Genomic DNA, 109,432 nt, shown 5'->3' with positions numbered 1-109,432 from the left:
CCACGGGGACGCCGACCCCGGCGCGCGAGATCGCGAGCTCCGTCACCGTCATCACTGCGAAGGAGATCGAGCAGCAGCAGCGCCGCACCCTGCCGCAGGCGCTCGCGACGGTGCCCGGCATGAACATCGTGCAGACCGGCGGGCCGGGCGGGCAGACCTCGGTCTTCATGCGCGGCACCAACTCGAACCACGTCAAGGTGCTCATCGACGGAATCGAGGCCAACGACCCCGCGACTCCCAATCGCTCCTTCGATTTCGGCTCGATGCTGACGGACGATATCGAGCGCATCGAGGTGCTGCGCGGCCCGCAGAGCGGCCTCTATGGGGCCAACGCGCTCGGCGGCGTGATCTCGATCACGACGAAGCGCGGCGAGGGTCCACCAAAGGCAACGGCACGCGTCGAGGCCGGCTCTCACGGCACATTCAACCAGTCTGCGGGCTTCAGCGGCGGCGACGACCGCTTCAACTACGCCTTCAACGCCGCCCACTTCCGCTCGGACGCGACCGATGTGACGCCACCGAACCTTGTCCCGCCGGGCCGGCGCATCAACCCCAATGCCTTCGACAATTACAACTATTCAGGCCGCGTCGGCGTTGCGCTCAGCGACACGCTGACACTCAACTGGATCGGCCGCTATCAAGACGGGCAGCTGCGTTTCACCAGCGACACCGGCTTCCCGAGCCGGCCTGCGCCCTATCGCTCGCTGCAGAACTACGCCCAGGCCTTCACCCGCGGCGAGGTCGTCTGGGACCCGTTCGGCGGGCGCTTCGTCAACACCTTCGGCGTCTCCTACACCAACCAGGACCGGGCAACGCGGACGGCGAACGGAACGACCGGCATCCTCGGCCTGCCCAACGAGAATCTGGGCGAGCGCACCAAGCTCGACTGGCGCGGCAATTTCGAGATCGCCAAGGGCCACAACCTGCTCATGGGCCTGCAATACGAGCGCGAGCGCCTGGATACGGGCCTCGTCGCCTCCAACGGCAACAAGGCTGGCTTCCTCGAATATCAGGGCAATATCCAGGACCGCTTCTTTCTGGTGGCCAATATCCGACGCGACGACGACGACAGCTATGGCGGCCACACCACCTACCGCATCGCCCCGGCGCTGATCATCCCCGGCACCGAGACCAAGCTGAAGGCGAGCTACGGCACCGGTTTCAAGGCGCCGACGCTCAACGAGCTCTTCGTCGACTATCGCCCCGGGTTCAATTTCCATGGCAATCCGAACCTGAATCCGGAAGAAAGCCGCGGCTGGGATGCCGGCTTCGAGCAGCCGCTTTTCGACCGGAAGCTGCAGTTCGGTGCGACGTGGTTCCAGAACGACATCGACAACCTGATCGTCACCAACGCCACCTTCGATTCCTATGCGAATGTCGGAAAGGCCAGAACCAAGGGCGTCGAGGCCTTCGCCGCGCTGGAGATTTCGCCGCAATTCCGCATCCGCGCCGACTACACCTTCACCCTCGCCAAGGACGAGATCGCGCGACAGGAGCTGCTGCGCCGGCCGCGACACAAGGCGAGCGCAACCGCGACATGGACGCCGACCGACAAGCTCACGCTCTCGGCGACGCTGCTCTACGTCGGCTCCTGGGTGGACGGCAATCGCGACTTCTCGGTCGCCCGAATGAACGCGAAGGGCGCGACGCTGGTCAATCTCGCGGCCGAATACAAGGCGACCGACAAGGTCACCGTGTTCGGCCGCATCGACAATCTCTTCGATAAGCGCTGGGAGAACCCCGTCGGCTTCCTGGTTCCGGGCCTCGGTGCCTTCGGCGGCATCAAGGTGGCCATCGGCGGCTGAGCGCGCCCCGCGCCCCGCGCGATTTTCGTGGCGTTGCCATGACGGCCTCCGCCGCCATGGCAATCGGCGTTGCGCCGGACGATGACACGCGCGACCGCCACGCCCGGCGCGGGCTGCCGCGAATGCGCCGGTCGATTCAGCGCTTCTCCATCTCCGCCAGATAGGTCCGCACGGCCCATTCAGGCCCGTGCCAGGAGGCGCTGCCCTTGCCCTGCAGCTCGGGCGCGTCCTTCCAGCCCGGCTCGATGCCGGTCATGTCCGGCAGCAGATGGGCGATGCCCTTGTGGCAGTCGATGCAGGTCTTCTCGCCGGTCACCAGGAAGCGGCTGTGGATCTCGGCCGCACGGCGCGTCTGTTTGGTGAAGTCCATCGCGACCGAGGAATGGCAGTTGCGGCATTCGAGCGAGTCGTTCGCCTTGAGCCGCGCCCATTCGTGCTTGGCGAGCTCGAGCCGGTGATTGAGGAACTTCTCGCGCGTCGAGATCGTGCCGAAGATCTTGCCCCAGACCTCCTTGGAGGCCTGCATCTTGCGGGCGATCTTGTCCGTCCAGTTATGCGGCACATGGCAGTCCGGGCAGGTCGCGCGCACGCCCGAGCGGTTCGAGAAATGCACCGTCGATTGCAGCTCCTGATAGACGTTGTCGCGCATCTCGTGGCAGGAGGTGCAGAACTTCTCGGTGTTGGTGATCTCCAGCGCGGTGTTGAAGCCACCCCAGAAGAGCACGCCCCCGACAAAGCCGCCGAGGGTCAGGAAGCCGAGCGGCAGATAGGCGCTCGGCCGGCTGATGATGCGCCAGAAGCGCACGACGACGCTCCAGCACCAGAGACAGAAGGATTTGAGTCTGGCCATGATCCGTCCCGCCTAAGGCTTCCGGCCGACGTCTTTGGCGTCCTGGAACCGGTTCTGGACGAGCGGCGCGACATCGGTCTGCTGGACATGGCAAGCGGTGCAGAAATAGCGCCGCGGCGTCACGTCGGAGAGCACCTGCCCGTCGCGATCCTGGAAATGGGTGATGCTGATCATCGGCGCGCCCGAGCCCTCGGTGAACTCACGCTTGTGGCAGTCCATGCAGCGGTTGGTGTTGAGAGTAAGCTGGTAGCCGTCGATCGAATGCGGGATCACCGGCGGCTGCTCCGGATAGTTCCGCATGCGCCTGACGTCGTCGACGATCGGCCGGCCCAGCGCCGGCACCCGTTCGAGCGCCATCGGGTCGGCCGTTCCAGTCAGCCGCGGCACGATCTTCACCGGCGCCCCCTCCTGCGAGAAGGCGGCGCCGAAGGCGAGGACGAGGCCCGCCGCCATGGCGGCCCCGAGGAAGGTCCGCGAGCGCATCAGCCCGAGACCGGTACGATCTTGACCGCGCATTTCTTGAAATCCGTCTGCTTGGAGATGGGATCGGTGGCGTCGAGCGTCGTCTTGTTGATGAGCTGGCTGGCGTCGAACCAGGGCACGAAGACCACGCCGGGCGGCATACGGTTACGCCCGCGCGTCTCGACACGGGTGCGCATCTCGCCGCGGCGCGAGATCACCGTGATCTCGGCGCCCTGGTTGAGTCCGCGCTTGCGGGCATCCTCCGGGTGCATGAAGCAGCGCGCGCCGGGGAAGGCCTTGTAGAGCTCCGGCACGCGCATGGTCATCGAGCCGGAATGCCAGTGCTCCAGCACGCGGCCGGTGACCAGCCAGAGATCGTACTCGGCATCGGGCGACTCGGCCGGCGGCTCGTAGGGCACCGCGATGATGCGGGCCTTGCCGTCCTTGTTGCCGTAGAAGTCGATGCCCTTGCCGGGCTTCACATAGGGGTCGAGGCCCTCGCGGTAGCGCCAGAGCGTCTCCTTGCCGTCGACCACCGGCCAGCGCAGGCCGCGGACCTCGTGATAGAGCTCATAGGGGCCGAGATCATGGCCGTGGCCCCGGCCGAAGGTAGCGTATTCCTCGAACAGACCCTTGTGGACGTAGAAGCCGAAATCCTTCGACTCCTGATTGTCGTAATCCGGGCTGATCTCGGAGAGCGCGAACTTGTCGACATTGCCGTTGCGATAGAGCACGTCGAACAGCGTCTTGCCGCGATAGTTCGGGTTGGCGTCGAGGATCTCCGCCGGCCAGACCTCCTCGGTGGTGAAGCGCTTGGAGAACTCCATGAGCTGCCAGAGGTCCGAACGCGCCTCGCCCGGCGCCTGCACGAGCTGGTGCCAGACATGGGTGCGCCGCTCGGCATTGCCGTAGGCGCCCTCCTTCTCGACCCACATCGCCGCCGGCAGGATCAGGTCGGCGGCCAGCGCCGTCACCGTCGGATAGGCGTCGGAGACGACGATGAAGTTCTCGGGGTTGCGGTAGCCCGGATAGGTTTCGTTGCTGCTGTTCGGCGCGGCCTGCAGGTTGTTGTTGACCTGGATCCAGTAGAAATTCAGCTTGCCGTCCTTGAGCATCCGGTCCTGCTCGACGGCGTGATAGCCGGGCTTCTCGGGGATGATCCCGTTCGGGACGCGCCAGATTTCCTCGGCATGTTTGCGATGCTCGGGATTGACCACGGTCATGTCGGCCGGCAGGCGATGGGCGAAGGTGCCGACCTCGCGCGCCGTGCCGCAGGCCGAGGGCTGGCCGGTGAGCGAGAACGGGCTGTTGCCGGGCTCGGAGATCTTCCCCGTCAGCAGATGCAGGTTGTAGACGAGCTGGTTGGCCCAGACGCCGCGCACATGCTGGTTGAAGCCCATGGTCCAGAGCGAGACGACCTTGCGCTTGGGATCGGCGTAGAGCTCGGCGAGCTGCTCCAGGAAGCCGGGCTCGACCCCGGTGAGGGCTGAGACCTTCTCCAGCGTGTAGTCCTTGACGAAGGCGGCATAGGCCTCGAAATCGATCGGCGTCGTCGCGGTGGGATCCGCAGCCTTCTTCGCCTTGACCTCGCGCGGGTCGTCGGGCCGCAGGCCATAGCCGATGTCGGTCGCACCCTTCACGAAGGTGGTGTGCTTGCCGACGAAGTCCTTGTTCACCCGGCCCGTCGAGATGATGTGGTTGGCGATGTAGTTCAGGATCGCCAGATCGGTGCCCGGCTTGAACACGATCGGAATGTCGGCGAGGTCCGAGCTGCGGTGGGTGTAGGTCGAGAGCACCGCGACTTTCACATGCGGCTGGCCGAGCCGGCGGTCCGTCACCCGCGTCCACAGGATCGGGTGCATCTCCGCCATGTTCGAGCCCCAGAGCACGAAGGCGTCGGCATGCTCGAAATCGTCGTAGCAGCCCATCGGCTCGTCCATGCCGAAGGTGCGCATGAAGGCGTAGGCGGCCGAGGCCATGCAGTGGCGGGCGTTCGGGTCGAGATTGTTGGAGCGGAAGCCGGCCCGCATCAGCTTGGTCGCGGCATAGCCCTCGAAGATCGTCCACTGCCCGGAGCCGAACATGCCGAGCGCGGTCGGCCCCTTGGCCTTAAGCGTCGCCTTGGCCTTGGCGGCCATGGTGTCGAAGGCCTCCTCCCAGGAGACCGGCGTGAACTCGCCGTCCTTGGCGTAGGCGCCGTTCCTCTTGCGCAGCAGCGGCTGGGTCAGCCGGTCGCTGCCGTACATGATCTTGGAAAGGAAATAGCCCTTGATGCAGTTGAGGCCACGATTGACGTCGGCCTTCATGTCGCCGTGCGTGGCGATGACGCGGCCTTCCTTGACGCCGACCATCACACCGCAGCCGGTGCCACAGAAGCGGCACGGCGCCTTCGACCATTTGATCTGCAAGGTGTCGACGCCGCCGCTGACCGGCTGGGCATCAGCCGGAACGCTCATATTGGCGGCAAGCGCGGCGACGCCAGCCGCCTGCGCCTTCAGCATCTCGCGACGGGACAGGGTCATGGGGTTACTCCGGGGTCGTCGAGGGTTTCGAGGTCTTCGATCTGTTCGAACACCATGTTGGCCGAGAGCACGCCGTCGATCAGGCTGATCGCGGCCAGCCGGTCGCCGATCACGCCGGTGCTCGATCCCTCCAGCACGATCACGATCTTGCCGTTCTCGACGCGATGGACCTCGGTCTCCGGCAACTCGCGGATGCGGGCGAGCACCGCATCGACACGCGCCGGCAGGGCCGAGACGACGGCGCTCGAAATGTGATGGAAGCGCGGGCGCGATGGCTCAGCCATGGGGTGTCTCCGACGGGCGCGCTCCGGCGCTGATGGCCCCGGCCGGGCAGCCCGCGATGCAGGCGCCACAGCCGCTGCAGAGATCGGCAGCCAGCTCCGGCACGGCCGGCCCGCCGAGCCGCGGACGAAAGCGGATCGCGCTCTCCGGACAGGCATCGCCGCAGCTCTGGCAGACGATGCCGCGGCTGGCGAAGCATTCCGCCCCGATCACGGCGACATGCTCAAAGGCGGACATGGCGCGATCGAAGACCGGCTCGGGGCAGGCATCGGAGCAGGCGCCGCAGAAGCTGCATTCGCCTCCCGTGAAATCGAGGGCGGCCCGGCCGGACTCGTCGAGCGCGATGATGTGCTGCGGGCAGGCGGGCAGGCAGGCGCCGCAACCGGTACAGGCCGCAGCGATCGACGCGGCGCGGGACCAGGGTGGGCGAACCCTGTCGGGCAATGAGAGGCGCCGGCCGGTCAGGAAGTTGCGGCGCCCGCGATCAATGGCGGTGCGTTCCATGGCCCGGCCTCAATGCGGAGGTCCGGGCGGACCGACAATCAGCTGGAACATCCAGACCAGGAAGCCGTAACCGCCGACGACACCGATCGCCACAATCGGCCAAATGAGCACCGCCAGCGTGAGGAAAGCCAGAAGTTCGGCTCGCCTTGTCGGCCTTTCCGAAGCGGTTTCCGGGCCACTCGCCCCCGCGGTCTCCATCGTCATCTCTCGTCCTTTCGCGTGCGGGGCGTTCACAAACCGCGCCGTCACCAGATTTGAGATCGAAGAAATAGAAACTGAAATACTGTTCCTTGTCTACTGTCGTCGTCGCCCGAAAACGCGCCCGCCTCAGGACCTTGATCTAGCGCAACACGTCTTCGCAACGGTCGCGGCCGCAATTGCTTGGCGCTGTTCTTGCTAAGCGGGCAACATATATCCCTCCGCCGACAAGACATTTCGTCTTTTCGGCGGCGGGACTGCGCTCAAACGGCACCTCCAGGATCGCGCTGCGCCGTTCGATCGATAACGTCAGGCCGGGCGTTCACCCCTGGCCTGAGATTGGGCCGCCCGGTGATCAGTTCGTCATGTCGAGCACGATGCGCCCTTCGATCTGGCCCTTGTGCATCCGATCGAAGATGTCGTTGATTTCCTCGAGCCTTGCCGTGGTGATCGTGGCCTTCACCTTGCCCTCGGCGGCGAAGTCGAGCGATTCCTGCAGATCGAGCCGCGTGCCGACGATCGAGCCGCGCACGGTGATGCCGTTCAGCACCATTCCGAAAATGTCGAGCGGGAAGCCGCCGGGCGGCAAGCCGTTGAGCGAGACAGTGCCGCCACGCGCCACCGCTCCGATCGCCTGCTCGAAGGCCTTGGGGCTGACGGCCGTCACCAGCACCCCTTGGGCGCCGCCGCCGGTCTCGCGGCGGATTACGGTGCCGGGATCCTCATTGCGCGCATTGACGGTGACGGTAGCGCCGAGGCGCCGCGCGAGATCGAGCTTGGCATCGTCGACGTCGATCGCGGCGACGTTGAGCCCCATCGCCTTAGCGTATTGGACCGCCATATGGCCGAGCCCTCCGATGCCGGAAATCGCGACCCAGTCACCGGGCTTGGTGTCGGTGACCTTGAGCCCCTTATAGACCGTGACGCCCGCGCAGAGCACCGGCGCGATCTCGTTGAAGGAGATGTTGTCCGGCAGATGGCCGACATAGTTGGGATCGGCGATGACATAGTCCGCGAAGCCGCCATTGACCGAGTAGCCGGTGTTCTGCTGGCTTTCGCAGAGCGTCTCCCAGCCGCCCAGGCAGTGCCGGCAATGGCCGCAGGCGGTGTAGAGCCAGGGCACGCCGACGCGATCGCCCTCCTTCACATGCTTCACGCCTGCACCGACGGCCGAGACATAGCCGACGCCTTCATGGCCGGGAATGAATGGCGGGTTCGGCTTGACCGGCCAGTCGCCTTCGGCGGCATGGAGATCGGTGTGGCAGACGCCCGATGCCTGGATCGCAACCTGGATGGCGCCGGGGCCGGGCTCAGGAACGGGCACCTCCTCGATCGTCAGCGGCTTGCCGAACATCCGCACCACGGCGGCCTTCATCGTCTTTGCCATGACCAGTCGTCTCCTTCGATGCAACACCCCTGAAGCAGGAACGGCCTGCTTGCGAGCGAATGGCTTGTTCGGTGCCGGCACAGTGCGGATGCGGTGTCTTCAGCGCGGCTTCGGCCCAATCGATCGAGAAATCATCAAATACTTGTCAGAAATAAGCGCCGACAATCGCGTTGTCCGCATGGATATCAGCAAGTATCAGCGCCGCCATTGACCGATATCAAACGAGATTTATCTCAGCCTCGTGACATCGTTTTCCGGCGTGCGCTTGCGGCGTGACGCAGGCAAGCTCTCTCGACGGGCAGGCTAGCTGAAACCGACGAGGCGTCAAACTCTGTCGTCCCGCCCGATTTTGCGGGCGGGTCAGAAAAAGAGAGCCCTCCAACCCGACATGAATCGGGCTGGAAGGCTCGGCATTTCCGCGGCGTCAGGCGCCTTAAACGGCGCCGTTCGCGCCGATGTGCCGGATCGCGATCCGATCGAACCGGGGCTCGGTCTCGCCCTCCTGATGGATTTCGATCTCGCCCCCCCGGACGCAGAAGCGGATGATTGTCCCGCCGGCGCCGCGCCAGTCGCTGGTCTCGCCATCGTCCTCGTAGAGTTCGCCGGAAGCGCCCTCGACGACCCCGCAGACGAGGAGCTCGCGCTGGTCGTCGATGCCTTCGGCGTTGCCGAGCGGGATCAGCGCGCCGGCGCGGACGAAGACCGGGAGGCGCCCGAGCGGCGCGGCGACCGTTGCAATCGCGCCACCGGCGAAATGCTTGCCTTCGTGCCAGTCATACCAGCCACCCTCGTGCTCCGGCAGGTAGACGCTGCGCTCACGGGCACCCTCCTCCAGCACGGGCGCGACCAGCACATCCGGCCCGAGCATGAACGCGTCGTCGGTCTTCACCGCTTGCTGGTCTTTCGGGAAATCCCAGAGCAGCGGGCGGATCGCCGGGGTGCCGTCGCGGCTGGCGCGCCACATCAGCGTGTAGAGATAGGGCATCAGCCGGTAGCGCAGCGAGATCGCCTCGCGCACCTGCGGCACCATCTCCGGGTACATCCAGGGCAGGTTGACGACGCCGTCGTCGTTCCAAGAGTTCATCACCATGCGCGGCCACAGGGCGCAGAATTCGTTGAAGCGTACGAAAAGCTCGGGGCCAGGCGTCGGGCCATGGAAGCCGCCGACATCGTGGCCGATGCTGAACATGCCCGACAGGCTCATATTGAGGCCTTGCGTCAGGTTGTAGCGCAGCGTCTTCCAGGCGGTCTCGTTGTCGCCCGACCAGGTCTGCGCATAGCGCGAGATGCCGGCGCAGCCGCCGCGGGTGATCGCATATTGCCGCTTGCCGGGCTGGCGATCGGCCTGCGCCTCATAAGAGAGCTTGGTCATCAGCAAAGGCTGGGCGGGCCGCGCCAGCGCCTGCCGGAAGGGGCGGCCGTCGCCATCGCAGACGGCATCCTCGTCCCAGATCTCGTATTCGTTGTTGTCGTTCCAGACCGTGGTGAAACCGTAATCGAGCAGCGCTGTCTCGATGCCGCCCCGCCACCAGGCACGGCCCTTCGGGTTGGTGTAGTCGAGATGGAAGCCGAGCCCATCCCAGAATTGGGCAACGGCCGGCGCGCCGGTCTTGCCGTCCTTGACCAGGAAGCCGTCGTCGAGCGCTTCCTGCAGGCGCGGATGGTCGTCCAGCAGGCAGGGCTTGAGATTGGCGACCGTGAAGATGCCGGCATCGTTCAGCCGCTGCATCGTCGCCTTCGGGTCGGGGAACTTGTCGCGGTTCCAGTTGAAGGCGTAGCGGCGATGGCCGATCTGGGTGTAGCCCGAGCCGAAATGGAAGCTGTCGCAAGGGATGCGATGCGTCTCGAGCTTGCCGATGAAATCGCTGATGCGGGCATCGGCATCCGGCGCATCCGCGATCGCCATCGAGGTGACGCCGAAGCCGAAGGACCAGAGCGGTGCAAAAGCCTGTCCGCCGGTGAGCCAGGAGAAGCGCCTGACGACATCCGGCACGGCCGGGCCGGCGATGACGTAGTAGTCGAGATCACCGTCGTCGCCTTTCCAGGAGCGGAACAGGCCGTGGTAATTGTCGAGCGTGCAGCCGAAATCGACGCTGCCGGTCGAGAGGTTGTCGTAGTAGAGACCATGCGCGCCCGTCGGCCCATCGACGATGAAGAACGGCAGCATCTTGTAAAGCGGGTCGGAGAGTTCGGCGTCGAAGCCGCAGGGGTCGACAGCGTCGATGGCGAAGCGGCGGCCGGTTCGGTCGAGCGGGCCGGCCTTGTCGCCGAGGCCGTAATGCCGCTCAGTGTAGTCGCGCGCCATGAAATGCGCGAGCGCGCCGGTGCGCGGCGAAACCAGATAGGCCTGGGTCGTGCGGTCCTGGAGGAAGGGCTTGTCCTCGCCGTCGCGGCGCCAGGCGATGCTGAACGGCTCAAGTGCGATCTCGGCCGTGAGGCCGCCGGCGGACAATGTGACCTTGCCGCTCCCCTCGCTGACGCTCGCCTTCGGGCAGGCGAAGCCGGCGAGGCTGTCGCGCGGACGGCCCTCATAGGGCGGCTCCAGCCCACCGGGCGCGATCGACCAGCCGCGATCGAGCCGGTAGCCGTCCTGCGGCTTCAGCGTCACCCGGCCGATATCTCCTTCGAGGATACGCACGGCGAGCGTATGGCCGAGCCCGACATCGAACAGGGCGGCTTCGCCATCGCGGCCGAGATAGCGGCCTTGCGTGAGGGCTTTCATAGGGATCTCTCTCGGAGTCTCAGGGTCGGACCGCGTGGCCGGCTTCGTCGAACAAGTGCAGGCTCTGTTGCGGGAAGGCGAGTGGAACCACGTGGCCGCGCTCATGCTCGCTCTGGCCGTCGAGCCGGAGTGTGATCTGCGGCAGGCCGGCGCTAGCCCCGTAGAGGTAGCTCTCGCCGCCAAGGCGCTCGACCAGATCGACGGCAAGCGGCAGCCCCTGCCCTTCCGGCGCCAGCGCCAGATGCTCCGGCCGGATGCCGAGCGTGATCTTGGCTCCAGCGGCAAGGCTGCCGGTGGCGCAGGCGACCTCATGGCCTCCCTCGCCCAGCGCGACCTTACCCGCTGCGGTCACGCGGCCGGGCAGGAGGTTCATGCGCGGCGAACCGATGAAGCCGGCGACGAAGAGGTTGTCGGGGCGGTTGTAGAGTTCGAGTGGCGTGCCGATTTGCTCGATCCGCCCGCCCTGCAGCACGACGATACGGTCGGCCAGCGTCATCGCCTCGACCTGATCGTGGGTGACGTAGATCATCGTGCCGCCGAGTTCGGCATGGAGCGCGGCGAGCTCCTTGCGGGTGGCGACGCGCAGCTCCGCGTCGAGGTTGGAGAGGGGCTCGTCGAAGAGGAAGATCTTGGGGTCGCGCACGATGGCGCGGCCGATGGCGACGCGCTGGCGCTGGCCGCCGGAGAGCGCCTTGGGCTTGCGCTCGAGATAATCGGTCAGCCGCAGCATCTCAGCCGCGCGCTTCACGCGCTTGTCGATCTCGTCGCGCTTGAAGCCCATGTTCTCCAGCGCGAAGGCCATGTTCGCGTAGACGCTCATATGCGGATAGAGCGCATAGGACTGGAACACCATGGCGAGTCCGCGCTCGGAGGCGGGCAGACCGGTGACATCAGCGCCATCGATCGCGATCGTGCCGCCGGTGATCTCCTCCAGCCCCGCAATCGAGCGCAGCAGGGTCGACTTGCCGCAACCGGAGGGGCCGACGAACACGACGAACTCGCCGTCGGCGACAGCGAGGTCGATGCCGTGGAGCACCGTCGTCGCGCCATAGGCCTTGCGGACGGCGGAGAGCTTCAGTTCGGCCATGCGGAACTCACTTCCCTCATTTCATGCCGGTGTTGGCAATGCCGGTGGTGATGAAGCGCTGCAGGAAGACGAAGACGAGCGCGACCGGCAGCAGCGTCACCACGGTCATCGCGAGCAGGTAGTGCCACTGCGTCTGCAACTCGCCCTGGAAGGCGTTGAGGCCGATCTGCAGCGTGTAGGCCTCGGTCTTGGTCAGCACGGCGAGCGGCCAGAGGAACTCGTTCCAGCGCCACATGATCGAGAAGATCGCGAGCACGGCCAGCGCCGGCATGGCGAGCGGCATGACGATGCGCCAGTAGATCTGCCACTCCGAGGCCTTGTCCATGCGCGCTGCCTCGATCAGATCGCGCGGCAGAGTCAGCATGTACTGGCGCAGCAGGAAGACGCCGGTCGGTGTCGCGGCTCCCGGCAGGATCACCGCCCAGAGCGAATTGACGAGACCAAGCTTGGTGATGACCAGATAGACCGGCACGAGGATGATGGTGATCGGAATCATCAGCGTGCCGACAACCATCAGCATTACCGCCGTCTTGCCTTTGAATTCGTAGATCGACAGGGCATAGGCGGCCATCGAGTTGATGATCAGCGTGATGATCGTCGCGACCAACGTGACGAAGACCGAGTTCCAGAGGAAGCGGGTGAAGGCGAAGCGCTCCAGCGGCTCGGTGTAATTCTCCGTGGCGAGCTTGAACTCGCGCACGGGCGTGCGCTTGTCGATGGGGACGCGGATCGTCTCGCCCGGATTGGCCGGATCGACCATCTGTGCCTGGATGCCGATGCGGCGCACCTGTGCGAGCACGCGCTTGCTGCCATCGGGCATCTCGACCTCGAAGAGCGGCAGCTTCTGGGACTGGCCGGGAACGACCACTTCCTTCTGCGACATCGGCAGCAGCGAAGGCGGGAATTCGAGCAGGCCGGCCTGGGTCTTGAACGAGGACATTCCGAGCCAGAGCACCGGCCCGAACATCAGCACGACGCCGACGAGGAGATAGGCGTAAGCCGCGATGTCGGTCCAATGCCAGCGGCCGGGTTTGCGGCGCGCGGTCATCATGGCGACGGCCTTGTTGGCGTGAACAGCCTGGCTCATGCGGCCCCCTTGCGGCGACTCGCCGCGAGCTGGGCCAGCGTCAGCGCGAAGAGCACGACGCCGAGCACCACGGAGGCCGCCGCCGCCAGACCGAAATTCTGGACCTGATTGGCGAAGGCGGTCTCGTAGATGTAATGCACCACCAGCAGCGTCGCGGTGCCCGGCCCGCCGCCGGTGAGCACGAAGACCTCGTCGAAGGTCTGCACGCCCTTGATCAGCGCCAGCACGATCACGACGATCATGTTCGGCCAGAGCAGCGGCAGAGTGATGCGCCAGAACATGCGCCAGCGCGGCGTCGCGTCCATCTCGGCGGCTTCATAGAGATCGGCCGGGATCGCCTGCAAGCCGGCGAGCAGGATCAGCGTGTAGAAGCCCATATGGGCCCAGACCGAGACGAAGACGATCCAGAACATCGCCCAGCTCGGATCGACCAGGAAGAGGATGCGCTCGCCGCCGAGCGAGGTGATGGCGGCGTTGAGCAGGCCGTCGCGCTGGAGAATCCATTTCCAGGTCAGCGCCACCACCACCGGCGAGAGCAGCACCGGGAAGAAGTAGACGGCGCGGAAGAAGCCGCGCGCCCGGATCTTCATGTTCAGAACGACGGCGGTCAGGAGCGAGAACAGCACCATCGCCGTGACCTGAAAGGCGGTGAAGCGGGCGGTGTTGTAGACGCCGCGCCAGAAATGATCCTCGCGGCAGGACGATGGGTCGAGGAAGGAGCCGCAGTCGAAAAGATAGGCGTATTGCTGCGCCCCGACATAGGGCCGCTCGGTCGGGAAGAGCCCTGCCCCGCCCGTCACCGAGAAGATGAAATTGATGACGAGCGGCAGGAAGACGAAGAGCGAGAAGAAGGCGAGGTTGGGCAGAATGAAGACATAGGCCATCCGCCGCTCGCCGATCAGGCGCTGGAGCGCCCGCATCGGCCAGTCGACGAGACGCATGAGCAGCGCGAGCGGCGCGGCGAGAGTGCCAGCGGCGCCCGCCCCCTCGCGGCGCGGGTTCATGTCGGCGGAGGCCATCCGTCTTACTTCTTACGCTCGGCGATCTGCTGGGCGATGTCGGATTCGATCCGCTTGAAGGCCTCGTCGAGCGTGCCTTCACCCGAGATCGCCTGGCCGAGACGGCTGATCGTCGCGTTGAAGATGACGCGGTTGTTGACGTAGCCCTGCAGCTTGTAGGCGACCGGCGAGAGCTGCGCGACCTGATCCGAGAAGACCTTGAGCGCGGCCTTGGCCTGCGGCTTGGCATCCTTGTAATCGAGGCCCTTGGCGGCGATGCCGAGATGGCCGGGAACGAAGAGCGAGCGGGCATAGAACTCGCTCAGCACCGACTCGCTCGCCAGATAATCCATCACCTTGGCGACGGCTTCCGGGCTCTTGGTCGTCTTGATCGCGACGAGGCCGGCGCCACCCGGCATGCCCGAGCAATTGCCCGCGCCGCAAGGCGAGGGAACCGCGACCCAGTCGAAGGCATCGCCGACCGTCTTGTCGAACTGGGCGATCTGCCAGGAGCCGGAGTGGTACATCACCACCTGGGCGTTCTTGAACTCGTCATTGGCGCCGCGATAGGCGGTGCCGGAGACCGAGCCCCAGAGCTCCTTCTTCATCACGCCGTCATTGTGCCAGTCATAGACCCGCTTGGCGGCGCGCTTGAAACCCTCGTCGACCACCGCGGGCTCGCCCTTGTCGTCGAAGACCTTGGCGCCCTCGGAGACAGCGACCGAGAAGAAGCGGTGGCCGGAACGGTCCATCGCCAGCGGGAACGGCGCCTGGACCTTGTCGGCCACGGCCTTGGCCGCCTTACCCCAATCCTCCCAGGTCGCCTTCGCACCGGGCATGGCGATACCGGCCTGCTCGAACAGCGTCTTGTTGACGAAGGGGCCGGTGACGGTGAGCTGCGTCATGAAGCCGGTGATCGCGCTGGAATCACCCTCAGGGCGCATCCAGGGCAGGAACGGGCCGAAATTCTTCTCCCAGTAGGAGGCGTCCTTCAGATAGGGGCGCATGTCGAGCGCATAGCGGGCGATGCCCCCGAGATCGACGACGCGGGCGATGTCCGGGCCCTGCCCCGAGGCGAGCTGGACCGGCAGATTTTCGGTGATCGCCTTATAAGGCACCTGATCGAGGACGACCTTGATGTCCTTGTTCTGAGCCTCGAAGCGCTTCAGCAGATCGGAAACGACCTCGCCCTCATTGCCGTCGGAGTACCAGGCGATACGCACCGTGGTCTGGGCGAAGGCCCCGCTACCGGCGACGAGGCCAACCGTCAGCGCGAGCGCGGAAATCCACTGCTTCCTCTGCATCTGCGTTCCATCCCTGAATGACGACGCCTCAACGAGCGTCTTGACAACTACTAAGGCAAACGTTTGCCTTGCTTGTCAACGGGCGACGCGCACGCCATTGCTGCGTGCGGCCGGCTTATGCCCACCCACCGGCGTCAATGCCGTGCGAAGGGATCGGGGAGGATCATGACGGCGAAGGCCGCAAGACCGCAGCAGAGCCTGGCGTCGCTGGCGACCGTCGCGCACGACACCGGCGTTTCGGTCGCGACCGTTTCCCGGATCGTCAACGGCAAGGCCGGCCGGGCTTCCGCCGATACGATCGCCCGGGTCGAGGAAGCCATCCTCCGGCTGGGCTACCGTCCGAACCCGGTCGGGCGGGCACTCAAGCGCCGGGCCAGCCGCGTCGTGGCGATGCTGGCGCCCAATCTCGACAATCCCGCCATGGCCGCGATCGCAGTCTCGACCGAAGCCGCGCTGCGCGGCGCCGGCTTCGTGATGATCCTCTGCGACACGCATGACCGGGCCGATCTGCAGGACGACTATCTGCGCGCGATGCGTGATCAGTTCGTCGCCGGCTATGTCATGGTTAGCGCAGTAAGCAGCCCCGGCCTTGCCGACGCATCGAAGCGCGGCGATCCGATGGTCTTCGTGGCGCGGCGCAACCCGCTGGGCGGTGGGGCGTATGTCGGCATCGACAACCGCGCCGCCGGAGCGGACGCAGCCGATTACCTGCTCGCGCGGGGCATCGACAGCACGGCCGTGCTGATGGCGGCCGAGAACGCCTCCAGCACAGCCGAGCGTGCCGACGGCTTCGTCGACAGACTGATCGCGCGCGGGTTTGGGGTCGATCGTATCCGCCGTGCGAGCGCGCCCGGCCTGTCGCATATCGAGATCGGCTATGCCGCCGCGCGGAATATGGTCGCGGCCGGCGGCTGGCCGGACAGCGCCCTCTGCGTCAGCGACATGATCGCCTACGGCGCCTATCGCCTGGCGGCCGAAAGCGCCGTCGCCATTCCCGAGCGCTGCGCGCTGATCGGCATCGACGGCAATGCGATCAATCGCTGGATCGCGCCCTGGCTGACCTCGATCCGCATCCCCTACGAGCATTTCGGCCAGTACGTCGTCGCGCAGCTCAGATCATTGTGGAGCGGCGCAGCGACGCAGGAAGTCAATGTGCCTCATGACCCGCCACCGATGATCGAACGGCTCAGCGCCTGATTCCGTCCACGGAACAGCCTCGCATGGTGCGGGGCCGCAACGGCCCGCCGCCCCGCAAGTCACGATCGCGTCATGTGGCGTACCGCGCGCGCTCCGGCCGGCGCGCCCTATCGATCTCTTCAGCCTCGGATCATCACGCAACGCTCGCCGCTTCGGAGCCGCAGGGGCGCTCACAAGAGCTGCTAAACACCTGTATAACTTCGATATAGCGGATCACGCTCCAATCTTGCGAAGCGACACCCGCGAGCCCCTGGAGCCACGACGGCGCGCAGCGTTCCACCTCGCGCTCTCCCGCAACCGAGGCGTACGCCTAAAGTCTAGCATCGCGTGCCATTGCCCAGCGGATGGGCAGCTTGACGCCCTCAGGGCAGAGTTTCACTATTCCAAAGAGGAACAAGACGCTCTTGTTCGCCTGGGAGGTTGAGATGCTGCATGAGCTCTCGCGTCGCCAGTTCCTGAAAGCCGCAGGCGCGGGTCTGGGCGGTTCTGCCGTCGCCGCGCTGGGGTTCGGGGGTGCCGAAGAGGCGCTTGCCCAGGCCGTGCGGCCCTTCAAGCTGGCGCGCACCACGGAAACGCGAAATACCTGTCCGTACTGTTCCGTCGCCTGCGGCGTGATCATGTACAGCCTGGGTGACAACTCCAAGAACGCTCACCCGGCCATCATCCATATCGAGGGCGACCCGGACCACCCGACCAATCGCGGCACGCTATGCCCGAAGGGGTCCGCCCTCCTCGACTTCGTCCATTCCGAGACGCGCACCAAATTCCCGCAATATCGCGGGCCCGGCCAGCGCGAGTTCAAGCAGATCAGCTGGGGCGAGGCGCTCGACCGCATCGCGCGGCTGATGAAGGATGACCGCGACAAGAACTTCGTCGCCACCAACCAGGACGGCGCGACGGTCAACCGCTGGCTGACCACCGGTTTCCTGGCCGCTTCGGCGACCACCAACGAAACGGCCTTCCTGACCTACAAGGTCGTGCGAAGCCTCGGAGTCTTGGCGTTCGACAACCAGGCGCGTGTTTGACACGGACCGACGGTGGCCAGTCTGGCCCCAACATTCGGTCGCGGTGCGATGACCAACTCCTGGACGGACATCAAGAACACCGACCTCATCATCGTCATGGGCGGCAACGCCGCCGAGGCGCACCCTTGCGGCTTCAAATGGGTCACTGAGGCCAAGGCTCAGCGTGGCGCCAAGCTGATCGTCGTCGATCCGCGCTTCACGCGCACGGCCTCGGTCGCCGATTTCTATGCGCCGATCCGGCAAGGCACTGACATCGCCTTCCTGCTCGGGGTGATGAAGTACCTGATCGACAACGACAAGATCCAGCACGACTACGTGCGCATGTTCACCAATGCGCCCTATATCGTGAAGGAGGGCTTCAGCTATCAGGACGGCCTCTTCACCGGCTATGACGAGGCCAAGCGCGACTATGACCGCTCGACCTGGGAGTATGAGCTCGGTGCGGACGGCTATGTGCAGGTCGATGAGACGCTGCAACATCCGCGCTGCGTTTACCAGCTCCTGAAGAAGCATACCGCCGTCTATACGCCGGAGATGGTCGAGCGCATTTGCGGCACGCCTAGGGACAAATACCTGGCAATCTGCAAGATGATCTCGGAGTGCTCGGCGCGCGACAAGACGATGACGTCGATGTATGCGCTCGGCTGGACGCAACACTCGAAGGGCTCGCAGAACATCCGCTCGATGGCGATGGTGCAGCTGCTGCTCGGCAATATCGGCGTGCGCGGCGGCGGCATGAATGCGCTGCGCGGCCACTCCAACATCCAGGGTCTGACCGATATCGGCCTGATGTCGGACCTGATCCCGGGTTATCTGGCGATACCGAAGGACAGGGAGGTCGATTTCGCGACCTATATGTCGACGCGCGGCTTCAAGCCGTTGCGCCCCAACCAGATGAGCTACTGGCAGAACTACAGGAAGTTCATGGTGAGCTTCCTGAAGTCGATGTGGGGCCCGGCCGCGACGGCGGAGAACGATTTCTCCTATCAGTGGCTGCCTAAGCTCGACGTGCCCGGCTACGACATGCTGCGCACCTTCGACCTGATGTATCAGGGCAAGGTCAACGGCTATTTCTGCCAGGGCTTCAATCCGCTCTTGTCCGCGCCCAACCGGGGCAAGATCACGGCGTCGCTGTCGAAGCTGAAATTCCTCGTGGTGATGGATCCGCTGCAGACGGAGACAGCGCGCTTCTGGAAAGACGAAGGCGTCCATAACGACGTCAAGCCGGAGTCGATCCAGACCGAGGTCTTCGAACTGCCGACGAGCTGCTTCGCCGAGGACGAGGGCTCGCTGGTCAATTCCGGCCGCTGGCTGCAATGGCACTGGCCGGGTCAGGAACCTCCGGGCGAGGCCAAGGCCGACACCTGGATCATGGCGCAGCTCCACATGCGCCTGCGGGCGCTCTACCAGAAGGAGGGCGGGGCCTTCCCCGACCCGATCGTCAATCTGCACTGGCCCTATCGCGATCCGCAGGACCCGCAGCCCGACGAAATGGCCAAGGAGCTGAACGGCTACGTCGTCTCCACCGTCGCGGACCCGGCCGATCCGAACAAGGTGCTGCTGGAGAAGGGCAAGCAGGTCGATACCTTCGGCCAGTTGCGCGATGACGGCTCGACCGCCTGCGGCTGCTGGATCTATTCGGGCAGTTGGACCGAGCGGGGCAATATGATGGCCCGGCGCGACACCAACGATCCCGGCAATACCGGCGCCTATTCGAACTGGGCCTTCTCCTGGCCGGCCAACCGGCGCATCCTTTACAATCGCGCCTCGGCCGATATCGACGGCAAGCCCTGGGATCCCAAGCGCAAGCTGATCGAATGGAACGGCACGGCCTGGACCGGCTACGACGTGCCGGACATCGCGCCGACGGCCAAGCCGCAGGATGTGGGCCCGTTCATCATGAACCCCGAGGGATCGGCCCGCCTCTTCGTTCGCGGCATGATGCGGGACGGCCCCTTCCCGGCGCATTACGAGCCCTTCGAAAGCCCCGTCGTCAACGTGACGGCGCCGAAGATCCGCGGCAACCCGGTCGCCCGCATCTTCAAGGAAGACCTCGCCGCGCTCGGAACCTCGGACAAGTTCCCGTATGCGGCGACGTCCTACCGCCTGACCGAGCACTTCCACTTCTGGACCAAGCATGTCTGGGTCAATGCGGTGCTGCAGCCGGAGTTCTTCGTCGAAATCAGCGAACAGCTGGCGGCGGAAAAGAACATCCAGAAGGGCGGGTGGGTGAAGGTTTCCTCCAACCGCGGCTCGGTCTATGCCAAAGCCGTGGTGACCAAGCGCATCAAACCGCTGATCTGCGATGGCAAGACCATCCATGTGGTCGGCATCCCGCTCCACTGGGGCTTTACCGGTGCGGCCAGGAAGGGCTTCGGCCCTAACAGCCTCACCCCGTTCGTCGGCGACGCCAACACCGATACGCCCGAGTTCAAGGCGTTCCTGGTGAATGTCGAGCCGTCCAACGGGCCAGCGGTCAGCTAGGGAGGGTCCGATGGCAGGATTGCAGAGTCAGGACTTCGCCCGCATCTCGGCGACCACTTTCAGGCCGCCGGACGTCCGCCATGATTTCGAGGTGGCGAAGCTCATCGACGTCTCCAAATGCATCGGCTGCAAGGCGTGCCAGGCGGCCTGCCTCGAGTGGAACAATCTGCGCGAGGAGATCGGCATCAACCGGGGCGTCTACGACAACCCGCATGATCTGACGCCGAACACCTGGACGCTGATGCGGTTCACCGAGTGGGAGAACCCCGAGAGCGGCAATCTCGAATGGCTGATCCGCAAGGATGGCTGCATGCATTGCGCCGATCCGGGCTGCCTCAAGGCCTGCCCGGCCCCTGGCGCGATCGTGCAGTACAACAACGGCATCGTCGACTTCGTCTCGGAGAACTGCATCGGCTGCGGCTATTGCGTGAAGGGCTGCCCCTTCAACATCCCGCGCATCAGCCAGTCCGACCACAAGGCCTATAAATGCACGCTCTGCTCAGACCGGGTCTCGGTCGGCCAGGCCCCGGCCTGCGCCAAGGCCTGCCCCACCGGCGCGATCGTGTTCGGCACCAAGCAGGCGATGCTCGACCATGCGCAGACGCGGCTGACGGATCTCAAGTCCCGCGGCTTCAGGAACGCCGGCATCTACGATCCGCCGGGCGTCGGCGGCACCCATGTGATGTATGTGCTGCATCATGCCGACCAGCCGCAGCTCTACGCCAACCTGCCGGCGAACCCGCGGATCAGCCAGGTGGTCGAGCTCTGGAAGGGGCTGACCAAATATGCCGGCATGGCAGCGGTGGGCTTCGCCGCCGCCTTCGCCTTCGTCCATGCGACGGTGGCGCGACGCAACGATGTCAGCCGCGCTGAGGATCGCGAGGCCGAGCATCTGATCGACGAGGAGGCTGCCCGTGGCCGTGAGGCGTGAAGAGGAGCGCACGACCGTCGACCGCTATCCCGGCCGCGTGCGCGTCAATCACTGGATCACCGCGATCTCGCTCATCCTGCTCGCGTTCAGCGGTGCCGCGCTGTTCCACCCCACGCTGTTCTTCCTGTCGAGCCTGTTCGGCGGTGGTTCCAACACGCGGGCCCTGCATCCCTGGATCGGCGTCGTGCTGCTGGCGAGCTTCGCCATCCTGTTCATCCAGATGGTCCGCTACAATTTCTGGACGAAGGCCGATACCCGATGGATGGGCCATATCGGCGAGGTGATGTCGGGCCGGGAGGAAAGCGCCCCGGAAGTCGGCAGGTACAATGGCGCCCAGAAGATCGTCTTCTGGCTGATGACGCTCCTGATCCTCGTTCTGTTCGGGACGGGCCTGATGATCTGGTACGAGTATTTCGGAGCCAGCTTCACCATCGAGCAGCAGCGCTTCGGCCATATCATCCATGCGCTCGCAGCCATCGCGATGCTGCTCGTCGTCATCGTCCATATCTATGCCGGCTTCTATGTGCGCGGTACGATCAACGCGATGACCGAGGGCAAGGTGACGGGCGGCTGGGCCTTCCGGCACCATCGACTCTGGCTGCGGCACGAGGCGCGGGAGGGCGTGATCGACGAACGTCAACTACCGCCGCGCGGCCACAGCGCCGGCCCGGCCGAATAGATCCGATTGCGGGACGGCTCCGGCCGCTCCGCCTCCCGTGACCGGTGCGGTTCGAGAGGACAGTGAATGAGTGACGATCCGGGCTTCGCCGCCTTCGAAGATGTCGGTATCGCCGAACGCGACAAGCCGCCTTTCGTCAGATTGCCGAAGCCGGAAAGCCTGTTCGGCCTGCGCGCGATGCGCTTCGCGGCGCTCGCTCCGGGCCATCAGCTCGAAGCCTATCTCCTCTTCCTCTCCGAGCTTTCGAAGGTGCAGGACAAGCTGGCGCGCGAGCTGCCGCCCCCTGCCCTGCCATCACTGGCGCAGATGCGCCAACGCGCCGGCCACGCGATGCCGATCCTGCCGCGTGAGGAGTTGGCCGACGATCCCACCACTTCGGAAGCCTTTGCGCGGCTCGTGACGCTGCTCGCCGATGTCGCGATGCCCGATCTCGCCCGCGCCGCGCTCGATCGTGCCGGCAAAGCCGACGACGAAGGTCGGCGGGCGATGTTCGCTGCGGTTCTGGCGGATGCCGTCCCGGTCGAGGCCTTCGCCGAGCACATCTTCGCCGCGGCGGCCGTGCAGATCGTCGCGGCGCAACGCGCGGCGCAGCTCGACCCTGTCCTGCCGCAACCTGTCGCCGACGGCGTCTGCCCCTGCTGCGGTGGACCGCCCGTCAGCAGCACGGTGGTCGGCGACGCCAATATCGAGGGCGTGCGCTATGTCCAGTGCTCGCTCTGCGCGACGCAATGGAACCATGTCCGGGTCAAGTGCGTCTCGTGTGGGTCGACCAAAGGCATCGCCTATCAGGCGATCGAAGGCATCGCCGATACGATCAAGGCCGAGATCTGCGACGAGTGCCGGACCTATGTGAAGATCCTGAACCAGCGCAAGGACATGGAGTTGGAACCCGTAGCGGACGATGTCGCAAGCCTCGGCCTCGACCTGCTGGTGAAAGAGGCCGGCTGGCGGCGCGCGGGAGTGAACCCATTCCTGCTCGGCTACTGATCAAGCGTCTCCCGGAGGGAGCCTGATGAACAAGCCCGAACGCTTCCGCCCGCCATCGGTTGACACCGTGCTGCACAGTGCCGGCGGCGAACTCGCCATCGCTCGCCATGGACGGGCAGCGGCCACCGATGCGATCCGGCAGGTTCTGGAGCAGTTGCGTGCCGGCGGCCAGCCGCCCGCCGCCTCCCTCGAACAGGTCAGCCGCATGGCGCTGGATTGGCTGGAAGAGCGCGGGCGGCCCTCGCAGCGCCCGGTCATCAACCTGACCGGCACGGTGCTGCACACCAATCTAGGCCGCGCCCTCCTCGCCGAGGAGGCGATCGAGGCCGTGGTCACCGCCATGCGCGCGCCAACCAATCTCGAATACGAGATCGAAGCCGGTCAGCGCGGCGAGCGCGACGCCCATGTGCGCGATCTGATCCGCGAACTGACAGGCGCCGAGGATGCGATCCTCGTCAACAACAACGCCTCGGCCGTACTGCTGGTGCTCAACACCCTCTCAAGGAACCGCGAGGCCATCGTCTCGCGCGGCGAGCTGATCGAGATCGGCGGCGCCTTCCGCATGCCGGACATCATGGCGCGTGCCGGCGCCGTGCTGCGCGAGGTCGGCACGACGAACCGCACGCATCTCAGGGACTATGCCGAAGCCATCGGCCCTGAGACGGGGCTGCTGATGAAGGTTCACACCTCGAACTATGTGGTGCAAGGCTTCACCGCCGAGGTGGAGCCGGCGGCGCTGGCCAAGCTCGCAGACCAGCACGGCCTGCCCTTCGTCGACGATCTCGGCTCGGGCACGCTGATCGATCTGTCGCGCTGGGGTTTGCGCAAGGAGAAGACGGTCCAGGACGCGCTGAAGGGCGGCGCCGATCTCGTCACCTTCTCCGGCGACAAGCTGCTGGGTGGGCCGCAGGCCGGCATCGTCGCCGGGCGCAGGGATCTGATCGCCAAGCTGGCGAAAAACCCGCTGAAGCGGGCGCTGCGCCTCGACAAGCTCAGGCTGGCGGCGCTCGAAGCCACGCTACGGCTCTACCGCGATCCCGACCGCCTGTCGCAGCGCCTGCCGACGCTCAGGCTGTTCACGCGGACGGCGGCGGAACTGCGAACCGCAGCGGAGCGTCTCCTGCCCGGCCTCATCGGCTCGCTCGGCCCAAGCTGGCAGGTCGAGGTCATCGACTGCGCCAGCCAGATCGGCTCCGGCGCGCTGCCCCTGGAGACGCTGCCGAGCGCTGGTCTTGCGCTGCGCCCGGCCGGCAAGACGACCGGTTCGGCCATCGAGAAGCTGGCTGCGGCCTTTCGGGCCGTCCCGGTGCCGATCATTGGAAGGATCGCGCAGGGAGCGCTGATCTTCGACCTGCGCTGTCTCGAGGACGAGGCGCTTTTCGCCGCGCAGCTCGCTGCGCTAAACGCGGAGCCGAGCAATGGGCTGGCTTGAGCGCTTCTTCCGCAAGGATTCCATGGGCGTGCCCGAGAGCGGCCATGATGCGGCGGCGGCCATGGCCGAGGCGGCCGCCGCTGTCGAGCGCTGCGATCATGCGGCCGCGCTCGCGATCTGGGGTCCGCTCGCCCATGCCGGCTTCAGTCGTGCCCAGAACAATATCGGCGCCTGCTTCGCCGAAGGCTACGGCGTCGACCGCGACCCGGCGCTGGCCCTGCGCTGGCTGACGCTTTCAGCCGAGGGCAGCGATCCGGTCGGGCAGCGCAATCTTGCGGCCCTTCATTTCAAGGGCGATGGCGTTGAGCAGAACGACGACGAGGCGCTGCGCCTCTACCGCCTCGCAGCCGAACAGGGCGACGCCCCCGCCCAGGACATGCTGTCGTGGATGTTGCTGGAAGGCGGGCGCGTCACCGATCGCGCCGAGGCTCTGCGCTGGGCGCAGGCCGCGGCCAAGAGCGGGATAGCCACCAGCATGACCAGGCTCGGCATGATGCATCACGATGCGCTCGGCGTTGAGCGCGACGCGACGCTGGCCTCGCAATGGTGGCAGCGCGGGATGGCGGCAGGGGACCCGGACTCCGAAGCGATGCTCGGCGCCGCGACCCTGCTCGGCCAGGGCGTGCCGCAGGATGCCGGCCGCGCGCTCGCCCTCCTGCTCGCCGCCGAGGCGAAGGGCAGCCTGCTCGCGGCTCCCTTCATCAAAGCCGCACGGGTTGCCGCTGCCCCGGCGGAGGCCGGGTCATGATCATCGGCACGGCCGGTCATATCGACCACGGCAAGACTTCGCTGGTCAGGCGACTGACCGGCGTGGATACCGACCGGCTGAAGGAGGAGAAGGCGCGCGGCATCAGCATCGCGCTCGGCTTCGCCTATTGGCCGCAGGCGGACGGCAGCATCATCGGCTTCATCGACGTGCCCGGCCACGAGAAGTTCGTCCATACGATGCTGGCCGGCGCCTCCGGCATCGACCTGCTTCTGCTCGTCGTGGCGGCGGATGACGGGGTGATGCCGCAGACGCGCGAGCATGTCGCCATCGCCCGGCTGCTCGGCATCGGACAGGCTGTCGTGGCGCTCACCAAGGCGGATCTGGCCGATCCGGATCGGTTGGCCGCTGCCACAAACGAGATCGCAAACCTGCTCGCCAAGACGCCCTTCGCGGAGGCGCCGATCCTGCCCGTCTCGACCGTGACCGGTGACGGCATCGCCGCGCTATCTACATTGCTTGCCGAGAAAGCGCATGCGAGCCGGCCGCAGCATAGCGATGGCGCCTTCCGCCTCGCCGTCGATCGCTGCTTCACCCTCCAGGGCACGGGCACGGTGGTGACCGGCACCGTGCTGTCCGGCAATGTCGCCGTGGGCGACAGCGTCATCGTTTCGCCGGCCGGGACAGTGGCACGTGTGCGCTCGGTCCACGCCCAGAACCGCCCGGCCGAGCGCGGCGCAGCGGGAGATCGCTGTGCGCTCAACCTCGCCGGGCCGGGCATTTCCAAGGACGCCATCCGGCATGGCGACATCGTGCTGGTACCCTCCCTTCATGCACCGACACTGCGGCTCGATGCAGAGGTTACGGTGCTGCCCACAGAGGCGAAGCCGCTGACGATGTGGCAGCCGGTGCGGCTGCACCATGCGGCGGCGGAGGTCGGAGCGCGCATCGTGCTGCTCGGGGAGGAGATCGTCCCCGGCGCCACGGCTCCCGTTCAGCTCGTCCTCGACACCCCTCTGGCCGCCTCGGCGCTCGACCGCTTTGTGCTGCGCGACGCCAGCGCCTCGCGCACCATCGGCGGCGGACGCATTCTCGACCTCCGCGCGCCGGAGCGCCGGCGCCGCAGCCCGGAGCGGCTGGCACAGCTCGCGGCGCTCGGGCTGTCCGACCCGGCCGAGGCGCTGCGCGCGCTCCTGTCCCTGCCGCCGCATCACATCGACCTCGACGGTTTCGTCCGAGATCGCGCGCTCGGAGCCGCGGCGAACGGCGAACTGGCTGCCGGGCTTGGTCTTGTCCGGATCGGCTCGCTCGCGATGCTGCCCGAAAACTGGCGGGACCTCTCGCAGGCGACGGTCGAGCGGCTCGACGTCTGGCATGCCGAGCATCCCGATTTGCCCGGCATGGGCCTGGAGCGCTTGCGCCTTGCCGTCGCGCCACGCCTGCCTGCGCCGCTCTTCCGGATGGTGCTGGGGCGATTTGCCGATAGCGGCTTGCTCGTCATGGCCGGTTCATGGGTCCGGCGCCCTGAGCACGAGGTCAGGCTCTCGCCCGAGGACGAGGCGCTCTGGTCGCGGATCGCGCCGCTGATCGATGCGCAGGAGCGGTTCCGGCCTCCGCGCGTGCGCGATATCGGCCAGATGCTTGGCCACCGCGAAGAGGACATCCGCCGCTTGTTCCGGCTAGCTGGCCGGCGCGGCGATGTTCACGAGGTTGCGCTCGACCACTTCTTCCTGCGGGCGACCTTGACCGAGATGGTCGGCATCGCCGTGGAGCTTGCAGGCACCGATCCGGCCGGCTTTAACGCCGCGCAGTTTCGCGACAGGCTCGACAACGGCCGAAAGGTGGCTATCCAGATACTCGAATTCTTCGATCGTCATGGCCTCACCATCCGCCGCGGCGATCTCAGGCGCATCAACCGGCAAAGGCTCGATCTGTTCGGCCCGCAGCCGGGGATGCCCGATGGAGGAGAAGCGTCCCCGGTGGGGCGTCCGGACTTCAAATCCGGGAGGGGCCGTCAGACGGTCTCTGGTGGGTTCGACTCCCATTCTCTTCCGCCAATTCACTGAGGCGGCATGATCGATAGCGCGGCCCCTGCCCTCGACCCGATCTTGCATTTCGAGTGCGCCGCCGATGCGGCCTGCCCGACCGAGGGTTCGCCGCGTGTCGACATCTAAAGGTCTTGGAACCGATTTCGACCGCTGGCTCGGAAAACTCTTCCGCAAGGGCCCGTTCACCGCGCTGATCGTGCTCGTGAAGATCACCGAGCCGAAGGTGGAGCCGCTGCGCTCGACCTTCGTCCATGTCGTCGGCGACGAGATCGACTGGGGCGATATCGTCCTGATGCTGCGCGGTGCCGGCGTGAGCTGGGACGGAGCGGCCTTCTTTCCGACGCGCGACGAGGGCGGCGGCCTCGTGCCCGATGACCTGGCCCGCAAGCGGCTGCGCGAGCTGGAAGACACCCTGCGCGAAGACCGGTTGGTTCTCAACAAGGGCGCCTTCTTCGACGTCTGGGGGCGGAATCTGGAAATCAGGGAGGCCTGAGCAGCCTCCATCGCCATGCTCGGGCTTGATCCGAGCATCTCAGGCAGGAGAAGGCGCCCTCTTCGGGAAGAGATTCTCGGGTCTTCGCTATCCTCGGCCCGAGAATGACGGAGTCTCTCTTGTCAGGCCGCCACGACCCGCCCCGGTCCCGCCTCGACCGCGCCGATGATCCGCGCGGCCGGATAGCCCGCCGCCTTGATCCGCGTGAGGATGTCCTGCGCCCGCTCCGCCTTGCAGGAGACCAGAAGCCCGCCGGAGGTCTGCGGATCGGTCAGCAAATGGCGCCGCCAGTCCGGCAACCCGGCCGGCAACTCGGCGCCTTCGCCATAGCTTGCCCAGTTGCGGTGCGAGGCGCCGGTCACCCTGCCCTCCTGCGACAGCCGTTCTGCCTGCGAAAGGAACGGCAGATCGGCCAGTTTCAACCGCAGCGTGGCTCCGGAACCGCGCGCCATTTCCAGCCCGTGGCCGAGGATGCCGAAGCCGGTGACATCCGTGATGGCGTGGACATCGTCATCCTCCGCCAATTCGGCGCCGATGCGGTTGAGCAAGGTCACAGATGCGATCATCTCGTCATAGGCCGCCGGCGAGAGCTGTTCCTTCTTGAAGGCGGCCGAATAGATGCCGACGCCCAGCGCCTTGGTCAGGATCAGCGCATCGCCGGGCCTTGCCCCGCTGTTGCGGCGCAGATTCCGTGGATTCAGAAGCCCGATCACCGCCAGGCCGTAGATCGGCTCGGGCGCATCGATCGAGTGGCCGCCCGCGACGGGGATGCCGGCCTCGGCGCAGATCGAGGCGCCGCCCATCAAAATCTCGCGTGTCGTCTCGATCGGCAACTTGTCGAGCGGCATGCCGAGGATCGCCAGCGCCATGATCGGCTTGCCACCCATGGCGTAGACATCCGAGATCGCATTGGCCGCGGCGATGCGGCCGAAATCACGGGGGTCGTCGACCATCGGCATGAAGAAATCCGTGGTGGCGACCACACATGTATTCTCATCGACCTGCCACACGGCCGCATCGTCACCTGTCTCGGTGCCGACGAGAAGCTGCTTGTAAGGCCCCGCGGCCGGATGCTCGGCCAGGAGCCGCTGGAGCACCGAGGGCGCCAGCTTGCAGCCGCAGCCGCCGCCATGCGCCAGGCTGGTCAGCCGGGGGGCGGCAGGCTTCGCCGGCGTTTCAAGCTCGATCGTGTCATTCATCATCGGTCTCCGGGCGGCATGGCCGGGCGCCGACGCGGCCCCGGCCGGGGACGACGTCGTCAGGCGGTGATCTCGGCCGCCCTGATCGTGTATTTGAAGGTGTCGGGATCGAGGCAATCGAGCAGCGCCCCGGCCACCTCCGCCTGTGGATACATCAGGAAGCCGACCTTGTGCTTCGAACCCGGCAATTCGAGGTCATGCGCCATGTTGTAGCCGAGCCAGTTGCCCTCCCAGGCGCCGAACAGGGCCTCGCGCGCGGCGACGACCTTCGGATTATCGACGGCATTGTTGCCGGGCGGCTCCTCGAGCACGACCTTGCGGACGTCGGCGGGATCGGTCGCGACCCAACCATGGCCTTCGAGCCAGATTTCGGCGCGGCAGTGCTGGGCCTTGGTGATGACTTCCGAACCGGCGCCCAGGCTCTTGTAGCCGAATTGAGAAGGCGCGACGCGAATGCCGTAGATATCGCGCGCGGGGATGCCGACCGAGCGCACGAGCGCGACATAGAGCGCATTGAGATCGGCGCATTTGCCGCCGAGGTTGCCGCTGCGCAGCATCGAGGCGACGTCGCCGGTGCCGCAACCGCGGGTTTTCGCATCGCGGAAGGTATTCGCGACGACCCATTGGTAGATCGCGCGCGCCTTGTCGATATCGCTGGCGTTGCCGGCAGCGGCCTTCTCGGCGGTTTCCTTGACGATGCCGTCCGTCGGCATGAGCTCGGTCGCCTCCAGATAGAGCCTGCGCTCGGCCGCGCCCAGCGCCGGCGCCGTGCCCGCAGCGAAATCCTCGGCGCGGTCGCGCAAGGCGAAACGGCTGCGGACCTCGACGGCCGGGGCCGCCGCCCCCTCCTTGAAGACGACATGCAGCATCCGTGCGCCGTATTTCGGATCGCTGACGACCTCGGCGGAGGCCGCATTGGTCTGCCAGTCGTTGCGAGCCGGCTTGATCCAGTCGACCTCGGTGACGGAGGGCAGCGGAACCCAGGCCTGCGCCTTCCCCCGCCCAGCCAGATCGAGCCGCGTCACCACCTCGAAATCGCGCCATTTGCCGGGCTTGGGAGCGAAGGCGGGTGCCTGCGCGATGCCCGCGCGCGGCAGCACAAGTGCCGCCCCCGCGGCGGCACCGGTCCTGAGCATATCGCGACGGCTGATCATGGTGTGCTCCTTCCCTTGTCGTCGTTGGCGTCGGATGGGCTTGATTTGGCTCCGACCATGGCTTCGAGCGCGGCCAGCACCGGCGGGCTGATCCAGTCGAGCGGCTCGGCGGCGAGCGCGACGGGGCGCAGATCGCGATCGAGCACGAAACTCGTCGGCAGCCCCTCCACCCGCCAGCGTTTCATGGCCGCACGGTCGCGGTCGAGCAGGATCGGGAAACGCACCGGGCGCTGCCGAAAGAAATTGCGGACCCGCGCATCGACCTCGCCGACATCGACGGCAAGGATGCTCGCACCCGCGCCGAGCCGCGCCGCCAGCGCATCGAGCGAGGCCAACTCCTCGACGCAGGGCGCGCACCATGTCGCGAAGAAATGAACGATGACGGGGCGGCCGCGCAGATCGGCGAGATCGATCGCCGGGCCATCAAGACGGTCGAGTGCAAGCGCCGGCGACGCTTCGTCGGGCCATGGCAGCAAATCTCCCGCAAATGCCCGCGCCGCTGCGAGGCACAAGGGGAGACCGGCCAGCGCCAGGAGAAAGCGCCTCCGCGGTCGATCCGATCGATGAGCGCCCCGGCACGCGGGAGCTGCGACGGCAAGCACGCGCCATCCTTTCCCGCGCGGTTGCCAGCGTCAATAGCGCCTTTTGGTGGGTGGTGGGCCTCAGCCGCCGCGATTCATGCGGACACGCGCTGCGGCGCCGAAACCAAAAGTCAGCTGCATTGCACCATCCCCTTTCCCCTACCCCGAAGCAGGATCATCCGGCACGATGATGAAGCTCGAAGCTCCTGCTTGTCATCGGAAACGCCGCGAGCTGTGGCCTGGCGCTGTAGCTGGCGCTGGAGGGAAACGCCGTGATGGCGCTCCGCTGGTCATCGTGGTGGCCGCTCTGGTCCGGACGCTCGTGCGCATCGTCAATGGCAAGTATTTTCGCCCTGCGGAAACGCCGATCGCCCAGGATTCCGAGGATTGAGCCGGCTGGGACCCGAGCACATCTCCTCTCCGATCAAATTTGCCGCAAGCTGAAATGGCCGCCGTACAGAAGCAGGTAACCAAACGTCATGCTTGGCGCTGATCGGCGCTGCCTTCGGTGCTATTTTCGATCTGGCCGACAGAACAATCTCCTTCTGAGGGGGAACCATGGCTGAGAGGGTGAAGGAGCTGCTGGCGCGCGACATAGAGACCCTGCGCGCCGATGTGCTCAAGGCTGGCGTCCTCAATGCGAAGGCGTTGCAGGAGAGTGCCGAAAACCATGTGGCGCACCTCTATGAGGTTCTCCGCGAATCCCAGGCTCTGCAGGATGCGTCGTTCCTCGTGGTGAACCGTGTCATTGCCTTCGCCCGGCTCCTCTACGGCCAGGCGGCGATCCTCGAATCGGAGCAGGCGCGACGCGAAGCACTGATGGCGGTGGATCGCCTGGCGACGGTGATCGACCGCGCCGCGTGGCGGGAAGAAGCCCAGATGCCGGCCTGAGGCCGGCACCATTCCCGCCATTTCCCAGCTCGCGGGGCCAGATTTCTCCACACTTGCACAGGGACTGTAGAAAGCCGGCTGAAGTGACTGGACAGGCCTGACGACAGCCTCTATATCGCCCCCACCAACACGGACGGCGCGTCGCGCCCCGGGGCGCCCAGGTAGCTCAGTTGGTAGAGCATGCGACTGAAAATCGCAGTGTCGGTGGTTCGATTCCGCCCCTGGGCACCATTCACGCTTCCAAGCGCTTCCACAGACCTCCAAAAAGCCCGCATTTCCGGCGGTTTTGGCCTAGCTTGAGCCTTCAGACTTCAACTGCCGTCCATTGACATCCAATCAGGGTGTTGGCCACGTTGCTCCCTATCGGCCAACAGGCGATTTGGAGCGGCCAACAATGGCGGGTTTGACGGACGTAAAAGTTCGCTCGGCGAAGTCTCCCGATCGTATCTCGAAGCTCTCCGACGGCGGCGGTTTGCAGCTCTGGGTGACCCCCGCTGGCGGCAAACACTGGAAGCTGGCCTATCGATTCGACGGGAAGCAGAAAAAACTTCCGATCGGTCCATACCCCCAGATCGGGTTGGCCGATGCCCGTGATCGCCGAGAGGTTGCGAAGCGGCTGCTGGCCCGCGGGATTGACCCACTCGTCCACGAGAAGACGGAGAAGGCCGCAGAGGAGAAGGCCGCCGCCGTCACCTTCCGGCTGGTCGCCGGCGAGCTCGTCGAGCGGAAGGAGCGCGAAGAGCGAGCTGCATCCACTATCGTGAAAACGCGCTGGCTTCTCGATTTCGCCTATCCCGATATCGGTGACCGCCCGATCACGGAGATCAAACCCGCCGATGTCCTGGCCGTGCTCCGCAAGGTCGAGGCGCGCGGCCGGTTGGAATCCGCTCGCCGCCTCCGTTCGGTCATCGGCGAGGTGTTCCGGTACGCCATCGCGACCGCGCGCGCAGAGCATGACCCGACGGGACCGCTGAAAGGCGCTCTCCTCACCCCCAAAACCAAACATCGCGCCGCGCTGGTCGACAGGAAGGCTCTGGGCGCGCTGCTAGGCGCGATCGATGGGTACGACGGCCAGCCCGTGACGCGGCATGCTCTGAAGCTCCTCGCCATGCTCTTCCCCCGGCCCGGTGAGCTTCGACTTGCGCACTGGAGCGAGTTCGATTGGGAAAAGGCGATCTGGACCATCCCCGCCGCCCGCACGAAGATGCGCCGGCCGCACAAGGTTCCGCTCCCCCGGCAAGCACTCGACGTGCTCACCGATCTCCACCGGCTCACCGGCTATGGCAAGCTCTGCTTCCCTGGTGTCGGGAGAGGCAGCCGTGCCGGCCTTCCTGTCGAGCCTCGCCCGATCTCAGAGAACACGCTGAACGGCGCGCTGCGGCGCCTGGGCTATGGTTCGGATGAAGCGACAGCCCACGGCTTTCGCGCCAGCGCTTCAACCCTCCTCAACGAGTCGGGGCTCTGGAACCCCGACGCGATCGAGCGCGCCCTTGCGCATGTGGAAGACGACGATGTCAGGCGCGCCTACGCCCGAGGCGAGCATTGGAACGAGCGGGTCCGGATGGCTCAGTGGTGGGCCGATGAGCTTAATGCGATGCGTGCTGATCGGAGGAAAGACTGATGTTGGTCGATCCCCCGCTCCAATATCATCTGCCGCAGCACGGGTGGATTAGGCTCAATAGAGCGATCGATGGGATTCCTGAGATCCGAGAAGAATTCGTCGACTGGCTTGAGTACGGGCTCGCGGATGCCCTGCCGAATGCCACGGTGTTGGATATAGATTTCATCGAAGTCACTCATAACGAACTCTGTGTGATCTTTGATGGCTCTGGGCTGCATTCCCCCCCTCCACCGCCCGGGAGCGCTTCAGAGGATGCATACCGAGCCATCGAGCGATGTGCTTGGCGCGCTGAGAGGGTGGCGGCAGAAGCATTGAACTCGCTGGTCAGTGACGGTCGAACCGTCGTCTTCGCGAGGAAGCACGAGCACGATGCCGACCTTCAGCAGGTGCCGGCGTTCGTATGGTCAGCAATGCAGCACACCAGTATGCGCGAGGCCAGCGCAACGTTGCCTTCGGGTAAGACATACTACGACGTCCATCTGCAGCTTCAGCCCGAGTTGCGATCGGAGGCAGAGGCGCAGGACCTTACGGTACTGGACGAAGATTTCAGCCGCGCTGCAGCGACGCTGCTGGTGACGCGGCTCGAGGATGCGATGCGCGCAAAGGCGCCGAGCCGGTTGAAGAAGGAAGAAGCGAAATCGCTGCTCGGATTCGTCAAAGATCGCCGGGCGAAGCTCTTCATGGAAGTGTGGCGGACAGCATGTGGGCGCCTGAACGCCCTCCAAGAAGCCGGCGCGATCAGTTTCGTCGGACGGTACGGTGAACCGAGCGGCAATCCTGCCCACATCAAGGATAATGGGTAACAGCAAATCTTTTAGGGGTTAAATTTCCGGAGTTTATCGCCGACGATCATCTGAGCATCTTCCATGCGTCAACACCGATGCATGGAGACGGCCGGTGACTACCAAAGCAATCAAGTATCATACCCTGAAAGCTGCCGCTGACCTTCTGAGCTGCAGTGTCTCGCAGATCTACAACTATGTAGCCGCCGATCGCATCGTCGCTGTGAAGATGGACGGGAAGACGCTGATCTCCGATGAGGAGATTGCGCGCTTCCAGTCTTCTCTGCCTCGTATGGTCAGCCAGATGCGAGCGCCTGGCGGCAAGCCTGGCAAGGCAGCTTGAGGCTCGGCAATGTCCAGCTTCTCCGCTGCCGAGCTCGATGAGCTACTCGCCGATCACGACACGCTCGCGAACGTCGACGAGACGGTCGGAATCCTTCGCACCCTCGGCCTCGAGCCGCGGCCGGCGATCATCCGCGGTCAGGCCGCGCTGTACGAGGTCGAGCCGGAGCGCACCGAGCTTCTGGTCGCGCTGATCGGCCGGCGACTGCAGGCGGTTGGCTGATATGGCGATCGCGCCCATCGCTGAGCTTCGGACGGTCGACTGGACCGTTCAGGAGTTCTACCCCGCCCGCGCCGCGTGGCAGTCATGGGTCCGGTCTGACGCCAAACTCTCGATGACCGCCCGCTGCGTAGCCTTCGAAATTTCCGATCGCATGGGCCCAGACAACAATGGCTCATGGCCGAGCCAGAAGTTCATCGGTGCCCGGCTCGGCTGCAAAGAGCGGACGGTGCGCGAGGCTATATCCGAGCTCTTCGACAGAGGATGGCTGCTTGCCCGCCGCGGCGGGTTTGAAGGCAAGAACGGCGAGCTCAGGAAGTCAGGCTTCAGAGCGAGCTACACCTACATCATGACGGTTCATCCGCAGGTGCTCGCCGAAGTCCTGGCATCGGAGCAGGACCGTATGGCAGCGTACCATGAGGAGGTCCAATCGGCCCCATACCGGCAGAAAATTGCCGCTTTGCTGTTGAGCGCTAAACCGGCGGAAAGTTGCCGGGTAGACCGGCAGAAAGTTGCCGCTCATACCGGCGAGAATCTGCCGCTCATACCGGCGGAAAGTTGCCGGATAACCTATCCAGATAATCTATCCAGTGAACCTATCCACGGAAACTCTGAAGAAAGAGGGCTATCCGATGAGACGGTTCAGGAAGAGGCTCCAGGGGTATTCGCTGCTCTAGACCCTGTCGTCGACGATGCTCGCCTGCATCGTGATGTGCGTCTCGCGCTTGGCCGGGGCGATATCGAACTCGGTCGAATGCTGGCCGATGCGATCGGTCGTCAGCAGGTCGACCGGCTGAAAGAGCGTGTCCGTGTCGACGGCGTCATTGGCGCAGCGGACGAACTGAGCGCGGCGGCAGCGCGAGCGGGCCGTCTTTTGCAATCCAAAGCCGATGGGGCGAGCCATGTCGTCGCCTGACCTTTTCGCGTGGGCCGATGCGCAGGCCATCCCTGCATCGTCGGTCGTCGACTTCCGCGCCCGCCGGGAGCGGCTGCCCCGCTGGCGCCGGCTCGAGGAGCGCAAGCCCTATCGCAATCTTGACCTCATCATCGATCGTGAGGACGGCCGCGCCGCTCCCGTCCAGATCCTAAGGTTTCCGCTGATCCATCCGGCCGCCCATCTCGCCTACGTCTCCGAGCCTACGAGGGCGCTGCGATGAGCATGACCGTCACCACCGGATGGCTCCGCACCATCGACGACCACGGCTGCCGCGTAGTCTTCGTCGAGCCTGATCGGCCACGCGCCGGATGGATGTGCTGCTGGCGGTCGCGCGCCGATGCCGAAACCGGTGAGATCGTCCGGGCGGTGCTGTTGCGCGAGGACGAGTTCGCGCGTCGCGTCGTCGATCGGATCGAGCCCGGAGGCGGCGATGGGCGATGACGTCCTGCCCCTCTTATCGCTCGCTGATCGGGTCGCAGCGACGGAGGAGACGCTAGCTGATCATTGTCGGCTTACCGGGATTCCGGTGACTGGGGATCGACGCGTCACCGAACAGCACGCGGCGCAGCTTCTGGGCTTGGCGCCAGGCTCGCTGGCGAAGATGCGCGGCGAAGGGCGAGCGCCTGCCAGCTACCGGCTGGGATTTGCCGGTGCCCGCCTCTCATATCGGCTCCGGGACATCGCCGCATGGATCGAAGACAGCCGCGAAGATTTCTAGACCAAGCCCTACCGAACCCATCTCAACCCAATCCAAGCCCATCGATCTAAACGGGGCACATCGGCGATTCTCTGCTCAGAAACCGGGAACCGCCGATGACGCTTCACGCCCCATCCGACCTCGCGCTCGTCGCCAAGCTGATGGCGGCCGGTCGCGGCTCAGCCCTCCAGGCGGCAACGCTTGCCGAGGCCATGCGTGCCCCGCCGCGCGTCGCGCAGTTGCTCAAAGCCGCTGTGCCGGCCGGCAACACAACCGATCCGGCCTACGCCGGGCTGCTGTCGAGCTATCAGGCTATGACAGCGACGTTCGTCGAGAGCTTGCGACCTCAGAGCGTGTTTGCCCGGCTCCTCGCAGATGGGCTGGTGCCCGCACCGCTCCGGACGTCAGTGAATTCCGTGTCGGTCGCTTTGACGGGCGCGATCGTCGCGGACGGTGCTCCGGCCCCTGTCGGTCGGATGACCCTTGCCGTGGGCCAGCTCACGCCGCGCCAGGCCATCGCGCTCATCGCACTGACCCGAGAGGCTGCCGCCAGTCCTGCCGCGGCTGCACTCGCCTTCGTCGATCGCGAGTTGCGACGGGCCGTCGCCGCGACAATCGATGCCGCGTTTCTCAGCGTGGTCGCCGCCGGCATCACTGCGATACCCTCCAGCGGGACTGATGCGGAGGCGGCCATAGCGGACATCGCCGCCCTGGCTGCGGCCGTCAACGTCGCAGGCGCTGGGCCCCTGTTCTTCGCGATGCGCAGTGAGACCGCCAATGCCGCTTCGCTGCTCCGCGACACTCTCGGCGGATATGCATTTCCGGCCCTCGGTCTCACGGGCGGGGAAATCGCGGGCGTTCCCGTCCTGATCACGGACGCCCTGCCGGCGGGCCATGTCATGCTGATCGATGCGGGCGGGATCGCTGCCGACATCGACCAGATCCAGATCGAGTTCTCGCAGAACGCCAGCATCCAGCTCAAGAACGATCCCGAGAACGCGGCAGCCGCGTTGACCTCGATGTTTCAGACAAACGCAGTCGCAGTCCGCGCGGTCGCGTATTTCGGCGCCGAGCGGTTCCGAGGCAGTGCCGTTGCCGTTCTGCATGGCGTTGCGTGGGGCGGAGCTGCATCGTGACGGCCGCGCGTATTGTCGAGATCCGCGACCAGGTCACCGACCTGCGGGCCCGCGCTCAGAAGAGCGAGGCCGCGGCGTATGACGCCGGCCTCAACCTGACGCTTGCCAACGCTCATCAGCGCGCTGCGAATGAGCTTTGGCGCCAGGTGCACGACCTCGAGGCCCGAAAGGCCAATCTGACCGCCGGCCTCGCGGAGGACTTTGGCAAGCCGGAACCGGTGCAGCCGGCGCCCGTGCCAGCGGCGGCCGTCGTCAAACGCGCGCCGTTGCCCGAGGACGATTTCCCGATCCCTGGCGATTATCCGTCTGCCCTGCCGAAGGAGGAGCGCAGCAAGCTGTACGGCGCCACCGTAGAGAAGATCAGTCGATGGCTCGAGAAGATGCACGCCGCCGGCGCCGCCACCGAGATGTTGGTCGAGCTCGCGGCGGCTGACCATGTCCACACCTCTTGGTCGGTCGACCGCATCAACGCCTTGGAGCAGCGCTGTGCGGAACTCGAAATGGCGCTGGCCAAGCGAGAGACTAGCCCGAGCGGCAAGAAGCTCGACGGCCTGGCCGCCCGCGTCGCCGAGCTCGAGGCCGGAGGCGTGATCTACGCCGGCGTCTACCAGCGATCCGGTGTCACCTACCGCAAAGGCTCGCTCGTCACCGCTGACGGCTCCGGCTGGATAGCCCTGCGCGAGGCCAAGGAGGGCGAGGCACCCGGCGCCAGCAATGCGTGGCAGCTCGCAATCAAACGCGGGAAAGACGGGAGAGATGCCCGATGAGCGTCGAAGCCACCATCCGCGAGAAGCTGTCCGAGGCCATGTCGCAGGCCAGGCAGCGCGAGCGCGCCACGCTCATCGAGCAGGGCGCCACGGACGAAGAGCTCGCAGCCTTCGAGGCCGCGCGCGATCCTGTCTGGACAGCATGGGCAGAAGAGGCGGTCGCGCTTGTCCTTCGGCAGGATAGCGACGCCGCGGCGCTGACCGGGCAGCTCCAATGAAGGGGGGGTACTTTCAGATCGAAGCCGATCAAGGGGCCGCCACCGCTTGGGGTCAACTTCGCAGAAAAAATTTGTCGTCCGGGAATTTTGGCCCCGCCTCGGAAACTGTGCACAGAAACGGAAACCCGGCGTCGCACGGATGACCGAATGCCAGGAGACCAACGCATGATCACCGTCGAAGCGTGTAGCGACCTCGGCACGATCGAAGGCACCGAGTTCGCTGGCCGCCAGATCCGCGCGGTTGGCGCCGCGGTGCTGGACGCGGAGTCATCGGCGCGAGACGCCGTGATCATGCTCTCTATGGCAGAGTGGCAGCAGCGCAACCTCGACGAACGGTCGCGGCGTCGCCTTGAGCTTGCTGCGCTCGGCGCGGGCATTGCCGGAATTGCTTCATATGAGGCCGCCCGCGAGGTCGCTTTCGGCGTGGCCATGGGCGCGGCGGCGGCAGAGCTCGACCTGGCTGTTTTCACGAAGCCGAACCGCCGGGAACGACGCCGAGCTGCCAAGACCGGAGAGCTGCTGCAATGACCGTCAAGCTTTCCTCGTTGCGCGTTGCCAGCGAGTTCGACGCCAGCGGCTATCAGCGCGGCATGGCAGCGAAGGTCGCCGCAGACCAGCAGGGCATCGCGTCGAGCGAACGTCTGGGCGCCGCACTCGCTGCGGAGGACGCGGCCACGGGCAAAATCTCGCGTTCTGTCGAAGCCATGAGCCGTCGATGGATCACCGGTTACGGCCATCAGGCGAAATTTGAATCCGGCCTTCGGCAGATCAACCGGGCGCTCGAAACTGGTGCCGTGAACACGACACGCGCCGCCGCGCTGGTCGAAGGGCTGCAGCGAAAGTTCGGTCAGACCGCGGATGCCGTGCAGGTTGGGCAACGCGGCTTCACGATGCTCGCGCCGGTCGTCCACGAGGTGAACGAACGCCTGGCGGCGCAGTCGGTCAACCTGACGAGGCTGACGGCGGCCAACTCGAACGCCGTTGCCGGCACTGCCCAGTTCACGCGCGGGGCCGGCCTGGCCCGGTACGAGCTTGTCAATCTCGGCCGGCAAGTCGGCGACATCGGAACGATGCTGGCGATGGGGTCGAGCCCGTTTCAGATCCTGGCGAGCCAGGGCGCGCAGGTGGCGGACGTATTCACGACGACCAGTGCCAGCATCGGCAGCGTCATTCGCCAGATCGGCGGCGGTGCACTGCGGTTCGCCACATCTGGCGCCGGCCTCGCCACCGGAGCAGGTGCCATCCTCGCGGCAGGAACTTACTCGGCGATCAGCTATGCCGATGCGCAGAGGCAGGTGGAGAATGCCCTGCGCGGTGTTGGTGCAGCTTCCGGTGTCTCGCTCGCCGGCATCAACCGCTTCGCGGCAGCAGAGGCCGCGGCCGGCAAGGTCTCCACCGCGAGCGCGCGGGAGATCGGCGCCGCCTTCGCATCCACAGGGCGCGTCGACCCGACCAAGCTCCCCGGCATAGGCTCTTTCACGAAAGACTTCGCCGCCTTCACCGGCTTGGGCATGGACGATTCCATGAAGGAGCTCGCCAGCGCCTTCGCGGATCCATCGAAGGGAGCGGCGATGCTTGCCGGGAAAATCGGCGGGCTGAACTCGGCAGCGCTCCGGTGGGTACAAGCCCAGCAGGCGGCTGGCGACATGCTCGGCGCGCAGCGAACGCTGATGCAGACGTTTGCGCAGCAGGTCGAAGGGGCGACGGGCCGAACCGGCCTGTTCGCTCGCGCGTGGGATAGCGTGAAGCGGTCCGTGTCGGACGCAGACAACGCGCTTGGCCGGGCTCTCAATGGCTCGACCGATGCGGAGCGGTTGGCCTCGCTGCAGCAACAGCGCGACCGGCTCCAGCAGACCCCAGGCCTCGGCGTTGCAAACCAGTTTCGGATGCTCGAGGCGCAGATCCGCCCGCTTGAGGCCATCGTCGAGTTGGAGCGTCAGAGAGAAGCGATTGACGCCCGTGTTGCAAAAGCGGGCAACGCCAGCCTCGCCGCGTCAGCCATCGCCGATCAGCTCGACCCCTATCGCAAGCAGATGGAGGAGCTCGTTGCCCTTCAGACGAAGCTGGATGAGGCCCGCAAGCTCAATAAGGGCGCGCCAGAATATGAGGAGTGGGGCCGGGCATTGGATCGCGTCAAAGGCGCGATCGGAACCCTGCTTCCGAACGTGGAGCGCGAGCGCCTGGCACATGACCTGGCGATGCGCGCGATCAGTGCTCGGACGCTGGAAGAGCGTGTCGCCATCGAGGTCGCGCGCGAAGGTCTCCGGCTTTCGGGTGAGAAAATCTCCGCGGCCGAGCGCGAGATCGCAATGAACCGGAAGGCGGCCGAAGTTCAGGCGCAGGCCAACCGCGAGGCCCGCGATGCTCTGCGCGAAGCCAGGGACCAGCAAAGCTTGGCGGGCTTGCGCCCCCATGAGCGTCGGATGGCAGAGATCGCCATCGAAGAGCGCAACAACCGTGAGCGCTTCGGCGTCCCGACCAGCACGAACGGAGCCTTCGGCGCCGGCGGTTACGTCGGTGAGGGGCCGTTCCTGCCTGGTTCTGCCTCCCTGCCAGCCACCACCGGCGCGCTGCGTGGGCTGGACGCTGCTTTCGCGGAATCGCTGCGGCGGGCTATGGCGGATATCCCCGGACTGACGATCACCGGCGGCATGCGGACCTATGAGCAGCAGGCTGCGCTTTACGAAAAATATGGGCCCAGTCGCGCGGCTCGCCCCGGAAACTCCAACCATGAGATGAAAGGCGGCCTCCCGGCGACGGCCGCGGACCTCGCCTACAACGGTTCCGGCCAGATCCCGCAGGAGATCAGGGACCGCCTGACGCGCGAGTATGGCATCGGGTTCCCCCTCGCAAACCCTACTCGCGGAACCCCAGAGCCCTGGCACGCCGAGCCGGTTGGAGCGCGCGGCGGCGGCGATATGGCCCGAGCCATCGCGCAGAGCAAAGAGGCAGCGGCAGCCACCGAGAATTACAACTCCGTCATCCGCTCGGCGAACGATAACATTGGCGAGCAGGAGCGCGCGCTTCAGATCCAGGCGAAGGCCCTGACCGCCACGGCCTATGAAACCGGTCGCGCTGAGAAAGCCCAGGAGCTCTACAACCAGTTGGCCGCGAACGGCGTTCCGGTCACGCGAGAACTGGCCGCTGCAATCGAACAGACCGCAGACCGTTATGGCCGGCTGCGCGAGGCCGCCGCGTCGGTGAAGCTGACGCAGGACGTGCAGTTCGAGCGCGATCAGCTCGGCCGGACCTCGGGCGAGCAGCAGATCGCGTCGCGCCTCCGCGGAACCGGCGTCGGGATGGATTCCGCAATCGCCGACCAGATGCGGTTCAACCAGCTGCTGGGCGAGACAAAGTCTGTCGCGGGTGACGCCATGAAGGGTTTCATCAGCGATCTTCGGTCCGGGAAGAGCGGAATGGAGGCTCTGCGTGGCGTCCTCGATAAGTTCGCGACCAAGCTCTTTGACCTCGCGACTGACCAGCTGATCTCCGGCCTGTTCAAGGGGATGATGGGCGGTTCCAGCGGCGGTGGGCTGTTCGGGTCACTATTCTCCGGCGGTGGCGGGCTCTTCGGCTCGATGTTCGGCGGTGGTGGGCTTGGCCTTACGCCTGGTGCCGGGGGGCTCTACGCAAACGGCGGCGTCTTCGCCGGTGGCATGGCTGTGCCCTTCGCCAATGGCGGGGCGTTCTCGAACTCGATTCTGACGAGCCCCACCCTCTTCCGTTTCGCGGATGGCGGCACAGTTCGCCGGGGGCTCGCTGGCGAGGCCGGCCCGGAGGCAGTGATGCCGCTCCGCCGCAATAGCTCGGGACAGCTCGGCGTGATGGCCGCGGTGCAATCGCCGGCGAATTCCAACTCGGCGAGCCGCAGCGACGCCCCTGTGATCTTCCAGGTCAACGCGCAAGGCGCGGGGCCGCGCGAGATCGACGAGCTCAAGCGTGTGATCCCCGGCCTCGCAGTCCGGGCGATTCAGGAAGCGCGTCGCAACCGTGTAGCGGGGCTCTGATGTCGACATTCGATTTCGCGGCCGAGGGCCGCGCCTACGGCTAGGACGAGCAACGCGCCTTCCTCCTCGCCGCGACGGAAACCTTGCAGGCCAAGATTGACGGGCTGCAGCCAATGACGAGCGAGGTGCAGTGATGGCGTCGGGTCAGCCCATAGACATCGTCCCCGAGGGCGAAAATGCTCTCCTCGGCAGCTTCACGGAAGGGCCGACCATCACCGCCTTTCGCATGGACGCAATGTCGGATGGCACGTCGCGCGTCGTGTTCAGCGCTAGCGAGTTCACGTTACAGCATCCCACGATAGCCGGCGGCCAGCCGCAAACGATGTTTCAGGCGACTGGGACGGGCCAATTGCTGCTCAATGGAAACACCCGGATCAGCGGCGACTTAATCGTCGACGGAGAAATAACTGCTGCCAATATGAAAACCGGGCTCTCGGCCCTTGGCTCGACTGGCGGCACAGCAGCGTTGCCACCCGGCAGTACAGAATGGAGCAACCTCGGCGCGCCTTTGACGCTGACCGTTGACAACGGTGGCGGTCAAGCATTCCCGCTGATCTTTCTGCGCGATCACGCGACCGTCCAGAATCTGTCCGGGTTTAACCAAATAGGGGCGGTCATCATCCGCCTATTGGTGAATGGGGTTCCCGTCTACATCCACGAAATCTTCAACTCGGTGATCCCGCCGGCTCTTGGCGCTAATCAGGGCATGACCGACTGTTTTGACGTGGGAGTTGTCGGATCGACGCACATCTTCCAGCTCCAGTATCAGCACAACTTCAACCCAGGCCTGACCGGAACTGTTTTTGCCAAGGTCCTGGCGCTGATGATCGCGCGGTAGCTAGCCAGGGTCGGCAGCGCTTCCCGCATCGACGGGTGGTCGATTGGAGAGGGAAGGCGTCTGAGCAGCCGAGCATGCATTCTGTGCGCAGAGCCTTCGTTGGTCGCGCTGTTAGAAGCACAGCGGTTCTATGATCGTGGAGCGCCTGCGCAAACTTGAGGCTGAACGCGGTAGCCCTGACCAGCTCCTGGCCTATGGCGAGCACGTCAACAGGCGCTTTGCCGAGGCCGTCGCAGAGATGAAGCTGGATGCCGTGCTAACTGGCGCCGGGGCCGTAGGATCGCCGCAGCCCAGAAATCGGAAAGCACGCTGGTCGGCAAAGACGAGGCGTCAAAAGGTGCACTAGCGCGATCGTTAGTCAACTCGGCGACTAGGATGCCGCCTTTCGGACAGCAGTGAAAAAGCGCTCGAGGGTCGCCTCATCGATCTCCAAGGTATTCTCGCTAGGCTTGATCGCTGGCGTAACCCGCGGGAATAGGTGGGGTGACGTCTTAAAAAGATCGCTACACGAATGCCCTGGGCCGTGTTTCGCGCAGTTAGCTGCCCGCGACAATTCCAGGATTTCTTTGGCGAGTTCACTTCTGCCACGCTGATTCAGCCATTGCCGGGGATGAGCGTACGAGTCTCGTTTCAGCTCTCGATTACAATGCCGTTCCCAGTGATGAAATAGAGCTATGAGAAAAGCCTTTCGAACAAGGTGCGCTCCGTTGCGAGCCTCGTATTCTAGGTCGCTGGCTTCATCATAGAGCCTGCCGATATAGTCGAGCTCATCGTCATCATCATCGCGATCTGGAAAAGGGTCGCCAGGCTCGAGCCCGAGCTCCCGGCGCACGTAAACTTCGATCTCCTGCGAGCGGTGGGCCAGTGCTTTTGCTGCAGCTCTATAAGCAGCATGCATGTGACGAAGCGTTTGATTAAAAACATAAGCTCTGAAAGAATAAGGTATAGGAGCCAACTAAATTCCTCACGCCGGTATCAAGTTAATCGTCTTCTAGATCTATCACGTCATAAACGTCTGTGATCCGATAAAGTCGCGGCCTACCGCCTACTGTCTCAACCGCAGCATCCACGATAAACCCTTTTTTGTACGCATTAGCGTCTGAATTTAAGATCTCATCCTTGATACGGGCCCCTGCCTGATCGGACACGTAAACCAACGGGCGAGGCGTCATGTCGACTTGTTCGATGATGCCTTTTTCGGGATTGCGTTTGCCAATTTTCGGGCTGTCTGCGCTGGTCTGATACAGCTGCATCAGCACTTTCTGCAGCGGGGCAGTGCTGATGCTCTCTAGCTGCCGTCTTTGCTCCATCGTGTTCTCGATAACACGCTGGGCTTCCTCTTTTTCGATGACGAACTCTTGGAGGATGCCCTTCTCTCTATGTCTAGCGAATACGCGGAGCCTGCCATCGGTGTCCGAAGCCACGGTTTGGACAGCGTCGCCGAAATTTTTGAGGCGCTGAACCGAAGGATCGGTGAGACGCCCTCCGACCTTTTTCAGTGCGTCATAGCCTTTCTTTTTAGCTTTTCGACGAAGTCGACAGATGTGTTGATGAACTCCGCAGTCGACACAAATGGAGCTAACGCGGGCGCAAGCTCCAAGATGATGGAGCCCTTGCGAACATCGACCACAAGGAGACGGGTCTCCTCGGCCGGCACCGATGGAGCGCGCTCCTTCATGGTTGCTTCGTGCTCACGGGCTAGCGCCGTGAGAGACGTCGTGAATTCCAGCAAATCCAGCGGCTGCGTGTTGTGGATCTCAACGACGATCGTTGCTGCGCCGTCGAGCATCGGCGACGCGAACCCCACAGAGTTGACCATCATCCCCCCACGGCGTCGTCAGCGCCGTTACAGCCATATCCCACGGTCAACAGAGCACACGCATTACGCGTCCGTCGAGTCGACTTTGCGCTATGGTTCAACGAACTATCCGCGGATAGAAACCGCGCGCTCGATCGCTTCCATTACGGGCGTCAGGGATCTCTTTCTCATTGCAGTGAGTGCGGTTTGATCACCGCTTGCCGTGCGAAGGATCAGCTTTGCCCTGGCTGTAAGAGCGAAGAGGGCTAGCACGCACGCGATACCGACTCCGACGCCTCGTGCATCAGGTGATGACATGGCGAAAACGAAAGCCAGGAGCGCCAAGACGATGAATATCATCGCCTTGCTTGGCTCAATCCGCACGCTACCGATCCCGTTGACGGGATAACTCACTCCCCCGATCCGAACGAGCGTCCGCGTGACTGTGGCCGGGCCTGCCTTGTAGATAATCTCTTCCGTCACATCTCGTCCCCCAAACGCCACCAGGCTAGATTGCAGAGGCAGCTTCGTACAAGTGTGAGGCTCTTCAACAGCCTCGTCGACCACTTCAAGGCGACCAGGGGTCTCTAATCTCTGGGGCCTTTGCGGGCCGCCACCGCTCGGGTCGCACGCGCAGAATTTTTTGGGCTTTGAATTCGGAAACGCGTGGGACATTGAATTCCCGATTATTCAAAGCGTCCGAAAATGCTGCTATCCAAAAACGGCGCGCCACAGCCTGCGCCCGGTGTCGAGCCCTACGACCCACCAAAGCGCCGCACATGCCGCCATGGGGATCTGCAGCCACCATCGGGCGATTAAGCTGGGCTCTTTCAAGTCACACTGCCCGTCGGCGCTTGCCTTTGGGGCGATCGCGTTCCAAGCGCTCCTTGAGCCTTTCAAGGCTCCGAAGGGCCGAATCCGGTCCCGGTCGGGTCTTCGTGATGTCGAACGACGTAGACGGGCTGGCGGCCTTTTCTCGGCTAGCGGACGCGGCGCGCGGCGCAGTGCGGCACAGCTCGATCATCTTCGCGATGGCAGCGAGCGACGTGTATTCACGCTTCCCGATGATCCAAGTCTCGAGGCGACCTCTGTCGCGCTCAGCTCGCAGCGTGCGGACCGTCATAGTGCCATCAGGGAAGGCGCGCCCCGCAGCCGCCTTGAGCGTCAGCGGGGCTTCCCGGTCGACCTGATCGACAGCGGTCACGCCTGCTGGCGCCGCCTGGCTCGCATCTTGATTGTTCATCGCTTCCGGCGCTCCCCTCGCTTCGGCAGCGATTTCAATCTCGCCTCCAAAATTGCTTGTCGAATGGATGGATCCACGGACGCATCGATAGCCATGGCATCCGCTCGCCCTACGGTGACATCTCCGCTCGCCAAGCGCTGCGCCCAATACTCGTTCGCATTGCGAGCACCCCCGCCGGGCTGCATCGCCATCTGGCTATCTAGCCAGGCGTCGATCGCCTTCAAGTCGAAATTGCCGATGTCCGGGTCCCGTCGCGGAAATCCACGCGCCAGGAGCTTGGGCAGAACGCGCTCGAACTCTCCCTCTGTGAGGTGCAGGCGGCGCACGGCCTTCGTGGCCGGCACCATGCGCGGATCAACCGGAAAGCGGACCTGATGCTGTCGCGGGGGTGTAGACATTGTAGCGATTTTCGCGACGACTCTTGTTGCCATCCCTGGCAGCGGTGGTCATGATGGGGAGGAGTTGAGGGGCGCGACGGCCGCCCCTCAACTCCTAGCCCCTGCCAGTCAGGGTTCCCCGCTGGGAAAAGCGCCGGGCATGTCTTTCTCAGGGGCCATGCCCGGCCGCTCCGTCGTCCTGACTCGCGCAGAATGCCTGTGGCACTCAGGCCCCCGCAAGGAAGCTGCTTAGGAAATTCGGCTTTTCGTTTAGAAAAAGCACGCGCGCGGTTTTCCGAATGGCTGGGATGTGCCTTGCAACCCGCTGGGAACAAAAGGGGTTTGTTCATGCTCGCGCTGTTGATCTGCCCCGAATCTTTTTTTTAGGCGCTGTGGACACAACCCGTTGTTTTCGTTGCGAAAATCGCAACGATTCCCGGCTCGTAAATCCTTTATCCATCAAGTATTTGATTTGTAACGGCTTTTCATGAGCGGCAATGAGTCGTCGTTGACCGGTGTTCCGCTTTGTTTCTCCCGGCCAAGTCAAGAGATGCGGCGATCGACGATCCAGCTCTCCACGAGCTGGCGCGGACCCGACATATAAAGCGGCACGCATAGCCCTGGCGCTTCGTCGACTGAGACGAAAAGCTCTTGATGCGGTTTCGACAAAACGTGTGCTGGCACCAGCGTGATATGCGCCAGGTGGGCGCCGGCGGGGAGCCCGTTCACTGAATTCCCTGCGATCTGATAATCGCCGTCTATGAAGGGCTGGTCAGGCAAGCCGATAGCGGCCGCCGAGTCGGTGCTCGTCGTCATGGTTGACCTCTAATGGTGATAAACGCACCATTAGTGATATTTCTATGTTCGGTTTGATGTCAACCGCATTCGGTGATAATTTCACCATATGAAGCCAGTTCAATGTCGTATGGCGCGAGCCGCCCTATCTTGGAGCACCACCGATTTGGCCAAAATGGCCGATGTCGGCTCCAACACGGTCAACCGTTTTGAGGCCGGGCAAGACGCTCGGCTTAGCAGCATCGATAAAATGCGGATCGCCTTGGAAAATGCGGGCGTCATTTTCGTCGCTGAGAATGGCGAGGGCCCGGGCGTGCGTCTACGCAAGGCGCGGCCGGTATCATCTGAGGCCGAGCAGGTCGCTAGTGCCGATGACGCGCGTTCTCAAGCCGCTGACGCCGCCGATGCGATGATGAGCGATATGGGTGGCAGCGCCGGCGAGAAAGCCGATCGTCGAGGCACGCTGACCGATGAACCCGCAATGGTGGCAAAGGCCAAGGGCCGCAAGAAGAGCTGACCGATCATCCAGTGCGACAATCTGTCCAGGAATTGGGAACCGAACCACGTGCGTAGCGGGGCGTGTTGGCCGATGCGTTGGCCGATTTGTTGCTAAACGGGAATCAAACTCCCTAATGCGTCAACAACTTAGCTCGAAAACGCATCTCCGCCCCTGGCACCATTCGTTTTTCCAAAAGGTTTGAAAGACTGTTTTTGGGCGGCGCCAGCTTGCGGCAAGCAGTCGCTGCCCGGCCACGCGCGAGAGCCTTGGGATTCTCAGAACAGGAAGTGCCAGGCGCCGTAGCCGATCAGTCCGATCCAGGTGGTCATCGTCAGCGCGATGGCAGCCAGATAGAGCGAACCAATCAGACGATCCATGTCGACCTCGCCAGCTTGAGAACGACCGACCGCCACGCCGAACAATCAAACCAAAGATCTGGCGCGGCATCAGACTGGTCGGGCTTTGACGCTACCTAGCGTGCGAGAACGACATCTTCCTCCTTCAATCGGATGATTGCGTCAGAACGCCGCGCCCCGGCCGGCCGGCGCTGCAAGACTTCGATGTGTTGGAGAGGGAGCGATGCCGCCTCCCAACGGCGCGCTCCCTCTCCGCAGGCGCCGGCGCCGGACTCGCCTGCGAGGGCCATGTCTGGCTGGCCCATTCCGAAGACGAGTGGCTATGCTCTTAAATGGGAGGAACCCGCCCGGCGGTTACGGCCGGATTAAATCGGCGTCAGGCGCCAAAGCTAATGCGCTACCACCATCGGCACGACGACGGCAGCAAAGATGACGGCGACAATGGCCGTTCTCATCCAAACAGCGAGGAAACGACTGTTGAACAGCACCTGGGCCTCCCTGCATTTCTCGTTCGTCGACCGAAGACGAACACAGGCGGGACGCCGCGGCAATCGACCATTCGATGTCGAATCGCGACCCCGATCGCGTTGGGAAGGCCCGCCCCGAAACGCTGCGGGCATCGCCAGCGGACGGGGCCGCGAGGCGTCGCAGGCAGCCTCAGCCCAGGCGCCGGTCGCGCATATCCTCGATGCGCTCGACGATGCCGCGATGCTCCGCTAGCAGTTCCTGGAGCGGACCGATGGGCCTGAAGGCCGCCAGATCCTGCTGCTCCTCGCCTTGCGCACACCATGCCGCGATGGCGGCATCGGCAGCGGCCAAGGCCTCTTCCGTGAGGTTGAGGTCAGACGCTATCCCGGTCTCTTCCCCCAGGCGAATGGCGATCTGCCGGCGAAGCCGCTGCTCGCAGGCGATGACCGCGTCGAGCTCGTCGGTATAGGCCATGATATCGCCGTTCAGTGCACAGTCGCGAGATCGTCCTCGTCGGGGTCGATCAGCTTCGCCAGGCCGAGTTGCTCGACGCCGTCGGTGAATTCCGCGAAGGCCTCGGCGTCCGTCGCGAAGCTGTCCTGCCAGACCGTCGAGCCGCCCTCCTCGTCGATGAGCTCGAGCGTCCAGCCCTCTGTCCCGTCGACCCGGTAGATCTCGACCTGGACGGTGACGCCGTCTTCGGTGAAGCGCTGTGACAATGGCGAGCGGATGATGTCGGGAAAATCGGTCATTCCACAGCCTAGCAGGTCCCAGTCCGGCTTGCAGCATGCGATCAGGCAGCGGTCGCAACCCGCCTATTCCCGCCGCGCCGAGTTCTGGTCGCAAAAAGGCCGACCGGATCTCGTGCCGGTGGCCGCGAGAAACATCGCCGCATCATCCGCCGCCGCGGTTCTCACGCCCGGAGCGAGGCCGTCCGGACGGGCCAGCGCCTCAATTCTCGCGATCAGGCTGGGGCGGAGCCTCTTCAGCCTCCTCGATCGGTTCGCCGGGAATCACATAGCTTCCCTTCAGCCAGCGGCCGAGGTCGATATCGGCGCAGCGCGCCGAGCAAAACGGTTTGAAGCGCGCCACCGCGGGCTTGCCGCAGATCGAGCAGGGCTTCGCAGCCGGCGCCGGCTTGTCGGTTTCAGTCATATTTGAGCGTGATGCCTCCATCCACGGCCAGTTCGACCCCGGTGCCATAGATCGCCATGCGTCCTATCGGATGCAACGGCGGCGATCCACCCGTCTGTGATGGCACCGGCCGGCCCCACTTTTCAGTCGAAAGCAGCGCACTCATCGTGCCGGGACCCGACGTCGTGTGCGGGCAACCCCCTCAGGCGGCGTTCATCCAGCCGAAGCGGATCGGGAAGCCTTCTCCGCCCAGCAGATTGACTGTCTCATAGAGCGGAAGGCCGACGACGCCGGTATAGGAGCCCACCAGCTTGATGACGAAGGAGCCGGCTATGCCCTGAACGGCATAGCCGCCCGCCTTGCCGCGCCATTCTCCGGAGGCGAGGTAGTGCTCGATGTCCTCAGTCGAGAGCCGCTTGAAGCGCAGCCGGGTCTCGACGATGCGGTCCCGAATCGTTCCCGAGGGTGTTACGAGTGCAACGCCCGTATAGACACGATGCGCGCGCCCGGAGAGCAGGCGCAGGCAGGCCGCCGCCTCGTCCACGATCTCGGCCTTGGGCAGGATGCGCCGGCCGACAGCGACCACCGTATCGGCCGCGACGATGTAGCAGCCCTCCAGATCCGCGCGCGCCTTCGCCCCTTCTCGCGCAGCCTCCGCCTTTTCGCGCGCCAGCCGCCGGGCGAGATCGCGCGGGCGCTCACCCTTGTGCGGCGTTTCGTCGAGATCGGCCGGCAACAGCGCATCGGGCTTCAGCCCGGCCTGCTCGAGCAATGCGAGGCGGCGCGGGGAAGCCGAGGCGAGCACCAGCATCGGGCGCCAGCCGGGATGTTTGGGGGAGGAGAAAAAACTCAAAAGACAGCCCGACACTTTTCCGTCACCGGAGACGCCCGGCGCGTGACCAGCCTTAATGTATTTCGGCGCAGCGATAAATCCGCAACCGCGGCGCGAACCGTCTGTGTCAACGGTCGTTGGAGCCCGCTGCCCCGCGCTTCCTGCATAAAGCAGGGCGGGAGAACTGGTATACTACTGGTTGCCAAGTCGAGCCAGCAACGGCAGGATCGATTCCCCTCGGCATGACGCCGCATCGTTTTGGGAGTTTGTCCATGCCGAGCACGCGCAAGTCATCGCGCTCCGCCATCGCGACGGGAGCAGATGCACAAGTGCTTGCCGCGCGCGTGCTGACCATGCAGGCCGAAGCCGGCCTCACCATCGCGATGCGGATGCCGATCCTGATGAAGGGCGCCTTCGGCGACAGCCACGGCCAGCGCGAAGCGACCAAGGCCGTGATGGAGAAGGTTTCCGCGGTGGTTGAGAGCAGCGTGGCCGCGACGCAGGCAGCCACGGCGTTCTGGTGGGGACTGGCGCTGCATCTGCCAGGCCAATTCGACTTCGCGGCAGCGGCGGTCCGCGTCGCCGACAGCACGCTGGAGCCCTTTGCGCGGCGCACCCGGGCCAACGCCGCCCGGCTCAGTGGCGGCCGGCGCTAAAAGCGCGCGCCTGGAGACCGTTTTACCGATCGGCTTGCACCGCGAACCGATCGGCGAATCCGTCTCTGGCTTACATCTCAGACTGGTTCTTGCGGAGCGTCACTGCCCACGGCGGCAGCGGGTGACGACAAGCCATGCTCGCGCTCGAGCTTGCGGTAGCGCGCCACGCTCACCGGGATGAGCGCGAGATAGGCCAGAACCACGACGGTCAGCACCTCGAAAGTGTAGGCGAAGAGCAGCCCTGCCACGATCACGACAGCGACAAAGATCGGCAGCACCTGGGTTCGCGGGATGCGCGTTCCCAGCGTCTTGCCGGCATAGCAGGGGATGCGCGAGATCGTCAGGAAGGCGATGAACAGGATGTAGATGCCGACGAAGATCGCGCCATATTCCTGCACGGGAACGCCGATGATGTGCAGATAGACCGGCAGCATGGCCGTGATCGCCCCAGCCGGCGCCGGCATGCCGACGAAGAACTCCTTCTGCCAGTCCGGCCGGTCCGGATCGTCGATCATGACGTTGAAGCGCGCGAGGCGCAGCGCCATGGCGCAGGCCAGCGTCAGCACGATGATCCAGCCGAAGGACTTGAGGTCGTGCAGGACGAAGATCCACAGCACATAGCCCGTGGCGACGCCGAAATTGACGAAATCCGAAAGCGAATCGAGCTCGGCTCCGAAGCGGGACGTGCCCTTGAGCAGGCGCGCCAGACGGCCATCAACGCCATCCAGCCCCGCAGCGATCAGAATGCAGATCGTCGCCGTTTCAAGCTTGCCCTCGACGACGAGGCGCATCGCCGTCAGGCCGAGGCAAAGAGCCAGCAGCGTAATGACATTGGGCGCCAGCAGCCGGAAGGGGATCGGCTTGAAGCGAGCGCGCTTTGATTCGGCGCGCTCGGGCTCGAAAGGAGGAAACAGGTCGCTCATGCCTGCCGAAATACGCGGTTTCTCAAATCCGCGCTAGCAGCGGAGGACGTGGCGAGGCACGTCGTCCCCACCCTACCCTCTCAGAGGTCGCGGAAGCTACGCGCGACCGGCTCGTTACCGCTCATATCGGCCAGCACGGTCTCGCCGGCGATCGCGGTCTGCCCGACGCCGACCAGCGGCACGACATGCGTCGGCAGATAGACGTCGACGCGCGAGCCGAAGCGGATGAGGCCGAAACGCTCGCCCGTCGCGAGCGTATCGCCCTGCTTGACGAAGGGAACGATGCGGCGCGCCACCAGGCCCGCGATCTGGACGACGCCGACGATGCCGGAGGCGGTCTCGATCGCCAGCGCGTTGCGCTCGTTGTCGTCGCTGGCCTTGTCGAGTTCGGCATTGAGGAAGAGGCCCGGCGTATAGGCGATCTTGGCGATGCGGCCCGGCACCGGCGTGCGGTTCACGTGGCAATCGAAGACGTTCATGAAGATCGAGATGCGCGTCATCGGCTCGGCCGGCAGCTCGAGCTCCGGCGGCGGCAGGGACTGGGCGATTTGGCTGATGCGGCCGTCGGCGGGCGAGATCACCAGCCCTTCTCGCTGCGGCGTGACGCGGACGGGATCGCGGAAGAAGTAGCAGATCCAGACCGTGATGATCGCGCCGACCCAGCCAAAGGGCGACCAGAGATTGGCGAGGATGATCGTGGCCACCAGCCCGATGGCGATGAAGACATAGCCCTCCTTGTGGATGGGCACGATCACCTTGCGGACGGAATCGACGAGAGACATGAGGCGGTATCCGTTGAACCTGTCGGCGCATCGAGCGCGCGTGAACGACGATGCCCTGGCATGCACGGCCACGGGCGTTGCGCTGATTTAGGGCCTTCTGCCCGCCAGGGAAAGCCCGGAAGCTGCGACATTGCGGCGGATTCACCGCTCAAACGTGCTGCAGGCCGGAATCCACGTCGTCCCCCCGTGCACCGGAGTGGAAACCGATGGAGAGGTATGGCGCCAGCCGCGCGACCGGAAGCAGGCCGCGCCGCGGACACCGGACCTCAGAAGCCGCAACCCCTCCCCTAGACGATCCGTGGCATCTGGACGAAGCGAACCGCCGCTCTCCAGGTCAGGAAGCCGAAGGCGAACAGCACTATTGTTTCGGCGATGGCGAAGGGAGGTTCCGACTGGGTCGGGGCCAACGCCCGCAGGGCCGGGATCTTGCCGAACATTTGCGCCACCAGCACGAAGACCAGCAAGTAGAACGACAGCATCGCTGTGATCGCATAGGTACGGCGCCAGCCTCCTTCCAGCCTCCGTCCATACAACGCGAAGGCCGCAATTGCGACCAGAGCGATATGGATCGCGCCGATGATGTGGGATGGCAGGATGCCGCTGAAGGGAAAGCCGAAGCCGGTCGCGCTGGTGGCGAAGGCGGTCGACAGGAAAACGCCTGTCCAGCCCGGCCGTGTATGTCCGTGGAGCAATCCGGCCGCGACCGGAATCCCGGCCACGATCGCGATCAGGCTGAGCCAGGTGTGAAAGCCTACGAATGTCGTCGGATCAAACATGGCAGCCGCTCCCCCAATGCCTTTGCCCTGCGGCCGGAGCATGCAGGAAACACGCCGAAGTTGCGAGCGGTTTTAAACTGGCGAGAGGCGCATGGCTGACGGCATATCCGTCATGGTCGGGCTTGTCCCCGACCATCCAGGTCCTCCTCTGGCGAGGCCAGTGTTCAAGACGTGGATGCTCGCCACAAGAGCGGGCATGACGGGGCGCCGACCGCGCCGCTATGTGGCCAGGCTCACCCTGACGCTCTCGCCTTCCGCCTCGGTGGCGCGCTGGAGCGTGGCCTTGGCCTCGTCGACCTCGCGCTGGCGGTTCCACATCGCGGCATAGACGCCGTCCGCGGCGAGCAGGTCGCGATGATGGCCGCGTTCGACGATGACGCCCTTGTCGAGCACGATGATCTCGTCGGCATTCACCACGGTCGAGAGCCGATGCGCGATGACGAGGGTCGTGCGGCCCTCGCTGACCCGGTCGAGCGCGTCCTGGATTTCCTTTTCCGTGAAGGAATCGAGCGCCGAAGTCGCCTCGTCAAGGACGAGCACCGGCGGCCCCTTCAGGATCGTCCTGGCGATGGCGACGCGCTGCTTCTCGCCGCCCGAGAGCTTGAGGCCGCGCTCGCCGACCGATGTCGCATAGCCCTCCGGCAAGAGGCGGATGAAGCGGTCGATCTGGGCGAGGCGAGCGGCCTCCTCGACCTCCTCCGCCGTCGCATCGGGGCGGCCATAGCGGATGTTGTATTCGATGGTGTCGTTGAACAGCACCGTGTCCTGCGGGACCATGCCGATGGCGGCGCGCAGGGAGACCTGCTGGATATCGGCGATAGGCTGGCCGTCGATCAGGATGCGGCCCTTCTGCGGCTCGTAGAAGCGGAAGAGCAGGCGCGAGATCGTCGACTTGCCGGCGCCCGACGGGCCAACGATCGCAACCGTTTGCCCCGGCAGGACCTTGAACGAGACGCCGCGCAGGATCGGCCGCTCCGGCACATAGGCGAAATGCACGTCCTCGAAGGCGACCTCGCCGGCAGGGACCTGCAGCGGCTTCGCGCCGGGCTTGTCCTGGATCTCGGGGTCGCGGCCGATCAGCGAGAACATCTGGGCGATGTCGAGCGTCGCCTGCTTGATCTCGCGATAGACGGTGCCCATGAAATTCAGCGGCAAATAGAGTTGGATCAGCATCGCGTTGATCAGGATGAGATCGCCGACCGTGTTGGTGCCGGCCTGAAAACCGCGCACCGCCATCACCATCGACAGCGTCAGCCCCACCGCGAAGATCGCGGCCTGGCCGAAATTGAGCCAGGCAAGCGAGGTGTAGGACTTGATCGAATTACGCTCGTAGCGCGCCATCGACTGGTCGTAGCGCGCGGTCTCGCGCGCCTCGGCGCCGAAATACTTCACCGTCTCGTAGTTGAGCAGCGAGTCGATTGCCTTGGCATTGGCGTCGGTATCCGACTCGTTCATCGCCGAGCGGATGGCGATGCGCCACTCCGTCGCCTTGATGGTGTAGGTCATGTAGGCCGTGACCATCGTCACCAGCACCACGACATAGCGCCAGTCGAACAGGTACAGCAGCACGGCGATGATCAGCACGACCTCGATGATCACCGGCACGAGTTGGTTGAGGCCGAGGCGCACCATCTCCTCGATGCCGTTGCGGCCGCGCTCCAGCACGCGGGTGAGCCCGCCCGTCTTGCGCTCCAGATGGAAGCGCAGCGAGAGATGGTGGAGATGGCCGAAGGTTTGCAATGCAAGCGTCCGCACCGCATGCATGAAGACCGGCGCGAAAATGGCGTCGCGCATCTGGACGAAGGCGGCTGCGCCGACGCGGGCCAGACCATAGAGGACCGTCAAGGCCAGCGGTGCGCCGACCAGCCAGGGAAGCCATTTCTCAAGATTGGAATAGGTGCCGGCGAGCGCGTCCGTTATCCATTTGAAGGTGAAGGGCACGCCCATCAGCACCAGCCGCCCGCACAACATCAGGGCGAAGGCCGCGACGACGCGGCTGCGCAGGTCGGCACGTTCCGCCGGCCAGAGATAGGGCCAGAGCGCGCGGAAGGTCGCGAAGAAGCCGGAGCCCGGCTGGATGGCGGCAGAACGGTGGAAGCTCGACGCCGGAGGGGGCGCTGACGGCGCGGACATTTTCAAACGATTCCAGTTGGCGCGCCCGTATAGACCCAATTGCGCGCCGATGCATGCGGGATCGCATCGCCATCCGTTGCGGTCTCGCCTGAAAGCCGCCTTGCTCTCGTCGAAAGCCCGGTGTCTGATCCTGCCAGAGCGTTCGACGCTCGGGATCGGGGACAGAAACAACCATGAGAGATCAACATCTTGTCGCCAAGGGGCTAGGCGCCGCCGCCGCGCTCATGCTCGCCATCCTGCCCGCCACCGCGCAGTCCGGCAAACCGCATGCGCAGATCACCATCAGCAACCAGCGCAGCGTTCCGCTCAACAGTTTCGAGATCGCGACGCCCGGAGACCAGCAACGCCTCGTCGCCAAGCTCGCCAAGCCGCTGGCGCCCGGCAAGAGCGTCGCACTCAAGCTCAACAAGCCGCAGGGCTGTTCCTATACGGTTCAGGCGCGGTTCGAAGACGAAGCCTCGAGCGACGCCGACATGGACCTGTGCAAGGATCGCGTCATCCGCCTGACGGAGTGAGGCTGAACCCCGTCATTCTCGGGCGGAGCGAAGCGCAGACCCGAGAAGCTCGGGACAATGGAGGTTCCAGCGCCTTCATCGGTAAGAGATGCTCGGGTCAAGCCCGAGCATGACGGCGCGAGGTTTCAAGCCGTCGCGCCGGCCTTCACCAGCTTGTAGGTGATCGAGTCGACCAGCGCCTGGAACGAGGCGTCGATGATGTTGGCGCTGACGCCGACCGTCGTCCAGCGCTCGCCGGTCTCGTCGCCCGACTCTATCAGCACGCGGGTCACAGCGTCGGTGCCGCCCTGGAAGACACGCACCTTGTAGTCGACCAGGCGCAACCCCTCGATCAGCGACTGGTAACGGCCGAGATCCTTGCGCAAGGCGATATCGAGCGCGTTGACCGGGCCGGCATCGCCCTCCGCCGCCGAGATCAGCAGGTCGTCACCGACCTTCACCTTGACGATCGCCTCGGAGAAGGTGACGAGCTCGCCCAGCGCGTTGTAGCGGCGTTCCACATTCACGGCGAAGCGCTCGACCGCGAAGTAGTCCGGCACCTCGCCGAGAATGCGCTTCACCAGCAGGAAGAAGGAGGCATCGGCGCCCTCGAAGGCGTAGCCCTGCGCTTCCTTGTCCTTGACCTCCTGCAGCACGCGGTTGAGCCGCGGATCGTCGCGGCCGAGCGTGACGCCGATGCGTTCCAGCTCAGCGACGAGGTTCGACTTGCCGCCCTGATCGGAGATCAGGACCTTGCGCATGTTGCCGGTCGCCTCCGGCGCGACATGCTCATAGGTGCGCGGATCCTTGAGCACGGCAGAAGCGTGGATGCCGGCCTTGGTCGCGAAGGCCGAGGCGCCGACGAAGGGCGCGTGGCGGTTCGGCGCGCGGTTCAGCATCTCGTCGAGCGCGCGCGAGACATGGGTGAGCTCCCCGAGCTGGTCTTCGCTGACGCCGAGTTCGAAACGGTCGCGATAGCGCTCCTTGAGCTTCAGCGCGCCGATCAGCGTGACGAGATTGGCATTGCCGCAGCGCTCGCCCAGCCCGTTCAGCGTGCCCTGGATCTGCCGGGCGCCGGCCTCGACCGCCGCGAGCGAATTGGCGACGGCGCAGCCGCAATCGTCATGGGCGTGGATGCCGAGATTGTCACCCGGGACGACCTTGGCGACCTCGCGGACGATGGCGCCGACCTCGTCGGGCAGCGTGCCGCCATTGGTGTCGCACAGCACGACCCAGCGGGCGCCGGCCTCATAGGCCGTGCGGGCACAGGCGAGCGCGTAGTCGGGATTGGCCTTGTAGCCGTCGAAGAAGTGCTCGCAATCGAGCATCACCTCGCGACCCGCGGCCTTCGCGGCCTCGACGCTCTCGCGGATGCCGGCAAGGTTTTCTTCCAGTGAAATCTCGAGCGCGACATGGACATGGTAGTCCCAGCTCTTCGCAACGAAGACGATCGCATCGGCTTTCGCCGCCAGCAGCGCGGCGATGCCGGGGTCGTTGGCAGCGGAGCGCCCTGCCCGCTTGGTCATGCCGAAGGCGGCGAACTTCGCCTGCGTGGTCGCCTTCTCCTCGAAGAAGGCGGTGTCGAGCGGATTGGCGCCAGGATAGCCGCCCTCGACATAATCGACGCCGAGCCGGTCGAGCAGCGCGGCGACGGCGCGCTTGTCGTCGAGCGAGAAATCGACTCCGGTGGTCTGCGCCCCGTCGCGCAACGTCGTGTCGAAGAGATGAACGCGGGGCGCGCTCATCGCTCCCGCCTCAGTTTGAAGCGGACAACGCGCGGCACGACCATCGCCAGCATGACCATCTTGATGGCGAAGGAGAGCGAGCCGGCGGGGCGGATTTTCGGGCTCATCGCTTCACCTCCCAGCTGGTCGTCGGCTCGCCGGTGGCGGGGTCCTTGCCGTCCTTGAGCGCGATGCCCATGGCGGTCAGCTCATCGCGGATGCGATCGGACTCGGCGAAGTTCTTCGCGCGGCGGGCGGCGAGGCGGGCGGCGATCAGCACCTCGACGTCCACTCCCGCAGCTTCTTCCTCTGCGCGCAGGGCTGCGCTGTTTCGCTCTGCCTCTTCGCGAGCGAATTTCCAGATATCGATCCCGACCAGTTCCAGCATCGCGACAAGAGTGCGCTGGCCAGTTCCATCCTTGAGCGCCCCCTCGATTGCTTTCATTGCCTCGGCAAAATTCAGATCATCCGCAAGCGCTTCGACGAATTCCGGCGGCAGAGCGACCTGATCCTCCGAAATTTCGTTGAACTCGATCTGCGCTACCCATTGGCGCAACTTACGCTCCGCCTCCTCCAGCGCCTTCACCGTCCAGTCGATCGGCTGGCGGTAATGCGTCTTCAGCATCGCGAGACGCAGCACTTCGCCCGGCCATTTGCGGCCGCCGAACGCGTCAGTCTCCAGCAGCTCATGGATCGTGACGAAGTTGCCGAGGGACTTCGACATCTTCTCGCCCTCGACCTGCAGGAAGCCGTTATGCATCCAGATATTGGCCATGAGCGGCTGCCCTTCCCCGCCGCCGAAGGCGCAGCAGGATTGGGCGATCTCGTTCTCATGGTGCGGGAAGACGAGGTCGATGCCGCCGCCATGGATGTCGAAGACGTTCTTCGCCGGATCGTCGCATGCAAGGCCGCCGCCGAAGGGCGAGAGCAGCTTCGCCATCGACATGGCCGAGCATTCGATATGCCAGCCGGGCCGGCCGGGCGTGGCGATGCCGGCCGGCGACGGCCAGCCGGGATCGATGCCGTCACGGCTCGGCTTCCACAGCACGAAATCCATGGAGTCGCGCTTGTACGGTGCGACGTCGACGCGGGCACCGGCCAGCATCTCGTCAAGCGATCGGCGGGCGAGCGTGCCGTATTTCGGCGCCTTGGCGAGATGCGACGCTGCCGGAACATGGAAAAGCACATGCTCCTCGGCGACATAGGCGACGCCACGCGCGATCAGGCGCTCGATGATCGCCTTCATCTCCTCGATATGGTCGGTGGCGCGGGGCTCCGCCGTCGGGCGCAAATTGCCGAGCGCATCCACGTCATGATGGAACTGCGCCGTCGTCGCCCGTGTGACCTGCGCGATCGCCTCGTTCAGCGGCAGGCCGGGAAAGTCGCGGGCAGCGCGGGCGTTGATCTTGTCGTCGACGTCCGTGAGGTTGCGAGCATAGGTGACACGCTCCGCCCCATAGATGTGGCGCAGCAGCCGGTAGAGCACGTCGAAGACGATGACCGGGCGGGCATTGCCGATATGGGCGTAGTCGTAGACCGTCGGGCCGCAAACATACATGCGGACATTCGACGGATCGATCGGCGCGAAGTCCTGCTTCGTCCGCGTCAGCGTGTTGTGGAGCCTCAGGGTCGGCGACATCGGGGGCAAATCCTGGAACGAACGAAACGGCGAAATACGAGAAAAGACCTGGCCGCTGGCCGGGGCGCTTTTGTCGGTTCGTTTTCAGGACGAGGACGTGAGCAGCCGGCCAGCGAAAGCTAGCGGCAAATAATGCAAGGGCTGTTGATGGCGGCTCGCGTCATGATGGAAAGTGATTGCCTGTCCACAGGCCTTGCGTCAAGAGGGCGCCCTATTTGTTGCGGCGCAACATTTCGGCCGCAATTCACGCAAATTTAACCGCCCGGAACCATCCTCCCGATTCACGGGTTCTCCGCCCGTCTTCATCAGGAACCAGATTTCATGCGCCGCGCCGTGGCTTTCGTCGGACTGCTCGGGATCGTCGCCGCCGGCATCTCGCTCTCGATCATGCCGTCCAGCCGTTCGGTCGCCGCCGCAAACGAGCCGCGAACCTTCCTGATCCCCGCCAGCGACGGCTATGGCGTCGCCGACTGCATCTCGACGAAGGCCGAATGCGGCAAGATCGTCGCCAATGCGTGGTGCGAGTCTCAGGGCTTCGGCAAGGCGGTCGCCTTCGGCGTGGCCGATCGCGAGGATTTCACCGGCACGGTCGCCCGCCCAAGCCCGGCCCAGGTGGCAGAGCAGCCGCTCAGCATCACCTGCAGCAACTGACCCGCAGGCCGATCAGCGAATCCACTCCGAGCATTTCGGCGGCTCGCCGGACGTCCCCCAGGGCATGATCGGCACGGTCGAGGTCGAGTTCTGCGGCGAGCCGTCGATCAGCTTGTCGGTGTAGACCAGATAGACCAGCACGTTGCGCTTGGTGTCGCAGCCGCGCACGATCTGCATCTTCTTCCAGACCAGCGAGCGGCGCTCACGGAAGACGACATCGCCCTGCTCCGCCTTTTCCTTGAACTTGATCGGCCCGATCTGGCGGCAGGCCAGCGAGACCTCCGAGACCTCCTCGGCCACGCCGAACATGCCGGAAACGCCACCCTTCTCGGGCACCGTATAGTGGCAGGCCACACCCTCGACGATGGGATCGTCGACGCCGTAGACGGCGAGCTTGTCGTTCGGGGTCAGCATCTTCCAGACGGTCGACTTGCGGAAGATCAGGTCCTCCTGAGCCGTCGCGGGCGACAACAAACCTCCTGACAGGGTGACGGCCAGCGCGGCCAAGACCCAACGGCGAAGCAGCATTCTCATTCTCCCGGCGCGTTCCAGATCGGCGCCCGGCACGATATGGGAAGCCCTGCACCGCTGCACCAGAGTATTGCGCTGCAACCGCCGGGAAGAGGATCGCCGCGTGCTGCCGGAACTGGAAAGCGAAAGGCTGCTGCTGCGCCCGCGCCGGCTTGCGGATATCGAGGCCGTCATGCGCATGAACGCCGACCCGCAGGTGATGCGCCATATCGCGGCGGTCGGAGACCCAGCCATGGGGCGGGAGGCCGTCGCCGCGCGCAGCTTCAACCATGTCGAGCGCGGGCTGGGCTACTGGTCGGTCTTCGCCAAGGCGAACCCTCGAGAATTCACCGGCTATGTCGGGCTCATTCCCGACGGCGACGCGGCGGAGGATGTGCAGATCAGCTACCGTTTCGCGGTGCGGCATTGGGGGCGGGGCTATGCCGGCGAAGCCGCGGCCTGCCTCCTCGACTACGGCTTCGGCACGCTCGGCTTCCCCATGATCGGGATCACGACCCATCCGCTCAACGCCGCCTCGCTGCGTCTGGCCGGGCGGCTGGGCTTCGCGGCGGCGCCGACGGACCCCCGCATCCTCATCGGCGATCCGCCGGTTCCGGCGGCGCGGCTGTGGCTCAAGCGCGGCGCGTGGCCGAAGCTCAGGCCGCCAGAGGCTTGAAGACGAGATAGGCCGCCACGAGCGCGCCGACCACGCCGAGCGCGAACAGGACGAGCTTCATCCGCGTCATCGTGCTGGCGAAGGCGACATTGCCGCTATCGACCTGCGGATAACGGTCGAGCAGGCGCGCCACGGCGAAATTCTCGGCAACGTCGCAGAGGCCGCCCAGGAACCAGCCGCCGCCGCAGAGCGCCGCCACCCACCAGGGCTGGCCGCGCGTGGCGAGGCCGGCGATCAGCAGCGCGCCAACGATCGCATAGGTGAAGGCGCAAGCAACATCTGCGGGCAGCACGCGATTGCGATAGCGCGCCCGCCTCGTCTCGCCATAGAGCGAGAACAGCTTCTCGACATCGGCGACGTTGTAGCCGTCCCAGTCGCTCTCCAGCATGCGCGGCACGCCCTGCCGGCTCGACCAGAAGCCGACCGCCCAGAACAGCACCACCACCAGCACTGGCCCCCAGATGAAGAAGGCGAGCGGGACGATGGTCGAATAGAACGGCACGGTCTCGATCATGGCGGCTCGTTTCTCGCGGCAGGCATCGGCGCTTCGTGGGTCAGGTTATCCGGCGTGCGGGCCGCCGCCAAGCACGGCAAACCCCTTCCCTGCTCAAAGCAGCACTTCCGGCGGCAGCAGGTCGAGGCGGCGCAGCTCGACGCGCGTCTGCTGCGAATCGTAGAGCAGGAAATATTCGTCGAGCTGGGGTGGCGCGATGTCGGTCCCGGACAGCATCGCATGGGCCTGGCCGCGATGGTGGATCTGGTGCTGGAAGAGATGCGCCAGCAGATCGTCGATCCGCTCCTCGACCGCGCCATGCTCGCCGCGGTCCGTAGCGACGGTCGCATCGAGCGCAGCGTCCGAAAGCCCATCGCAGACGGCGATGAGGCGGCGATCGGCTGCGCTCTGCGCCTGGAACAGCGCCGGCGCCTCGAAGGGCCGGAAGCGTTCGAAGACCTGCCGGCCGAGCCCGCCACGCTCGAGCGCATCGATATAGTAGAGATCGACCATCAGATTGTGATTCAACGTCTCGCGCAGCGAGGGAAAGAAGCTCGTGCGCGTTGCCTTGAAGGCGTCGTCGTCCAGCCGCATGCAAGCCGAGAGCAGCCGCCAGTTCGCCCAGGCGTTGTTATGCGCCATCTTGCGGAAATGGGCGCTCAGCGGCCCGCGCCGGCTCGCGTTTTCAGACATCGCGCGGCTCAGACATGTGGCAGGATCTCCTGTTCGATCGCGCCGAAGATGGAGTACCCGGCGGCATCCTTCATCTCGATGCGAACCGTGTCGCCGAAACGCAGGAAGGGCGTCTTCGGTTCGCCCTGAAGGATCGTCTCGACCATGCGCTGCTCGGCGATGCAGGCATAGCCGAGGCCGCCCGCCGCCACCGGCCGGCCCGGCCCGCCATCGGCATCGCGGTTCGAGACCGTGCCGGAGCCGATGATCGTGCCGGCCGAAAGCCGGCGCGTAGCGGCGGCATGCGCCACCAGCGTGCCGAAGTCGAAGGTCATGTCGGCGCCGGCATCGGGCTTGCCGAAGGGGGTGCCGTTGACCTGCGTCAGCAGCGGCAGATGGAGCTTTCCATCCCGCCAGGCCGCGCCGAGTTCTTCAGGCGTGACGGCGACCGGCGAGAAGGCCGAAGACGGCTTTGACTGAACGAATCCAAAGCCTTTCGCCAGTTCGCTCGGAATCCGATTCCGCAAGCTCACGTCGTTTGCGAGCATGACGAGGCGGATGCGGGCGAGCGCATCCTCCCGGCTCGCGCCCATCGGCACGTCGTCGGTGACGACCGCGATCTCCGCCTCGAAATCGATGCCGTCCTCCTCGCTGCGGGCCTGGATCGCCTGGCGCGGACCGAGCGGCGCGTCGCTGCCGCCCTGATACATCAGCGGATCGGTCCAGAAGCTCTCGGGCATGGTCGCCCCCCTCGCCTTCCGGACGAGATCGACATGGTTCACATAGGCGGAGCCGTCGAGCCATTGATAGGCGCGCGGCAACGGCGCAGCGCAGTCATGTTCATGGAAGCGGAAGGACGGCACCGAGCCGTGCTCCAAACCCTCGGCCAGGTCGGCGAGGCGCGGGGCGAGGCGCTTCCAGTCGTCCAGCGCGGCCTGCAGGGTCGCGACGACCGGGAAGGCGTCGGTCGCACGGGTCAGATCCCGCGAGACGATGACGAGGCGGCCATCTCGGCCATGCGTAAGCGAAGCGAGCTTCATCTCTTTCCATTCCTTCCCGGACGCGCCAATAAGGACGCAACGAGCCTTCGGGAGGAGACCATATGGAACGTCGCAGCTTTTTGAAAACGGGGGCACTCGCCGCCGCCGCGACGACCGTCGCGATGCCGGCGATCGCCCAGTCGCAGCCCGAGGTGAAATGGCGGTTGACGTCGAGCTTCCCGAAGTCGCTCGACACCATCTTCGGCACCGCGCAGCAGTTCTCGAAATACGTATCCGAGGCGACGGACGGCAAGTTCGACATCCAGGTCTTCGCTCCCGGCGAGATCGTCCCCGGCCTGCAGGCGCTCGATGCGGTGTCTTCGGGAACTGTCGAATGCGCGCATTCGCCGACCTATTTCTATATCGGCAAGGATCCGACGCTCGGCTTGGGCACCGGCATCCCCTTCGGCCTCAATGCCCGCCAGCAGCATAGCTGGTGGTATTTCGGCGGCGGCGAGCAGATCGTGAACGGCGTGCTCGACCGCTTCAACGCCTATTCCATCCCCTGCGGCAATTCGGGCTGCCAGATGGGCGGCTTCTTCCGCAAGGAACTCGCCGGCCTCGACGACCTCAAGGGCCTGAAGTTCCGCATCGGCGGCATGGGCGGGGCGGTGCTCGCCAAGCTCGGCGTGGTGCCGACGCAGATTGCGCCCGGCGACGTGTATCCGGCGCTGGAGCGCGGCACGATCGACGCTGCCGAGTTCGTCGGCCCCTATGACGACGAGAAGCTCGGCTTCATCCGCGTCGCGAAATACTACTACTACCCCGGCTGGTGGGAGGGCGGCGCGATGCTGCATCTCATCATCGGCAAGGACGCCTGGAGCAAGCTGCCGAAGCATTACCAGGCCATCGTCCAGAACGCCTGCGAAGCCGCCAACAACTGGATGCTGGCGAAGTACGACTTCGTGAATCCCGGCGGCCTGCGCCGGCTGGTGGCGCAGGGCGCGCAGCTGCGCGGCTTCCCGCTGCCAGTCATGGAGGCCGCGCTCAAGGCGGCCGAGGAATATTACGCCGAGACCAGCGCCAAGAGCCCGGACTTCAAGAAGGGATACGACTCCATGGTCGCCTTCCGCGGCGAGAACCTGCTCTGGTGGCAGGTGGCAGAGCTTTCGTACGACAGCTTCATGAACCGGCTGAAGGCGCGCTGAGGCGCGCCTTTTCATCGCTAGATCGCATCGCCATGACGACGAAACCACCCACTGATCCCGAGACCAAGGCGCTCCATCTGGAGCGCTTCCTGCCTTATCGCCTCAACGTGGTCGGCACGCTGGGCGGCCGCGCGCTCGGCCGCATCTATGGCGAGCATTTCGGCATCGGCATCCCGGAATGGCGGGTGGTGGCGCAGCTCGGCGAATTCGGCAAGCTGACCTCACGCGACATCGGCGAGCTCGCCCAGATGCACAAGACCAAGGTCTCGCGCGCCGTCAGCGAGCTGGAGAAGCGGGGCCTCGTCTCGCGCGCCGAGAACCGGCAGGACCGGCGTGAATCCTTCGTGACGCTGACTGCGGCGGGCAAGCGCATCTACGACCAGATCGTGCCGCTCGCGCTCGGCTTCGAGGCGCGCTGGGTCGAGGATATCTCCCCCGACGAGCTCAAGGTGTTCGAGCGCGTGCTGTCGATCCTGACCGAGCGCGGCCGGCATCTCGCCGGCGGCTATCGCGACGAGGACGGGGCCTGAAGGTAACGGCCGTCATGCTCGGGCTTGACCCGAGCATCTCGTGACGCGGAGGCTCCGAGCTTCGTCCGGCCTGAGATTCTCGGGTCAAGCCCGAGAATGACGTGCATTCCCGCAGCGCCCCTAGAAATACTGCGCCAGATTGCGCCTGATCCGCGGCAGCGGATCCTCCCCCTCTGGCGGATAGGCGAAGGGCTGTCCGGTGATCGTCTCGAAGGCGCGGACATAGACCGCCGAGGTCTGGTCGATCAGCTCCTGCGGGATCGGTGGCAGCGCTTCCTTGTAGGGGTCGCAGCGGGCGACCACCCAGTTGCGCACGAAATCCTTGTCGAAGGATTCGGGCTTCTCGCCGGCGGCGAAGCGGGCCGGATAGCTTTCCGCGAACCAGTAGCGGCTCGAATCCGGCGTGTGGATCTCGTCGGCGAGGAGGATGCGCCCCTCGGCGTCGGTGCCGAACTCGTATTTGGTGTCGGCGAGGATGAGGCCGCGCTCGCGGGCGAGCTTCCGGCCACGCGCGAAGAGTGCGAGCGCGTAAGCCGAGACGGTGTCCCATTGCTCCTGCGTCAGCAGTCCGCCCTCGACGATCTGGTGCTCGGAGAGCGGCTCGTCATGGCCGCCGTCGAAGGCCTTGCTCGTCGGCGTGATGATCGCCTCCGGAAGCTCCTGATTGTCGCGCAGGCCGTCCGGCAGGGTGATGCCGTACATATCGCGCTGACCCTGCTTGTAGAGCGTCAGGATCGAGGTGCCGGTCGTCCCGGCCAGATAGCCGCGCACGACGATCTCGACCGGCAGGATCTCGAGGCGCGTGCCGACGACGACGTTGGGATCGGGATATTCGAGCACGTGATTGGGACAGATATCGGCGGTCTGCTCGAACCAGTAGCGCGCCGTCTGGGTCAGCACCTGGCCCTTGAGTGGAATCGACGCGATCGCGCGGTCGAAGGCCGAGAGCCGGTCGGTCGAGATCAGGATGCGGCGGCCATCCGGCAAATCGTAATTCTCGCGGACCTTGCCGCGATAGTAGTTCGGCAGTTCCGGAATGACGGCTTCGTGAAGAGGCAGATAATCGGACATGGCGGAGCTTGCCTCTTTGACGGAGCGCGCGGACAGGCGCCGGAGCGCCGTTCAGGCAGTCCTTCTAGCGAAAGCGCGCGTTTTCCACCACCGCGGCGGCATGTGCTTCCCCCGATTGCTGCAACGGCCCGAATATGGCATGCGAAGCCTCGAGCGGGAGCCAGGTCCGCGGCGCACCGACGCAGGCCGCTCCATAGTTCCGTCGTGTTTGGCGGGTGTTGTTGGGCGGAGCCGGCAAACCGGCTTTCGACCATGGATGGCGTGACCCGACCTGCGATGATCCTGCGACTTTCCAGACGTTTCAGCATGGCGCTGCTGGCGCTCGCAGCCCTCAGCGGGCCTGCCGCAGCGCAATCGCCTTCCTGCGACGCCTGGCGGTCGGAACTCGAAAGCCTGCAAGGCCGCAGCGGCGGCGACCCGCGCGCTGCCCAGGCCGCCGAACGTGTCGGCGCCCAGCTTTCGCAGCTCAACGGGCAATATCGCGCGATGGGCTGCGAGCGTTCTTTCGGCATTTTCGATTCGGGCCCGCCGCAATGCGGTGCGATCCGCGCCCAGCTCGGCCAGCTGCAGTCGCAATATGCGGCGCTGCAGCGGCAGGCGCAGAGCGGCGGGGTCGAGCAGCGGCGCGCCCAGCTCGCCGCTGCGATCAACAACAATTGCCGGGCGCAGCCGCGCGGCTTCTTCGAGACGATCTTCGGGATCGAGCCCCGCCGCGGCGGCGAGATCGATTCGACCATGCCGGAACTCGACCCGGAGCAGCCGATGGAACCGGCGAAGCCGCGCCTCGGCGGCCCGCAGACCGTCTGCGTGCGAACCTGCGACGGCTTCTTCTTTCCGCTGAGCAACAACACCGGCAATCCCGACGAAATGTGCCAGGCGCTCTGCCCCGGCGTCGAAACGCTCGCCTACGGCATGAGTGCCGGCGGCGACGTCCAGAACGCCGCCTCGCGCTCGACCGGGCAGCCTTACTCTTCGCTGCCGAACGCGCTGAAGTACACGCGCAGTTTCGACGCGGCCTGCACCTGCCGCGGCCAGGGCGAGAGCTGGTCGGCGGCACTAAAGAATGCCGAGTATCTGCTCGACAAGCGCAAGGGTGACGTCATCCTGACGGAGCAGCGCGCGGCCGAGCTCTCGCGCCCGAAGATCGACCCGAAGGCGGAGGCCAAGCGGCGGGGCGCGGCACAGCAGCCGGCTCCCACCTCCACCGGGACCGTGCCCGAGGTCGCCGACGACAAGCCGATGCCATCCGAGAACTCGCCGACCTCGGGCACGGAATCAGCCGGTGTCGGCCCCGACATCGTCGGCGAGAAGGTGCTCGACAAGAAGGACGGGCTGAAGAGCGAGTCGCGCAGCGTCACCGGAGAACGCCGCAGCGTCCGGATCGTCGCGCCCAATCTCGCGCCCAATCTGAGTCCGCAACTCGTCCGGCCCTGATCCGGCAAAGTTCCATGCGCCTTGCGCAGGAACGCGGGCAAGACGACAGCGCGCCGGCCGCTGGACGCATGGCTAAAACCGGCGCATAAGGAGCCATCAAGCCGCCCTCGGGAGGCCGCCAGACTGCCTTCCACGGCCCTTCGGGCCGCGCGCTCGCCTCTGACGCTCCCCAGCTCCAGAAGGCCGCCATGTCCGATACGACCACCACGCAGCATCCCCATCCGATCGAGCTCGACGACGCCAAACGACGCCTCAAGGCGATCTTCATCGGCTCCGTCGGCAATCTCGTCGAATGGTACGATTTCTACGCCTACACCGCCTTTGCGCTCTATTTCGCGCCGCATTTCTTTCCTTCGCATGATCCGGTCGTGCAGCAGCTCAATGCCGCGACGCTTTTCGCCGCCGGCTTCATCGTGCGGCCGGTCGGCGGCTGGCTCTTCGGGCATCTCGCGGACCGCTATGGGCGGCGGCTATCGCTGATGGTGTCGGTCCTGATGATGTGCTTCGGCTCGCTCCTCATCGCCTTCACGCCGACCTATGCGACGATCGGCTTCGCTGCCCCGGCCCTGCTGGCGCTGGCGCGTATCATCGAGGGGCTGAGCCTCGGCGGCGAATACGGGGCGAGCGCGACCTATCTCTCCGAGATCGCCGACCCCGAGCATCGCGGTTTCTATTCGAGCTTCCAGTATGTGACGCTGATCGGCGGCCAGCTCACCGCGATCCTGGTGCTGCTGCTGCTCCAGAACGTCTTCCTGACGCATGAGCAGCTTGTCGCCTGGGGCTGGCGCATCCCCTTCGTGATCGGCGCGCTGCTCGCCGTCACCGCGATGTTCATGCGGCGGCATATGCAGGAGACCGAAGCCTTCGAGGCGGCCAAGAGCACGATGAAGCGCGAAAGCTCGCTCAAGGGCCTGCTGCGCTATCCGCGCGAGGTTGCCATCGTGGTCGGCCTCACCGCCGGCGGCACGGCCGCCTTCTACACCTTCACCACCTATATGCAGACCTTCGTCAGGCAGACGGTCGGCCTCTCCGACATCGTGACGACCTATGTCATCGCAGGATCACTGATCTTCGCGGCAGCGCTGCAGCCGATCTACGGGCTGATCTCCGACAAGATCGGCCGCAAGCCGATGCTGATGTTCTTCGGCCTCGCCGGCACGCTCCTGACCGTGCCGATCCTGATGACGCTCGCCGGCACGAAATCGGCGTGGATGGCTTTCCTGCTGATCTGCGGCGCCTGGATCTTCACCGCCGGCTATACCTCGATCAATGCCGTCGTGAAGGCGGAACTCTTCCCGACGGCGATCCGCGCCACGGGGGTCGCCGTGCCCTATGCGGTCACGGTTTCGATCTTCGGCGGCACGGCGCCCGCCATCGCCCTGTTCTTCAAGCAGCAGGGCCACGAAGAGTGGTTCTATTACTACCTCGCCGGGATCATCTTCCTGTCGTTCCTGGTCTATTCGACCATGCGCGACACCAAGCGCGCCTCGGCGATGGAGCGGCACGAGTGAAGCCCTGTCATTCCAGGGCAGGCTGGCTGGCCTGAACCCGGAACCCACGACTGGGCAAATCGCTGCAAGGCGCCGTCATCAAGAGCTCGCCCAGTCGTGGATTCCGGGTTCAAGCGCTACGCGCTCGCCCCGGAATGACAACCTTCAGGTGCTCTCGCCGGCCAGTCGCTTCAGCGCCTTCTCGCGCCCGATCAGCGGCAGCAGCGCCGCCAGTTCCGGGCCGTGATCAAGACCCGTCAGCGCCTGCCGCAGCGGCATGAACAGCGCCTTGCCCTTGGCGCCGGTCGCGGCCGAAACGGCCTGCGTCCAGCTCTTCCAGGTCGTGGCGTCGAAGGGCTCCTGCGGCAGCAGGCCGGCAGCCGTAGCCGCGAAGGACTGATCCGCGATCACGGGCGTGACCGCGCCCTGAACGACCTGCCACCACAAGGTCGCCTCATCCAGCTTCGCGAGGTTGCCGCGCACCGCCAGCCAGAAAGGCTCACCGCCGCCGACGCCGAGCGCCGCGAGCCGCTCCGCAACGGCCTCGAATGAGAAATGATGGAGCGTGCGTGCGCTCAGCGCCGCCAGCTCGTACTCGTCGAACTTGGCCGGTGCCCGCGAGACATGGGCGAGCTCGACGAGACCGGCCAATTCATCGAGGCTCGACACCGGGCGCACCGCATCGGAGGTGCCGACCATTGTCGCCAGTGCCGCGACCGCGAGCGCCTCGACGCCGCTGTCCCGTAGGCCGCGCAGCGAGAGATGGCCGAGGCGCTTGGAAAGCCCCTCGCCGCTCGCGGTGGTCAGCAGGTTGTGATGGCCAAAGGCCGGCAGGCTCGCGCCCAGCGCTTCGAAGATCTGCGCCTGCACCGCGGTGTTGGTAACATGGTCCTCGCCGCGGATGACATGCGTCACGCCGGTCTCGATATCGTCGACCACCGACGGCAGGGTGTAGAGATAGCTGCTGTCCTCGCGCACCAGAACCGGGTCGGAGAGCGAGGCGCAGTCGACGTGGGAGGCGCCGCGCACGAGATCGTCCCAGGTGACCTCGCGCGGCTCCAGCAGGAAGCGCCAGTGCGGCTTGCGCCCCTCCGCCTCGAAGGCCGCCTTCTGCTCGGTGGTGAGCTTCAGCGCGGCCCGGTCGTAAATCGGCGGCAGGCCGCGTGCGAGCTGGCGCTTGCGGCGCCTGTCGAGCTCGTCGGCGGTCTCGTAGCAGGCGTAGAGCCGCCCCGCCTGGCGCAGGCGCTCAGCCGCGGCGTCATAGACCGCAAGCCTCTCCGACTGCTTGATCACGAGATCGGGCACGATGCCGAGCCAGCCGAGATCCTCGGCAATGGCCTGCGCATATTCCGGCTTCGACCGGACGAGATCGGTATCGTCGTAGCGCAGCAGGAAGCGGCCGCCGTGCCGGCGGGCGAAAAGCCAGTTGAACAGCGCCGGCCGGGCGTTGCCGATGTGGAGATAGCCGGTGGGCGACGGCGCGAAGCGAACCAGGGGCGAGGTCATGATGCGGCTTATGGCGCGTTTGCAGGCAGGCGACAATCGCGTCTTTCCGGGCCATGCCGCACCGTTAACCGCGTATTAGGGTTACCAAGGCATGAATTGTCTCCGAGCAGGGCGAAACGGGTGGAGCCGGACAGCTGCTCTGGGAGATCAGGATGCGTATCCGTTCCATCGGGCCCGCGCTCGCGGCCACTGCCCTCGCGGCAGTTCTACTCGCCGCCCCTGCCTACGCGGCGGATTACCTGCGCGGCTCGCAGGTCATCGAGGCTCAGGAACAGCCGACGATCGACCGTGGCATCAACTGGTCCGGCTTCTACTTCGGCGGCGGCGCCGGCGTCTCCGACACCAAGTTCAAGCCCGGGACGGGGCTGCAGGACCTTGCCAACTTCGCATTCCGCAACACGCTGCTTGGCCAACAGGTCAACATGGGCTCGCTGGTCAACAACCTGCCCGAGAAGAGCGATAGCGGCGCGACCTATTTCGGCTTCCTGGGCTACAACTGGGCGTTCGGCGATGTGGTACTGGGCCTGGAGGCCGACTACACCCGCTCCGGACAAAGCTATCAAATCAACGACTCCATTGCCCGCCGCTTCATTACCTCGGACGGCACCATCAACGATTTCTCGTTGAATACGAACCAAAGTGCCAAGCTCGACGACTACGTCACGGCCCGCCTGCGCATGGGCTGGAGCTACGGCAGCATCATGCCGTTCGCCACGATCGGCGGAGCGGTGGGACGCTTCAACACGAGCTCGACGATCGCCACGACCAACTATCTGACCAGAACGAATCCTGTAACCGGGCTGCCGGAGTCCGGTTACTCGGTCGGGCGTTCGCCCGGCGATCCGCCCGTCGGCGCCACCAAAAAGAACGTCTACGGCTTCGGCCTCGCCATAGGCGGCGGCGTGGAATGGGCCCTGTCCGACAATCTCATCCTGCGCGGCGAATATCAGCTCATTCGCTTCGCCGATGTCGAGGGCACAACGACGACGGTCAACACCGCGCGGGCGGCAGCAGCCGTCAAGTTCTGAATTCAAACGATGCCAGAAACAGAAAGGCCGGGACGAAACGTCCCGGCCTTTCTGCATTCTCTCTGCCGCGCAGCCTTATTCGGCCGCCTCGACCTCCGGCCGGGTCCGCCCTGCCCGCTCGCGCTTGACGAGTTCGGCGACGAGGAAGGCCAGCTCCAGCGCCTGCTCAGCATTGAGGCGGGGATCGCAGACCGTGTGATAGCGATCGTTGAGATCGGCGTCGGTCATGCCGCGCGCGCCGCCGGTGCACTCGGTGACGTTCTTGCCGGTCATCTCCAGATGCAGGCCGCCGGCATGGGTGCCTTCAGCCTGGTGGACGGCGAAGAAGTTCTTCACCTCGGTCATGATCAGGTCGAAAGGCCGGGTCTTGTAGCCGCTCGCCGCCTTGACCGTGTTGCCGTGCATCGGGTCGCAGGACCAGACGACGTTGCGCCCTTCGCGCTTGGTCGCGCGCACCAGAGCCGGCAGGTTGTCGAAGACCTTGTCGGCACCGAAGCGGGCGATCAGCGTCAGGCGGCCCGGCTGGTTCTGCGGGTCGAGCACCTCGATCAGCTTGAGCAGGCCGTCGACCGTGGTCGAGGGACCGCATTTCAGGCCGATCGGGTTCTTGATACCGCGGAAGAACTCGACATGGGCATGGTCGAGCTGGCGCGTGCGATCGCCGATCCAGACCATGTGGCCGGAGGTGTCGTACCACTCGCCGGTCGTCGAGTCGGTGCGGGTCATCGCCTGCTCGTAGCCGAGCAGCAGCGCCTCGTGGCTGGTGTAGAAATCGGTCGTACGCATCTCCGGATGGGTCTCCGGATCGATGCCGATCGCGCGCATGAAGTCGAGCGCCTCGGTGATGCGCTCAGCGACTTCCTGATAGCGATGCGACTGCGGGCTATCCTTGACGAAGCCGAGCATCCAGCGATGTGCGTTGTCGAGATTAGCGTAGCCGCCGGTCGCGAAGGCGCGGATCAGGTTCAGCGTCGCGGCCGACTGCCGGTAGGCCTCGAGCTGGCGCCGCGGATCGGGAATGCGCGCCTCTTCCGTGAAGGCGATGTCGTTGACGATGTCGCCCTTGTAGCTGGGAAGCTCGACGCCGCCTTCCTTCTCCGTCGGCGCCGAACGCGGCTTGGCGAACTGGCCGGCGATGCGCCCGACCTTCACCACCGGCGAGCCGCCGGCGAAAGTCAGCACCACCGCCATCTGCAGGAACAGGCGGAAGAAATCGCGGATGTTGTCGGCCGAATGCTCGGCGAAGCTCTCCGCGCAATCGCCTCCCTGAAGGAGGAAGGCCTCGCCGGCCGCAACTTTGCCCAACGCCCGTTTGAGCTTGCGCGCCTCGCCTGCAAAAACGAGCGGCGGAAAGCCGGCGAGCTGCTGCTCGACCGCCTTCAAGGCTGCCTGGTCCGGATAATCCGGAATCTGCTGGGCGGGCTTGGCCCTCCAGCTCTCTGGCGTCCACCGCTCGGACATGGGACTACGTGCTCCTGATCTTTGAGATCGCGCGTGGTTAACCTCTTGGTAGCGCGAAGGCGCGGCTATACACCCAAGGCACGAGAATAGCCACCGCTCGCCGACCGCGCGCCAGCCGCAGGTTTCGGCATCCCAAAACGAGAGCCGAAACGCGGCTTCAGCGCAGCGGCACGCCGCTTCCGCCCTCCGCGCGGGCGATTGCACCGCGCTTCGCCGGGCGGTTCCGCTCCGACGGAATCGACGCTGCGCTGACGCTAGCCCACCCGCGGCGAGCGCATCGTCACGAGTTCCTCGGCTGCGCTCGGGTGCAAGGCGACGGTGCGGTCGAAATCCGCCTTGGTCGCCCCCATCGTCACGGCGATGGCAACGGCCTGGATGATCTCGCCGGCGTCATGGCCGAGGATATGGACGCCGAGTACCTTGTCGGTGGCCGCATCGACGACGAGCTTCATATAGGTGCGCTCGTGCCGCCCGGAGATGGTCGCCTTCATCGGGCGGAAGCCAGATTCGAAGATCCTGACATCATGCCCGGCGGCAATCGCCTGGTTCTCCGACAGGCCGACCGTACCGATCTCCGGCGTGGTGAAGACCGCCGAGGCGACCGTGGCGTGATCGACCGTCCAGGAGCGATTGCCGAAGGTGCTGTCGGCGAAGGCATGTCCCTCCCGGATCGCGACGGGGGTCAGGTTGACGCGGTTGGTGACATCGCCGACCGCGTGGATCGACGGCACGCTGCTGGCCGAGGCTGCGTCGACTGCGATCTCGCAGAGCGGACCGAGTTTCACCCCCGCCCGCTCGAGCCCCAGACCTTTCGTGTTGGGCCGCCGGCCGGTCGCGACGAGAACGACATCGGCATCGATCGGCGCGCCATGGGCACAATGGGCGCGGCGGCTGCCGTCGGCGAGTTCCTCGATACGCTCGATGGTGCAGCCGAGACGCATGGTAATGCCGGCATGGGCCAGCGCATCGCGCAGGCGGTTGCGGACGTCTTCGTCGAAGCCGCGCAGGATGTTATCGCCGCGATGGAGCAGCGTCACGGCAACGCCGAGCCGAGCAAAGAGGCTGGCGAATTCGAGCGCGATGTAGCCGCCGCCAACGACCAGAAGCCGCTTCGGCAAGGCCGGAAGATGGAAGACCTCGTTGGAGGAGATGCCGAGCTCGCCGCCGGGGATCGGCGGGTCGAAGGCGGGCCAGCCACCGGTCGCGACGAGGATGTGCCGGGCGGTGACGGTCTGGCTGCTTTTGACCAACCGAACGCTATGCGGCCCCTCGACGACGGCGCGCTCCTCCCGAATCTCGACCTTGGCGCCTTCAAGACCCTTGCGATAAAGGCCGGACAGGCGCGTGACCTCGTTCGCCACGGCATCGCGCAGTGTCGGCCAGTCGAAGGCGGGTTTGGCACCCAGCGTCCAGCCAAAGCCGGCCGCGTCCTCGAAATCCTCGGCGAAGCGGCTGGCATAGACGAAGAGCTTCTTCGGCACGCAGCCGCGGATGACGCAGGTGCCGCCGATGCGATCCTCCTCCGCGATCATCGCACGGGCGCCATGCCCCGCCGCGATGCGCGCCGCACGCGTGCCGCCGGAGCCCGCCCCGATGACGAAGAGATCGACGTCGAATTCAGCCATGATCTTCTCCTTGGCGCCCCGGTCCGAACCAGAGGATTCCGGCTCCCAGCAGTGCGATCCACCAGCCCTGCCAGGCTCCGTGCCCGACGACGGAAATTGCAAAAGCGCCAGCGAACATGGCCAGGCGCGGCGCCATCTCCCGCGCGCTCATCCGGCGCAGCCGCGCGAGCAGGAGAAGGCCCGCCAGGAGCAGGATGCCTGCTCCGATCACCCCGGTCTCCGCCCATGCCTGCAGCGGCATGTCATGCGGATGCCCGACGCCGAGGAGCGTCCTGTGCTCCGGCGCCACCTCGGTTGCCACGGGGTGGTGGTCCATGCTGGCCGAGGTCCCGAAGCCGGCGCCTGCGATCGGCCGCACCCGCACGACCTCGCCGAAGCTCTGCCAGATATCGATGCGGGCCTGCCCGGTCATCACGGCGAAGCGGTTCAGGATCATCGAGGGCAGCCAATTGTGAGCGGCAATGCCGAGCACCGGCGCCATCACCATGGCGAGGACGAAGCCCAGGCCCGCCGCCGTCAGCGTCAGGCGCGGCCAACAGGCCGACAACGCCCAGCAGACGACACAGACCGCGACGCCAAGCCGCGCGGACGCACTCTCCGAGCGCAGTGCCAATGCGGCAACAGTCAAACCGAGGATGACCGCCAATATCCGGTCGGACCGGCGTGCGGCCGGCGCATTCCAGAGACCGTGAATCGTCGGAACGGCCAGCATCAGCGCTGTGATTGCGGGCCGGTTGAAGACGAAGCTCATCAGCTTGCCGACGCCGAGCGCCGCCCGCTGCGAGAGGCCAGAGGCAAGTTCGACGATTGATAGCAGGCACGCCAGGATCAGCGCGAATGCGAGCGCACGCAGCCACGCCGGCCTTGGCCTGAACCGGCCCGAGGCGGCAATCGCAAACGCGAAGGCGATCGGCAGAACAAGCTCTGCCCAGGCGCGCAGGGAGGCGCCCGGCTTGTGACTCCATGCAATCGAGATCAGCGCCCAGGCAAGGAAGGCAGCCAGGGTCAGTCCCAGCGGTGTCGCAAGCAGGCTCCGCAAGCGCGCGGCGACGTCTCCCGCCTGGCCCGCGGCGACGGCCGCGGCGATGAAGGGAATGACGGCCAAGCCGAGCATGAGCGGGGCGGAGCGGTTGGCCAGCCACATCGCCAGCGGCATCAGCACCATGAGCGCCACGCCGATCGCTGTCAGGCGCGACGGCAATTTCCCCGTGTCGGGCGCGGATTCGTGGCGGTCGGCGAAACGCATCTGACTCATGGGTTGCGATTACGCGATCGCGAGAAGCGCCGCCAGAGGCTTATCCGGAAGCCGGCCGGAGTCGTAGAACGAAAGGAGCAGAAGCCAAGGCGAACGCGGCGGAACCGGAGCATTATTGTCAAGTCATTATTCAATCAGGCGCAATTGACGCCCTGCGTGGCAAGGTGTCACAGCCGAAGCTGCCCAAAAAAACCACGGCAGGGGCCGTAATCGGAGGAAATCCATGCTGACATCTGTTCTGAAGCGCACAGCCCTGACTGCGGTGGCTCTCGCCGCTCTCTCGACGGCCGCCTTCGCCCAGCTCACTGAACTGAAGATCATGGCCCCCGCAGCGCCGGGCGGCGGCTGGGATGGCACCGCGCGCTCGATGCAGCAGGCTCTGACCTCGGCTGGCATCGTCAAGAGCGTGCAGGTCAACAACGTCACCGGCGCCGGCGGCACGATCGGCCTTGCCCAGCTCATCGGCGCGAAAGGCGACGGCCATCAGCTGATGGTCAACGGCTTCGTGATGGTCGGCGCGATCCTCCTCAACAAGTCGCCGGTCAACCTGACGCAGGTGACGCCGATCGCGCGCCTCACCGCCGAGGCCGAGGTCATCGTCGTCCCGACGGAATCCCCGCTCAAGACCGCCAAGGACCTGGCCGAGCGCCTGAAGGCCGATCCGGCCAAGGTGACCTGGGCGGGCGGCTCGGCCGGCGGCACTGACCACATCCTCGCCGCGCTGTTCGCGCAGGCCGTCGGCGCCGACGCCAAGAAGATCAACTACATCCCGTTCTCGGGCGGCGGCGAGGCACTGGCTGCTATGCTCGGCGGGCGCGTGACCGCCGGCGTCTCCGGCTATGGCGAGTTCGAAGGCCAGATCAAGGCCGGGAAGTTGCGCGTGCTCGCCGTCTCCTCGCCCAAGCGCCTCGAGAATGCGCCGGACGCCCCGACGCTGAAGGAGCAGGGCATCAACCTCGAACTGCTGAACTGGCGTTCGGTCGTCGCCCCTCCCGGCCTCTCGGCCGACCAGACCAAGGCCCTGACCGAAACCGTCGAGAAGATGGTCAAGTCTAAGGAGTGGCAGGAAATCCTCAAGGCCCGCGGCTGGGACGACGCCTTCCTTGCCGGCGCCGCCTTCGACACCTTCCTGAAGGCCGAGATCGAACGCGTCTCGAAGGTGATGACCGAAGTCGGCCTGGTGAAGTAAGTTCTTCCGACGTCTAAGATCGGAGGGGCCGGGAAACCGGCCCCTTTTCTCACCGCCAGAAGCGCCCGAAAGCGCCGGCCTTACCCTGCGGGAACGCCATGACGAACGAGACTCGCACGCAAGGTGCCAACAAGCCGGCACTGGTCGTCGGTGTGCTGCTGCTGATCGTCGCCGCCCTCGTGGGCTACGATGCCTCCACGCAGACCATCACCTCCACCTATGGCATCGGGCCGACGGCCATGCCCTATGTCGTGACGGTCGGCCTCGTCATCCTCGGCCTGGCGCATTTCGTCGTCGCCTTCCGCGAAGGCCTGCCCGAGCCGGAGGCGGCCGACAACAAGGCCCTCCTGTGGATCGCAGGCGGCCTCGTCTTTCTGATTGCCTGCATCGGGCTTGGCGGCGGCTTCATCATCGCCATCTCCGTGGTCTTCGCCTGCACCGCGCGCGGCATGGGCCGGCAGGCCCTGCTGGTCGATGCGGCGATCGGCTTCGTCCTCGGCCTGATCATCTTCCTCGTTTTCGCGAAGCTCCTGACGCTGATCCTGCCGTCGGGACCGCTCGAGCAACTCTTCCTCTGAGCCGGGGCTGAACGATGGATACCTTGTTTTCGCTGCTCAATGGCTTTGGCGTCGCCTTCGAGCCCTCCAAGCTGCTGTTCTGCCTCATCGGCGTCTTTCTCGGCACCGCAGTCGGCGTGCTGCCCGGCATCGGCCCGGCGCTGACCGTCGCGCTGCTGCTGCCGGTCACCTTCAAGCTCGACCCTGCCGGGTCGCTGATCATGTTCGCGGGCATCTACTATGGCGGCATGTATGGCGGATCGACCACCGCGATCCTGCTCAATGCGCCGGGCGAAAGCGCCTCTCTCGCCACGGCCCTCGAAGGCTCGAAGATGGCCAAGGCCGGCCGCGGCGGCCCCGCGCTTGCGACATCGGCGATCGGCTCCTTCGTCGCCGGCCTGATCGCGACGATCGGGCTTGCCTTCCTCGCGCCCTGGCTCGTCGAGGTCGCAGTCAAGTTCGGTCCCTGGGACTATTTCGCCCTGATGATCGTGGCCTTCGTCACGGTATCGGCGACCTTCGGCGACTCGCCGCTGCGCGGCCTCACCAGCCTGTTTCTCGGCATCACGCTGGGTCTGGTCGGCATCGACAAGCTGACCGGCCAGGCGCGTCTGACCTTCGGCGTGCCGGAGCTGCTCAACGGCGTCGAGGTCACGACGCTGGCCGTTGGTCTCTTCGCCGTGGGCGAGGCCTTCTACGTCGCCTCCAAGCGCTTCCGCGAGCCGGAAGAGATCATCCCGATCAAGGGCTCGCTCTGGATGACGAAGGAGGACTGGAAGCGCTCCTGGGCGCCGTGGCTGCGCGGCACCGCCTTCGGCTTCCCGATCGGCGCCTTGCCGGCCGGCGGCGCCGAAGTCCCGACCTTCCTGAGCTACTCGACCGAGAAGAAGCTCTGCAAATACCCGGACGAGTTCGGCAAGGGCGCGATCGAGGGCGTCGCCGGGCCGGAGGCAGCCAACAATGCCTCCGCCGCGGGCACGCTGGTGCCGCTGCTCACGCTCGGCCTGCCGACCTCGGCGACGGCAGCGATCATGCTCGCCGGCTTTCAGCAATATGGCCTCAACCCCGGCCCTCTGCTCTTCGCCGAGAGGCCGGATCTCGTTTGGGGCCTGATCGCCTCGCTCTTCATCGCCAACGTCATGCTGGTGATCCTGAACCTGCCGCTGATCGGGCTCTGGGTCCGGCTGCTCGCGATCCCGCAGCCCTGGCTCTATGCCGGCATCCTCGTCTTCGCGACGATGGGCACGCTCGCGGTCAACGGCTCGGCGGTCGAACTGACCATGCTCTTCGTCTTTGGCTTCATCGGCTACCTGATGCGCCGCTACGACTACCCGGTAGCGCCGATGGTGGTCGGTCTTATCCTCGGGCCGATGGCGGAGCAGCAATTGCGCCGCGCCTTGCAGATCAGCCTCGGCGACCCGATGATCCTGCTGGAGAATCCGATCTCGGCGACACTGCTCGGCATTGCCGCGCTCGCCTTGGTCGCGCCCTTCGCGATGAAGGGGCTGAACCGCTTCAAGGCCTCCGAGGACTGACGAGGCCGAGCCGCAGCAGGCTCTCGCCGGTCGCGACGAGCGCCTCTGCAGGCGGCCTGGGCTGCCAGCCCAGCATGGCCCGCGCCTTGGCGCTGGTCGCGTTCTTGACGCGGCCGAGCTCCGGCGTCGCTGCCTGACGCGCGGTGGCGCTGAAGCGCGCGGCAAAGCGCACCAGCCAGTCCGGCAATGTGCGGGTCGAGACGCCGGCGGCGCGCTCGCCGAGCCCATCCTTCAACGCCTGGGCGATGGCGTGCATCGTCATGAAATCCCCGGCGGTCGCGAGAAAGCGCTCGCCCGCCGCGGCAGGGTCGGTCATGGCGCGCAAATGCAGGTCAGCGACGTCGCGCACATCGACCACGCCGAACATCAGCCGCGGAACCGCCCAGAGCCTCCCCTCCAGCATGGTCTTCACTAGCAGGATCGAGGCGGAAAGGTCCGGCCCCAGCAGCGGACCGAAGACGCCGACCGGATTGACAACGGCGAGTTCGAGCCCCTGCCCTTCCCCGTCGACGAAATCCCAGGCGGCAAGCTCGGCCAGCGTTTTCGACTTCGGATAGGCGGCGAGGCCGGGCGCGGACGGATTGGTCCAGTCGCGCTCGTCATAGGGGCGCCTCAGCGCGCGGCCATAGCCGATGGCCGCGAAGGAAGAGGTCAGCACGGCGCGCTTCACCCCGGCGCGACGAGCGGCGCGGAGAACGCGGAGCGTGCCGTCGCGCGCCGGACGGATCAGTTCATCCTCGTCCCTGGGAGCCGCTGACGCCAGCGGCGATGCGACGTGCATCACATGGGAGCAACCGGCCATCGCCGCATCCCATCCGGCATCCTGCATCAGATCGGCAGCGGCGATCTGCAGGCGCTCGCCCGCATCGATCCCCGCCGCTTTCAAGGCTTCCCGCAAGCGCTCTTCCCGCGCCGGCGAGCGCAGCGTGGCACGAACATCGAATCCCGCCTCCAGCAGCTTCAGGATGCAATGTCCTGCAACGAAGCCGGAGCCTCCGGTCACCAGCACGAGGTCGCGGGTCATGGTCCTGGCTCCGAAAGCTGCAACTGCGACATCCCGCAGATAGGTCGGCAGCCGGACGAACGCCAGCACCCAACATGTATCGGCTGCGCCGGGACGCGATGCGCGGCAGCCGTGGCGCAGATCGCCGCCGGTGCGGCGCTGTGGCGTGTCTCCACTCCCATCGCCCGGCGAACTGGGAAACGGGCAGGCGATACGCCGATGGAGGACCTTGGCGGCACAGGCCCGTAAACCGACGCGCCGAACGAAAACGCCTCCCCTTCCTGCGAAGGGGAGGCGTCGATGGCTGGGCGCTGCCCCCGGCCAGCTGCCTTAGAGCGTATGGCCGCGCTTGCGCATTTCCTGCGAGAAGCGATCGAAGAGATAATTGCTGGTCTGCACGCTCCAGGGCTGCAGAAGCGGGAAGATCTCTTCCATCGCCTTGCCACGCAGGCTGGTATAGCGCTGCCCGACTTCGGACTTGAAGAAGCCGGCGACCGCCTTCAGGTCGGCTTCCGTCATCTTGCTGGCGAAAACGGCGGCAGACGTCTTGATCATCTCCTCGGAGCGCTTGTCGGCCTCGGCCTTCAGCTCGCCGAGCACGGCATCCGTGTCCTTCGCCATTTCCGGCCGGGTTGCCACGAGGCCCTTCGCGCTCTCTTCGAATTCGCGATAGATATTGTTGATATTCTGCGTGACGCCGGTCAGCTCCATGACCTCGCGCGCCGCCTGGAGATGGCTCGGCGTCAATGTCGGCGTCTGGGCAGAGGCGGGAGCGGCGCCCAGCAGCGCGAGGCCGAGGGCCAGGCTGGCGAGAATATGGCGGATCATGCGGTCAAAACCCCTTCATCGTTGACGAGCCGCCGATGCGACCGGCAGCGTCGCCGGCCCTGCCGAGCCGACCATTGTTTCGCGCGTTCCTTAGCGTGGATCGCGCGGGAATGGAATCACTCGATCTTGCCAAGCAGCTTGAGCCCGTCGGCACCGGCGAGGATCGCTCCGGTCGCGAGACCGATGAACAGGCCGTGCTCCACGACCCCTGGCACCATGTTCAGAGCCTGAGCCAATAATTCCGGCCGCTCTATGGCGCCCAGATGAGCGTCGAGGATAAAATGGCCGCCATCGGTGACGAGCGTAGAGCCGTCGGCCCGCTGGCGCAGCGAGATCTTGCCGGCGGAGCCGGAAGCGGCGATGGCCTCAGCCACCGCGCGGCGCGTCGCCTCCAGCCCGAAAGGCACGACCTCGATCGGCAGCGGGAAGCGGCCGAGCTTCTGCACCAGCTTGCCGTCATCGGCGATGACGATCATGCGGGCGGAAGCGGCGGCGACGATCTTCTCGCGCAGCAGCGCCGCGCCGCCGCCCTTGATCAGGCGCAGCTGCGGATCGAGCTCGTCAGCGCCATCGACCGTTAGGTCGAGCTCGGGCGTCTCGTCGAGAGTGGACATCGGGATACCCAACGAGACCGCCTGCGCCTGCGTCGCCTCGGAGGTGGCGACGCAGGTCACCGCGAAGCCGGACGCGACTTTCGTACCGAGGAGATCGACGAAATGCTTCGCGGTGGAGCCCGTTCCGAGACCGAGGCGCATGCCGGGCCTCACGAGCTCGAGCGCGCGGGCGGCAGCCTGCTTCTTCAGATCATCGGCGTTCATAGGATTTGCCCGGATGGAGTTTGATGGAGACCGGCCGCTACCCACGAAAAGTAGCGCCGCTCTCCTGCCGCGCCCGGCGCTCCATGTCCAGCGCGCGCAGGTCGCAAGGTATTATTTGGTTTGCGGCGTGCACACCGTCTTGTCGTCGAAGACGTAGCAGATGCTCATCTCCCCGGTACGGATATTGACGCGGAAGATGCCGCCCTCGCGCTCGTGCCGGGAGGGCATCAGCGCATAGTCGCTCGGCGCCTGAGGCCCGGCCCCCTCGCCCGTCGGGAAGCACACGGTGAGGCCGACGCCGCCCTCCTTCAGCTGGAACTGACAGGCACCGACCTCGCCCGTCGCCTTGTCGATACGGTAGACCCGGTTGAGATCGGTCTGCGGCGCTGGCGCGAACTCGAACGGCCCTGCGAGGGCCGGGAGCGCACATGGCAGCGCAAGGCCGAGTGCCAATCCCAGGCGCGTCGCGCCGGGCCGGATTGCGATGATCTTCGACATGACATGTTCCCTGCCGCGAAGGCGACGAATCGAGCGAACGATACCATCATGCGCGGTGAATTTGGGGAGCCGGTGACATGGCCCTTTGCGGCGGAGCACTTGCCAGCCGGCCCGCGAAGCCGTTTAAGCCGGTCGTCTGCCGCATTGCCCGGAAAGCCACGCCATGAAAGCCACGCCATGAGCCAGCCCCCGATCGTCGTGTTCGATCTCGACGGAACGCTCGCCGAGACCGCACCGGACATCATGCGGGTTCTGAACGTCATTCTGGTGCGCGAAGGCCTGGCCGCATTGCCATTGGACCGGGCACGCGAGCTTGTCGGCGCGGGCGCGCGCGCCCTGATCGAACGCGGCTTCAAGGTATCGGGCCAGCCACTCGACACCGAGACCCTGGAGCGGCTCTTCGCGGATTTTCTAGACATCTACGCCGACGATGTCGCCTCCCACAGCCATCTGTTCGACGGCGTGCTGGGCGCGCTCGATGTACTGGCCGACGAGGGCTACGCGCTCGCCGTCTGCACCAACAAGCCGATCCTGCACACGCGCCTGATCCTCGACCATTTCGACATCGCCAAACGCTTCGCGGCCGTGGCGGGGCGCGACAGCTTCCCCTGGTTCAAGCCCGATCCGCGCCACCTCACGATGACCATCGAGGCGGCGAAGGCCGACGTTTCGCGCGCCGTGATGATCGGCGATTCCCGCACCGACATCGCGACCGCGCGCGCGGCGGGCATCCCGTCGATCTGCGTGCCCTTCGGCTATACCGATGTGCCGATCGAGACGCTGGAACCGGATTTCGTCATCCAGCACTTCGACGAGTTGCCGGGCGCTGTGGATCGCGCGCTCAATCTGGTGCCTGCACGTCCTTGACGGCGTGAAGCGCGCCGACTAGGAGAGGGCCGGTCCGGGCGGCTAGCTCAGCGGTAGAGCACTCCCTTCACACGGGAGGGGTCACAGGTTCGATCCCTGTGCCGCCCACCATTTTCCCGACATCGTCAGCGCAGGACCCGGGCCGCACCATCCGGCAGCGGCTGGCCTCCCTTTGCGATCGCGACCAGTTCCTCGGCGAACCGGGCCGCGATGGGCAGGCGGAAATGCAGGGGATCCCAGTAATTTTCATCCCGCGCCGTGATCGGCGAGGCATGCGCGTAGTCGACCAGCGTCGCGCCATGGCGCCGCGCCAATGCGGCGATACCCGCCTTGCATGCACCGTAGCGCTGCCAGCCCGCCGAGCCTTCGCGGGGGTAGCCCATCAGATGTGCGGGCGGCAGGACGAGCATCACCTGCGTTTCCTTCGGGAAGGCGGCGATCGCCTCCTCCAGCCAGGCCAGAGCGGGAAAGCGCCAGCCAGCGCTTTCAGCGGCTGACACCGGCATCGGCGGCAAGGGCGTCAAATCCAGCTTCTGGCCGCCATTGCTCATGTAGATGTGGCTGCGCGCGCGAGCGAGATCGTAGCTCGCCTCCGGCGGCGTGAAGACCTCGTAGCCGTCACCGCGGATCCGCTCCTGCGACCAGCCGAGGCGATAGGCCATCAGCCGGCCGGCGATCTCCAGATTGGTCAGGTTGAGCAGCTTCGGCCAATCGGTCCAGCGAACCTCTCGCGAGAGCCAGTCCGGCATCGGCCGCGGCGTCAGGCGCTTCGCCGCATCGGTGGCATCGGGCTCGCACCAGGTGACATCGAGGCCCCAGATGATTCGCTTGGGAAGGCTGACATGATCCCGGAACAGCCCGGCCATCTGCAGTTGCTCCCAAGGCGTCGCGGCATTCATCGCAAGGTTGACGAAGCGTGCATCGAGCCCCTGCGAAAGCGTCTGCGGATCGAGAAGGCGGATGGTCGAGGTGCCGAGCACCGCCGCATCGAAGCGCCCGGAGCGCACGAGCTGCGGGTACATGAAGCGCTGGTTGATATCCATGATCGGCCGTGCCGGCTGCCCCGCTCCGACCCGCATGCCGAAAGGATCGAGCGCAGCGACGAACGCGAACAGCAGCCCGGCGCAGCCCGCCGCCGCCACCAGGAACCACCGCGACCAGACGATCCAGGCCTTCTCCATGCTGGCCCTGTACTCCAATGTCATGACCCTGACCGGTTAGCCGGCCGGCGCCCTCTTCGCACATGGGATGCCTCCGTCACAACGCGGAAGGCGCCGCAGTTGGCAGCCGCCGCGCGAACATGCGAGAGAGGCCAGATGATCTCAGGCGCCTTCCGCCGTCTGGCCAGCCCCGCGCAGCGACTTATCGCCGCCCTGATCGCGCTCTGCCTGCTGCCCGGCCCCGGGCATGCTGCGGAAGAGCCGCTGCCGGCTTCCACCGGAATACAGGATGCGCTCTGCCGCCTGATCGACGACGCCGCACGGGAGCACGCGGTGCCGCCGGCCTTTCTGACCCGGCTGATCTTCCAGGAATCGAGCTTTCGCCCGCATGTCACGAGCCCGGCCGGCGCACAGGGCGTGGCGCAGTTCATGCCCGGCACGGCGCGCGAGCGCGGCCTGCTCGATCCGTTCGACCCCGAGCAGGCCGTGCCCAAGGCTGCGCATTTCCTCGCCGAGCTGCGCAACCGCTTCGGCAATTGGGGGCTTGCGGCGGCGGCCTATAATGGCGGCCCGAACCGCCTTGCCGGCTGGCTTACCGCCCGCGCTGCAGGGCAGACCCGCTTCCTGCCGATGGAGACCGAGAACTATGTCCTGCTGATCACCGGCGCCTCAGTCGAGGACTGGGCCGAGGATGCCCGCAACAGCGCCAATGGCGACGGGCGCTCGCCGCCGGCGCGACCGGCGACACGCGATCAGCTGGCCGCCTGCGCGCCGACGCTGGTCGCGATCCGGCAGGCTCGCCCGGCCCTCCCCGCAATTGCGGAGGCCCCATTCGCGCCCTGGGGCGTCCAGCTCGCCGGCAATTTCTCCAAGGCCCGCGCACTCGCCAGCTTCCAGCGCGCGAGCGCTCGCCACCGCACCATCATCGGCGAGCTCGAGCCGATGATCATCGGCACGCGCCTGCGCAGCCGCGGCACGCGGGCATTCTACCGGGTCCGGCTGCCCGCGGCGACGCGCGCCGAGGCAACCGCACTCTGCCGGCGCATCCAGATCGATCGCGGCGCCTGCGTGGTCCTGAGGAGCTGATCCATCGCAGCCATGTTGCATGTGCGCAACGCGGAATGGCAAAGCTCGAACGCTCTCAGTGATGTGATAAAAGCCCGATTGCAGCGGCCCCGGGAAGCTGACAGGACGTTGAGGAGACGTTGACTTTTCCGTGTCAACTTCGTGTCCACACGCTGCCCCGACCGCCCGAGGTTCTCGATGATCCGCTCCATCCGTCTGGCCATGCTCGCCGGTCTTGGCCTGCTTGCCCTTGGCTCCGCCGCCCGGGCCGAAATCGATCCGCTGACGCGCCAGCCTCTGGTGCAATATGTCGACCCGGCGAAGGCGCAGGCTACCGCCGTTCCGCGCGAGGTCGTTGACTATCCGACGCGATACCAGCCGGGCACGATCGTCATCAATTCGACGGAGCGCCGTCTCTATTTCGTGATGCCCAATGGCAAGGCGGTGCGCTATGGCGTCGGCGTCGGCCGCCCGGGCTTCGACTGGGCGGGCAGCCAGAGCATCACCCGCAAGGCCGAGTGGCCGAGCTGGACCCCGCCGTCGCAGATGCTGAAGCGCCGTCCCGACCTGCCGCGCTTCATGCCCGGCGGCCCGGACAACCCGCTTGGCGCCCGCGCCATGTATCTCGGCTCGACGCTCTATCGCATCCATGGCTCGAACGAGCCGGAGACGATCGGCCAGGCCGTCTCCTCGGGCTGCATCCGCATGCTGAACGAGGACGTCATCGATCTCTACGAGCGCACCAAGGTCGGCACCCGCGTCGTCGTCGCGCGCTGAGTCGCTCACGCTTCATTCCCATCGAATAAGCCGGCGGAAACGCCGGCTTTTTTGTTTGGCCGGCTCGCCCCGCGATCGACCGGTCGCATGGCCCTCGCAACGCAAGGGTTTGGCCACGACGCGCCCCCGCGCGCGTCGGTCGCGCGGACGCGGGAATTGCAGACTTTTTGACGGGCCACACCACAGGCCCGGGATGACCGCGTGGTTGCGGGAGAACGCTGCGCGCTCAGGAGACGAGGGACAGCGGAGCTCCCGGCGCCATTCCGGCTCGGGACATGCGCACATTCATCGGGCTCGACCATTTTCATCAAGGAACCCGAAATCATCGGCTATATTCGCCATTCGACAGTCAAAATTCGCGAACTCCACCGCTCAATTTCAACGACGATGCGCATGCACGCCGGATCGCCAGGCCGGACGAAGCAAAATCGAAGAGCATCGGGAAACAGCCATGGCTCCAAAGGACTGGACCAAACACGCCCTTCCCGCCCAGGCATCGAACGCCGGACGTCGCTGAGCTGTGGCGAACACCGTCCAAAGCCAAGGAACCGCTGCCGAGCCGGCCGAGCGGCGGCTCGGCCAGATCCTGCTTGTCATCACCGCATGCGGCTGGGGCCTGAACTGGTCGGTCCTGAAATTCGTTCTGCTCGACTGGCCGCCGCTGTTTGCGCGCGGCATGGCTGGCCTCCTCGGCGCGGCCGGCCTGGCGGTTTTGGCATGGCGCCGCGGCGAGCCGCTTGGCGTGCCGCGCGAATTCCGCCTCCCGCTCGTGATCGCTGCCGGAATCAACGTGTTCGCCTGGATGGGCTTTACGGCCCTGTCCCTGAATTGGCTGAAGGTTTCCGAAGGCGCCCTCATCGCCTATTCGATGCCGATATGGGCGATGCTGATTGCCTGGCCGCTGCATGGCGAACGCCCGGATCGCCGCAGCCTGCTTGCATTGGCGCTCGGCGTTGCCGGCATCGCGATCTTGATGGGCGGCCCGAACCTCGCCGTCCAAAAACTGCCGGGCGTTCTCTTCGGCCTAGCGGCCGCCATTCTGTTCGCTGTCGGCACCGTCATGGCACGCAAGCCCATCGCGATGCCTTTCATGGCGCTGACGGCATGGCAGGTGGCACTCGGCTGCCTGCCGATGATCGCGCTGAGCCTGTTTCTCGAACAGCCTCATCCTCTCGCATTATCCAGTCAGGGCCTGGTCGGCCTGGCCTATATGGCGGCGGGGCCGATGGCATTGTGCTATCTGACGTGGTTTGGGGCGCTGAAACGCCTGCCCACGTCAACGGCGGCAACGGGCATGCTGATCGTCCCGATTGTGGGAACGCTATCGGCCGTACCGCTGCTCGGAGATACCCTGGGCTCGCGGGAAATCCTCGCCATCGGCGTCGCGCTCAGCGGCGTCGCATTGGCACTCCGCAAGAACCGTCGCTGACATTCGCGGACGCAGGCGTTCGATCGCGAAAACCCGCACGATCGTCAACTGTAGAAGATGTGCCGGCCGATCACGTCCATTTTCTTGAGCTTCTTCGCCCAGCCGGGTTGGACATAGTCGGCGTGGTAATGCATGGCGGCCCCGACCTCTTCGAGATAGATTTTGCCCTCGTAGACTTCGCGGGCGATGCGCATCGCGGCTTTCCATGCCTCGGGTTCGGTGATCCGCAAGGCCTTGCCCTCGCAGGCGAAGGTGAACTGGCAGGCCAGCTTGCGATGTCGGTTCTGGAAGACCACGCCGCAGATCGTCGCCGGATAGACACCGCTCTTGACCCGGTTGAGCACGACCTGGGCGACGGCGGCCCTCCCTTGCTCCACTTCGGAACGCGCCTCGAAATAGACGGCCTGGGCCAGGCAACGCTCTTCGCGCTCCAGGTTCTCGGGCTCGATCAGCCCGACATAAGTCTGCCGCGGTTCAAGCTCCTTCCCGGGCAGGACGATAATGCCCGTCGGCGTTACCCAGGCGATCGTCGTGGCTTCGCTCGTCGGAGTCAGCACGCTCTGCGCCGCGCTCGCGGCAGGGCGCGGGGTCGTTCCATCATTTTTCGCAAGACCCTCGCGCGAAGGCTGCGCGGCTCCTGGGGGCGCCTGCTCGCGCTGCTCGCCGTCGCGCGAGAAGCGCGCGAGACCAGTGTACGGTTTGCCCGCGGGCTCGTGCACGATCGCCAATGCGAGCATCGGGCTGTTCAGCCTGCCGAACAGGCGCAGGTCATCGGCATGGAGACGGCTCTCGGGAAGCTCCGTCGTATGGAAACCCAGTGTGCGGCTATCGACACCGAGGGGGATGCGCGACGGGGCGGGCGACGTCGTTGGCAGGGTCTTGGTAGGCAGCACGACGAGAGCCGCGAGCGCGAGCAGCGCCTGCGGGACGATGCGCTTCATGAAGGATGCTCCGGAGAAATAGGGGCAAGCCGAGCAGGCGCCGCACCGATACCGGCGGCGAGATCAGCGGCTCGCTTGGCTGGAACTTGCTGGGAAGGGGGAAGGGAAACGAGCTAGCGATCGGCCCGGGAGGGAATCAGGCGCGGTTGGACTGCTACGCTCGTCGCTGGCTTTGGTCGCCGGACGGCAATCAGATCAGGCGCAGGACTGCGGGGGTTCGCAGGCGATCTGCCACGGCAGGAGAATGCCGGGGATAGGCTCTGTCGCACCGGCGGCTCTTGGCATCGCCGCGATATCAGGAGCGATCATCACGCGCCGAGAGGCACAGGGCGAAAGCCTTCCGAAAGAAGCTCCTACCTGCATGAGCACTCGGCCCGGCTATACCTGAACATAATCCTATTCACCGCACAGATATCTGCGCAAATGTTACTTTCCATCAAGGACCCTTAACTCAACATTAACCAAACTAGGCGTCGCTTGACCTGCGCTATGACGAGAGACTTCGGCATCTTTGTGACGCAATCGATCCGCCGTCGAATGGCGAACCGGAACTGTAACTGTTACAGGCTCGACAGGCCGGCAGGGCGTGCCAAGTTGCGGCTTCAAACGATTGCGCTGGAGGCGACGATGCGGTGGAGCCGGATTGGCGGCGCATTGATGGTCCTGAGCGGACTACCGGCCCAGGCCCAGACGGGGCCGGCGGACGATCTGGCGCGGCGCAACATCGAACGGCGCGCCGTCGGGGCGATGATCTGGGCGATGCCCGCGGTCAACACCGACCTGATGCTCCAGGAGCCCTCGGCAAGACCAAGGCGAAGCCGAACGACATCGTCTTCTGGTCGCAGCCGGTCAACTGGAAGAACCAGACGCTGACGCCGAACCCGGATTCGATCTACTTCATGTCGTTCTGGAACGTGAAGGACGGCCCCATCGTCATCGAGATCCCGCCTGCGAAGGGCGGATCGATCGCGGGGAACATCGTCACCATCTGGCAGATGCCGCTCGAAGATGCCGGGCCCGAAGGGGCGGACAAGGGCAAGGGCGGCAAGTACCTGATCACGCCGCCGGGCTATAGGGGCAAGGTTCCGGCCGGCTATATCCATCTGCCGTCCGACAGCTATAGCGGCTTTGCGCTGCTGCGCTCGAATTTGCCGAGCCATAGCGCCGCGGATATTGCGAAATCGGTCGCCTACGGCAAGCAGGTCAGGATGTATCCGCTGTCGCGCGCCGCGAACCCGCCGACGACGAATTTCGTCGATGCCTTCGACGTGATGTTCGACTCGACGATCAAATACGACGCCAGCTTCTACCGAAACCTCGACCGCGTCGTGCAGAACGAGCCCTGGCTGCAGCGCGACCGGGTGATGATCGATCAACTGAAGACGCTCGGCATCGAGAAGGGCAAGCCCTTCAATCCCGATGCGAAGACGCAGGAGGCTCTCGGTGCCGGCGCCAAGGAAGCCCATGCTCTGCTTTCGGAGCGCTATGACGCCGGCTTCCCGGTGATCAATCAGGGAATACGCTGGTTCCCCCCTGCGATGCCGGACGTGATCAAGGCGGTCCAGAACGGCTATGCCGATGTCGACCTTTACCCGGTCGATGCGCGCGGCGTGACCTATACGCTCGGCTTTACCGGCATCAAGCGCATCGGCACCGCCCAATTCTACCTGATGGCAAACAAGGACAAAGACGGCAACGCGTTCGACGGCGGCGCCACCTACCGGCTGACCGTGCCGCCCAACGCACCAGTGAAGCAATACTGGTCGGCGACAGTCTACGACCGGGAGACGCACGCCCTCGTCAAGAACATGAACCGTGCCAGCCTCGCCTCGATCAGCCCCGGCGTGCAGAAGAACCAGGATGGGTCGGTCGACGTGATTTTCGGCCCGCTGGCTCCGGCCGGGAAGGAAACGAACTGGGTTCCGACCGATCCCAATCGCAAGTTCGAGCTGCTGTTCCGGCTCTACGGACCGGAGAAACCGCTCTTCGACAAGAGCTGGAAGCTGCCGGACGTGGAGCGAGTCGCCAGCCCCTGAGATCGCCCCGCGGCTTCACGGAAGCGCCTGTCATCCCGGCCGTTGCGGCGCTGAGAGCCGCGATTCATGCCTGAACCTCGACCGGAAATGTTCCGGCGTGGATCCCGGGTCAAGCCCGGGATGACAGCACGTTTCCGTGCAACGTCGCCAAGCCCGAGGCGTCCTTGTTTTCTGCAACTGCGGCACCACGTCGTCCGGAGCAGTGCTTTTCTGGGTCGTCAGCGATCCCGCGACGCCTCCACGCTCGATGAGACGCGCAGATGTCCGAGCAAGCCGAAACTGGATTCCATCAGGAACGCCCCAGCCGTCGGGACTTCATCTTCTTGGCCACGGCAGCGTTCGGCTCGGTCGGGGCAATTGCTGCGGCCTGGCCCATCATCGCTTCGATGAACCCATCCGCTGATGTAGAGGCAGCCGGTGTTCCGGTTTCTATTGATCTTTCCCAGATTCAGCCGGGCCAGCAGATTTCTTTCTTTTGGCAAGGGAAGCCGATTGTGGTGCTGCATCGAACCGCCCAAGCTCTGGCAGAACTGAAGAACTCAAGCCTCATTGCGAGGCTCAGCGATCCCGATTCCTCCGTCTATCAGCAACCGGACTATGCCAGGAACTGGTGTCGCTCGAGCAAACCCGAATTCATGGTTCTCATTGCTATCTGCACCCACCTCGGCTGCATACCCATCGTCAGGCCCGATTTAGGCGATCCCAGCATTGATGCTTCCTGGCCGGGGGGCTATTTCTGCCCTTGCCACGGGTCGAAATACGATTTGGCTGGACGCGTATTCCGAGGCGTTCCAGCGCCATACAATCTTCCCGTCCCCCCGCACCACTACACCAGCGATACGACGCTTGTGGTTGGCGAGAACCCGGTTGGCGAAGACTTCTCGCTTTCTTCGATCGAGCAGCTCTAGCGCTGCCGCTCGCGGGAGAGCCCCTTCTCCGCCAGCGCCGCCTCATAGGCCTTCATCTTCTCGTCGGCCTGCTCGCCAAGCTCGCGCAGATAGTCCCAGGCGTAGATGCCGGTCTCGTGCATGTCGTCGAAACCGAGCCTGACGGCGTAGTTGCCGACCGGCTCGACCCTGAGGATCTCGACCGCGGCCTTGCCGGCGACGATCGTCTTCTGGCTGGGATGGTGGCCCTGGACCTCGGCCGAGGGGCTTTCGACGCGCAGAAGCTCTGCCGGCAGCGTAAAACTCGCCCCGTCATCGAAGGCGACGTGCAGGGTGCGACGGTCTTTCGACAGGCGGATTTCGGTCGGCCAGGATGACATGATCGTGTACGTCCTTCGCAGGCTGCGGCAGTCACGCGCTTGACCTTGGCCGCAGCAGTGCCAATGTCCTGCTATAGCAATGTGCAAACCAGTCCGCATCCTGGTCGGAGCGGCTGGGCGTTCGGAGTTGAGGCAGACGTGCTGCTCGACGACATGAAGCCGCTGACGCGGTCGCCGCTGGTCGATCCGTTCGGCCGGAAAATATCCTATCTGCGCATCTCGGTGACGGATCGCTGCGATTTCCGCTGCGTCTACTGCATGGCCGAGAACATGCAGTTCCTCCCCCGGAAGGAGCTGCTGACGCTGGAAGAGCTCGACCGGATCGCGACCGCCTTCGTCAGCCGCGGCACGCGCAAGCTGCGACTCACCGGCGGCGAGCCGCTGGTGCGCCGGGACATCATGAGCCTGTTCCGCTCGCTCTCGCGCCACCTCGCCTCAGGCGCGCTGGACGAGCTGACGCTGACGACCAACGGTTCGTTGCTCTCGCGCTATGCCGATGAGCTCGCCGGCTATGGCGTGCGCCGCATCAACGTCTCGCTCGACACGCTCGACGCCGACAAGTTCCGCGAGATCACCCGCCGGGGCGATCTCAAGGTCGTGCTCGCCGGCATCGAGGCGGCCCGCAAGGCCGGCATGCGCGTCAAGATCAACGCTGTGGCGCTGAAGGGCGTCAACGACGACGAGATCGAAGAGCTGATGCTCTGGTCGCACGGCCTCGGCATGGACCTCACGCTGATCGAGGTCATGCCGATGGGCGAGATCGAGGTCGGCCGCATCGACCAGTATCTCCCGCTCTCGGTGGTGCGCGGGCGGCTGATGGACAAGTACTCGCTGGTCGACGACCCCTACCGGACGGGCGGGCCGGCGCGCTATGTCCGCGTCAAGGAGACCGGTGGACTGGTCGGCTTCATCACGCCGCTCACCCATAATTTCTGCGAGAGCTGCAACCGCGTGCGGCTGACCTGCACCGGCACGCTCTATATGTGCCTCGGCCAGGAGGACGCCGCCGATCTGCGCGCCGCCGTCCGCTCCTCCCCTGACGACGCCCTGCTCTACCGCGCCATGGACGAGGCCATCGCCCGCAAGCCCAAGGGTCACGATTTCATCATCGACCGGCGCCATGCGCGCCCCGCCGTCGGCCGGCATATGAACGTCACCGGCGGCTGATCGGCAGGACGGCGATTGCCGCGTCAGCTTGACCGGCTGGGCGAATACCGGCACCGTCAGGCGACGGGTGGAGTTGCTGCGGGTCATGTTCAAGGCGATCGCAGGCCGCGTGAGAGCGGCCGCAAGCGCAATCATTGACGCCGTGAGGCAGACCCACGCCGCGCGTCTGGCCGTTATGGCCCTGCGGCTGCGGCGGCTCCTGCCTCTTCTTGCCATCCTCGTCGCGACCACCCTGCTCTTCTGCCTGTTCCTCGGCTGGTCCAGCGGGCGCAATGTCTTCGTTGCACTCGCGCCGGCATCGGCGACCTGGATCGGGGCCGGAATAGTGGGCGCCCTGGCGGGTCTGGTCGTGCTCGAACTCTGTGCGGCCTTCGCGATCACACTCATGACCGCCGCACTGCAGCTCGCCTACGACACCGGGCGGCACCGCGTGCGCGCCCTGCTTGTGATCGCCTGCACGATGGTGCTGGCGGGACTCGGCTGGCGGCTTTCGGCGCTCGATTCCGCAGGCTTGTCCCTCGTCGGCACCCTGCCGATGCTGGCCGGCGCGGGACTTGTCGCGCTGACGATGTGGTTCGAGCGGGCCTATCTGCGCCCGGCCTATCCCGGCTTCCGCGATTTCTGGATCGATGTCGTCGATGCCCGCCAGTTTCTGACGCGAGCCGCCCATGGCGAATGACAATGGCAGCACGGCCTCGCCCCATGGCATCACCCCGGCGATGACGGCGCACCATCTCGCTGAAGCGGTCAGGGCCGGCCACAACGGCGCAAGCGACGCAGTCGAGAACCTGCCCCCGGCCGACGCGACCATGCTGTCGCAGACCGAGCAGACGCTGATCGCCCGGGTGCGCGAACACCACACCATGCTGCGGCAGGAGGCAGCGGCGCGGCTCAACGCCATCCAGGCCGAGATCGTCAGCCGGCGGGAACTCTTCACGCAGCAACGCTTCGAGGGACGGGTGCGCGGTGTCGAGGCGACTATGCGGGCGATGCTCAACAAGCACGGCAGCGAGCTGGAGCAGCGCGTCTACGACGCGCTCCGCGCCAAGCGCGAATACGCGTTCTTCAACTACGAGAACAAGCGCCGCGCCGACCCCAAGCTCGACAAGTGGCAGTTCATCCTGTTCTTCCTCGTCGTGCCGCTGGTGATCGAGAGCCTGCTCAACGGCAATTTCTTTGCCGAAGCCAGCGATTTCGGCCTGGTCGGCGGCGCGGCCACCGCCGTCATCATCTCCGCGCTCAATATCGCGCTCGGCTTTTGCATGGGCATCGGCCCGGCGCGCTACTGCCAGCACGTCAAGAGCTCGCATCTGTTCTGGGCCCTGCCGGCCTATGCCGGGATGATCGCACTCATCGTGCTGTTCAACCTCGCGGTCGGCCATTACCGCGAGATGCTGATCGCCAATCCGGATGCGCGCTCGTTCCAGGTCATGCCGCGCGTGATGGAAAACCCCCTCGCGATCTATGACATCAAATCGGTCGCGCTGGTCATCATCGGCTGCCTCGTCGCCTTCGTCGCGGCGACGAAGGGCTATACCGCCTTCGGCACTTATCCTGGCCATGCCGCCGCCTATAAGCGCTGGCGCCAGCGCTGGAGCGCGGTCGAGGAAGAGCGGCGCCGGCTCGATGGCGAGTTGCTGCCGGAGCTGGAGGCGATCCGTACCCAGATCGACGGCTTCCGCGCCGATTGCCGCGACGAACTCGGCAAGCTGCAGGGCACGAAGGCGGCAGTCGAGAAGGCGCGGGACCTCTATCTCTCCCGCCTCGGCCAGCTGCGCGCGGCCAAGGACGCGGCGATGATGCAATATCGCGAAGCAAATCTTCGGGTCCGCACCGATCTGCCGCCAGCCTATTTCTCGCAATCGCTCAACCTCGCCGAGATCGACCAGCCCGGCGAGCTGCCGGAAATTGTCGCGGCGCGCCGGCAGATAGAGGATTTCGAGCAGCAGCTCACCAGCATGCCGGGGCTTATCGAGGCGAAGCTCAAGGACAGGCTGATGCTGCTGCGCGGCGTCGATCTCGCCGGCGAGATCGAGCAGGTGAAGCTGCGCGCGGCACAGGCGGGGCGCGAAGCCTTCGAGCGCGACGAGGCGGCCCAGAAGCAGGCGGCGGAGGATTTCGCCGCAATGCCACGCTAAAGGTCGGGGCATGAAGACCGAGAACCTGGCCATCGTCGCCTCCCTGCTCGCGGGCGTCGCGCTCGTTGGCTTCTTCGCGGCCCCTTCCCTGCTGCGCGGCCCGCCGCGCGACCAGGAGACGCTGTGCCCGAAGACCGGCCCGGTCGGCCATACGCTGATCCTCGTCGACAAGACCGATCCGTGGAGCGAGGTGCAGGCCGGACGGCTGAAGAAGCTGGTCAAGCAGATCGGCGACGAGCTGCCGGCCGAGCGCATGCTCTCGATCTACGTCTTCAACGACGTCTTCGAGCCCGGCTTCCCGGCCCTGATCTCGCTGTGCAACCCCGGCAAGACCGCAAGCGAGCTGATCGGCAATCCGCGCCGCGAATATGTGAAATGGGTCGAGAAATTCGGCCGCCCGCTCGACGATGCGTTGACCGTGCTGACACAGCCGGCGAAGGGCAACCAGTCTCCGATCGTCGAGGCCATCGGCGACGTGGTGTCGCGCCGCGAGAACCGCGTGCCGAATGGCGACCGCTCGCTCGTCCTCGTCTCGGACATGCTGCAGAACTCCGGGCAGTTCACCGTCTTCGGCAATGCCGCCGGCGCGCGCGACCCGGAGCGGCTGCGGCGCTTGCTCGATAAAGTCTGGCAGGATTCGGGTGCGAAGACGTGGACGCTCAGCATCCATCAGGTTCAGGGCGTCTACGACCCGAACCGGCTGGAGCAGACCGCCACGCTCTGGAAGCAGGCCTTTCAGAAGCTCAACATCGCGGTGACCTGGGACAGGCTGTAGCCTCGACCAAGCCGCCTGCCCTGCTTGGGCCGGCGCGTGGCGGGTTTCAGAGCCTGTAGGCCATCCGCACGCCGCCCCAATGGCGCCCGCGCACGCGCAGCGGCGCGTTGATCTCGCTCAGCGCCTCGCTGCTGCCATTCCCGAAGTCATGATGGCAGAGCTGGACCATGAACGGACGCACAGAGCGGCTCGCGCTGATGCCGGAACGGCTCTCGAGAATGCGCCGGTTGCGGGCATGAATCGCGTTCCAGGCCGGATCATGGCTGCGCGGCATCAGGGACGTCTCGGTGTGATGCACCGGCACATAGCCGTTGCGATCGCTCGGCACGGCAAAGACCAGACGCGGATCGCTCGCCAGCGCCCTCTCCAGGAGTGGCGGCAAGAGCGCTTCCAGCGCAGGCAGGCTCGGGCTCAGATATTGGAGCGGGTCACTCTCGGGAACCGGCGTGTAATCCGCCTCGAACAGGTCTTCTTCCGCCACAAGCCCCTTCTCGATCGCGGCTTCCATCACCGCGGCCACTTCGCGGGCAAAGTCCTGGGCGCGCTCGATGAGCGGCCGATAGGAACGCTCGATGTCCTCGATCATCTGCGCCAGCGCACCGCTGCCGGCGACTGCGTCCGGATCGAAAGCGAGGTGCAATCCCTGCTCGCTTTGCCCTGCCATCCGGCAAGGAAGCGGCGGCAGACCGTCAATGGTAAGCGTGCCCACGCCGCCGCCGAACCGGGCAGACTGCGCGTCGGCGAGAAGCGCGCCGCCGCGGCCAACATCGACGATGCGGCTCGACAGATCGATACCGCCGAGCATCAGCCGGGCACGGCGCGCGGTCGGAAAGCGATCGAAGCGCCGCCTGTCGGCAAAGGCAGAGTGCCGCAGGACCGGCTTGAAGCGCCGGAGCATGCGGCCGACCAGCCGGCTGCCCTTTTCGGAGGCGCGGCGCACCCGCTCACTCTCGGCCACCGTGGCATGCGCGATGCGATCGATTTCATCGGCGCGGCGTGCCACGCCCTCGACGAAAAGCGCCGCCTCCCGGGCATTGCGCGACAATTCCGCCGTCGAGGCCGCCTGCTCCTGTGAGGCCTCGCTGATCGTGCTCATGAGTGGATTGACGTCCCGCACGATCTGGAGCGCTTCGTTGACGCTGCCGGTCGAGCTCTGCGCTGCGTGGGTGAGCCGATCGACCCTGCTGCGGATGTGCTCGACGGCCTCGCTCACCGCGATGGAGAGCGTCTTCACCTCATGCGCGACGACACCGAACCCGCGCCCGGCCTCGCCGGCACGGGCCGCCTCGATGGCCGCATTGAGCGCCAGCAGATTGGTCTGGCGGGCGATCTCGGCAATGGAATCGACGATGCCGCGGATCTCGCCGGTCGCCTCGGCGAGCCCATCAAGCATCAAGGTGGCCTGGCCGGCGCGCGCGACGGCAGCGTCGAGCCGGTCGCGAACGCTGGCCATGGCGCTGTCGACCTGCTCGGCCGACTGCGAAACCTGCTGCGACGCCGCCGCAAGGACCGAAGCGTTCTCGCTCGCGGCGCCAACGGCCATACGCATGCTGCCGGCGCTCTCCAGAATGGTGCGCGAGCCGCTTTCGGAATCGGCCGACAGCTTCTCGACCTCGCCCAATTCCTTCGTGAGCCGATCCATCGCGAACAGGATATCGCGCTCGATATCATCAACCGCATCGCGGAGGGAGAGGTCGCGGGGGGCGATCTGTGGAGCCGACGCCTCTGCCGTCTCGGCCGTCATCGGCTCCGGTGAAGCCTCGCTGCCAGCTGGAGTTCGGGCGCTCAGCCAGCGTCGTATCCTGCCCTGCATCCCCAGCCCAGTCTCACCTAAGGTCAGCCCTGAATCGGTTATGGGTGGCGAGGGTTAACAAAAAGCTTCCTCGACGGCTGCACGGCGCCTGTGCCGCAGAAGCATTGGACCGTCTTCCCAGGCGCCTGTATGGCTTGGCCTTCCGCATCTGACGGGCACGAGCCATGAGCCAGCACAGCTATGACGTCATCGTCGCGGGGGTCGGCGCCATGGGGTCGGCGGCTTGCTGGCACCTCGCCCAGCGCGGTCTCAAGGTGCTGGGGCTCGAGCGGTTCGACCTCGGCCACGCCATGGGCTCCTCCCACGGCCTGACCCGGATCATCCGGCTCGCCTATTTCGAAGGCTCGCACTACGTCCCGATCGTGCGCAGGGCGCATGAGCTCTGGGCCGAGACCGGCAAGCAGGCGGGACTCAAGCTGCTGCATGTCACCGGCTCGCTCGATCTCGCGCCGAAGGGCGGCGGACCTGTCGAATCCTCGTTGCAATCCTGCCTCGACCACGGGCTGACGCATGAGGTTCTGGAGGGGGCCGAGGTGATGCGGCGCTTTCCCGGCTTCCAGCTGCCGGCAGGGCATATCGGCCTGTGGCAGCCGGATGGCGGCTTCGTCGCCTCCGAGAAGGCGATCTATGCCCATGTCGGCCTGGCGCAATCGCGCGGCGCCGACATCCGCACCAACGAACCGCTGCTGGACTGGACGCCGACCGCGCAAGGCGGCGTCATCGTGCGCACCGAGCGTGGAACCTATTCCGCCGGTCGCCTCGTCATCACCTCGGGCGGCTGGATCGCGGATGCGGTGCCGGCGCTGTCGCAGCGGGTCACCACCGTGAAGCAGGCGATCGGCTGGTTCACCACGCGCCGCCCCGAGCTTTTCCGCGAAGGCGCCTTCCCCGTGTTCATTCTCAGCGTCGAGGAAGGCAACTTCTACGGCTTCCCGCTCTATGAGCACCCCGGCTTCAAGCTCGGCGGGCCGCATTTCGGGCGCGAGCCGATGGATCCGCGCGAGCCGGACAGGACTCCGAGCGAGAACCAGGTCAGCCTCATTCGGGAGTGCCTCGCGCGCTACCTTCCCGATGCGGCGGGCGAGCCCTTGACGGTCAAGGGCTGCGTCTACACGGTTTCACCGGACGAGGATTTCATCATCGACACGGTGCCGGGCGTGCCGCAGGCCGTCTTCGCTTCGGCCTGCTCCGGCCATGGCTTCAAATTCGCCAGCGCTATCGGCGAAATCCTCGCCGATCTGTCGACCACCGGCCATTCACCCTTCGACCTCTCTCCCTTCTCGCTTTCCCGCTTCGCGGCCTGAGCCTTTCCGGCAGGATACCCCTTTGGCCAGCGCAGCCGAAAATCGCCGCGGCATCATCTTCATGCTCGCGGCCATGTCGCTCTTCGTCCTCAACGACACGCTGATGAAGCTGGCGCGCCAGACCTACCCGGCCGGTCAAGCCATCGCGCTGAGGACGGCTTTCGCGATCGTCGTCGGCTTCGGGCTTGTCTTCCTCGCCCGCGAGAGCGACCGCCTCGCCATGACCTTCAGGCCGCGCGTGCTGCTGCGCGGGGTCCTCGAGGCCCTCAGCGCGCTGACTTTCGGCTGGTCGCTCGGGCTGCTGCCGCTGGCCAACATCACCGCGATCAACATGGCCTCGCCACTGCTCATCGTCGCGCTTGCGGTGGTGCTGGGGATGGAACGCGTCGGCTGGCGGCGGACGACGGCGCTGACCGTCGGCTTCATCGGCGTGCTGTTCGTGGTGAAGCCGGGCGCGGCCTCCTTCAATTCCGCGGCGCTCGTCGCCCTGTTCAGCACCTTCCTCGTCGCCTGCCGCGATCTCGCGACCCGCACCATCGGCGATGACGTGCCCTCGACAGTCGTTTCGCTCACCACGACGGTCCTCGTCGGCGTCGCCGCCCTCGCCTACGGCCTGACCGAGCAATGGCTGCCGGTCTGGCGGCTCGAGACCGTCTATGTCGCCCTGGCTGCCGTTCTGGTCACAGTCGGCACCTTCTTCATCATCAGCGCGTTCCGCCGCACCGATGTCGGCGTGATCTCGCAGTACCGCTACGCCGTCATCGTCTTCGCGACACTGCTCGGCTATTTCGTCTGGGGCGACGTGCCCGATCTCTTCGCCTTCCTCGGCATCGGGCTGATCGTCGGCAGCGGGCTCTACGCGATGCACCGGCAGCGCGTGCGACCGGATTCCCGGCTGAAGCTCGACCGCCGCCCCGATCCTTCGAAAGAGGCCGCCTGACGGTGGACGGGCCGCGAGGGCCCGTCTCAGGTTTCCGGTGTCAGCGCCGCTTTACGGTTCCAGGCGAGCGATCAGGCTGGAGGTGTCCCAGCGATTGCCGCCCATCTTCTGCACCTCGGCGTAGAACTGATCGACCAGCGCGGTGACCGGCAGCTGTGCGCCATTGCGGCGGGCCTCGTCGAGGACGATGCCGAGGTCCTTGCGCATCCAGTCCACGGCGAAGCCGAAATCGAACTTGTTCTGGTTCATCGTCTTGCCGCGGTTCTCCATCTGCCAGGAGCCGGCGGCGCCCTTGGAAATCACCTCCAGCATGGTCTCGACGTCGAGCCCGGCGCGCTTGGCGAAATGCACGCCCTCGGACAGGCCCTGGACCAGGCCGGCGATGCAGATCTGGTTGACCATCTTGGTGAGCTGGCCGGAGCCGGCCGGGCCCATCAGGCGGCACATCCGGGCAAAGCTCGCGATGACCGGTTCGACGCGGGCGTAGGTCTCAGGCTCGCCGCCGCACATCACGGTCAGAACGCCGTTCTCGGCGCCAGCCTGGCCGCCCGAGACGGGCGCGTCGACGAAGCCGAAGCCGCCAAGCTTTGACGCCTCGTAGAGCTCCCGCGCGACATTGGCCGAGGCGGTGGTGTGGTCGACGAAAACAGCCCCCTTCTCCATGCCCGCGAAGGCGCCGTCCTCTCCTGTCGTCACCGAGCGCAAATCGTCATCGTTGCCGACGCAGGCGAAGACGATCTCCTGACCTTTCGCAGCATCGGCCGGTGTCGCTGCGGACAAGCCGCCATGCTGGGCGACCCAGGCCTGCGCCTTCGTCGGGTTGCGGTTGTAGACGGTGACCTCATGGCCCTTGGCCTTGAGATGGCCCGCCATGGGATATCCCATCACGCCGAGACCGATGAACGCGACTTTGGCCATGAGCAGCTCCCGCTCCTTTTTGAAGACTGAAACGCTTTAGCGCGCCGTTGCCGGTCCGGGAAGACGGATGCGCGCCAGCCCTCCATGCGGCATTTTCCGTTGCAGCCGGGAGACTGGCGGCTTAGCTGCGGTCCATGACCATATCGAACGACGACGAATTGCAGGCCCTCAAGGAGATCGGCGGCATCGTGGCTCGCGCGCTTGCAGCCATGGGCAAGGCTCTGGAGCCCGGCATGACCACTGCGGAACTCGACGCGATCGGGCGCGATTTCCTCGAGCGGCACGGCGCATGCCCGGCCCCCGAACTGGCCTACGGCTTCCCTGGCGCGACCTGCATCAGTGTCAACGAGGAGATCGCCCACGGCATTCCCGGCGAGCGGCGCATCCTCGCGGGCGATCTCGTCAATATCGACGTCTCGGCGGAGAAGGACGGCTTCTTCGGCGATACCGGAGCCTCGTTCGCCGTGCCGCCGGTCAAGCCGAAGGTCGAGCGGCTGTGCCGCGACGGCCGGCGCGCGCTATGGGCCGGCATCGGACAGGTCGGCGCCGGCAAGCCGCTCGCCGGCATCGGCCAAGCCGTGGGGCGCTTCGCGGACAAGAACGGCTATACGCTCGTGCGCAACCTGGCGAGCCACGGCGTCGGCCGCTCGCTGCACGAGGAGCCGACGGAGATTGCGACCTGGCCCGACCGGCGCGAACGCCGGACCATGACGAACGGGCTCGTCTTCACCGTCGAGCCGTTCCTCTCGCTGGGCGCGGACTGGGCGGAACAAGGGGATGGCGATCGCTGGACGCTCTACAGCGATCCCCGCGCGCCAACCGTCCAGTACGAGCACACCGTGGTCGCGACACCGCGCGGCGCCGTCGTCCTGACCCTGCCGGGCTGAAGCCAGGCTACGGCCGGCTCAGCGTAGCGAGAGATGCCGGCTGAGCCGCAATTCGACCCTGTCCCAGACGCGCCGGATGATCTCTACCAGCACAAGATAGATCAGCGCCGCATAGAGATAGATCGACAGGTCGAAGGAGCGGGCGAAGGCGAGCCGCGTCGCGCCCATGAGGTCGAAGAGCGTGACCAGCGAGGCGATGGCGCTCGCCTTGATCATCACGATCAGCTCGTTGCCGAGCGGACGCAGCGCCAGGATCATCGCCTGCGGCATGATTACGAGACGCAGCGTCGCCCAGCGGTGCAGGCCGAGCGAGAGCGCCCCCTCGAACTGCCCGCGCGGGATGGATTGGATCGCGCCGCGCAGGATCTCGGCCTGATAGGCGGCCGTGTTGATCGTGAAGGTGAGAAGCGCGCAATAGAACGGGTCGCGAAAGAACCACCACAGGCCGACATCCTGCCAGAACAGCCGGAACTGACCGAGGCCGTAATAGACGAGGAAAAGCTGGCAGAGCAGCGGCGTGCCCCGAAAGAAGGTGGTGTAGCCGCTCACCAGCTTGCCGATCCAGGGCGCCCCGTAAAGCCTCGCGACCGCAAGGCCGAAAGCCATGACGAAGCCGAGCAGCACCGAGAAGAAGACCAGCTCGACCGTGATCCAGAGGCCGGACGCCATCCGGCAGCCGTAGTTCTGCAGGACTTCGCTACCGACGAACCAGCCGGGGTATTCGCACCAGTTCATCGCGTCGCGCCCCCGAAGGCCGCAAAGCCGCGATTGGCGCGCCTTTCCAGCCCGTCGATCGTCCGGGCAGAGATAAGCGAGAAGAAGAGGTAGATCATCATCGCCGCGCCGAAGAACAGGAAGGGTTCCTTGGTCACGACATTGGCGCGGGTCGTGATGAACATGATGTCCGGCAGGGTGATGACCGAGACCAGCGAAGTCTCCTTGAGCAGCACCATCCAGTTGTTGCCGAGGCCGGGCAGCGCCACACGGACAAGCTGCGGCAGCACGACAAGCCGGAAGGCCTGGCCCTTGCTCAAGCCGAGCGCCGCGGCAGCCTCGCGCTGGCCCTTCTGGATCGAGTTCAGCGCACCGACCCAGACCTCGCTGGAGAAAGCCGAGAGCACGACGCCGAGCGCGACCATGCCCGCAACAAAGGGGGGCATGCTGAAGGAACCGGGCAGGCCGAGGCTCTGCCAGAGCTGCTGAAGCAGGATCTGGATGCCGAAATAGATGATGTAGAGCGTGAGCAGCTCGGGCACGCCGCGAAAGACGGTGGTGTAGAGCGTGGAGATCCAGCGCAGCAGCGCGTTGTCGGAGCGCTTGCCGAGCGCGACGATCAGCCCCAGCGCAAGGCCGAAAGGCAGCGTCGCCAGCGCGATCGAGATCGTGACGGCGGCGCCCTGCAGCAGGGCCCAGCCCCAGCCTTCGGGGCCGAAGCCGAGCAGCGCGAATTTATCGAGCATGAAGATGCCGGGGCAGGAGAAGCTTATGCCCGCCGGCCCAGCCGGGCCGGCGGGAACGGTTCAGGACAGCCGGCTCAGTCGTATTTGAACCACTTGTCCTCGAGCTTCTTGTGCGAGCCGTCGGCCATGGTCTCGGCGATGGCCTTGCTGATCTTCTCCTTGAGCTCCGGGTCCGACTTGCGCACGGCGCCGCCGACGCCGGGGCCATGGATGGCGTCGTCGCGCTTCACCTCGGCGATCTTGCGGCAGCAATCCTTGCCCTTGCCCCGAAGGAAGTCGGACAGCGCGAGCGCGTCGGCGACGATGTAGTCGAGACGGCCGTTGAGCAGGTCGAGATTCGCTTCTTCCTGCGTCGGGTAGAGGCGAATGTCGGAGTCCTTGTAGAACTTCTCGAGATAGTTGGCGTGAATGGTCGAGCCCTGGGTGCCGACCGACTTGCCCTTGAGCGCGGCCGGCGAGATGTCGTCCGACTTGGTGCTCTTCGGCCCGATCGCCCAGATCGGCGTCTTGCTGTAGACCGCGGTGAAGTCGACCCGCTTCTTGCGCTCGTCGGTGGCGTTCATGCCGGCGAAGATGACGTCATACTTGTTGGCGAGCAGCGCCGGGATGATGCCATCCCAATCCTGCACCACCCAGGTGCATTTCACCTTCATCTTCTCGCAGAGCAGGTTGCCGTAATCGATCTCGAAGCCCTCGAGCTCCTTCTTGGCGTTCAGATTGTTGTAGGGCGGATAGGCGCCTTCGGTGCCGATCCGAATCTCCTTCCACTCCTTGGCCTGGGCGAGAGCGCCTGTCGCACCAGCCAGCGTCAGCGCCGCAGCAGCGACGAAACGAACGAAACCCTTCATGAAACCTCCCGCAGTTTCGAGGCCGCCGGATTTACCCTTGTCCCCGGTCCGACCCCGCTGCGACAGATTGGGCGCAGTTTCGCCTTACCCGCAAGAGGGTGCCCCGCAGCTTTTGACGGCCGGCACCGCCCAAAGGGCTGGCAACGAGGTCAATACTGCCAAAGGAGAAGACTGGCGTTGTGCGGGAGGCCCGACGGGCCGCGCGTTTCAGCGACGAGCGTCGATGACCGCCACGATCCAGATCGCAAGGCCGCCCAGCGCAAGCGCCGCACCGACCCAGCCGGTCGAGGTCCAGCCATAGCCAGCAGCGATCGCCATGCCGCCGAGCCAAGGGCCGAGCGCATTGGCGGTGTTGAAGGCGCTGTGGTTGAGCGCGGCGGCCAGCGTCTGCGCGTCCTCGGCGACATCCATCAGGCGCGTCTGCAGCATGGCACCGAGACCGCCGCCGCTGCCGATCATGAAGACGACCAGCGACACCGCCCAGATATTGCCGGAAGCGAAGGGGAAAGCCGCGAGCCAGAAAGCGCTCCAGAGCAAGAGGCCGGCAGTTGCCGGAACCAGCGCCCGGTCTGCCGCCCAGCCGGCGAAGAGCGTGCCGAGTGTCAGTCCAAGCCCGAAGACGGCGAGCACGACCGGCACAAGCGCGGGCGAAGCACCGGTCACCGCCATCAGGGTCGAGGCGAGATAGGCGTAGACCGCGAAGAGTCCGCCGAAACCGATCGCGCCGGTGGCGAGCGTGAGCCAGACCTGCCGACGCTTCAGCGCGCCGAGCTCCCGCAGCGGGCTCGCGCCCGGTTGCACCCTGTCGCGCGGCGCATAGAGCCCGATCAGCAGGACCGTCAGCAGGGCCAGCCCCGCGACGATGGCGAAGCCAGAGCGCCAGCCCAGGACCTGCCCCATCCAGCTCGCGGCGGGAACGCCGAGAATCGTCGCGATCGTCAGGCCAAGCATGACCCGCGCGACCGACTGCGCCCGCCGGTTCGGCGGCGAGAGCGAAGCGGCGACCAATGCCGCGACGCCGAAGTAGGCGCCGTGCGGCAGGCCGCTGAGGAAGCGGAAGGCCAGCATCCAGTGATAGTTCGGCGCCATAGCACTCAGGTCGTTGCCGATCGCGAAGACGGTCATCAGGCCGATCAGCAGCGTACGGCGCGGCACCCGCGCCGCCAGCACGGCAATCAGCGGCGCGCCGACCACGACGCCCAGCGCATAGATGCTGATGACATGCCCTGCCGTGGGTTCGTCGATGCCGAGGCCGGCCGAGAAATAGGGCAGCAGGCTCATCGCCGCGAATTCGGTCGTGCCGATCGCGAAACCGCCCATGGCGAGCGCGAACAGCACCAGCCCGACCGGCGTCGAGCGAATGGCGGACGTGCCTGCGTTCAGGCTGCGATCATGCGCGGCAAGGCTCATAAGTGGCTTTCGAAGGGATGGGCGCGCGATGCTGCGCCGCAACATGGAATAGCCATTCCGACACGCCATAGCAGCAGCGAAAACGACGCGGCCCCATGCACTGAGGGCATGGAAATCCGACCGATACGCTGCGGACGCGCGCAGCTATAAGGCGGGTTCAGACACAGGTGAGAGCAACGTGATTCCCTGGACGGTCCTCGACAGCGCGCCCCTGCCCGATGGCAGCGGAGATCTGCGCCTCAAGCAGCGGGGCAGCGAGTTCTCGATCATGCTGGGCAGCAACGAGCTGATGAACAGCCGTCTCAGCGGCTCGGAGGAGGCGCTGGCGAAGCTGGTCTGCGAGCGGCTGGGCCAGCGCCCCGGAATCCGAATGCTGATCGGCGGACTCGGGATGGGATTCACATTACGGGCCGCCCTCACCCATCTGCCGCCGGATGCAGAGGTCGAGGTGGCCGAACTGATCCCCGCCGTCGTCGACTGGGCGCGCGGGCCGATGGCGGCGGTCTTCGCCGGCTGCCTGGACGATCCGCGCACCCAACTGACCGTTGCCGACGTGGCCGGCGTCATCACCAACGCCAGGGGCCGCTACGACGCGATCCTGCTCGATGTCGACAATGGGCCGGAAGGGCTGACAGTCGCCGGCAATGACCGGCTCTATGCGGCAGGAGGGTTGCACGCCGCCAAGGAGGCGCTGCGGCCGGGCGGCATCCTCGCAATCTGGTCATCGGGCCCGGACCACGGCTTCACCCGGCGCCTGCGCAGCGCAGGCTTCGCCACCGAGGAGATCACGGCACGCGCCCGCCGCACGGGCGGCGGGGCGCGGCATGTGATCTGGCTGGCGGCGCGGCGCTAGCGATACCGAAGAACGGCCGGGATACCGGCCGATCTCCTCAGTTGAGCCGGCAGAGCCCGTCGCAGGGCGCCGCCGAAACGGTCTGGATGAATTCGCCAACCGCCTTCTGCGCATCCGGCTTCAGGACGGGCTGAGCCGCCTGCAAAGACGCGATCAGCGCCTGCCGATCCGGGGGCGCGATGCCAGCGGCGATATCGGCCGCGTTCTCGGCAAGGATGCGTGCGATCAAGAGCTGATTCTGAGGCTTCAACGCCGGATTGCGCAGCGCCAGCGCCGCTCCGGTGACGATCTGCTGCAGGCCTAGGCGCATTTGCCGGATGCCCTGAAAGCGAGCATCGGTCTTCTCGTCGGCCTGCAGATGCGCGCCGAAATTGTTGATCGCCTGCAGCGACGCGGCGACAGCCTTCAGCAGGAAGACATGGGTCCGCGTCAACTCGTCTTGGTACTCGGCGACGTTCTTGGCCGTGTCCGGCGGCTTCCGGTCGGCCGAGAACAGGGTATAGGCCTGCAGGATTCTCGTCTGCTTCTGGACGATGTTCAGCAACGCCGGGATATCGGCGCCCGTATAGGGCTTCTTGCCGAGGATGGCCTGCTCGTCCCAGACGTCAGCCAGCACCTTGCCTTCGACGGGATCGGCCAGGCGCGGCAGGCTCGGCTGGCTCTCCGACGCCTTCATCATCGTCTCGACCGACGCGGCGGCGGCGTCCATATAGGCCGATCCGTTCTGCGGCACCTCGGCGCGCGCTGCGAACCCCAGGAGACAGGCCCCGCCCAGGGCGGCGAGCCGTGCGATCGAACCGAACCTCGTCATGGTCTTCCTTTTCCTGCGGCGCGAGCCTCAGCCAGAAGGCAGAGCTCGGTGAAGAGAACCTGCGCCGCGCATTGCGCCGTGTTGCTGGTCGCATCGTATTGCGGCGCGACCTCGACGACATCAGCCGCCACGATGTCGCGCCCCTTGAGCGCGCGCAAAATCGCCAGTGCCTCGCGCGGCGTCAAGCCGCCAACTTCGGGCGTGCCGGTGCCGGGCGCAAAACCGGGGTCGAGCGAGTCGACATCGAAGGAGACATAGGTCGGCCCGTCGCCGATCACGGCCAACGCCTTGGCGATCACCGCATCAAGACCGAGATCGTCGACTTCATTGGCATGGATCACGGTCATGCCGGACTCGTAGGAGAACTCCCACAGATATTCGGCGCCGCCGCGGATGCCGATCTGGATCACGCGCTCGGGGTCGAGCACGCCATCCAGCACCGCCTGGCGAAACGGGCCGCCATGATGGAACTTCGAGCCCTCATAGGGGCCGGACGTGTCGCAATGGGCGTCGATATGCACCATGCCGACCGGGCGCTTCGCTCCCACGGCCTTGAGGATCGAATAGGTGATGGAGTGATCGCCGCCCACCGCCAGCGGCGAGACGCCGGCCTCGACGATCGTCCGGAAGGTCGCCTCTATATCCTCATGGCAGCTTTCGAGCGAATAGCGCGAACGGAACGGCACGTCACCGACATCGGCGGCCTTGATCATGGTGAAGGGCGCCGTGCCGAGCGCATGATCCATGGGGCCCATCCGCTCGATGGCACGGACAGCGCGCGGGCCGAGGCGGGCGCCGGCCCGGTTGGTCACGCCCAGATCCATCGGCACGCCGATGATCGCGACATCGAGGCCGCCGATATCGGGCTTGGCGAGGGCGTCCGGGCGATAGGGCGCACCGACGAAGGTCGCGACATCGGCGAAGGGCCATTTGCGCCTGTCGCCGGTGAACTGGCCTGCCGCGACCTTGGCGAAGCGCGGATCGTGAATGTCGCCGCCGCTGGCGCCGGCATAGCGCTGCCTGAGCCGGTTGAGCCTGTCCTGATCCATGCCTGCCTCCTCGCGGACTTGCCTCAGCCCGGAATGCGCTCGAGCATCAGCACCGTGTGGTCCTGATATTCGACCTGTCCGAAGCCCTTGTAGCCGAGCTTTTGCGCGACGCGTAGGGAAGCAACGTTCTCGGGCGCGATGATGCAGACGCTGCGCCGTGCGCCATGGGTCGCCGCAAACCAGCCGTGAGCGGCAGCCGCCGCTTCGCTTGCATAGCCCTTGCCGTGAGCCTCTGCGGCCAAAATCCAACCGGCCTCGGGGGCATTGTCGAACTGCGGGGACAGCCCACGGCAACCGTCGAACAGGCCGATCTCGCCGACGAAGGCGCTGCTGTGTCTCTCGACCGCCACAAACATGCCGTATCCGCGCAGAGCCCAATGGCCGGCGATGCGGGTCAACCGATGCCAGGCCTCCTCCCGGCTGAGCGCCCGGCCGCCGAGGTAGCGAACGACATCCGGGTCGCTGCGCATCGCGTGGATCGCATCGAGATCATCGATCTCAGGGCGGCGCAGCCGCAGGTTTTCAGTCTCGATCATGGCCGCTTTAAGCATCGCCGCGGGAGCGAGCCAAGAGATGCATCGGAACTAGCCGAAAGTCGCAAGAATCGTCGATGAAATCCCTCGCGCTTCGAAAATCCATTCGCTACAACGCGTTTCGGAACGTCGGGCGACAGAACCCCTTTCGAAACGCCCGCACCCCCTGAATGTCCGAGGAGAATCGCTAGATGAAGCGTCGTCAGTTTATTCAGACCGCGGCTGCCGGCGCCGCGGCCAGCGCTGTGGCCATGCCTGCGGTTGCGCAGTCCAATCCCGAGGTGAAGTGGCGCCTGGCCTCGAGCTTCCCGAAGTCGCTCGATACGATCTATGCCGGCGCCGAGATCATGGCCAAGATGGTCTCCGAGCTGACCGACGGAAAGTTCCAGATCCAGGTCTTCGCCGCCGGCGAAATCGTCCCGGCCCTGCAGGCTCTCGACGCCGTCACGAACAACACCGTCGAGATGTGCCACACCGTCTCGTATTACTATGTCGGCAAGGATCCGACCTTCGCGATCCCCGCCTCGGTGCCGTTCGGCCTCAACGCCCGCATGCAGAACGCCTGGCTGTTCCAGCATGGCGGCAACGAGCTGTTCAACGAATTCTACAAGAAGTTCAACGCCTACGGCCTTCCCTGCGGCAATACCGGCGCGCAGATGGGCGGCTGGTTCCGCAAGGAAATCAAGTCGACCACCGATCTCCAAGGCCTGAAGATGCGCATCGGCGGCATCGCCGGCTCGGTGCTGCAGAAGCTCGG

The 109,432-nt window shown here is 65.6% G+C and carries 111 protein-coding genes, 3 tRNA genes and 1 pseudogene (2 of these 115 cut by a window edge); 57 read left to right on the top strand and 58 right to left on the bottom strand.

What is annotated here, in order from left to right; genetic code table 11:
- On the top strand, window positions 1–1,805 hold the 3' portion of the coding sequence (locus AB4Z16_RS16440; protein ID WP_441512428.1) for a TonB-dependent receptor plug domain-containing protein. It extends 136 nt beyond the left edge of the window; 1,805 of the gene's 1,941 nt are visible here — the last part of the coding sequence; the start codon falls outside the window, past its left edge; it ends in the stop codon at window positions 1,803–1,805.
- Between the two features lie 136 nt (window positions 1,806–1,941).
- Here the strand turns inward: AB4Z16_RS16440 and AB4Z16_RS16435 are convergent, their stop codons facing one another.
- From AB4Z16_RS16435 to AB4Z16_RS16380, 12 genes are all read right to left on the bottom strand, one after another.
- Window positions 1,942–2,655: a cytochrome c3 family protein gene (locus AB4Z16_RS16435; protein WP_441512427.1), complete on the bottom strand. Its 714-nt coding sequence runs from the start codon at window positions 2,653–2,655 to the stop codon at window positions 1,942–1,944.
- Between the two features lie 12 nt (window positions 2,656–2,667).
- Entirely contained in the window at window positions 2,668–3,171 is a 504-nt protein-coding gene (locus tag AB4Z16_RS16430; RefSeq protein WP_441512426.1) for a nitrate reductase cytochrome c-type subunit, read from the bottom strand.
- Entirely contained in the window at window positions 3,138–5,639 is a 2,502-nt protein-coding gene (gene napA / locus AB4Z16_RS16425; protein ID WP_441512425.1) for a periplasmic nitrate reductase subunit alpha, read from the bottom strand. The genes AB4Z16_RS16430 and napA overlap by 34 nt, the downstream gene beginning before the upstream one ends.
- Window positions 5,636–5,923 carry a chaperone NapD gene (locus AB4Z16_RS16420; protein WP_441512424.1) on the bottom strand — a complete coding sequence of 96 codons (288 nt, stop codon included), beginning with the start codon at window positions 5,921–5,923 and terminating at the stop codon, window positions 5,636–5,638. Before AB4Z16_RS16420 ends, napA begins: the two co-directional genes overlap by 4 nt.
- Window positions 5,916–6,425, bottom strand: a complete 510-nt coding sequence (napF, locus tag AB4Z16_RS16415) for a ferredoxin-type protein NapF (protein ID WP_441512423.1) — start codon at window positions 6,423–6,425, stop codon at window positions 5,916–5,918. Before napF ends, AB4Z16_RS16420 begins: the two co-directional genes overlap by 8 nt.
- 9 nt (window positions 6,426–6,434) lie before the next feature.
- A complete protein-coding gene (napE, locus tag AB4Z16_RS16410) occupies window positions 6,435–6,623 on the bottom strand; it encodes a periplasmic nitrate reductase, NapE protein (RefSeq protein ID WP_441512562.1) in 189 nt (62 codons plus the stop codon).
- A 355-nt stretch (window positions 6,624–6,978) separates the two neighbouring features.
- A complete protein-coding gene (gene adhP / locus AB4Z16_RS16405; RefSeq protein WP_441512422.1) occupies window positions 6,979–8,010 on the bottom strand; it encodes an alcohol dehydrogenase AdhP in 1,032 nt (343 codons plus the stop codon).
- 433 nt (window positions 8,011–8,443) lie between these two features.
- Window positions 8,444–10,732, bottom strand: coding sequence for a glycoside hydrolase family 31 protein (locus AB4Z16_RS16400; protein ID WP_441512421.1), 2,289 nt, complete (start codon window positions 10,730–10,732; stop codon window positions 8,444–8,446).
- 19 nt (window positions 10,733–10,751) lie between these two features.
- The gene (locus AB4Z16_RS16395) at window positions 10,752–11,819 is read right to left on the bottom strand and encodes an ABC transporter ATP-binding protein (protein ID WP_441512420.1); all 1,068 of its coding nucleotides are present in this window, start codon (window positions 11,817–11,819) and stop codon (window positions 10,752–10,754) included.
- Between the two features lie 16 nt (window positions 11,820–11,835).
- Window positions 11,836–12,906 (bottom strand): carbohydrate ABC transporter permease, encoded by a 1,071-nt coding sequence (locus AB4Z16_RS16390; RefSeq protein ID WP_441512419.1) that lies wholly within the window; start codon window positions 12,904–12,906, stop codon window positions 11,836–11,838.
- On the bottom strand, window positions 12,903–13,925 hold the full coding sequence (locus AB4Z16_RS16385; RefSeq protein WP_441512418.1) for a carbohydrate ABC transporter permease: 1,023 nt from the start codon (window positions 13,923–13,925) through the stop codon (window positions 12,903–12,905). The genes AB4Z16_RS16390 and AB4Z16_RS16385 overlap by 4 nt, the downstream gene beginning before the upstream one ends.
- A gap of 5 nt (window positions 13,926–13,930) precedes the next feature.
- Window positions 13,931–15,208: an ABC transporter substrate-binding protein gene (locus tag AB4Z16_RS16380; protein ID WP_441512417.1), complete on the bottom strand. Its 1,278-nt coding sequence runs from the start codon at window positions 15,206–15,208 to the stop codon at window positions 13,931–13,933.
- A gap of 165 nt (window positions 15,209–15,373) precedes the next feature.
- Here AB4Z16_RS16380 and AB4Z16_RS16375 point away from each other — a divergent pair, with 165 nt between their 5' ends.
- From AB4Z16_RS16375 to AB4Z16_RS16330, 10 genes and pseudogenes are all read left to right on the top strand, one after another.
- Window positions 15,374–16,405 (top strand): LacI family DNA-binding transcriptional regulator, encoded by a 1,032-nt coding sequence (locus tag AB4Z16_RS16375; protein WP_441512416.1) that lies wholly within the window; start codon window positions 15,374–15,376, stop codon window positions 16,403–16,405.
- A 425-nt stretch (window positions 16,406–16,830) separates the two neighbouring features.
- A complete protein-coding gene (gene fdnG / locus AB4Z16_RS16370) occupies window positions 16,831–19,914 on the top strand; it encodes a formate dehydrogenase-N subunit alpha (protein WP_441512415.1) in 3,084 nt (1,027 codons plus the stop codon).
- Window positions 19,915–19,924: 10 nt separating this feature from the next.
- Entirely contained in the window at window positions 19,925–20,845 is a 921-nt protein-coding gene (gene fdxH, locus AB4Z16_RS16365; protein ID WP_441512414.1) for a formate dehydrogenase subunit beta, read from the top strand.
- Complete coding sequence (locus AB4Z16_RS16360; RefSeq protein WP_441512413.1) at window positions 20,829–21,524, top strand: formate dehydrogenase subunit gamma; 696 nt, start codon at window positions 20,829–20,831, stop codon at window positions 21,522–21,524. Before fdxH ends, AB4Z16_RS16360 begins: the two co-directional genes overlap by 17 nt.
- A 66-nt stretch (window positions 21,525–21,590) precedes the next feature.
- The gene (gene fdhE / locus AB4Z16_RS16355; RefSeq protein WP_441512412.1) at window positions 21,591–22,511 is read left to right on the top strand and encodes a formate dehydrogenase accessory protein FdhE; all 921 of its coding nucleotides are present in this window, start codon (window positions 21,591–21,593) and stop codon (window positions 22,509–22,511) included.
- A 25-nt stretch (window positions 22,512–22,536) separates the two neighbouring features.
- Window positions 22,537–23,943 (top strand): L-seryl-tRNA(Sec) selenium transferase, encoded by a 1,407-nt coding sequence (gene selA, locus AB4Z16_RS16350; RefSeq protein WP_441512411.1) that lies wholly within the window; start codon window positions 22,537–22,539, stop codon window positions 23,941–23,943.
- The gene (locus AB4Z16_RS16345; RefSeq protein WP_441512410.1) at window positions 23,930–24,691 is read left to right on the top strand and encodes a tetratricopeptide repeat protein; all 762 of its coding nucleotides are present in this window, start codon (window positions 23,930–23,932) and stop codon (window positions 24,689–24,691) included. The genes selA and AB4Z16_RS16345 overlap by 14 nt, the downstream gene beginning before the upstream one ends.
- Window positions 24,688–26,505, top strand: a pseudogene (gene selB / locus AB4Z16_RS16340) (selenocysteine-specific translation elongation factor); the annotation flags it as partial. The gene AB4Z16_RS16345 and the pseudogene selB, both read left to right, overlap by 4 nt.
- A 105-nt stretch (window positions 26,506–26,610) precedes the next feature.
- Window positions 26,611–26,706, top strand: a tRNA-Sec gene (locus AB4Z16_RS16335).
- Between the two features lie 103 nt (window positions 26,707–26,809).
- On the top strand, window positions 26,810–27,190 hold the full coding sequence (locus tag AB4Z16_RS16330) for a hypothetical protein (RefSeq protein WP_441512409.1): 381 nt from the start codon (window positions 26,810–26,812) through the stop codon (window positions 27,188–27,190).
- A gap of 122 nt (window positions 27,191–27,312) precedes the next feature.
- Here AB4Z16_RS16330 and selD read toward each other — a convergent pair whose 3' ends face one another.
- From selD to AB4Z16_RS16315, 3 genes are read right to left on the bottom strand one after another with little or no spacing between them, the layout of a single operon-like run.
- On the bottom strand, window positions 27,313–28,389 hold the full coding sequence (gene selD / locus AB4Z16_RS16325; protein WP_441512408.1) for a selenide, water dikinase SelD: 1,077 nt from the start codon (window positions 28,387–28,389) through the stop codon (window positions 27,313–27,315).
- Window positions 28,390–28,448: 59 nt separating this feature from the next.
- Window positions 28,449–29,543, bottom strand: coding sequence for a transglutaminase-like domain-containing protein (locus tag AB4Z16_RS16320; RefSeq protein WP_441512407.1), 1,095 nt, complete (start codon window positions 29,541–29,543; stop codon window positions 28,449–28,451).
- A complete protein-coding gene (locus tag AB4Z16_RS16315; protein WP_441512406.1) occupies window positions 29,540–30,019 on the bottom strand; it encodes a TlpA disulfide reductase family protein in 480 nt (159 codons plus the stop codon). The genes AB4Z16_RS16320 and AB4Z16_RS16315 overlap by 4 nt, the downstream gene beginning before the upstream one ends.
- Before the next feature lie 292 nt (window positions 30,020–30,311).
- Here AB4Z16_RS16315 and AB4Z16_RS16310 point away from each other — a divergent pair, with 292 nt between their 5' ends.
- The 17 genes from AB4Z16_RS16310 to AB4Z16_RS16230 all read left to right on the top strand — a co-directional run bounded on the left by AB4Z16_RS16310 (window position 30,312) and on the right by AB4Z16_RS16230 (window position 42,580).
- A complete protein-coding gene (locus AB4Z16_RS16310; RefSeq protein ID WP_441512405.1) occupies window positions 30,312–30,515 on the top strand; it encodes a hypothetical protein in 204 nt (67 codons plus the stop codon).
- 179 nt (window positions 30,516–30,694) lie between these two features.
- Window positions 30,695–31,015, top strand: a complete 321-nt coding sequence (locus AB4Z16_RS16305; RefSeq protein ID WP_441512404.1) for a hypothetical protein — start codon at window positions 30,695–30,697, stop codon at window positions 31,013–31,015.
- Window positions 31,016–31,170: 155 nt separating this feature from the next.
- Window positions 31,171–31,246, top strand: a tRNA-Phe gene (locus AB4Z16_RS16300).
- Between the two features lie 163 nt (window positions 31,247–31,409).
- Window positions 31,410–32,636 (top strand): tyrosine-type recombinase/integrase, encoded by a 1,227-nt coding sequence (locus tag AB4Z16_RS16295; RefSeq protein ID WP_441512403.1) that lies wholly within the window; start codon window positions 31,410–31,412, stop codon window positions 32,634–32,636.
- A complete protein-coding gene (locus AB4Z16_RS16290; RefSeq protein WP_441512402.1) occupies window positions 32,636–33,439 on the top strand; it encodes a hypothetical protein in 804 nt (267 codons plus the stop codon). The genes AB4Z16_RS16295 and AB4Z16_RS16290 overlap by 1 nt, the downstream gene beginning before the upstream one ends.
- Window positions 33,440–33,533: 94 nt before the next feature.
- The gene (locus AB4Z16_RS16285) at window positions 33,534–33,761 is read left to right on the top strand and encodes a helix-turn-helix domain-containing protein (protein ID WP_441512401.1); all 228 of its coding nucleotides are present in this window, start codon (window positions 33,534–33,536) and stop codon (window positions 33,759–33,761) included.
- A 9-nt stretch (window positions 33,762–33,770) separates the two neighbouring features.
- Entirely contained in the window at window positions 33,771–33,983 is a 213-nt protein-coding gene (locus tag AB4Z16_RS16280) for a hypothetical protein (RefSeq protein ID WP_441512400.1), read from the top strand.
- 1 nt (window position 33,984) lies between these two features.
- A complete protein-coding gene (locus AB4Z16_RS16275; protein WP_441512399.1) occupies window positions 33,985–34,896 on the top strand; it encodes a helix-turn-helix domain-containing protein in 912 nt (303 codons plus the stop codon).
- Entirely contained in the window at window positions 34,883–35,137 is a 255-nt protein-coding gene (locus tag AB4Z16_RS16270) for a hypothetical protein (RefSeq protein WP_441512398.1), read from the top strand. Before AB4Z16_RS16275 ends, AB4Z16_RS16270 begins: the two co-directional genes overlap by 14 nt.
- Window positions 35,138–35,139: 2 nt before the next feature.
- Window positions 35,140–35,358: a hypothetical protein gene (locus AB4Z16_RS16265; RefSeq protein ID WP_441512397.1), complete on the top strand. Its 219-nt coding sequence runs from the start codon at window positions 35,140–35,142 to the stop codon at window positions 35,356–35,358.
- The gene (locus AB4Z16_RS16260; RefSeq protein ID WP_441512396.1) at window positions 35,348–35,635 is read left to right on the top strand and encodes a helix-turn-helix transcriptional regulator; all 288 of its coding nucleotides are present in this window, start codon (window positions 35,348–35,350) and stop codon (window positions 35,633–35,635) included. The genes AB4Z16_RS16265 and AB4Z16_RS16260 overlap by 11 nt, the downstream gene beginning before the upstream one ends.
- Window positions 35,636–35,730: 95 nt before the next feature.
- The gene (locus AB4Z16_RS16255) at window positions 35,731–36,750 is read left to right on the top strand and encodes a phage major capsid protein (RefSeq protein WP_441512395.1); all 1,020 of its coding nucleotides are present in this window, start codon (window positions 35,731–35,733) and stop codon (window positions 36,748–36,750) included.
- The gene (locus tag AB4Z16_RS16250) at window positions 36,747–37,517 is read left to right on the top strand and encodes a hypothetical protein (RefSeq protein WP_441512394.1); all 771 of its coding nucleotides are present in this window, start codon (window positions 36,747–36,749) and stop codon (window positions 37,515–37,517) included. The genes AB4Z16_RS16255 and AB4Z16_RS16250 overlap by 4 nt, the downstream gene beginning before the upstream one ends.
- The gene (locus tag AB4Z16_RS16245; protein ID WP_441512393.1) at window positions 37,514–37,735 is read left to right on the top strand and encodes a hypothetical protein; all 222 of its coding nucleotides are present in this window, start codon (window positions 37,514–37,516) and stop codon (window positions 37,733–37,735) included. Before AB4Z16_RS16250 ends, AB4Z16_RS16245 begins: the two co-directional genes overlap by 4 nt.
- A 165-nt stretch (window positions 37,736–37,900) precedes the next feature.
- Window positions 37,901–38,263: a hypothetical protein gene (locus tag AB4Z16_RS16240; protein WP_441512392.1), complete on the top strand. Its 363-nt coding sequence runs from the start codon at window positions 37,901–37,903 to the stop codon at window positions 38,261–38,263.
- Between the two features lie 62 nt (window positions 38,264–38,325).
- Window positions 38,326–41,742: a phage tail length tape measure family protein gene (locus tag AB4Z16_RS16235; protein ID WP_441512391.1), complete on the top strand. Its 3,417-nt coding sequence runs from the start codon at window positions 38,326–38,328 to the stop codon at window positions 41,740–41,742.
- A gap of 133 nt (window positions 41,743–41,875) precedes the next feature.
- Window positions 41,876–42,580 (top strand): hypothetical protein, encoded by a 705-nt coding sequence (locus tag AB4Z16_RS16230; RefSeq protein ID WP_441512390.1) that lies wholly within the window; start codon window positions 41,876–41,878, stop codon window positions 42,578–42,580.
- A gap of 370 nt (window positions 42,581–42,950) precedes the next feature.
- Here AB4Z16_RS16230 and AB4Z16_RS16225 read toward each other — a convergent pair whose 3' ends face one another.
- The 7 genes from AB4Z16_RS16225 to AB4Z16_RS16195 form a co-directional block, all read right to left on the bottom strand.
- Complete coding sequence (locus tag AB4Z16_RS16225) at window positions 42,951–43,535, bottom strand: hypothetical protein (protein WP_441512389.1); 585 nt, start codon at window positions 43,533–43,535, stop codon at window positions 42,951–42,953.
- Between the two features lie 25 nt (window positions 43,536–43,560).
- Window positions 43,561–44,004, bottom strand: coding sequence for a hypothetical protein (locus AB4Z16_RS16220; RefSeq protein ID WP_441512388.1), 444 nt, complete (start codon window positions 44,002–44,004; stop codon window positions 43,561–43,563).
- Window positions 44,005–44,075: 71 nt separating this feature from the next.
- Window positions 44,076–44,402, bottom strand: coding sequence for a hypothetical protein (locus AB4Z16_RS16215; RefSeq protein WP_441512387.1), 327 nt, complete (start codon window positions 44,400–44,402; stop codon window positions 44,076–44,078).
- A gap of 102 nt (window positions 44,403–44,504) precedes the next feature.
- Entirely contained in the window at window positions 44,505–45,053 is a 549-nt protein-coding gene (locus AB4Z16_RS16210) for a DUF6232 family protein (RefSeq protein WP_441512386.1), read from the bottom strand.
- A 160-nt stretch (window positions 45,054–45,213) separates the two neighbouring features.
- Window positions 45,214–45,621 (bottom strand): hypothetical protein, encoded by a 408-nt coding sequence (locus AB4Z16_RS16205; protein WP_441512385.1) that lies wholly within the window; start codon window positions 45,619–45,621, stop codon window positions 45,214–45,216.
- On the bottom strand, window positions 45,618–45,968 hold the full coding sequence (locus AB4Z16_RS16200) for a hypothetical protein (RefSeq protein ID WP_441512384.1): 351 nt from the start codon (window positions 45,966–45,968) through the stop codon (window positions 45,618–45,620). The genes AB4Z16_RS16205 and AB4Z16_RS16200 overlap by 4 nt, the downstream gene beginning before the upstream one ends.
- A 573-nt stretch (window positions 45,969–46,541) precedes the next feature.
- On the bottom strand, window positions 46,542–46,814 hold the full coding sequence (locus AB4Z16_RS16195) for a hypothetical protein (protein ID WP_441512383.1): 273 nt from the start codon (window positions 46,812–46,814) through the stop codon (window positions 46,542–46,544).
- 154 nt (window positions 46,815–46,968) lie between these two features.
- Here AB4Z16_RS16195 and AB4Z16_RS16190 point away from each other — a divergent pair, with 154 nt between their 5' ends.
- Entirely contained in the window at window positions 46,969–47,310 is a 342-nt protein-coding gene (locus AB4Z16_RS16190) for a hypothetical protein (RefSeq protein ID WP_441512382.1), read from the top strand.
- Window positions 47,311–48,305: 995 nt separating this feature from the next.
- Here the strand turns inward: AB4Z16_RS16190 and AB4Z16_RS16185 are convergent.
- From AB4Z16_RS16185 to AB4Z16_RS16170, 4 genes are all read right to left on the bottom strand, one after another.
- On the bottom strand, window positions 48,306–48,590 hold the full coding sequence (locus tag AB4Z16_RS16185) for a hypothetical protein (RefSeq protein WP_441512381.1): 285 nt from the start codon (window positions 48,588–48,590) through the stop codon (window positions 48,306–48,308).
- An 11-nt stretch (window positions 48,591–48,601) separates the two neighbouring features.
- Entirely contained in the window at window positions 48,602–48,868 is a 267-nt protein-coding gene (locus AB4Z16_RS16180) for a hypothetical protein (protein WP_441512380.1), read from the bottom strand.
- A gap of 199 nt (window positions 48,869–49,067) precedes the next feature.
- Window positions 49,068–49,271: a DNA gyrase inhibitor YacG gene (yacG, locus tag AB4Z16_RS16175; RefSeq protein WP_441512379.1), complete on the bottom strand. Its 204-nt coding sequence runs from the start codon at window positions 49,269–49,271 to the stop codon at window positions 49,068–49,070.
- A 181-nt stretch (window positions 49,272–49,452) separates the two neighbouring features.
- Window positions 49,453–50,061, bottom strand: coding sequence for a Maf-like protein (locus AB4Z16_RS16170; protein WP_441512378.1), 609 nt, complete (start codon window positions 50,059–50,061; stop codon window positions 49,453–49,455).
- 293 nt (window positions 50,062–50,354) lie between these two features.
- Here AB4Z16_RS16170 and AB4Z16_RS16165 point away from each other — a divergent pair, with 293 nt between their 5' ends.
- Window positions 50,355–50,738 carry a hypothetical protein gene (locus tag AB4Z16_RS16165; protein WP_441512377.1) on the top strand — a complete coding sequence of 128 codons (384 nt, stop codon included), beginning with the start codon at window positions 50,355–50,357 and terminating at the stop codon, window positions 50,736–50,738.
- Window positions 50,739–50,815: 77 nt separating this feature from the next.
- Here AB4Z16_RS16165 and AB4Z16_RS16160 read toward each other — a convergent pair whose 3' ends face one another.
- The 4 genes from AB4Z16_RS16160 to AB4Z16_RS16145 form a co-directional block, all read right to left on the bottom strand.
- Complete coding sequence (locus tag AB4Z16_RS16160; RefSeq protein ID WP_441512376.1) at window positions 50,816–51,661, bottom strand: CDP-alcohol phosphatidyltransferase family protein; 846 nt, start codon at window positions 51,659–51,661, stop codon at window positions 50,816–50,818.
- Window positions 51,662–51,741: 80 nt separating this feature from the next.
- Window positions 51,742–52,443 (bottom strand): phosphatidylserine decarboxylase, encoded by a 702-nt coding sequence (locus AB4Z16_RS16155; protein WP_441512375.1) that lies wholly within the window; start codon window positions 52,441–52,443, stop codon window positions 51,742–51,744.
- 287 nt (window positions 52,444–52,730) lie between these two features.
- Window positions 52,731–53,219 carry a hypothetical protein gene (locus tag AB4Z16_RS16150; protein ID WP_441512374.1) on the bottom strand — a complete coding sequence of 163 codons (489 nt, stop codon included), beginning with the start codon at window positions 53,217–53,219 and terminating at the stop codon, window positions 52,731–52,733.
- Window positions 53,220–53,438: 219 nt separating this feature from the next.
- Window positions 53,439–55,352, bottom strand: coding sequence for an ABCB family ABC transporter ATP-binding protein/permease (locus tag AB4Z16_RS16145; RefSeq protein WP_441512373.1), 1,914 nt, complete (start codon window positions 55,350–55,352; stop codon window positions 53,439–53,441).
- Between the two features lie 173 nt (window positions 55,353–55,525).
- Here AB4Z16_RS16145 and AB4Z16_RS16140 point away from each other — a divergent pair, with 173 nt between their 5' ends.
- Window positions 55,526–55,867, top strand: a complete 342-nt coding sequence (locus AB4Z16_RS16140; RefSeq protein WP_441512372.1) for a hypothetical protein — start codon at window positions 55,526–55,528, stop codon at window positions 55,865–55,867.
- Between the two features lie 125 nt (window positions 55,868–55,992).
- Here the strand turns inward: AB4Z16_RS16140 and cimA are convergent, their stop codons facing one another.
- Window positions 55,993–57,591 carry a citramalate synthase gene (cimA, locus tag AB4Z16_RS16135; RefSeq protein ID WP_441512371.1) on the bottom strand — a complete coding sequence of 533 codons (1,599 nt, stop codon included), beginning with the start codon at window positions 57,589–57,591 and terminating at the stop codon, window positions 55,993–55,995.
- Between the two features lie 103 nt (window positions 57,592–57,694).
- Window positions 57,695–59,218, bottom strand: coding sequence for a cysteine--tRNA ligase (gene cysS, locus AB4Z16_RS16130; RefSeq protein WP_441512370.1), 1,524 nt, complete (start codon window positions 59,216–59,218; stop codon window positions 57,695–57,697).
- 312 nt (window positions 59,219–59,530) lie between these two features.
- On the opposite strand from cysS, the gene AB4Z16_RS16125 reads away from it, so the two are divergent.
- A complete protein-coding gene (locus AB4Z16_RS16125; RefSeq protein WP_441512369.1) occupies window positions 59,531–59,860 on the top strand; it encodes a hypothetical protein in 330 nt (109 codons plus the stop codon).
- 12 nt (window positions 59,861–59,872) lie between these two features.
- Here the strand turns inward: AB4Z16_RS16125 and AB4Z16_RS16120 are convergent, their stop codons facing one another.
- Window positions 59,873–60,394: a CreA family protein gene (locus AB4Z16_RS16120; RefSeq protein ID WP_441512368.1), complete on the bottom strand. Its 522-nt coding sequence runs from the start codon at window positions 60,392–60,394 to the stop codon at window positions 59,873–59,875.
- 100 nt (window positions 60,395–60,494) lie between these two features.
- On the opposite strand from AB4Z16_RS16120, the gene AB4Z16_RS16115 reads away from it, so the two are divergent.
- On the top strand, window positions 60,495–61,046 hold the full coding sequence (locus tag AB4Z16_RS16115; protein ID WP_441512367.1) for a GNAT family N-acetyltransferase: 552 nt from the start codon (window positions 60,495–60,497) through the stop codon (window positions 61,044–61,046).
- Here AB4Z16_RS16115 and AB4Z16_RS16110 read toward each other — a convergent pair.
- The 3 genes from AB4Z16_RS16110 to AB4Z16_RS16100 form a co-directional block, all read right to left on the bottom strand.
- On the bottom strand, window positions 61,027–61,560 hold the full coding sequence (locus AB4Z16_RS16110; protein ID WP_441512366.1) for a hypothetical protein: 534 nt from the start codon (window positions 61,558–61,560) through the stop codon (window positions 61,027–61,029). The two genes, AB4Z16_RS16115 and AB4Z16_RS16110, sit on opposite strands and share 20 nt — an antisense overlap.
- Before the next feature lie 93 nt (window positions 61,561–61,653).
- Window positions 61,654–62,232, bottom strand: coding sequence for a DinB family protein (locus tag AB4Z16_RS16105; RefSeq protein ID WP_441512365.1), 579 nt, complete (start codon window positions 62,230–62,232; stop codon window positions 61,654–61,656).
- Between the two features lie 8 nt (window positions 62,233–62,240).
- A complete protein-coding gene (locus AB4Z16_RS16100) occupies window positions 62,241–63,251 on the bottom strand; it encodes a fumarylacetoacetate hydrolase family protein (RefSeq protein ID WP_441512364.1) in 1,011 nt (336 codons plus the stop codon).
- A gap of 62 nt (window positions 63,252–63,313) precedes the next feature.
- Here AB4Z16_RS16100 and AB4Z16_RS16095 point away from each other — a divergent pair, with 62 nt between their 5' ends.
- Entirely contained in the window at window positions 63,314–64,399 is a 1,086-nt protein-coding gene (locus AB4Z16_RS16095; RefSeq protein ID WP_441512363.1) for a TRAP transporter substrate-binding protein, read from the top strand.
- Window positions 64,400–64,431: 32 nt separating this feature from the next.
- A complete protein-coding gene (locus AB4Z16_RS16090) occupies window positions 64,432–64,929 on the top strand; it encodes a MarR family winged helix-turn-helix transcriptional regulator (protein ID WP_441512362.1) in 498 nt (165 codons plus the stop codon).
- A 120-nt stretch (window positions 64,930–65,049) separates the two neighbouring features.
- On the opposite strand, the gene AB4Z16_RS16085 is transcribed toward AB4Z16_RS16090, so the two are convergent.
- A complete protein-coding gene (locus tag AB4Z16_RS16085) occupies window positions 65,050–66,000 on the bottom strand; it encodes a phosphoribosylaminoimidazolesuccinocarboxamide synthase (RefSeq protein ID WP_441512361.1) in 951 nt (316 codons plus the stop codon).
- A gap of 261 nt (window positions 66,001–66,261) precedes the next feature.
- Here AB4Z16_RS16085 and AB4Z16_RS16080 point away from each other — a divergent pair, with 261 nt between their 5' ends.
- Both AB4Z16_RS16080 and AB4Z16_RS16075 read left to right on the top strand, forming a co-directional pair.
- Window positions 66,262–67,434, top strand: coding sequence for a DUF2865 domain-containing protein (locus AB4Z16_RS16080; protein ID WP_441512360.1), 1,173 nt, complete (start codon window positions 66,262–66,264; stop codon window positions 67,432–67,434).
- 188 nt (window positions 67,435–67,622) lie between these two features.
- Window positions 67,623–68,945 carry an MFS transporter gene (locus tag AB4Z16_RS16075; protein ID WP_441512359.1) on the top strand — a complete coding sequence of 441 codons (1,323 nt, stop codon included), beginning with the start codon at window positions 67,623–67,625 and terminating at the stop codon, window positions 68,943–68,945.
- Between the two features lie 144 nt (window positions 68,946–69,089).
- On the opposite strand, the gene gltX is transcribed toward AB4Z16_RS16075, so the two are convergent.
- Window positions 69,090–70,433: a glutamate--tRNA ligase gene (gltX, locus tag AB4Z16_RS16070; RefSeq protein ID WP_441512561.1), complete on the bottom strand. Its 1,344-nt coding sequence runs from the start codon at window positions 70,431–70,433 to the stop codon at window positions 69,090–69,092.
- A 149-nt stretch (window positions 70,434–70,582) separates the two neighbouring features.
- Here gltX and AB4Z16_RS16065 point away from each other — a divergent pair, with 149 nt between their 5' ends.
- The gene (locus AB4Z16_RS16065; RefSeq protein ID WP_441512358.1) at window positions 70,583–71,458 is read left to right on the top strand and encodes an outer membrane protein; all 876 of its coding nucleotides are present in this window, start codon (window positions 70,583–70,585) and stop codon (window positions 71,456–71,458) included.
- 75 nt (window positions 71,459–71,533) lie between these two features.
- Here AB4Z16_RS16065 and AB4Z16_RS16060 read toward each other — a convergent pair whose 3' ends face one another.
- From AB4Z16_RS16060 to AB4Z16_RS16050, 3 genes are all read right to left on the bottom strand, one after another.
- Window positions 71,534–72,919 carry a class II 3-deoxy-7-phosphoheptulonate synthase gene (locus tag AB4Z16_RS16060; protein ID WP_441512357.1) on the bottom strand — a complete coding sequence of 462 codons (1,386 nt, stop codon included), beginning with the start codon at window positions 72,917–72,919 and terminating at the stop codon, window positions 71,534–71,536.
- A gap of 254 nt (window positions 72,920–73,173) precedes the next feature.
- Complete coding sequence (gene gor, locus AB4Z16_RS16055; protein WP_441512356.1) at window positions 73,174–74,544, bottom strand: glutathione-disulfide reductase; 1,371 nt, start codon at window positions 74,542–74,544, stop codon at window positions 73,174–73,176.
- Window positions 74,537–75,790, bottom strand: a complete 1,254-nt coding sequence (locus AB4Z16_RS16050; protein WP_441512355.1) for an O-antigen ligase family protein — start codon at window positions 75,788–75,790, stop codon at window positions 74,537–74,539. The genes gor and AB4Z16_RS16050 overlap by 8 nt, the downstream gene beginning before the upstream one ends.
- 232 nt (window positions 75,791–76,022) lie before the next feature.
- Here AB4Z16_RS16050 and AB4Z16_RS16045 point away from each other — a divergent pair, with 232 nt between their 5' ends.
- The 3 genes from AB4Z16_RS16045 (at window position 76,023) to AB4Z16_RS16035 (ending at window position 79,080) form a co-directional block, all read left to right on the top strand.
- On the top strand, window positions 76,023–76,988 hold the full coding sequence (locus tag AB4Z16_RS16045; RefSeq protein WP_441512354.1) for a Bug family tripartite tricarboxylate transporter substrate binding protein: 966 nt from the start codon (window positions 76,023–76,025) through the stop codon (window positions 76,986–76,988).
- A 98-nt stretch (window positions 76,989–77,086) separates the two neighbouring features.
- Window positions 77,087–77,566, top strand: a complete 480-nt coding sequence (locus AB4Z16_RS16040) for a tripartite tricarboxylate transporter TctB family protein (RefSeq protein ID WP_441512353.1) — start codon at window positions 77,087–77,089, stop codon at window positions 77,564–77,566.
- A gap of 14 nt (window positions 77,567–77,580) precedes the next feature.
- Window positions 77,581–79,080 (top strand): tripartite tricarboxylate transporter permease, encoded by a 1,500-nt coding sequence (locus tag AB4Z16_RS16035; protein ID WP_441512352.1) that lies wholly within the window; start codon window positions 77,581–77,583, stop codon window positions 79,078–79,080.
- On the opposite strand, the gene AB4Z16_RS16030 is transcribed toward AB4Z16_RS16035, so the two are convergent.
- The 4 genes from AB4Z16_RS16030 to AB4Z16_RS16015 all read right to left on the bottom strand — a co-directional run bounded on the left by AB4Z16_RS16030 (window position 79,061) and on the right by AB4Z16_RS16015 (window position 82,227).
- On the bottom strand, window positions 79,061–80,104 hold the full coding sequence (locus AB4Z16_RS16030; protein WP_441512351.1) for an SDR family oxidoreductase: 1,044 nt from the start codon (window positions 80,102–80,104) through the stop codon (window positions 79,061–79,063). The genes AB4Z16_RS16035 and AB4Z16_RS16030 overlap by 20 nt on opposite strands.
- 309 nt (window positions 80,105–80,413) lie before the next feature.
- Window positions 80,414–80,911: a DUF2059 domain-containing protein gene (locus AB4Z16_RS16025; RefSeq protein WP_441512350.1), complete on the bottom strand. Its 498-nt coding sequence runs from the start codon at window positions 80,909–80,911 to the stop codon at window positions 80,414–80,416.
- A gap of 116 nt (window positions 80,912–81,027) precedes the next feature.
- Window positions 81,028–81,729, bottom strand: coding sequence for a ribose-5-phosphate isomerase RpiA (gene rpiA, locus AB4Z16_RS16020; RefSeq protein WP_441512349.1), 702 nt, complete (start codon window positions 81,727–81,729; stop codon window positions 81,028–81,030).
- 111 nt (window positions 81,730–81,840) lie between these two features.
- Window positions 81,841–82,227 carry a hypothetical protein gene (locus AB4Z16_RS16015; RefSeq protein WP_441512348.1) on the bottom strand — a complete coding sequence of 129 codons (387 nt, stop codon included), beginning with the start codon at window positions 82,225–82,227 and terminating at the stop codon, window positions 81,841–81,843.
- A 177-nt stretch (window positions 82,228–82,404) separates the two neighbouring features.
- Between AB4Z16_RS16015 and gph the strand changes: the two genes are divergently transcribed.
- Window positions 82,405–83,094, top strand: coding sequence for a phosphoglycolate phosphatase (gene gph, locus AB4Z16_RS16010; RefSeq protein WP_441512347.1), 690 nt, complete (start codon window positions 82,405–82,407; stop codon window positions 83,092–83,094).
- A gap of 36 nt (window positions 83,095–83,130) precedes the next feature.
- A tRNA-Val gene (locus AB4Z16_RS16005) sits at window positions 83,131–83,205 on the top strand.
- 14 nt (window positions 83,206–83,219) lie between these two features.
- Here the strand turns inward: AB4Z16_RS16005 and AB4Z16_RS16000 are convergent.
- Window positions 83,220–84,275 carry a hypothetical protein gene (locus tag AB4Z16_RS16000; RefSeq protein ID WP_441512346.1) on the bottom strand — a complete coding sequence of 352 codons (1,056 nt, stop codon included), beginning with the start codon at window positions 84,273–84,275 and terminating at the stop codon, window positions 83,220–83,222.
- Between the two features lie 135 nt (window positions 84,276–84,410).
- Between AB4Z16_RS16000 and AB4Z16_RS15995 the strand changes: the two genes are divergently transcribed.
- The 3 genes from AB4Z16_RS15995 (at window position 84,411) to AB4Z16_RS15985 (ending at window position 87,525) form a co-directional block, all read left to right on the top strand.
- A complete protein-coding gene (locus AB4Z16_RS15995; RefSeq protein WP_441512345.1) occupies window positions 84,411–85,340 on the top strand; it encodes a lytic transglycosylase domain-containing protein in 930 nt (309 codons plus the stop codon).
- A 177-nt stretch (window positions 85,341–85,517) separates the two neighbouring features.
- Window positions 85,518–86,096 carry a L,D-transpeptidase gene (locus AB4Z16_RS15990; RefSeq protein WP_441512344.1) on the top strand — a complete coding sequence of 193 codons (579 nt, stop codon included), beginning with the start codon at window positions 85,518–85,520 and terminating at the stop codon, window positions 86,094–86,096.
- 520 nt (window positions 86,097–86,616) lie between these two features.
- Window positions 86,617–87,525: a DMT family transporter gene (locus tag AB4Z16_RS15985; RefSeq protein WP_441512343.1), complete on the top strand. Its 909-nt coding sequence runs from the start codon at window positions 86,617–86,619 to the stop codon at window positions 87,523–87,525.
- A 44-nt stretch (window positions 87,526–87,569) separates the two neighbouring features.
- Here the strand turns inward: AB4Z16_RS15985 and AB4Z16_RS15980 are convergent, their stop codons facing one another.
- Together AB4Z16_RS15980 and AB4Z16_RS15975 are read right to left on the bottom strand one after the other, a co-directional pair.
- Window positions 87,570–88,466: a cell wall hydrolase gene (locus tag AB4Z16_RS15980; protein WP_441512342.1), complete on the bottom strand. Its 897-nt coding sequence runs from the start codon at window positions 88,464–88,466 to the stop codon at window positions 87,570–87,572.
- A gap of 602 nt (window positions 88,467–89,068) precedes the next feature.
- A complete protein-coding gene (locus tag AB4Z16_RS15975) occupies window positions 89,069–89,242 on the bottom strand; it encodes a hypothetical protein (protein WP_441512566.1) in 174 nt (57 codons plus the stop codon).
- Between AB4Z16_RS15975 and AB4Z16_RS15970 the strand changes: the two genes are divergently transcribed.
- Window positions 89,219–90,502 carry a DUF1254 domain-containing protein gene (locus AB4Z16_RS15970; protein WP_441512560.1) on the top strand — a complete coding sequence of 428 codons (1,284 nt, stop codon included), beginning with the start codon at window positions 89,219–89,221 and terminating at the stop codon, window positions 90,500–90,502. The genes AB4Z16_RS15975 and AB4Z16_RS15970 overlap by 24 nt on opposite strands.
- 260 nt (window positions 90,503–90,762) lie before the next feature.
- On the top strand, window positions 90,763–91,410 hold the full coding sequence (petA, locus tag AB4Z16_RS15965; protein ID WP_441512341.1) for a ubiquinol-cytochrome c reductase iron-sulfur subunit: 648 nt from the start codon (window positions 90,763–90,765) through the stop codon (window positions 91,408–91,410).
- On the opposite strand, the gene AB4Z16_RS15960 is transcribed toward petA, so the two are convergent.
- Entirely contained in the window at window positions 91,407–91,772 is a 366-nt protein-coding gene (locus tag AB4Z16_RS15960) for a gamma-butyrobetaine hydroxylase family protein (RefSeq protein ID WP_441512559.1), read from the bottom strand. The two genes, petA and AB4Z16_RS15960, sit on opposite strands and share 4 nt — an antisense overlap.
- Window positions 91,773–91,922: 150 nt before the next feature.
- On the opposite strand from AB4Z16_RS15960, the gene moaA reads away from it, so the two are divergent.
- From moaA to AB4Z16_RS15940, 4 genes are all read left to right on the top strand, one after another.
- The gene (gene moaA / locus AB4Z16_RS15955) at window positions 91,923–92,936 is read left to right on the top strand and encodes a GTP 3',8-cyclase MoaA (protein WP_441512558.1); all 1,014 of its coding nucleotides are present in this window, start codon (window positions 91,923–91,925) and stop codon (window positions 92,934–92,936) included.
- Window positions 92,937–93,021: 85 nt separating this feature from the next.
- Window positions 93,022–93,615, top strand: coding sequence for a hypothetical protein (locus AB4Z16_RS15950; RefSeq protein ID WP_441512340.1), 594 nt, complete (start codon window positions 93,022–93,024; stop codon window positions 93,613–93,615).
- Entirely contained in the window at window positions 93,605–95,074 is a 1,470-nt protein-coding gene (locus AB4Z16_RS15945; RefSeq protein WP_441512339.1) for a hypothetical protein, read from the top strand. The genes AB4Z16_RS15950 and AB4Z16_RS15945 overlap by 11 nt, the downstream gene beginning before the upstream one ends.
- A gap of 10 nt (window positions 95,075–95,084) precedes the next feature.
- Entirely contained in the window at window positions 95,085–95,849 is a 765-nt protein-coding gene (locus tag AB4Z16_RS15940; RefSeq protein WP_441512338.1) for a hypothetical protein, read from the top strand.
- A 46-nt stretch (window positions 95,850–95,895) separates the two neighbouring features.
- Here the strand turns inward: AB4Z16_RS15940 and AB4Z16_RS15935 are convergent, their stop codons facing one another.
- On the bottom strand, window positions 95,896–97,593 hold the full coding sequence (locus AB4Z16_RS15935; RefSeq protein WP_441512337.1) for a methyl-accepting chemotaxis protein: 1,698 nt from the start codon (window positions 97,591–97,593) through the stop codon (window positions 95,896–95,898).
- Between the two features lie 233 nt (window positions 97,594–97,826).
- On the opposite strand from AB4Z16_RS15935, the gene solA reads away from it, so the two are divergent.
- Window positions 97,827–98,966, top strand: a complete 1,140-nt coding sequence (gene solA, locus AB4Z16_RS15930) for an N-methyl-L-tryptophan oxidase (protein ID WP_441512336.1) — start codon at window positions 97,827–97,829, stop codon at window positions 98,964–98,966.
- A 22-nt stretch (window positions 98,967–98,988) separates the two neighbouring features.
- Complete coding sequence (locus AB4Z16_RS15925) at window positions 98,989–99,906, top strand: DMT family transporter (protein WP_441512335.1); 918 nt, start codon at window positions 98,989–98,991, stop codon at window positions 99,904–99,906.
- Window positions 99,907–99,957: 51 nt separating this feature from the next.
- Here AB4Z16_RS15925 and AB4Z16_RS15920 read toward each other — a convergent pair whose 3' ends face one another.
- Entirely contained in the window at window positions 99,958–100,824 is an 867-nt protein-coding gene (locus AB4Z16_RS15920; protein ID WP_441512334.1) for an NAD(P)-dependent oxidoreductase, read from the bottom strand.
- A gap of 134 nt (window positions 100,825–100,958) precedes the next feature.
- Between AB4Z16_RS15920 and map the strand changes: the two genes are divergently transcribed.
- Entirely contained in the window at window positions 100,959–101,711 is a 753-nt protein-coding gene (map, locus tag AB4Z16_RS15915; protein WP_441512333.1) for a type I methionyl aminopeptidase, read from the top strand.
- Between the two features lie 18 nt (window positions 101,712–101,729).
- Here map and AB4Z16_RS15910 read toward each other — a convergent pair whose 3' ends face one another.
- From AB4Z16_RS15910 to AB4Z16_RS15895, 4 genes are all read right to left on the bottom strand, one after another.
- On the bottom strand, window positions 101,730–102,446 hold the full coding sequence (locus AB4Z16_RS15910) for an ABC transporter permease (protein WP_441512332.1): 717 nt from the start codon (window positions 102,444–102,446) through the stop codon (window positions 101,730–101,732).
- Entirely contained in the window at window positions 102,443–103,171 is a 729-nt protein-coding gene (locus AB4Z16_RS15905; RefSeq protein WP_441512331.1) for an ABC transporter permease, read from the bottom strand. The genes AB4Z16_RS15910 and AB4Z16_RS15905 overlap by 4 nt, the downstream gene beginning before the upstream one ends.
- A gap of 74 nt (window positions 103,172–103,245) precedes the next feature.
- The gene (locus AB4Z16_RS15900) at window positions 103,246–104,019 is read right to left on the bottom strand and encodes a transporter substrate-binding domain-containing protein (RefSeq protein ID WP_441512330.1); all 774 of its coding nucleotides are present in this window, start codon (window positions 104,017–104,019) and stop codon (window positions 103,246–103,248) included.
- Window positions 104,020–104,226: 207 nt separating this feature from the next.
- On the bottom strand, window positions 104,227–105,429 hold the full coding sequence (locus tag AB4Z16_RS15895) for an MFS transporter (protein ID WP_441512329.1): 1,203 nt from the start codon (window positions 105,427–105,429) through the stop codon (window positions 104,227–104,229).
- A 178-nt stretch (window positions 105,430–105,607) separates the two neighbouring features.
- On the opposite strand from AB4Z16_RS15895, the gene AB4Z16_RS15890 reads away from it, so the two are divergent.
- Window positions 105,608–106,282 carry a spermidine synthase gene (locus AB4Z16_RS15890; protein WP_441512328.1) on the top strand — a complete coding sequence of 225 codons (675 nt, stop codon included), beginning with the start codon at window positions 105,608–105,610 and terminating at the stop codon, window positions 106,280–106,282.
- A gap of 37 nt (window positions 106,283–106,319) precedes the next feature.
- On the opposite strand, the gene AB4Z16_RS15885 is transcribed toward AB4Z16_RS15890, so the two are convergent.
- From AB4Z16_RS15885 to AB4Z16_RS15875, 3 genes are read right to left on the bottom strand one after another with little or no spacing between them, the layout of a single operon-like run.
- Complete coding sequence (locus tag AB4Z16_RS15885) at window positions 106,320–107,093, bottom strand: hypothetical protein (protein ID WP_441512327.1); 774 nt, start codon at window positions 107,091–107,093, stop codon at window positions 106,320–106,322.
- On the bottom strand, window positions 107,090–108,142 hold the full coding sequence (speB, locus tag AB4Z16_RS15880; RefSeq protein ID WP_441512326.1) for an agmatinase: 1,053 nt from the start codon (window positions 108,140–108,142) through the stop codon (window positions 107,090–107,092). Before speB ends, AB4Z16_RS15885 begins: the two co-directional genes overlap by 4 nt.
- Before the next feature lie 23 nt (window positions 108,143–108,165).
- A complete protein-coding gene (locus AB4Z16_RS15875; protein WP_441512325.1) occupies window positions 108,166–108,678 on the bottom strand; it encodes a GNAT family N-acetyltransferase in 513 nt (170 codons plus the stop codon).
- A 188-nt stretch (window positions 108,679–108,866) separates the two neighbouring features.
- On the opposite strand from AB4Z16_RS15875, the gene AB4Z16_RS15870 reads away from it, so the two are divergent.
- On the top strand, window positions 108,867–109,432 hold the 5' portion of the coding sequence (locus AB4Z16_RS15870) for a TRAP transporter substrate-binding protein (protein WP_441512324.1). 520 nt of this gene lie beyond the right edge of the window; 566 of the gene's 1,086 nt are visible here — the first part of the coding sequence; it begins with the start codon at window positions 108,867–108,869; its stop codon lies off the right edge, out of view.

The organism is Allobosea sp. TAF32 (assembly GCF_052113585.1).
GTDB lineage: Bacteria > Pseudomonadota > Alphaproteobacteria > Rhizobiales > Beijerinckiaceae > Allobosea.
This window is presented reverse-complemented; position numbering and strand designations above follow the sequence as displayed.

What these genes read in the sequence shown, in the direction of transcription:
- AB4Z16_RS16000 (WP_441512346.1), bottom strand. Translation starts at nt 84,275, where the DNA reads ATGGAGAAGGCCTGGATCGTCTGGTCGCGGTGGTTCCTGGTGGCGGCG.
- AB4Z16_RS16310 (WP_441512405.1), top strand. Translation starts at nt 30,312, where the DNA reads ATGATGAAGCTCGAAGCTCCTGCTTGTCATCGGAAACGCCGCGAGCTG.
- AB4Z16_RS15990 (WP_441512344.1), top strand. Translation starts at nt 85,518, where the DNA reads ATGATCCGCTCCATCCGTCTGGCCATGCTCGCCGGTCTTGGCCTGCTT.
- AB4Z16_RS16045 (WP_441512354.1), top strand. Translation starts at nt 76,023, where the DNA reads ATGCTGACATCTGTTCTGAAGCGCACAGCCCTGACTGCGGTGGCTCTC.
- fdxH (WP_441512414.1), top strand. Translation starts at nt 19,925, where the DNA reads ATGGCAGGATTGCAGAGTCAGGACTTCGCCCGCATCTCGGCGACCACT.
- AB4Z16_RS16345 (WP_441512410.1), top strand. Translation starts at nt 23,930, where the DNA reads ATGGGCTGGCTTGAGCGCTTCTTCCGCAAGGATTCCATGGGCGTGCCC.
- AB4Z16_RS16390 (WP_441512419.1), bottom strand. Translation starts at nt 12,906, where the DNA reads ATGAGCCAGGCTGTTCACGCCAACAAGGCCGTCGCCATGATGACCGCG.
- AB4Z16_RS16235 (WP_441512391.1), top strand. Translation starts at nt 38,326, where the DNA reads ATGGCAGCGAAGGTCGCCGCAGACCAGCAGGGCATCGCGTCGAGCGAA.
- selD (WP_441512408.1), bottom strand. Translation starts at nt 28,389, where the DNA reads ATGAATGACACGATCGAGCTTGAAACGCCGGCGAAGCCTGCCGCCCCC.
- AB4Z16_RS16040 (WP_441512353.1), top strand. Translation starts at nt 77,087, where the DNA reads ATGACGAACGAGACTCGCACGCAAGGTGCCAACAAGCCGGCACTGGTC.
- AB4Z16_RS16375 (WP_441512416.1), top strand. Translation starts at nt 15,374, where the DNA reads ATGACGGCGAAGGCCGCAAGACCGCAGCAGAGCCTGGCGTCGCTGGCG.
- gor (WP_441512356.1), bottom strand. Translation starts at nt 74,544, where the DNA reads ATGGCTGAATTCGACGTCGATCTCTTCGTCATCGGGGCGGGCTCCGGC.
- map (WP_441512333.1), top strand. Translation starts at nt 100,959, where the DNA reads ATGACCATATCGAACGACGACGAATTGCAGGCCCTCAAGGAGATCGGC.
- AB4Z16_RS16245 (WP_441512393.1), top strand. Translation starts at nt 37,514, where the DNA reads ATGAGCGTCGAAGCCACCATCCGCGAGAAGCTGTCCGAGGCCATGTCG.
- AB4Z16_RS16420 (WP_441512424.1), bottom strand. Translation starts at nt 5,923, where the DNA reads ATGGCTGAGCCATCGCGCCCGCGCTTCCATCACATTTCGAGCGCCGTC.
- AB4Z16_RS16015 (WP_441512348.1), bottom strand. Translation starts at nt 82,227, where the DNA reads ATGTCGAAGATCATCGCAATCCGGCCCGGCGCGACGCGCCTGGGATTG.
- AB4Z16_RS16270 (WP_441512398.1), top strand. Translation starts at nt 34,883, where the DNA reads ATGTCGTCGCCTGACCTTTTCGCGTGGGCCGATGCGCAGGCCATCCCT.
- AB4Z16_RS16030 (WP_441512351.1), bottom strand. Translation starts at nt 80,104, where the DNA reads ATGACCCGCGACCTCGTGCTGGTGACCGGAGGCTCCGGCTTCGTTGCA.
- AB4Z16_RS16215 (WP_441512387.1), bottom strand. Translation starts at nt 44,402, where the DNA reads ATGATGGTCAACTCTGTGGGGTTCGCGTCGCCGATGCTCGACGGCGCA.
- adhP (WP_441512422.1), bottom strand. Translation starts at nt 8,010, where the DNA reads ATGGCAAAGACGATGAAGGCCGCCGTGGTGCGGATGTTCGGCAAGCCG.
- AB4Z16_RS15895 (WP_441512329.1), bottom strand. Translation starts at nt 105,429, where the DNA reads ATGAGCCTTGCCGCGCATGATCGCAGCCTGAACGCAGGCACGTCCGCC.
- AB4Z16_RS15885 (WP_441512327.1), bottom strand. Translation starts at nt 107,093, where the DNA reads ATGACGAGGTTCGGTTCGATCGCACGGCTCGCCGCCCTGGGCGGGGCC.
- AB4Z16_RS16140 (WP_441512372.1), top strand. Translation starts at nt 55,526, where the DNA reads ATGAGAGATCAACATCTTGTCGCCAAGGGGCTAGGCGCCGCCGCCGCG.
- AB4Z16_RS16145 (WP_441512373.1), bottom strand. Translation starts at nt 55,352, where the DNA reads ATGTCCGCGCCGTCAGCGCCCCCTCCGGCGTCGAGCTTCCACCGTTCT.
- AB4Z16_RS16090 (WP_441512362.1), top strand. Translation starts at nt 64,432, where the DNA reads ATGACGACGAAACCACCCACTGATCCCGAGACCAAGGCGCTCCATCTG.
- AB4Z16_RS16385 (WP_441512418.1), bottom strand. Translation starts at nt 13,925, where the DNA reads ATGGCCTCCGCCGACATGAACCCGCGCCGCGAGGGGGCGGGCGCCGCT.
- napE (WP_441512562.1), bottom strand. Translation starts at nt 6,623, where the DNA reads ATGGAGACCGCGGGGGCGAGTGGCCCGGAAACCGCTTCGGAAAGGCCG.
- AB4Z16_RS16320 (WP_441512407.1), bottom strand. Translation starts at nt 29,543, where the DNA reads ATGATCAGCCGTCGCGATATGCTCAGGACCGGTGCCGCCGCGGGGGCG.
- AB4Z16_RS15920 (WP_441512334.1), bottom strand. Translation starts at nt 100,824, where the DNA reads ATGGCCAAAGTCGCGTTCATCGGTCTCGGCGTGATGGGATATCCCATG.
- AB4Z16_RS15875 (WP_441512325.1), bottom strand. Translation starts at nt 108,678, where the DNA reads ATGATCGAGACTGAAAACCTGCGGCTGCGCCGCCCTGAGATCGATGAT.
- AB4Z16_RS16435 (WP_441512427.1), bottom strand. Translation starts at nt 2,655, where the DNA reads ATGGCCAGACTCAAATCCTTCTGTCTCTGGTGCTGGAGCGTCGTCGTG.
- AB4Z16_RS16195 (WP_441512383.1), bottom strand. Translation starts at nt 46,814, where the DNA reads ATGACGACGAGCACCGACTCGGCGGCCGCTATCGGCTTGCCTGACCAG.
- AB4Z16_RS16265 (WP_441512397.1), top strand. Translation starts at nt 35,140, where the DNA reads ATGACCGTCACCACCGGATGGCTCCGCACCATCGACGACCACGGCTGC.
- AB4Z16_RS16190 (WP_441512382.1), top strand. Translation starts at nt 46,969, where the DNA reads ATGGCCGATGTCGGCTCCAACACGGTCAACCGTTTTGAGGCCGGGCAA.
- AB4Z16_RS16230 (WP_441512390.1), top strand. Translation starts at nt 41,876, where the DNA reads ATGGCGTCGGGTCAGCCCATAGACATCGTCCCCGAGGGCGAAAATGCT.
- AB4Z16_RS16210 (WP_441512386.1), bottom strand. Translation starts at nt 45,053, where the DNA reads ATGTCCCACGCGTTTCCGAATTCAAAGCCCAAAAAATTCTGCGCGTGC.
- AB4Z16_RS15910 (WP_441512332.1), bottom strand. Translation starts at nt 102,446, where the DNA reads ATGAACTGGTGCGAATACCCCGGCTGGTTCGTCGGTAGCGAAGTCCTG.
- AB4Z16_RS16100 (WP_441512364.1), bottom strand. Translation starts at nt 63,251, where the DNA reads ATGAAGCTCGCTTCGCTTACGCATGGCCGAGATGGCCGCCTCGTCATC.
- AB4Z16_RS16095 (WP_441512363.1), top strand. Translation starts at nt 63,314, where the DNA reads ATGGAACGTCGCAGCTTTTTGAAAACGGGGGCACTCGCCGCCGCCGCG.
- fdhE (WP_441512412.1), top strand. Translation starts at nt 21,591, where the DNA reads ATGAGTGACGATCCGGGCTTCGCCGCCTTCGAAGATGTCGGTATCGCC.
- yacG (WP_441512379.1), bottom strand. Translation starts at nt 49,271, where the DNA reads ATGACTGAAACCGACAAGCCGGCGCCGGCTGCGAAGCCCTGCTCGATC.
- selA (WP_441512411.1), top strand. Translation starts at nt 22,537, where the DNA reads ATGAACAAGCCCGAACGCTTCCGCCCGCCATCGGTTGACACCGTGCTG.
- cimA (WP_441512371.1), bottom strand. Translation starts at nt 57,591, where the DNA reads ATGAGCGCGCCCCGCGTTCATCTCTTCGACACGACGTTGCGCGACGGG.
- AB4Z16_RS16160 (WP_441512376.1), bottom strand. Translation starts at nt 51,661, where the DNA reads ATGAGCGACCTGTTTCCTCCTTTCGAGCCCGAGCGCGCCGAATCAAAG.
- AB4Z16_RS16170 (WP_441512378.1), bottom strand. Translation starts at nt 50,061, where the DNA reads ATGCTGGTGCTCGCCTCGGCTTCCCCGCGCCGCCTCGCATTGCTCGAG.
- AB4Z16_RS16275 (WP_441512399.1), top strand. Translation starts at nt 33,985, where the DNA reads ATGGCGATCGCGCCCATCGCTGAGCTTCGGACGGTCGACTGGACCGTT.
- AB4Z16_RS16025 (WP_441512350.1), bottom strand. Translation starts at nt 80,911, where the DNA reads ATGATCCGCCATATTCTCGCCAGCCTGGCCCTCGGCCTCGCGCTGCTG.
- AB4Z16_RS16280 (WP_441512400.1), top strand. Translation starts at nt 33,771, where the DNA reads ATGTCCAGCTTCTCCGCTGCCGAGCTCGATGAGCTACTCGCCGATCAC.
- AB4Z16_RS16260 (WP_441512396.1), top strand. Translation starts at nt 35,348, where the DNA reads ATGGGCGATGACGTCCTGCCCCTCTTATCGCTCGCTGATCGGGTCGCA.
- AB4Z16_RS16085 (WP_441512361.1), bottom strand. Translation starts at nt 66,000, where the DNA reads ATGTCCGATTATCTGCCTCTTCACGAAGCCGTCATTCCGGAACTGCCG.
- moaA (WP_441512558.1), top strand. Translation starts at nt 91,923, where the DNA reads ATGAAGCCGCTGACGCGGTCGCCGCTGGTCGATCCGTTCGGCCGGAAA.
- AB4Z16_RS16395 (WP_441512420.1), bottom strand. Translation starts at nt 11,819, where the DNA reads ATGGCCGAACTGAAGCTCTCCGCCGTCCGCAAGGCCTATGGCGCGACG.
- AB4Z16_RS16050 (WP_441512355.1), bottom strand. Translation starts at nt 75,790, where the DNA reads ATGCGTTTCGCCGACCGCCACGAATCCGCGCCCGACACGGGGAAATTG.
- AB4Z16_RS15950 (WP_441512340.1), top strand. Translation starts at nt 93,022, where the DNA reads ATGTTCAAGGCGATCGCAGGCCGCGTGAGAGCGGCCGCAAGCGCAATC.
- solA (WP_441512336.1), top strand. Translation starts at nt 97,827, where the DNA reads ATGAGCCAGCACAGCTATGACGTCATCGTCGCGGGGGTCGGCGCCATG.
- AB4Z16_RS16165 (WP_441512377.1), top strand. Translation starts at nt 50,355, where the DNA reads ATGCCGAGCACGCGCAAGTCATCGCGCTCCGCCATCGCGACGGGAGCA.
- AB4Z16_RS16120 (WP_441512368.1), bottom strand. Translation starts at nt 60,394, where the DNA reads ATGAGAATGCTGCTTCGCCGTTGGGTCTTGGCCGCGCTGGCCGTCACC.
- AB4Z16_RS16125 (WP_441512369.1), top strand. Translation starts at nt 59,531, where the DNA reads ATGCGCCGCGCCGTGGCTTTCGTCGGACTGCTCGGGATCGTCGCCGCC.
- AB4Z16_RS16060 (WP_441512357.1), bottom strand. Translation starts at nt 72,919, where the DNA reads ATGTCCGAGCGGTGGACGCCAGAGAGCTGGAGGGCCAAGCCCGCCCAG.
- AB4Z16_RS15980 (WP_441512342.1), bottom strand. Translation starts at nt 88,466, where the DNA reads ATGAAGCGCATCGTCCCGCAGGCGCTGCTCGCGCTCGCGGCTCTCGTC.
- napA (WP_441512425.1), bottom strand. Translation starts at nt 5,639, where the DNA reads ATGACCCTGTCCCGTCGCGAGATGCTGAAGGCGCAGGCGGCTGGCGTC.
- AB4Z16_RS16430 (WP_441512426.1), bottom strand. Translation starts at nt 3,171, where the DNA reads ATGCGCGGTCAAGATCGTACCGGTCTCGGGCTGATGCGCTCGCGGACC.
- petA (WP_441512341.1), top strand. Translation starts at nt 90,763, where the DNA reads ATGTCCGAGCAAGCCGAAACTGGATTCCATCAGGAACGCCCCAGCCGT.
- AB4Z16_RS15940 (WP_441512338.1), top strand. Translation starts at nt 95,085, where the DNA reads ATGAAGACCGAGAACCTGGCCATCGTCGCCTCCCTGCTCGCGGGCGTC.
- AB4Z16_RS16105 (WP_441512365.1), bottom strand. Translation starts at nt 62,232, where the DNA reads ATGTCTGAAAACGCGAGCCGGCGCGGGCCGCTGAGCGCCCATTTCCGC.
- AB4Z16_RS16290 (WP_441512402.1), top strand. Translation starts at nt 32,636, where the DNA reads ATGTTGGTCGATCCCCCGCTCCAATATCATCTGCCGCAGCACGGGTGG.
- AB4Z16_RS16380 (WP_441512417.1), bottom strand. Translation starts at nt 15,208, where the DNA reads ATGCAGAGGAAGCAGTGGATTTCCGCGCTCGCGCTGACGGTTGGCCTC.
- gph (WP_441512347.1), top strand. Translation starts at nt 82,405, where the DNA reads ATGAGCCAGCCCCCGATCGTCGTGTTCGATCTCGACGGAACGCTCGCC.
- AB4Z16_RS16155 (WP_441512375.1), bottom strand. Translation starts at nt 52,443, where the DNA reads ATGTCTCTCGTCGATTCCGTCCGCAAGGTGATCGTGCCCATCCACAAG.
- AB4Z16_RS15905 (WP_441512331.1), bottom strand. Translation starts at nt 103,171, where the DNA reads ATGCTCGATAAATTCGCGCTGCTCGGCTTCGGCCCCGAAGGCTGGGGC.
- AB4Z16_RS16295 (WP_441512403.1), top strand. Translation starts at nt 31,410, where the DNA reads ATGGCGGGTTTGACGGACGTAAAAGTTCGCTCGGCGAAGTCTCCCGAT.
- AB4Z16_RS16065 (WP_441512358.1), top strand. Translation starts at nt 70,583, where the DNA reads ATGCGTATCCGTTCCATCGGGCCCGCGCTCGCGGCCACTGCCCTCGCG.
- AB4Z16_RS16035 (WP_441512352.1), top strand. Translation starts at nt 77,581, where the DNA reads ATGGATACCTTGTTTTCGCTGCTCAATGGCTTTGGCGTCGCCTTCGAG.
- AB4Z16_RS16075 (WP_441512359.1), top strand. Translation starts at nt 67,623, where the DNA reads ATGTCCGATACGACCACCACGCAGCATCCCCATCCGATCGAGCTCGAC.
- AB4Z16_RS16400 (WP_441512421.1), bottom strand. Translation starts at nt 10,732, where the DNA reads ATGAAAGCCCTCACGCAAGGCCGCTATCTCGGCCGCGATGGCGAAGCC.
- AB4Z16_RS15935 (WP_441512337.1), bottom strand. Translation starts at nt 97,593, where the DNA reads ATGACGGCCGAGACGGCAGAGGCGTCGGCTCCACAGATCGCCCCCCGC.
- AB4Z16_RS16255 (WP_441512395.1), top strand. Translation starts at nt 35,731, where the DNA reads ATGACGCTTCACGCCCCATCCGACCTCGCGCTCGTCGCCAAGCTGATG.
- AB4Z16_RS16200 (WP_441512384.1), bottom strand. Translation starts at nt 45,968, where the DNA reads ATGGTGCCGGCCACGAAGGCCGTGCGCCGCCTGCACCTCACAGAGGGA.
- AB4Z16_RS15995 (WP_441512345.1), top strand. Translation starts at nt 84,411, where the DNA reads ATGATCTCAGGCGCCTTCCGCCGTCTGGCCAGCCCCGCGCAGCGACTT.
- speB (WP_441512326.1), bottom strand. Translation starts at nt 108,142, where the DNA reads ATGGATCAGGACAGGCTCAACCGGCTCAGGCAGCGCTATGCCGGCGCC.
- AB4Z16_RS16205 (WP_441512385.1), bottom strand. Translation starts at nt 45,621, where the DNA reads ATGAACAATCAAGATGCGAGCCAGGCGGCGCCAGCAGGCGTGACCGCT.
- AB4Z16_RS15900 (WP_441512330.1), bottom strand. Translation starts at nt 104,019, where the DNA reads ATGAAGGGTTTCGTTCGTTTCGTCGCTGCTGCGGCGCTGACGCTGGCT.
- AB4Z16_RS16110 (WP_441512366.1), bottom strand. Translation starts at nt 61,560, where the DNA reads ATGATCGAGACCGTGCCGTTCTATTCGACCATCGTCCCGCTCGCCTTC.
- AB4Z16_RS16150 (WP_441512374.1), bottom strand. Translation starts at nt 53,219, where the DNA reads ATGTTTGATCCGACGACATTCGTAGGCTTTCACACCTGGCTCAGCCTG.
- AB4Z16_RS15945 (WP_441512339.1), top strand. Translation starts at nt 93,605, where the DNA reads ATGGCGAATGACAATGGCAGCACGGCCTCGCCCCATGGCATCACCCCG.
- AB4Z16_RS16180 (WP_441512380.1), bottom strand. Translation starts at nt 48,868, where the DNA reads ATGACCGATTTTCCCGACATCATCCGCTCGCCATTGTCACAGCGCTTC.
- rpiA (WP_441512349.1), bottom strand. Translation starts at nt 81,729, where the DNA reads ATGAACGCCGATGATCTGAAGAAGCAGGCTGCCGCCCGCGCGCTCGAG.
- AB4Z16_RS16185 (WP_441512381.1), bottom strand. Translation starts at nt 48,590, where the DNA reads ATGGCCTATACCGACGAGCTCGACGCGGTCATCGCCTGCGAGCAGCGG.
- AB4Z16_RS16240 (WP_441512392.1), top strand. Translation starts at nt 37,901, where the DNA reads ATGATCACCGTCGAAGCGTGTAGCGACCTCGGCACGATCGAAGGCACC.
- napF (WP_441512423.1), bottom strand. Translation starts at nt 6,425, where the DNA reads ATGGAACGCACCGCCATTGATCGCGGGCGCCGCAACTTCCTGACCGGC.